This is a genomic window from Streptomyces sp. NPDC043176 (assembly GCF_056436715.1).
In genome coordinates this window covers 1-94,147 of sequence record NZ_JBWKCA010000027.1, presented here as the reverse complement: position 1 = coordinate 94,147, position 94,147 = coordinate 1, and the positions used below count along the sequence as shown (strand labels likewise).

Genomic DNA, 94,147 nt, shown 5'->3' with positions numbered 1-94,147 from the left:
GAGTTGCCTACGCGTCACGACCACAGTCCTACCGGGTTCCACCCCACGAAGAGCACAGAACCCGGCAACTGATCACGACATCACACAGGCCCTAGCGGCCGCCGGACCCCCGGCCCGTCGCCGTGCCCTTCACCGCGTCGAGCGCGTACACGCAGCGGTCCTTGCTGCACGCGTACACGACGCCGTTCCGCACCACCGGGGAGCCGGTGATCTCGCCGCCCGTGGCGAGCTTCCAGCGCAGCTGCCCGCCGGTCGCGTCCAGGGTGTAGAGCACGTGGTCGGCCGAGCCGAAGTGCACCCGGCCGCCCGCGACCACCGGCGCGCCGACGAGCTCGCCGCCCGCCGCGAACCGCCACCGCGGGGTGCCGGTGACCGCGTCCAGCGTGTACAGCGCGCTGCCGCTGCCGACGTGCACGTTGCCGTCGGCGACCAGCACCGGCTCGGCCGACTGGCGCGGCTCGGTCGCGATCCGCCAGCGGTCCTGGCCGGTGGTGGCGTCCAGCGCGTACACCGTGCCGAGGTGGTCGGACAGGTACACCCCGCCGCCCGTGACCGCCGGCCCCGGCGCGAACGCCGGCGGCGAGAGGAAGACGGCCGGAGCCTCGAAGTGCCAGCGCACGTGACCGGCCGCGATGTCGATCGACAGCACCCGCGTGCCGGCGGAGACGTACACGCAGCCGTCCTCGGCCGGCGCCACCCGGACCGGCACGTTGGCACAGGAGGCGGCGTCGCCGATCGGGTACGACCAGCGCTCCACCCCCGTCCGGGCGTCGAGGGCCTGGAGCCGGGCGTCCCGCCACACGTACACGGTGTCGCCGTGCACCGCGGGCCCCGCCTCCGGGGTCTCGAAGTCCGTCTGCGCGCCGCTGATCTCCCACAGCTTGGCGCCGTTGGAGGCCTCCCAGCCCTGCACCCCGCCACCGCGCGTCCCGGTCACCACCGTGCCCCGGTCGACCCGCAGCGAGTACACCCAGGCGTCCGTGTGCAGCCGCCAGCGCTCGGTGCCGTCGGTGGCGTCCAGCGCGTACAGCGTGGGCCCGTCCGAGGCGTGGATGCGGCCCGAGGACACGGCCATCGACCAGGCCACGTCCCGCGTCTTGAACTGGCGCCGGCCGCTTCCCGTGTCCAGGGCGTGCACCTCGAACGAGGTCACGTACAGCAGGTCGCCGTCGACGACCGGGGTCCCCCACACGTCGTTCGACATGCGGAAGCGCCACGGACGCCAGTGCCCCGGCTCCGGCGGCGGCTGCGGGGCCGTCTGGTCGGTGCCGCCCTGCGCGGGGACGTTCAGCGGACGCGAGCCGGGCGCCGGACCGGGCTCCGCGCCGTGCGGACCGCCACCGGGCGGCCGGATCCAGCCGGTCGCCGGACCCGCGTCCGCGCTCAGGCCGACGGCCAGCGCGGCACGGGTGTCGGCGACCCGGGGACCCGGGCCGATCGGCACGGTCGCTCCCCCGAGGCGCACCGGACCGCCCGCGCTCTCGGCGGGACCCGCGTGACGGCCGCCGGGGCCCCCGACGGGCTCCGGGTGACGACCGCCGCGGGCGGGAGCCGGCCGGCTCCCGCCCGCGGGCGCGCGGTCCGGGAAGCGCGGGTCGGAGAAGCTTTCCGGCGGGTCCGCGGGAACCGGCGGCACCGGCGTACGGCCGCCGCCCCGGCGCCGCTCGATCATCGCCGTGGCACTGTGCGGGAGCCACGCCGACGCCGTACCGCTGTCGTCGCTGCCGGGCCCGAAGAGGTGCGGGGCCAGCTGCGCCTGGAGGTCCGCCGGGGAGGGCCGGCGGGTGACGTCCGTCTGCATGCACGACTCGATGAGCGGCCGCAGCTCGTCGGGCAGGCCCGCCAGGTCGGGACCTTCCCTGAGCAGCATGAACACGGTCTCGACCGGGTTCGCGCCGTGGAAGGGCGCGTGACCGGTGGCCGCGAAGACCAGCATCGAGCCCAGCGAGAAGACGTCGCTCGCGCCGGTGACGCTGCGCGAGTCGCGGGCCTGCTCGGGCGACATGTAGGCGGGGGTGCCGACGGCGACGTTGGTCATCGTCAGCCGCGTGTTGGACACCCCCGACGCGATGCCGAAGTCGATCACCCGCGGGCCGTCCTCGACGACCAGGACGTTCGACGGCTTCAGGTCACGGTGGACGAGCCCCGCGCCGTGGATGGACTGCAGGGCCTCCGCGACACCGGCCGCCAGCCAGCGGACCGCCTGGGCCGGGAGCGGCCCGCACTCGTTCACTATTTCCTCGAGGGAGGGCGCCGGCACATAGGCCGTGGCCAGCCACGGCACGGCCGCGCGCGGGTCGGCGTCGACGACGGCCGCCGTGTAGAAGCCGGAGACCGCCCGCGCCGCCTCCACCTCCCGGGTGAAGCGGACCCGGAACAGCTGGTCCTCCGCGAGCTCCGTGCGCACGGTCTTGATCGCCACGCGCCGGCCCGAGGCCGACCGCGCCAGATAGACCAGGCCCATCCCGCCCGCGCCGAGCCGGCCCAGCACCTCGAAGGGCCCGATACGTCTCGGGTCGTGCTGCGTCAGCTGTTCCACTTGCCTGCCACCTCCCCGTACGGGCCATGAGGGTACGGCCCCGTGGCCCTGATTCTTCCTGTCCGAGGGCCTGGTTGCGAACCCGGGGGCGGATCGGGGTGTCACGTGTTCTCTTTCGACGAATACGGGCGAGTGTTCGAGATATCGCTTGTTGCGGTGTAGGCGTGCGATAGCTGTGTGTTTGTACGGGTGGTGATGGCACGGTGGGCGGCGTGAAGCCCACCGCGCGGATTCGACCGCCATTCGTGCCCCCGAGGCCCTCAGGCGTGACGATCCGCACTCGCCTCAAGGGCCTCACCCATGGGGACGAGAAGGTCCTTGCGCTGGTGAGCGCGCACCTGGGCTCCCTCGCATCGCGCGACCTCAGGACCCGTTGCGCCGAGGGACTGGGGCATTCCGCAGCGTCCTGGGCGACGCGCAAGCGCGTACTCACACCCCTGTCGTCATCCCGCTGGGCGGGAAGCCTGACGAAGGCGACGCACGACCAGTGGGCACTGGCTCGACGCTCTCGGCTCGCCCACATCAGAGGTCTCGAGGCCGGGATCGCGATGATCCGGCACAGACTGTCCCTGCCGGTCGGGACGAAGGGGACGAGAAAGACCCCGGGTGGGTACCGGTCCAGGCGCGAATGGTTCCTGAAGTCACGACGTCTCGGCGTGCTGGAGGACCGGCTGGCGTCCGCACGGACCGAATGGGAAGCAGGCGTCGTACGTGTGGTGCGTGGCGGGAAGCGTCTGCTCCACAGCCGCCATCACCTCGCAGCGGCACAGACCGCCGAGGTGGAGTGGCGCAAGCGATGGGAGGCGGAGCGCTGGTTCTGCCAGGCCGATGGCGAGTCGGGCAAACCGTTCGGCAACGAGACCATCCGTGTCACTCCCGATGGCGAGATCAGCCTCAAGCTCCCGACCCCGCTCGCACCCCTGGCGAACGCGCCTCGCGGCCGGTACGTGTGCGTGGGACGGGCGCGGTTCGCGCACCGGAGCCGGGAGTGGACCGACCGCGTCGGAGCCAACAGGGCAGTCGCCTATCGCATCCACCACGACGTGGAACGCGGACGCTGGTATCTGACCGCGTCCTGGCAGATCCCCCCGACTCCCGCCCTCCCCCTGGCCACCGCACTCGGCGGCGGCGTCATCGGCGTGGACACGAACGCCGACCACCTCGCCGCCTGGCGCCTCGACACCCATGGCAACCCGACCGGAAACCCCCGCCGCTTCCCCTACGACCTGACCGGGTCGACCGCGCACCGCGACGCCCACGTCCGCCACGCCCTCACCCGCCTCCTTCACTGGGCGCAGGCCCAAGGCGTCCGCGCGATCGCGGTCGAGGACCTCGACTTCGCCGCGGAGAAGACGAGGGAGAAGTACGGGCGCAAGCGCCGGTTCCGGCAGCTCGTCTGCGGCATGCCCACCAGCAGGCTCAGATCTCGGCTGACCTCCATGGCCGATGCTTGCGGCATCGCGGTCATCGCCGTCGACCCCGCCTACACCAGCAGATGGGGTGCCCAGCACTGGCAGCGGCCCCTGAGCAGCAAGAGCCGCAAGACCACCCGCCACGACGCAGCCGCCGTGGCGATCGGAAGGCGCGCCCAAGGGCACCCGATCCGGCGACGGACGGCACCGCCCCCGCATCACCGGAGCGATGGTGCGGGGCATCGGACCGTCCAGGCCGGGCCGGGCACCCTCGGGCGTGAGGAACCCCGCCGCCGCGTTCCCGGACCACGGACACGATCCGTGCCGCCCGGACGCGGAGCGAACGCGGGCGACCAGCGTTCCCAAGACCGTTCGGGGAACGCGGCTGAGTACGAGTTCTGGCGACAGGACCCGCTCCCGCTCAGTCCCTAGGAACGGTGTCACACCTCATATCGGCGGCGGGTGGTCAGTCGGTGGGGCGGGGTTTCTCGGGGGGTTTGGGTTCGGCGAGGACGGCGAAGCGGGCGCCCTGGTTGTCGTGGAGGACGGCGATGCGGCCGTGGGGGGTGTCGAAGGGAGGGGTGGCGACGCGGCCGCCGAGGCGTTCGGTGGTGGCGCAGGCGTCGTCGCAGTCGTGGACGGCGAAGTAGACGAGGACGTGGCCGGGCATCTCGGCGGGGAAGTCGTCGGTGATGACGGCGCGGCCGCCGAAGGCGGTGTCGTCGCCGGCGCGGGAGCCGGGGGGCGACCAGACGCGGTAGTCGAAGGAGGGGTCGCGGCCCTCCTCGGCGGCGTCGGCCTGGCGGCCGAGGTAGCCGAAGACGGTGGCGTAGAAGGTGTCGACGGCCTCGGGACGGCGGGTGTACACCTCCATCCAGCAGAAGGCGCCCGGTTCGTTGGTGACGGCGAAGCCGTCGTCGTCGCCGGACTGGCGGAGGCCGAAGACGGCGCCGCCGGGGTCGGCGGCGAGGGCCAGGACGCCGAAGGGTCCGACGGGGTAGGGCTCCATCACCATCTGGCCGCCGGCGGCCTTGATCCGGGCGGCGAGGGTGCCGGCGTTCTCGGTGGCGAGGTAGAGGGTCCAGGTGGTGGGCATGCGGCCGTCCCGCTTGGGGACGAGTCCGGCGGCCCGGCGCCCGTCGAGGAGGGCCTCGTCGCGGTCGGCGTCGAAGGTCCAGCCGAAGAGCTCGCCGTAGAAGCGCTTGCCGGCTTCCAGGTCGGGGAGCTGTGCGTCCACCCAGCAGGGGGTGCCCTCAATGCGTACGGCCATGGTTCCACGCTAGGACGGCGGGGCCCGCCCCGCACGGCCCGCGCGGCCCGGCAGGGGGCGAGGGGGCGCTTCACCGGCCCCGCACGGGCTCGCGGCCCTTGGGGTGACTGGGTTGTCCACGAAAGTTGTCCACAGCCTGTTCATAAGCCTATTCGGGTGCGCCGCTCCCCCGGCCGGTCGAGAACGTCGGCAACCTGGCTTGAACCCGCCCCCGCGCCCCGGCCCGCACACCCGCGCCGACCTCGCAGAACGCCCGCGGAACGGGCCCGCACCCCATTTGCACTCGGCCGAATCGCGCGCCGATCGCCCCTCGGTAAGCTGACGGCATGACAGGACAAGTACGCACCGTCGACGGCCGCGTGGCCGGACGACGCGGCCAGGCGACGCGGCAGAAGCTGCTCGACTGCCTCGGTGAGATGCTCAGCTCCTCGCCCTACCGGGACGTCAAGGTCATCGATGTGGCCCGGAAGGCGGGTACTTCACCCGCGACGTTCTATCAGTACTTCCCGGACGTCGAGGGGGCGGTCCTCGAGATCGCGGAGGAAATGGCCAAGGAGGGCGCCGGGTTGACCGAGCTGGTCTCCGGGCGCTCCTGGGTCGGCAAGGCCGGCTGGCAGACCTCCGAGGAACTCGTCGAGGGCTTCCTGGACTTCTGGCGCAAGCACGACGCGATCCTGCGGGTCGTGGACCTCGGCGCGGCCGAGGGCGACAAGCGCTTCTACAAGATCCGCATGAAGATCCTGAACTCGGTCACCAACTCCCTCACGGACGCGGTGAAGGACCTCCAGGCCAAGAACAAGGTCGACAAGGACGTCAACCCCGCCGCCATGGCCGGCTCCCTGGTGGCGATGCTGGCCTCGGTCGCCGGCCACCAGAAGGGCTTCCAGACCTGGGGTGTGAAGCAGGCCGAACTCAAGCCGAACCTGGCCCTGTTGGTGCATCTGGGCATCACCGGCAAGAAGCCGACCCGCTAGCCCCGTCCGTTCCTTCACCCGTCCTGTCGTCGATGCCGGCGGCGGCCCGCCCTCCGCGAGGAGGAGCGGGACCGCCGTCGGCGTCGCCGTGTCCGGGGCCGGTCGGGCGGCCTCCGGGACCGCGCGCCGCCCGTCTCCGCGGCCGGTCTCCGCGGCCGGTCCGTGTCCCGGGCCGTGTCCCGGGCCGGGCGTGGGGCTCTTCGGGGCGTCACCGCCTCGTCAGGCGGAAGAGCCGGATCTCGCGCTCCACGCGGGCCTGGTAGGTGGCGTACGGCGGCCAGAACTCCAGCGCGGACCGCCAGGCGGCGGCACGCTCGTCGCCCGCGAGCAGCCGTGCGCGCACGGGGACGTCCTCGCCCCGCCAGTTGACCTCCGCCTCCGGGTGGGCGAGGAGGTTCGCGGTCCAGGCCGGGTGACCGGGGCGGCCGAAGTTGGAGCCGACGAGCAGCCAGCCGCCGTCCGGCTCGGGCATGCAGGCGAGCGGGGTGACCCTGGGCTGCCCGGTCCTCGCGCCGCGGGCGGTGAGGACGACGCCGGGCAGCATGCGGGCGCTGAGCAGCACCTTGCCGCGGGTCAGCCGGTGCACGGTCCGGTCCATCGCCGGGATGACGTGCGGGGCGATCCTGGCGAAGGTCCGGGTCGAGGACACCTTCTGCATGAGTCTCACGCCGACGGGCATCTACGCCGCCACCTCTCCGAAGAGTCCGGTCCGTTCCGCGGCCCGGGCGCGCAGGCGCCGGGCCGGGCCGAAGAGCAGTTCGTCGGAGGCGGCCCGGTGGAAGTACGCCTCCTGGTCCCGGGTGGGGCCGGTGCCGCCGGGCGGCTGGACGCCCTCGCCGGCGGTGGCGCGCAGCGCCTCCAGGGCGTGGGCGAGGGCGAGGGGGCCGCTCTCCGGTCCGGGGCCTGGTTCGCGGGCCGCGCAGTGGGTCAGGGAGCGGGCGGCCTCGACCTGGACGTAGAGGTCGGCGAGCCGGGGGTCGACCGCCGGTGAGGGGCCGGCGGGCCGGCCGGACGGTTCGCGGGGCCCGGTGCGGGCGGCCGTGCGGTCCAGGGCCTCCCGGGCCGCGCCGACGGCCTCGGCGGCGAGCATCACGGCGGCGGCCCGGCCGGCGGCGGCGAGGGCGCCGAGGACGTCGACGGGTTCCTCGCCGAGGAGTTCGGCGCCCGTGTCGCGGAACTGGACGGTGGCCCGGGCGCGGGTGGGGTCGAGGGCGTGCTGCCGGGTGCGGACGAGTCCGGGTGCCCCGGCGGCGTCGGCCCGTACGAGGAAGAGGAGGGTGCGGCTGCGGGCGAAGCCTCCGGTGTGGGCGGCGACGATCAGCAGTCCGGCGCTGTGACCGTCGACGACCTGGGCGGCCTCGCCGTACAGCCGCCAGCCGCCGTCCGCCGTGCGCGTCGCCTGGATGCCGCCGGCCCGGCCGTCGCCCGACCAGGGGTGCGCCGTGTTGTCGCCGGTCAGGCCGAGGGCGAGCGCGAGGGTGCCGGGGACGGCGAGGGTGCAGGTCAGGCTGCCGTCGGCGAGGCGCGGCAGGAACTCGGCGCGCTGGCCCGGGGTGCCGAGGGCGGCGAGCAGCGGGGCGCCGAGGACGGCGGTGGCGAGGAGGGGCGAGGGTGCGAGGACGCGGCCGGTCTCCTCGCAGGCGAGGGCGAGGGCGGCGGGGCCCCGGCCGGTGCCTCCGTACTCCTCGGGGAGGGTGAGTCCGGCCAGGCCGAGGGCGCCGGACATGCGGGCCCAGAGGGCGGTGTCGTACCCCTCGGGGGTCGCGGTCGCGGCGCGGTTCTCGTCCGGTCCGGCCCGTTCGGCGAGCAGCTCCCGCAGGGCGCGCCGGACGGCCGGCCCCTGGCCGGCGACCTTGGTGGCCTCGGCGGCGGACGGTTCCGTCGGCGTGGGGGCGACCTCGGTGGCCTCGGCGACCTCGGCGACTTCGGAGACCTCGGCGACTTCGGCGACGGACGGTTCCGTCGGCGTGAGGGCGGCCGGGGCGGGGTGCGGTCCCGTCGGCATGGCGGATGCCGTGGGCGTGAGGGCGGCCGGGGCGGGGCGTGGTTCCGGCGGTCTGGCGGCTGCCGTGGGGGGGTGCGAGGCGGTGAGCGGGTCCGTTGGCCCGGCGGTGAGCGCGGCGTGGTCGGCGGCGTCCATGGAGCTCCCTCCGTATCTGACGGTGCGTCATGCTAGGGCGGCGCGGGGCGGGTTGCCCAGAGAAGCGCCGGTCCCGATTCGACTGATCTGATGTACCGTCAGATTCATGCCCATCACGCGCAGCGCCCGCCGTGTCGCCGTCGTCGGGGTCTCGCTCTCCGACTGCGGCCGTGTCGACGAGGCCACCCCCTACGCCCTGCACGCCCAGGCCGCCCGCCGCGCCCTCGCGGACAGCGGCCTCGACCGCTCGCTGATCGACGGCCTGGCCTCGGCGGGGCTCGGCACCCTGGCCCCGGTGGAGGTCGCCGAGTACCTGGGGCTGCGCCCCCGCTGGGTGGACTCGACGGCGGTCGGCGGCGCCACCTGGGAGGTCATGGCCGCGCACGCCGCCGACGCGATCGCCGCGGGCCGCGCGAACGCGGTCCTGCTCGTGTACGGCTCCACCGCCCGCGCCGACATCCGGGCCCGGCGCCGGACCGCGAACCTGTCCTTCGGGTCGCGCGGCCCGCTGCAGTTCGAGGTCCCGTACGGGCACACCCTGATCGCCAAGTACGCGATGGCCGCCCGGCGCCACATGCACCAGTACGGGACCACCCTGGAGCAGCTCGCCGAGGTGGCGGTCCAGGCGCGGGCGAACGCGGCGCTCAATCCGGAGGCGATGTTCCGGGACCCGATCACCGTGGACGAGGTGCTCGACGGACCGATGATCGCGGACCCGTTCACCAAGCTGCACTGCTGCATCCGCAGCGACGGCGGCTGCGCGGTGCTGCTCGTCGCGGAGGAGTACGTCCAGGACTGCCGTACGGCCCCGGTGTGGGTGCTCGGCGCGGGCGAGCACGTCTCGCACACCACGATGTCGGAGTGGGAGGACTTCACGGTCTCCCCGGCGGCGGTCAGCGGCCGGCTGGCGTTCGAGCGGGCGGGCGTCCGGCCCTCCGACGTCGACGTCGCCGAGATCTACGACGCCTTCACCTACATGACGCTGGTGACCCTGGAGGACCTGGGGTTCTGCGCGAAGGGCGAGGGCGGGGCGTTCTTCGCGGAGAAGGACCGGCTGCCGGTGAACACGGACGGCGGCGGGCTCTCGGCCTGCCATCCGGGGATGCGCGGCCTGTTCCTGCTGGTGGAGGCGGTACGGCAACTGCGCGGCGAGGCGCCGGGGTTGCAGGTCCGCCGGCCGGACGGCTCGCTGCCGGAGCTGGCGGTGGCGTCGGGGACGGGGGGCTGGTTCTGCTCCTCGGGGACGGTGGTCCTCGGTCGGGACCGGTAGCCGCCCCGAAGATCTATACAAGCGTCATAGACAAGCGTGTAGGACATCCGTATAGTCGTGTCCGCGGGCAGGGAAACAGCCCGCAGACACCCGACAAGGAGTCCTGACATGAACCGCGACGCCGCCCCCGCCCGGACCGTCCTGATCTCCGGCGCCTCGATCGCCGGCCCCGCCCTCGCCCTCTGGCTCCACCGCTACGGCTTCGTCCCGACCGTCGTCGAGCGCGCTCCCGCACTCCGCACCGGCGGCTACAAGGTGGACATCCGCGGCACCGCGATCGAGGTCTGCCGCCGGATGGGCGTCCTCGACGAGATCCGGGCCGAGTCCACGGACATGCGCGGCGGTTCGTACGTCGACGACGCCGGCCGCACCATCGGCGAACTGCCGGCGGACATCTTCGGCGGGCGCGTCGAGGAGGACGACGAGATCATGCGCGGCGAACTCGCCCGCATCCTCTACGACCGGACCCGCGACGACGTCGAGTACCTCTTCGACGACTCGATCGCCGCCCTCGCGGAGGACGCGGACGGCGTCACCGTCACCTTCGAGAGCGGCACCGTCCGCCGCTTCGACCTGGTCGTCGGCGCCGACGGACTCCACTCGAACACGCGGAAGCTCGCCTTCGGCCCCGAGGAGCGGTTCAAGCGCCACCTCGGCGCGTACATCTCCATCTTCACCGCCCCCAACCACCTGGGCCTCGACCGCTGGGAGACGTACCACGCGCTCCCGCAGAAGCTGCTCTGCGTCTACAGCTCCTCCGGCGAGTCGGACGCGAAGAACCTCTTCGTCTTCTCGGCGCCCGAGGACGTCCCGTACGACCTGCGGAGCGTCACCGACCAGAAGCGGATGCTCGCCGACACCTTCGCGGGCGACGGCTGGGAGGTCCCCCGCCTCCTGGAGCACGCGGCGGCCGCCGACGACTTCTACCTCGACTCCATGTCCCTGGTGGAGATGGACCGCTGGTCCAGGGGGCGCGTCGTCCTCCTCGGCGACGCCGCCCACTGCGCCTCGCCCGCCTCCGGCCAGGGCACCGGCCTCGCCCTCACCGGCGCGTACGTCCTCGCCGGCGAGCTGGCCAGGGCGCACGGCGACCACACGGTGGCCTTCGCCCGCTACGAGGAGCGGATGCGGCCCGGCGTGGAGCAGAACCAGCGGATGGCCGAAGGCTTCGTCAAGGAGATGACCGTCGACTCCAGGTGGAAGATCGCGCTGCGCATGCTCATGGTGCGGACGCTGCCGAAGACCCCGTGGAAGAACCTGATCGCGAAGAAGATCCGCGACGGCATCCAGGCGGCGGCGAACGCGGTCCGGATCGAGGACTACGCGGCGCCGGCCGGCGGCCCGTCCGCCCCGCGCCCTAACGTGGCCGCATGACCGACTTCCACCACGCCCTGCGCTCCCTCCGGGTCTGGGACACCGCGCTCCCCTCGTTCGACCCGGTGGGCGCCCCGCCCGAGCCCCTCGCCCTCTTCCACCACTGGTTCACCGAGGCGGTCGCGGCCGGCCAGACCGAGCCGCACACCCTCTCCCTGGCCACGGTGGACGAGGACGGCAGGCCCGACGTCCGTACGGTGATGCTGCACGACGCCGACGAGCGCGGCTGGCACTTCGCCTCCCACGCCACCAGCGCCAAGGGCCGCCAGCTCGCCGCCACCCCCGAGGCGGCGCTCGGCTTCTACTGGCCGGTCCAGGGCCGCCAGGTCCGCGTCCGGGGCTACGTCACCACCGGCACCGCCGAGGAGGCGTACGCGGACCTCCACGCCCGCACCACCGGTGCCCTCGCCTCCGCCCTGGTCGGCCGCCAGAGCGAGGTGCTCGACTCCCCCGAGACCCTCGCCGAGGCGAGCGCGGCGGCCTGGCGCCGGGCCGAGGCCGAGCCGGACGCCCCTTCCCCGACCTGGACCCTGTACGTCGTCGAGCCGGCCGAGGTCGAGTTCTTCCAGGGCGACGGGCGACGCCGTCACCTCCGCCTCCGCTACCGCCGCGAGTCCGGCGGCTGGACCCGCGAACTCCTCTGGCCGTAGCGGGATTTCGGCGGCTACTCGGCCCCGGGTCCGTACATCTCCTCGATCTCGCGGGCGAAGTCCCGCAGCACCGCACGCCGTTTGAGCTTCAGGGACGGCGTCAGGTGGCCGGAGCTCTCGGAGAACTCGGCGGTCAGGACCCGGAAGGCGCGGATGGACTCGGCGCGCGAGACCAGCCGGTTGGCGTCGTCGACCGCCCGCTGGATCGCGGCGAGCAGCTCCGCGTCCCGCGCCAGCTCCCAGAGCGCCAGGTGGTCCTTGTGCCGCATCCGCCGCCAGTGCGTGAGGCCCTCGTGGTCGAGGGTGACGAGGGCGGAGACGTACGGCCGGTCGTCGCCGAGGACGAGGCAGTGGGCGACCAGCGGGTGGGCGCGCAACCAGTCCTCCAGCGGGGCCGGGGCCACGTTCTTCCCGGCGGAGGTGATGATGATGTCCTTCTTGCGGCCGGTGATCCGCAGGTAGCCGTCGGCGTCGAGCGATCCCAGGTCGCCGGTGGGGAACCAGCCGTCGTCGGTGTGGGGCAGGGCCGCTCCGCGCTGGGCGTCCCAGTAGCCGGCGAAGACGTGGCCGCCCTTGAGCCACACCTCGCCGTCGTCGGCGATGCGGACGGCGGTGCCGGGCAGCGGCCAGCCGACGGTCCCGGTGCGGGGTCGCTGCGGCGGGGTGACGGTGGAGGCGGCGGTGGTCTCCGTCAGGCCGTAGCCCTCGAAGACCTCGACGCCGGCGCCGGCGAAGAACTCGGCGAGGCGGGCGCCGAGCGGGGAGCCGCCGCAGATCACGTACTTCACCCGGCCGCCGAGCGCGTTCCGGATCCGCCGGTAGACCAGCGGGTCGTACAGGGCGCGGGCGGCGCGCAGGGCGAGGGAGGGTGTGGCCTGCTGCCCGTACCGGCGGGCGATCCGCGCGGCCCGGTCGAAGGCGGCGGCCTTTCCGCCGCGTTCGGCGGTGGCGCGGGCGGTGTTGAAGACCTTCTCCAGGACGTACGGGATGGCGAGGAGGAACGTCGGCCGGAAGCCGGCGAGGTCGGTGAGGAGTTCCTCGCCCTCGACCGAGGGGGCGTGCCCGACCCGGACCCGGGCGCGGACGCAGCCGACGGAGACCATGCGCCCGAAGACGTGGGAGAGCGGCAGGAAGAGCAGGGTGGCGGCGGGCTCCTTGCTCTCCGAGACGAAGACGGGGTGGAGCAGCCGGACGGCGTTGTCGACCTCGGCGAAGAAGTTGGCGTGGGTGAGGGCGCAGCCCTTGGGCCGGCCGGTGGTGCCGGAGGTGTAGATGAGGGTGGCGAGGGTCTCCGGGGTGAGCAGTCCCCGGCGGGCGGTGACGGCCTCGTCGGCGACCCGGGTCCCGGCTCTGCGGAGCTGGTCGACGGCGCCGGCGTCGAGGACCCAGAGGTGTGCGAGGCCGGGGAGCTGTCGGCGTTCGGCGGAGACGAGCCGGGCCTGCCCGGGGTCCTCGACGACGCAGGCGGCGGCGCCGGAGTCCTGGAGGATCCAGCGGGTCTGGAAGGCGGAGGAGGTCGGGTAGACGGGGACGGTGACGAGTCCGGCGGCCCAGGCGGCGAAGTCGATCAGGGTCCACTCGTAGGTGGTCCTGGCCATGAGCGCGAGCCGGTCGCCGGGCCGCAGCCCGTGGGCGATGAGCCCCTTGGCGACGGCGTGGACCTCGGCGGCGAAGCGGGCGGCGGTGACGTCGTGCCACCGGCCTTCGGCGTCCTTGCGGGAGAAGAGCGGGGCGTCGGGTTCCTGGCGGGCGTTGTCGTAGGGCAGGTCGGCGAGGGAGCCGCGCCGCACCAGGGGCACGAGCGGCGGCACGGAGACCTCCCGGACCCGCCCGTCCACCAGGGTCTTGCTCGGCTCGACCGGTTCGGTGCCGGATGCGGCGGTGACGACGGACACGTGCGGCTCCTCGGTTATCGCGATGAACTGAGGTCGTGCGTCGGTACGTTGCGCCCTGGCGATCCTTTGACTAGCCGGTAACCTTACTGCGCGGTAGGCCCTGGCGGCGAGAGCGTCGTGGGCTTTTCACGACGTGCCGGGCCGCTCCGGCCGGCACCCGTCGGCGCCGCCCCGCGCGACCGCCCTCCCGTACGCGCCGCCCCGCGCGACCGCCCTCCCGTACGCGCCGCCCCGCGCGACCGCCCTCCCCGCACGCGCGCCACCGCCGCCCGTACGAACGCCGCGTGCCCCCCGCCCGGTTCTCGGGTGGGGGGCACGCGGCGGTGTGCGAACGGGGCCGTCAGGCGGCGAGCACAGGCTCGGGCTCCGCCTCGTCGACCGGGGAGGCCGAGGCGTTCTCGTACGCGGTGTGGTCGAGGATCTTCTCGCGGGCGGAGACGATGACCGGGACCAGGGCCTGGCCCGCCACGTTGGTCGCGGTGCGCATCATGTCGAGGATCGGGTCGATCGCCATGAGCAGGCCGACGCCCTCCAGCGGGAGGCCGAGGGTGGAGAGGGTCAGGGTGAGCATGACCGTCGCGCCGGTGAGGCCGGCGGTGGCCGCCGAGCCGATGACGGAGACGAAGGCGATCAGCAGGTAGTCGCCGATGCCGAGCTGCACGTCGAAGATCTGCGCGATGAAGATCGCGGCGAGCGCCGGGTAGATCGCGGCGCAGCCGTCCATCTTGGTGGTGGCGCCGAACGGGACGGCGAAGGAGGCGTACTCCTTCGGGACGCCGAGGCGCTCGGTGACCTTCTGGGTGACCGGCATGGTGCCGACCGAGGAGCGGGAGACGAAGGCCAGCTGGATGGCCGGCCAGGCGCCCTTGTAGAAGTGCAGCGGGTTGACCTTGGCGACCGTGGCGAGCAGCAGCGGGTAGACGCCGAAGAGGACCAGGGCGCAGCCGACGTAGACGTCGGCGGTGAAGGTCGCGTACTTGCCGATCAGGTCCCAGCCGTAGTCGGCGATGGCGAAGCCGATGAGGCCGACGGTGCCGAGCGGGGCGAGGCGGATGACCCACCACAGGGCCTTCTGCAGCAGCTCGAGGATCGACTCGGAGAGGGTGAGGATCGGCTTGGCGCGGTCGCCGAGCTTGAGGGCGGCGATGCCGGCGACGGCGGCCATGAAGACGATCTGGAGGACGTTCAGCTCGGTGAACGGGGTGATGACGTCCGTCGGGACGATGCCGGTGAGGAAGTCGATCCAGGAGCCCTCGCGCTTCGGCAGCTTGCCGTCCTGCGGGGTGAGGCCGGTGCCGGAGCCCGGGTTGGTGACCAGGCCGATCGCGAGGCCGATGGCGACCGCGATCAGCGAGGTGATCATGAACCAGAGCAGGGTGCGGGTGGCGAGCCTGGCGGCGTTGTTCACCTTCCGCAGGTTGGTGATCGAGACCAGGATCGCGAAGAAGACGAGCGGGGCGACCGCCAGCTTGAGCAGCTGGACGAAGATGTCGCCGACCTGGCCGAGGGTCTCCTTCAGCCAGGAGACGTCCTGGCTGCGGGCGACCCAGCCGAGCAGGGCGCCGAGGACCAGACCGGCGATGATCTGGGCCCAGAAGGGGACCTTCGGTATGCGGGACGAGGGCTTGGCCTCAGGCGCGTTCGCGGGCGCGGACACAGACACACTCCACAGGTGCGTATAGGGACATACGAGGACGGGGGTGCGGCACACACGCGCCGGAGCGCGGGCCGCTGCATGATGCCGGATCAGAGCACGCGGCAACAGACCGCGGACATACAGCGGCAGAGATCGACGTGCAGGCGCGCCACGAGCGGGATGCTCGCGGCATGAGAGGGGCGCACTGCTGTCGTCATGTCGAACACGTTAACACTTGAACTTTGAGAACCTCAAAGCTGTTCTTTGGGGTACGGGGACCCCTTTTCGCCTCCGAAACGCAGAACACCCCAGGCGGGAGCCTTGGAAGGCCCTACCCGGGGTGGATGTCTGTGAGGAAGCTTACGCAGCTTTTACGCGGCCGTGGTGCGCTACAGCGCGTCCTCCTGGGACCGGTTCGCGGCCAGCCGGCCCTTCGCGCGGTCGACCTTCGCCACGACCTCGGCGCTCGCCTCGTCGCGCACCTTGCGCAGGAGGACGAAGCTGAGCGGGGCGGAGATGACGATGGCGAGGACGAGGACCCAGAGCAGGTTCGAGTCGCCGAGACCGCGCGGCAGCACGCCGGCGTAGACGAGACCCCACAGGGCGAGGAAGCATCCGGCGAAGATGCCGAGACGCATCAGCGTGTAGCGGAGCATGTCAGCCCACTCTTCCGTTCCGACGTTCCGAAAAGTTCCCAAGATCCCTTACGGGACCGGCGCCCCTCCAGTGAAGCACGGGGAGGGGCGCTCGCCGGGAGCGGGGGCCGCACGGAGGCCGCGACCTCTTGAGCGCCGGACGAAGTAATAGATAACATACGCTCATGACCCTTACCTTCGAGGTGGACCCGGCCGTCGATCCCGCCCTGCGCGAGGGCGTCCTCGCGCTCTGGGCCGACGTCACCGACGCGGGCGGCGCGGTCGGCTTCGTCGCCCCCGTCACGCCCGACGAGATCCGCCCGGCACTGCTCAGGCACCTCGTCGCGATGACCGAGGGCCGCACCCGGCTCCTCGTCGGCCGCGACGAGGACGGCGAGATCGCCGCCACGGCCTTCTTCACCTTCAACACCCACCCGCTGATGGGTCACTGGGTGTGGCTCTACACGGTGATGGTCCACCCCCGCCACCAGGGCAAGGGGTACGGCCTCGACCTCATGGCGGCGGCCGAGCGGGCCGCCCGTACCGCCGACGGCTTCGAGGGGATCGAGGCGATCCGCCTCACCTGCCGGGGCGGCCTCGGCCTGGAGGGCTTCTACGCCCGCGCGGGCTACAAGGAGGTCGGCCGCGTCCCCGGAGCGATCCGGGTCGCCCCGGGCGACGACCGCGACGACGTCGTCATGCTGCTGCCCCTGACGTGACCGGGCCGGTGGTCCCGTTCGACGCGGAGGAACGGAGAAGGGCCGGCGGGGTCCTCCCGCCGGCCCTTCTCCTCGTACGCGTCAGAAACGCATCGCCTGCGGGGTCTCGCGGCGGTCGGCGTCCGGACCGGGGTACTCGCGGATGATCTCGTAGCGGGTGTTGCGCTCGACGGGGCGGAAGCCGGCGTCGCGGATCAGTTCCAGCAGGTCCTCGCGGCCCAGCTTGTTCGGGGTGCCGTAGTTGTCGGCGTCGTGCGTGATCTTGTACTCGACGACCGAGCCGTCCATGTCGTCGGCGCCGTGCTGGAGCGCGAGCTGCGCGGTCTGGACGCCGTGCATGACCCAGAAGACCTTGACGTGCGGCACGTTGTCGAAGAGCAGCCGGGAGACCGCGAAGGTCTTCAGGGCCTCGGCCCCGGTCGCCATCGTGGTGCGCGCCTGGAGCTTGTTGCGGACCTTGCCGTCCTGCATGTCGACGAAGTCGTGCTGGTAGCGCAGCGGGATGAAGACCTGGAAGCCGCCGGTCTCGTCCTGGAGCTCACGCAGCCGCAGCACGTGGTCCACGCGGTGGCGCGGCTCCTCGATGTGCCCGTACAGCATGGTCGAGGGGGTCTTGAGCCCCTTCTCGTGGGCGAGCCGGTGGATCCGGGACCAGTCCTCCCAGTGGGTGCGGTGGTCCACGATGTGCTGCCGGACCTCCCAGTCGAAGATCTCGGCGCCGCCGCCGGTCAGGGACTCCAGACCGGCCTCGATCAGCTCGTCGAGGATGTCGGAGGCGGACATCCCGGAGATCGTCTCGAAGTGGTGGATCTCGGTGGCCGTGAACGCCTTGAGGGAGACGTTCGGCAGGGCCTTCTTGAGCTCGGAGAGGGAGCGCGGGTAGTAGCGCCACGGCAGGTTCGGGTGCAGCCCGTTGACGATGTGGAGCTCGGTGAGGTTCTCGTTCTCCATCGCCTTCGCGAGGCGCACGGCCTCCTCGATGCGCATGGTGTACGCGTCCTTCTCGCCCGGCTTGCGCTGGAAGGAGCAGTACGCGCAGGAGGCGGTGCAGACGTTGGTCATGTTCAGATGCCGGTTGACATTGAAGTGGACCACGTCGCCGTTCTTGCGGGTCCGGACCTCGTGGGCCAGACCGCCGAGCCAGGCGAGGTCGTCGGACTCGTACAGGGCGATGCCGTCCTCACGGCTCAGCCGCTCACCGTCCCGGACCTTCTGCTCCAGCTCACGCTTGAGCCCCGCGTCCATGCGGCCGCCTCCCTTTATCTCCGAAACCAAGGCTTCCCCACCGTACTCTCAGCCCTCTTCGGGCAGCTCTCCGACCCGGTTCTCCCACTTGGTGGAGAGCACGATCGTCGTACGCGTGCGGGAGACGCCCTTGGTGCCGGAGAGCCGGCGGATGGTCTTCTCCAGGCCGTCGACGTCGTTGGCGCGGACCTTGAGCATGAACGAGTCGTCGCCGGCGATGAACCAGCAGTCCTCGATCTCGGCGAGGTCCTTCAGCCGGCGGGCCACGTCCTCGTGGTCGGCGGCGTCGGAGAGGGAGATGCCGATCAGGGCGGTGACGCCGAGGCCGAGCGAGGCGGCGTCGACGGTGGCGCGGTAGCCGGTGATGACCCCCGCCGCCTCGAGTCGGTTGATGCGGTCCGTGACCGAAGGGCCGGAGAGCCCGACGAGCCGGCCGAGCTCGGCGTACGAGGCACGGCCGTTCTCACGCAGGGCCTGGATGAGCTGCCTGTCCACGGCGTCCATAGGGAGGAACCTTCCATTGTCCAGCGATACCGCGAGTTTAGGTGTAGAATCTAAGGTACACAGGGACGACACCCTGTGAATCTTTCAGCAGATCAAAGACGATCTTTCAGGAGTGGTGTTCACCGTGTACACGATCGAGATGGCCTACGCACGCATGCGCGAGCTGCAGGACCTGGCCAACCGCTCGCGTGCCCACCAGCCGACCGCCGCCTCGAAGCGCGCCGCGAAGAAGCGCGCCAAGAAGCGCTAATCAGAACGGGAACCTCCACCGAGGTCTCCCTCCCAACGGCGGTACAGCTCGTGCGGCACCCCTGCCGCGTCGAGCACCCGCCCGGCGACGAAGTCCACCAGATCCTGGATGTGCGTCGCCCCCGCGTAGAACGCCGGAGAGGCGGGCAGCACCACGGCGCCCGCCTCGTCCAGCGCCACCATGTGCTTGAGCGTCTGTCCGTTCAGCGGGGTCTCCCGCACGGCGACCACCAGCGGACGCCGTTCCTTCAGCGTCACGCTCGCGACCCGCTGCAGCAGGTCCTTGGAGAGCCCGAGCGCCACTCCCGCCACCGCGGCGGTCGAGGCCGGCACCACCAGCATCCCCTTCGCCGGGTACGAACCCGAGGACGGCCCCGCGGCCAGATCCCCGGCCGCCCAGTACCGCACGTCGTCCAGGCGGTCCGCGACGTCGAAGGTGTCCGGCTTCCCGTCGGCGCCCCGCGCCAGCCAGGCCGCCAGGTCCTCGCGCCAGTGGGCGTCGCGGAAGGAGATCCCCGTCTCGTCGAGCAGCGTGAGCCGCGAGGCCCGCGACACGACGAGGTCGACGCCCTCCCCCGCGGCGAGCAGCCCCCTCAGCACGGCGGCGGCGTACGGCGTACCCGACGCGCCGGAGACCCCCACCACCCAGGGCCGACGACTCTTCTTCTCCTGCGACTCCACGCCCCTGAGCCTATCCGGCCGGGAAAACCCAGGCCGTGGCAAGGCGGCCGACGGAGATCACCGGGCTCCTCCACACCCGGGACGGCGAAGATCACCCGACACCCCCACGCCCGGGACGACGAAGATCACCGGGCGCCTCCACACCCAGGGCGGCGCCGACCGGAGTCCCCGCCCGTCCACGCCCTCAGGCGCGGACCAGGGCCGCCTTCCCGCGTGCCGCGTCCCGGACGCCCGCCGTCCTGGTGCGCACGTCACGGCCGAGGCGGCGGGTGACCGTGCCGAGGAAGCGGACCGCCTCCGCCACGGCCGGCAGCGGGTCCTCCCCGCTGAGCCACGCGCGCTCGGTCTCCACCACCGGCAGCAGGCCCGGCGGCAGCCGGCGCTCCTCCCGCAGCCACGCGGCCACCGACGGCAGGTCGAGATGGCCGGCGACGAAGACCCGCTCATCGACCTGCGGACCCGCCGGCACGTCACGGCCCGTCAGGTCGAGGTGCAGGGCCCGTACGACGTCCACGCCGTCGGTGTTCTCGAAGAGGCGGAACTGGGCGCCGGTCCGCGGGTTGAAGTCCACCAGCTTGTACCGCCCGTCGCGGCCGTCGTAGCGCCAGTCGAGGTCCGCGACCCCGCAGTAGCCGATCCGGCGGCACAGGTCGGCCGCCAGCTCCGCGAGGACGGGGTTGCCCAGGGCCACCGCCCTGGTCGTCACCCCGGCGTGCGGGGGCCAGGAGCGCAGCTTCAGGCCGGTGAACACGGCCAGGGGCGCGCCGCCCGCGCCGCAGCAGAGATGGGCGATCCAGTCCTCGGCGCCCTCCCGCGGGATGTACTCCTGCACGAGGACCGGGGGCAGCTCGCCGGGCGGGAACCGGTCGAGGAGGCCGCGTTCGTCACGGATCGCGGTGGTGCTGCCGACCGCCGGGGTGCGCAGCCGGGTCCACGCGTCGCGGTTCTTGAGGACGACGGGGAAGCCCAGCTCCCGTCCCGCGTCGACGAGTTCGTCGCGGTCGGCGGGCGCCCTGCTGCGGGGCGAACCGACGCCCAGGTCCTCGCAGAGGGCGTGCAGGCTCGCCTTTCCGGCCAGCAGCCGGGGCAGTCCGGCGGGGACGGGGGGCAGCAGGAAGTGCTCGGCGAGGGCGTCGGCGTGCTCGGCGATCAGGATCGCCGCCTCGTCGTCGGTCGGCACCGGGACGCACGGCGTGCCGATGGAGCGGCCGATGGCGAGGAAGGCGGCGAGGAGCGCGTCCGGGCCCTCCAGGCCGGTCGTCGGCCGGACGAACGCGCGGGACAGGTGCCGGGACAGCGCGACCGGGGTCAGCCGGTCCTCGACGACGGCGTGCACGGTGACGCCCGCCCGGCCGAGGGTACGCACCACGCCGAGCCCGCCGTGGTGCTGCGGGTACCTGCCGACCTTGGCGAGCAGAGCGGGCACCGCCGGGTCGAGGGACGGTTCGTCCGGCACGCGCCTCACGGTTCTCCCTTCGCCCGCGCCCCGGTGGGAGGTACGGGCCGACGCCCCCGGGCGTCTTCCCCATTGTCCCATAAGGCAGGAAAACAGGGGGTGTTCTAAAGTTGGTAACGATATGTCCGCCTTGGGGAACGCTCTCCCGCTCAGCACGCCACGGCCCCTGGGAGCACTGGCCGACCGGACCGCGGCGCACGGCATGGTGCGCCACGCGGGATCCTGCGAAGTCACCGTGGTGCCGCGGCGCACCCTGTCCCACGCGAACCTGCTGGTCTTCACGGTGGACTGGGCCGGCACCGGCGTCGTGGTCAAGTACCCCAGGACCGACGGGGCTTCCGAGGCCCTCGCCCTGGAGTGGGACCACCTGCGCGACCTCGCGGCCGACGGGCGCCTCGCCCCGTGGCGGCCGCTCCTGCCCGAAGCCGTCGGCGGCCGGCCGGACGCCGGGCCGCCCCGCCGTCCCCTCGTGCAGACCCGGCTCCCCGGCGTCCCCGCCGGGCCGCTCCTCCCCGGACGCCCCCGTGACCTGCGACGTACCGTCACCGCCGCCCTCCGCCTGCTCGCCGCCCTGCGGGGCGCGACGGGCCGCCGGGAAGCCGCGACGGACCACACCGCCGACTGGGTGCACGAGCAGCTGGCCGTCCTGACCGCCGAGATCGGCCGGGGCCGTCCGGGCGCCGGAGCCGCGGCCCTCGACCCGCTGCGGCGGCGGCTCGACCAGGCCCTCGCCACCGCCGCCCTGACGCGCGGCTGGACCCACGGCGACTTCCACATCGGCAACGTCCTGCTCGACGAGGACCGCACCCGGATCACCGGCGTCTTCGACTGGGGCAACGCCCGCGCCGACGGCCCCGCCGAGATCGACGCGTGCACCTTCGTCCTCGCGACCCGCGAAGCCCTCGGCGGCCCCCCGATGGGACGGCAGGTCGCCGACGCCCTGCGCCGCGGCCGGCTCCCCGGGGCCGACCGCGCACTGCTGTCCGCCCACGGCGTCGACCCGGACAGCGGCGGCGACCCGGCGGCGCTGCCGCTGCTGACCTGGCTCTGGCACGTGTCGGGAAACCTCCGCAAGACCCGGCAGTTCGGCCGCAGCCGCCGCTGGCTGGGCGTCTCGGTCGCCCCCGTCCTGCGGGAGGCGGCCCGCGGCGCAGGAACGCCATGACGGGCGCGCGGGACGGCCCGTACGAGGACACCGCCGCGCCGCCCGCCCCGCGGGACGGACGGACGCGCGGGGCGGCGCCCCCGGCTTCCGCGTCCACCCGCGCCGCCACCGTGCGCCACTGGTCGATACGCGCGGCGCTCCCCCTCTCCCTCGGCCTCTGGCTGCTCTCGCTCCGCTCCGTCCCGCTCGACCGGATGGGCGACCTCGGGCTCCTCCAGGTCCTGCCCGCGCTGTTCTGGATCGCCGCCGCCCTGCTCACCCTCGGCTTCTGCCTCGCCCTGGGCGACCGTCGCACCCACGGCGCCTGGCTGGCCGGCTACGTCCTCGGGCTGATCGCCCTGCTGCACGCCACGCCCACGCTGCTGTACCCGACCCTGCGCTACTCCTGGGCGTGGAAACACCTCGCGGTCGTCGACGCGATGCTGCGCCACGGCGGCGAGGTGCCGAGCGCCGACAAGTTCGCCGTCTACAACGACTGGCCCGGCTTCTTCCAGCTCAACGCCCTGTTCCTGCGGGCCACCGGGCTGGACTCCGCCGTCGGCTACGCCGCCTGGACCCCCGCGGTCGCCAACGCCCTGCTGCTCGCCCCGCTCCTGCTGCTGTACCGGTCCGTGACCCGCGACCGGCGGCTCGTCTGGGGCGGGGTCTGGATCTTCTACAGCTGCTCCTGGGTCGGGCAGGACTACTTCGCGCCGCAGACCTTCGCCTTCCTGCTCTTCATGACCGTGACGGCCCTGCTGTTCCGGCAGCTGCCGACCTCCGCGCTGCCGCGCCCCGATCCGCGCCGGCGGGACGGCTGGCCGCCGGCGCTCCTCGCGGGCGTCGTGGTGCTCGTCGCGGCGATCGTCGTCTCCCACCCGCTCACCCCGCTGATGCTGATCAGCGCGCTCGTCGCGCTGTCGCTGCCGCGCCGCAACCGGCGGGTGGCCCTGCCGCTCCTCGCCGCCACCGTCGTCCTGACCGCCCTCTGGGACGCCACCGTGGCCCGGTCGTACATCTCCGTCCACATCCAGAACCTCGTGCAGTCCCTCGTCCAGCCCGACGAGAACGTGGCCTCGGGGCTCGCCGCGACGGGCAACGCCGCTCCGGGGCAGATCCTGCTGTCCACGGTCGACCGCGGGCTGTCCGCCGTGGTCGTCGTGCTCGCCGTGGCCGCGTTCGTCGTCCGCCGCTGGACCCGGCGCACCGGACTGCCCCTGCTCGCCGTGGCGCCCCTCCCGATGCTCGCCGTCAACGCCTACGGCGGCGAGATGCTCTTCCGGGCCTACCTGTTCGCGCTGCCCGCCGCCGCGTTCCTGGTGGCGGCCCTGCTGCTGCCGCCGACGGCCCGGCACCACCCCGTGCGCACCCTCGCGGTCTACCCCGTGTTCCTGGCCCTGCTCGGCGGCCTGGTCTTCGGCTACTACGGCAAGGAGGCCGTGAACCGGTTCACCCCCGGCGAGGTCGCCGCCGCCCGCTACGTGACCGACCACGCCCCACCGGGCTCGCTGATCGTCACGCTCACCTCCGACGTGCCCGGACTCGACCGGTACTACGACCGGCACCGCAGGATCCAGCTGGCCCACCAGAGCCCCAAGGACACCGAACGGCTGGTGCGGCACCCGCTGGCCGGCGTGAGCGCGTTCCTCTACGGATCCACCGAGGAGCATCCCGCGTACGTCGTGCTCAGCCGCGCCCAGGACATGAACGGCTACCTCACCGGAGCGCTGCCGGCCGACACCTCCCAGCGCCTGGGGTCCGCGATGGCGACCGCCCCGGGCTTCACGCTCGTCTACGCCGACGAGGACGCCACCGTCTACCGCTACGTGACCCCACGACCCGGTGGAGGCACCCCGTGACCCCGCACCGGACGCTCCCCCGCCTGGCGCTCGCCGCCTCGGGATGGGTCGCGCTGCTCGCCTCCACGCTGCCGGAGGCCGCCCCGCTGCGGGTGGCGGTCGTGACGGCGTTCCTGCTCGTCTGCCCCGGCCTCGCGGCCGTCCTCGCGACGCGGTCCGCCGCACCGGCGCACGGCATGCCCCGGTACGCGGTCCTGGAGGCCGCGCTGCTCAGCCTGATGCTCGGTCTCGCCCTGGCGACCCTGGTGGCCGTGGGGCTCTTCCTCGGCGGTGTCTTCACCGCCGCGCGGGGCCTGGTCGTGCTCGCCGCACTGACCTCCGTCCTCGCGCTGCTGCCCCGCCGCCACCGCGCGCGGGAACGGGACGGCGAGGTGCAATCTGGTGGAGGGGGAAGCGGGGGGAGAGGAGGTCCGTGATGGCCCCGGAGCTTGGAGGCACCGGCCGCGGCCGGCTGCCGGTCGTGGTGGTCGGAGCCGGTCCGTACGGGCTGGCCACCGCCGCCTGGCTGGGAGCCGCCGGCGTGACGACGCGCGTCTTCGGCGAACCGATGGACAGCTGGCGGGCCCACATGCCCGACGGCATGTTCCTCAAGTCCGTCCCGACGGCTTCGTCGATCTCCGCCCCCGACGGGCGCCACCGGTTCGCGGACTTCCGCGCCGCCCGGGGCGGACCACCGGTGGGCGACACCTACCCGATCCCCGTCGACGAGTTCATCGCGTACGGCCACTGGTTCCAGAAGGAGCGGGTGCCCGGCGTGGAGCGGACGGCGGTGCGCGAGGTGCGGGCCGCGGACGGCGGGTTCGGCGTCACCCTGGACTCCGGCGAGGAGATCACCGCGGGCTCCGTCGTGATGGCCAGCGGCCTCGTGCCGTACGCCTACCGGCCTCCGGGCCTCGCCCCGCTGTTCCCCGCGGGCCTCGCCTCCCATCCGTGCGACCACGCGGACCTCTCCGCGTTCGCCGGCCGGCGGGTCGCGGTCGTCGGCGCCGGACAGTCGGCGCTGGAGAGCGCCGCCCTGCTGCACGAGGCGGGCGCCCGGCCCACGGTGATCGCCCGCACCTCCTCCCTGCTGTTCGGCACACCCCCCGCGACGGACCTGCCGGAGGAACGCTCCCGGGCGGTCCGGCTGCTCAAGCCGGCCTCCATGCTGGGCCCCGGCTGGTCCCACGTCGCCGTCAGCCGCGGCGCGGGCGCCTACCGCCGGCTGCCGCTCCCGGTGCGCAACCACTTCCTGCGGACCGTGCTCGGCCCCTCCGGCGCCTGGTGGCTGCGGGACCGGGTGGACGGGCGCTTCCCGGTGCTGTGCGGACGCCGGGTGGCGGCGGCCCGGCGGCGGGACGACGACGGGACGGTACGCCTGGAACTGGCGGACACGGCGGGCCGGGCGGCGGAGTCCGTCGACGTCGACCACGTCCTCACCGCCACCGGCTACCGCGTGGACGTGGACCGGCTCGACCTCCTGGAGCCGACTCTGCGGCAGGCGGTGCGCACCCTCCCCGGCGGCCCTCCGGTCCTGTCGGCGGGGTTCGAGTCGTCCGTGCCCGGCCTGTACTTCACGAGCCTCGCCGCGGCCCCCACCTTCGGGCCCGTCCTGCGTTTCGTCTGCGGTACGGACTTCGCCGCCCGCCGGGTCGCGGGCGCGGTCGCGGCCGGGCCGCGGTGACCCCGGGCCCGGCGTGACCCGGGACACGGGCTCCGGCGGGCCGCACCGCCGCCACCGGCGGACGGCCGCGCTGGCACTGGCCTCCGCCCTGCTGGCCCTCACCGCCTGCGGCGGCCCGGCCGGGTCCACCGCGCCCTCGACGACGGTCCCGCCCGCCGTCACCGCCTCGGGTCCGCCGTCCCCGGGCCCCTGGCGGCTCGTCCTGGACGACGGCTTCGACGGCACAGAACTCGACTCCGGGCTGTGGGCGACCTGCTACGACTGGAACAAGGACGGCTGCACGATCAGCAGCAACGACGAGTCCCAGTGGTACCTGCCCGGCCAGGTCTCCGTGCGGGACGGCGAGCTCACCCTCACCGCCGAGCGCCGCCGGACCCGCGCCAGCGACGGCAAGACCTACCCGTGGCGGTCCGGAATGATCTCCACCGGGCGTGACCAGTGGTACGGCGAGCCCCGCCGGACCTTCACCTACGGCTACTTCGAGGCCTCGATCCGCATCCCGGCCGAGGCGGGCATGTTCCCGGCGTTCTGGATGATGCCGGAGTCCCGGTTCACCCCGCCGGAGGTCGACATCATGGAGTTCCTCGACTCCACGACCCGCGTCAACATGTACGTCCACTGGCGCGAGCCCGACGGCGAACGGGCCCGGGAGCGCGGCGAGTACGGGCCTTCCGACTTCTCGGAGCGCTTCCACGTGTTCGGACTGCTGTGGGAGCGCGACGCCCTGGTCTGGTACGTCGACGGCGTCGAGCGGTTCCGCGTCACGGAACCCGGGCGGATCCCCGACGTCCCCATGGAGGTGCTGGTCAACCTGGCCGTGGGCGTGCCCAAGGAACCGCCCGCCGACGTCGACCGGGCCCGGATGCGGGTGGACTGGGTGCGGGTCTGGCAGCGGTGAGGCGGCGACGCGCGGGGCCGGACGGCGGTGCGGCGGCGACATGCGGGCCGGACGGCGGTGCGGCGGCGACGTGCGGGACCGGGCGGCGACGGGACGGCGGCATCCGGGACCGGCAGCGGTGCGGCGGCGGCGCGAAGGGCCTCAGGACAGCGCCTCGTACGGCACGTGCAGCCGCGCCCTCGTCCGCCGGTAGGCCCGCCACCCCCTGGTCCTGACCCCCTCGGGGAACGGCGCCACCGGCGCCCCCGCGCCCCTCGTCCACCGACGGAACCGGTCCCGGTCCGTGTCGGCGCGCAGCATCAGCCGCGCGATGCGCCACGGATCGTCGGCGGCCGAACTGAACGCGTCCCGCACCGCCGCCGCCGACGTCCACCCCGCCTCGCGCACCCGGGAGCGCACCGCACGGGACGAGTAGCCGTGGGGATACGCGAACGCCGTCACCTCGTGCCCGAGCACGTCCGCCAACTCCCTCCCGCACTCCGCCACTTCCTCCCGCACCCGGCCGTCCGGCAGGACGTCGAGCTGCGGATGCGTCCGGGTGTGGCCGCCGATCTCCACCCCTGCCGCGTCGAGTTCACCCAGCTGGCCCCGGCTCAGCATCCGCGAGCCCGGCGGGAACGGCCCGTCCCCCGGGCCGCCGCCCAGCCCGCCCGTGGTGACGTACAGGGTCGCGGGCAGGCCCCACCGCACGAGCAGCGGCAGCACCGTCGCCCGGAAGTCGGCGAAACCGTCGTCGAACGTCAGCACCGCCGCCCGCTCCGGCAGCGGCGCGCCACCGCGCTGCGCCGCCACCAGACGGCGCAACGGCACGACCCTCAGCCCACTGTCGACGATCATGTCCAGCTGCTCGGCGAACGTCCGCGGACTCACCGTGAACGGCGCGATCCACGACGGCGGATCGGCCGCCACGGAGTGGTACAGGAACACCGGCACGGCCCCGGCCACGGGCCCCTCCCGGCCGCCCGGCACGGCGGCCACCCGTCCCTCCCGGCCACCCGCCCCGGCGGTCCGCCCCGTCCGGCCCCCCGCACCGCCGGCCACGGGTCCGTCCCGTCCGCCCGGCGCCGCCGTGCTCACGGCCGCCCCCCGCCCGCCACGGCCGCCGGGCGTGCGACCACCGTCCCCGCACCGGCGGTCCGGCGCTCGCCGGGGCCGGGCGCGGGGCGGCGGGCCCGCCCGACGGCGTACCCGGCGACGGTCGCGCCGACGCCTCCGGCGAGCGCGCCGGCCGTGCGCAGACCGGCGGGGCGGCCGGGGCGCAGGGCCCGGGCGAACGCGCGGGGGACGGTCGAGCGGAGGTAGGCGCGCTCGCTCGCGAGGGCGGCACGGGTGCCGCCGAGGCGGGCGACCCGGGCCTTGGACAGGCCCTCCGCGTAGCAGCGGGAGACGAAGTACGCCCAGGTGGCGCGGGCCGCGGGCACCCGGTGACGGACCGCCGCGGCGGGCTCGTGGAGCAGGACGGCGCCCGGGCGGCGGGCCGCGATGCGCAGGCAGAGCTCCGTCTCCTCGCAGCCCAGCGGCCGGGTCCCGACCCGGCCCAGGTCGGCGCGGAAGCCTCCGGCGGCGACGACCTCGGCGCGCCGGAAGGACATGTTGGCGCCGATGAAGTTCCGTACGGGCGCGAGGCTTCGGGGCAGCCCGCGGTACGAGCAGCCGACCACCCAGTCGAACTCGGGCGGGAACCAGACGGGCCGCCGGGTGACCCACCAGGCCCTGACCAGGCCGCCGACTCCCGCGACGGCGGGGTCGGCGTACCGGGCGAGGAGGTCTCCGGACCAGTCGGGTTCGGCGGCCGCGTCGTCGTCGAGGAAGGCCACGACCTCACAACGGGCTTCCCGGACACCGGTGTTGCGGGCGTCCGACAGGCCCTGGCGGCCGGCGTTCGCGAGCACCCGCACCCCGGGGAACGCGGCGGACGCCCGCTCGTACAGCTCGGGGCAGTGGTCGACGACGAGGACGATCTCGTCCACGGGGTGCCGTTGGGCGCGCAGGGATCCGATCGCCGCCCGGAGGTCGTCCCAGCGGTCGAGGGTGTAGGCGCAGACGACGACGGTCACGCTCGGCACGGTGTTCACGAGGACCTCCCGGGTTCGGCCGTGAGCCAGCGCGCGCGCCAGATCAGCAGGGGTGCGGCGAGCAGGCACATGGTCACCAGCCAGGCGACGCCGGCGCCGGTGATCCCCATGACCGGCAGCAGCAGCCGGGTGAGCCCGAGCACCAGCACGCACATCGCGACCTGGAGCCCGACCGCCCAGCGCAGCCTCCGGCGGGCCCGCGACGAGTCGATGGCGATGCTGACGACGATGTTCGGCAGGGCGGACAGGGCCAGGAGCCGCAGCAGCGTGGTGCCGTGCTCGGCGTACTCGGCCCCGAACAGGGACAGGATCTGCGGGGCGAGCGCCACGACGACGGCGACGGCCGACCCGAGGAGCAGCACCGAGTGCCGCAGCACCTTCACGGCGTGCTCGACCAGCCGCCCGGGGCTCCGCACGGCCTCCACCACCAGCGAGCTGCCCAGGTTGCGGGCCACCAGGTACAGCACGTACCCGACGATCCAGGCCAGGGAGAAGTACGCGCTCTGCTCGGGGCCCAGCCGGTCCAGGACGATCAGCGGGACCAGCGTGTAGGACGCCATCCGGAACAGCGAGCCGAAGTAGTCGGCGGACGCGTACTTCAGCGCGCCCGTCGGCCGCTCCGCCGCCGTCGACCCCCGCACGTGCTGCGGAACGGCCCGGCGCAGCAGGACGAAGTTGGTGAGGAGGAGGGACACGGCGAGCGCCCCGGCCCAGGAGAGCAGGATGCCGGAGTGCAGCGCCAGCGCCGCCCCCAGTCCGAGCAGCCCGATCTTCACCACGGCGAAGACCAGGTTCTCCGCCACCACCCAGCCCGGCCGCCGCACCGCCGTCAGCGCCCCGTCCTGCATCACGAACACGGCGTATCCGGCGGTGGTCGCGACGAAACACCCGGCGGTGACCGGCGTCAGCAGGACGTCCAGTTCGGGCGCGACCACCGGCACGAGGAGCAGGAACCCGAGGGCCGCCACCGTGCTGACCGCGGCGCTCACGGCGTAGCAGGTCAGGATCAGCCGGCGGGTGTGGTGCCCCGCCGACGGCACGAACCGCACCAGGAAGTCGGACAGGTTGAGCTGTCCGACACCCGCGAGCAGCAGCGTCATGGACAGCGCGGAGTAGCTGACGCCCACCACCTCGTCGTCGTACCAGTGCGTGGCGAACACCCAGAACACGGCGCCCAGACCGGCGCTGACGAGGGAACTCAACGCGAGCAGGTGCCCGTTGCGCAGCAGCGGGTCCTTGGACAGCAGCCGCCGCCCGCCGGACTTCAGGACCGCGCCGAACGAGGGCCGCCCGCCGTCCGGTTCCCTCTCCTCGGCCGCCGGTTCCGTCCGCTCGGGCCGGGCCGGCTGCGGGGGCCGGGCGGACCGGGTGGCCCGCCCCCGGAAGCCGCTCACGACGGGCCCCTGGTGCGTCGGCTGCCGGGTCATCGTCCCTCGCCCCGCCTCCGGCGGACGGTGCGTGCCGCGGTGGCTCCGTGTCCGGGGTCTCCACGGCCGTGTCCGGGAACTCCGCGGCCGGGTCCTCGGACACGTCCGTGTACGAGGACTCCGCGGCCGTGGTGCGCGGCCCGCCGCAGCCGTCGCTCGGCCCGTCGGCTGCGCAGGTAGCCGAACGGCCCGTACAGCAGCCCGCGCAGCTCCAGGCGGGCGATCCGGGACGAGGCGACGCCGGGCCCGGAGCCCGGCCCGGCGTCACGTCCTGCGTCGGGCCGGACGCCGGCGCGGGCGTCGGGCCGGGCCTGGGGTCCGGCGTCGAGCCCGTCACCGAGCGCGGCCCGTTCACGGCTCCTGGCCAGCGCGTACCGCACCCCGCCCGGCAGCCGCCGCAGCAGCGCGGGCAGCATGCGCGGCTCGTGGGCGAGGGCCCCGGCCAGGTAGGCGCCGAATCCGGCGCCGTAGCCGAAGGCCTGCGCCTCGAGCGCCTCGGGGGTCCGCCGGTGCCGGTGCCAGACGATCGCACCCGGCTCGTAGGCGAGGGAGCGGCCCCGGGCCAGCACCCGGAAGAACGACAGCAGGTCGTCACCGCCGCGCGCGGGGGTCCCCACCCCGGTGGCGGGGTCGAACCCACCGAGTTCGCGCAGCAGTTGCGTCCGGAAGGCCATGTTCGCGCCCGACCCGAACCGCCCCGCCGTGAACGGGAACAGCGGGTCGGCCGGCGGAGTGTCCAGCGACCAGGTCCGCGGCGCGTACCCCTTCGCGAACGCCCCGTGCCGCTCCAGCGCGACCTGCGCCTCGGTGTCCAGCTCCGCGGGCACGATCAGACCGGTGACACAGCCGGTCGCCGGGTCGGCCGCGAAGGGCGCGACGAGCGCGGTCAGCCACCCCGGGTCGACGAGCGTGTCGTCGTCGGTGAAGGCGGCGACGCTCCCCCGGGCCGCGGCCAGCCCCCGGTTGTGCGCGCGGGCGAGCCCGGGCACGGGCTCCCACAGGTAGCGCACGGCGGGCCGGGAGCCCCGTCCGGGCCACCGGACATCCCGTACGGCCCCGTCGTCGCCCCGTACGGCCCCGTCGTGGCCCCGCCCGGGCCCCTCGGAGTCGCGTGCGGCCCCGTCGTCGTCCGGCGTCCGTGCGTACTCGCGCCGGATCAGCTCCTCCGTGGACGTGTCGGCGGAGGCGTTGTCCACCACGATGACCTCGAAGCGCGGGTACCGCACCGCCAGCAGCGAATCCAGGCAGTCCCGCAGCATCGCGGCGCGGTTCCTCGTCGCGACGATGACGCTGACGGCCGGGGCCGGCCCCTCGGCGGAGGCGGGGCCGGCACCTGGCCCCGCCCCCGCCCTGGGGGACGCCTTGGGCACGGCGTCCGCCCTGGGGGACGCCGTGGGCACCGCGTCCGCCCTGGGGGACGCCTTGGGCACCGCGTCCGCCCTCGGGGACGCCGTGAGCACCGCGTCCGCGAGCGCCTGCCACAGTTCCCCGGGTTCGCGGCCGGACGCCTCGGCCATCCCGAGCGGACGGCCGTGGAGCCGTACGAGGCCGAGGGCGCGGCCGGACGGCCCGGCGCGGGCGCGGCCTCCGGGGCGGCGGAAGGCTCCCGGTTCGGCGAGGTCGATGTCCACTACGGGCATCGGCGCGGCCGGCCGGGTCCGGACCGGGGTCACGGCGTGCTCCCCTCCTGCGGGGCGGGCGACGCCGTCGCGCCGGGGCGCTCGGACAGGAGCGTACGGAGCACCCGGCGTCCGTCGGAGATCGCGTGCAGGTTGGACCGTCCGTTGCGCCGGGGGAGTTCGAGGCTCGGGACCTCGGCGATGCGGAGGCCGGAGCGCAGGGCGTGCACGATCATCTCGGTCTCGATCTCGAAGCCGGTGGCGTGCAGGTCCAGCTGGTCGAGGAAGCTGCGGCGGAAGGCGCAGAAGCCGTAGCAGAGGTCGGTGAGCGTGGCGTCGTACAGCCGGTTCACGAGGGCCAGCAGGGCGTGGTTGCCGAGCCGGCGGAAGCGGGTGATGTCGAGCGAGCCGCCGCCTTCGACGAAGCGGGAGCCCTTGACGAAGTCGTACCCGTTCTCGAGGAAGTGCACGAAGTGCGGGATCTCCGCGGGGGACATGCTGCCGTCGGCGTCGATCATGACGATGTAGTCGCCGCGCGCCGCGAGGAAGCCGGTGCGCAGGGCGTTCCCCTTGCCCTTCCCGCTCTGCGGGATGCTGCGGACCGTGGGCAGGATCTGGGTCGCCACGCGGACCGTGGCGTCGTGGGAGTCCCCGTCGATCAGGAGGACCTCCCCGACGCAGTCGGGGATCTGTTCGAACACCCAGGGGATGTTGCGGGCCTCGTTGAGGGCCGGGACCACCAGGCTCACCGCGAGTCGGGGGGGCGCCTTGTCCTCGGCGCGCCGCATCGGGTGCGGCGGCGGGTCGGTGGAGCGCCTGACGGGGTGGTCGGCGGGTCGCGGGCCGGTGCCCTGCGACAGGGTCGGGTGAGTGGTCATGATGGCTCCGGATCGCATGGGTGCACCGTCGTGCCGTGCCGCGGAGGCCGTCCGTCGGAACGTGGCACGTGGCGGGTTCTCCCTGCCGATGGCACCGTACGTTTACGACGTATATGTACACTTTATCCCTGGATGTTCAGCGGTCAAGCGGAGCCCTCACCGGCCGAAGGCGGGACCGGGACGGCACGGCGAAGGCGGGCACATGCCGATCGAGAAGGACCCCCCGCAGGGGCGCCGGGCACCGGCCCGCCGCGCGGGCGACCACGGCCGCTACGGCCGCCTGAGCCGGGAGAAGGTGCTCGCCACGGCCCTGGAGCTGGTCGACCGCGAGGGCCTGTCCGCCCTGAGCATGCGCCGCACCGGCGCCGAACTCGGCGTGGAGGCCATGGCGCTGTACCGGTACGCGGCGGGCAAGGACGCCCTGCTCGACGGCCTGGTCGAAGCCCTCTACACCGAACTGGAGGAACGGCTGGCCGCCTCCCCCGAGTCACCCGGCTGGCGGGACGAACTCCACCGGATCGCCGCCGAGACCTACACGGTCGCCCTGGCCCATCCCCACGTGGCCCCGCTGCTCGCCACCCGCATGCTGGCGGTCCCGATGGCCCGCCGCCCGCTCGCCGTCCTGCGGGACCACGAGCGCATCCTGACCGTCCTCGGCCGGGCGGGCCTCGACGCGGACGCCACCGTCACGGCCTTCCGGGCGGTCACCGGCTGGGTCCTCGGCTGCATCCTCGGCGACCTGCGGGCCATGGTCGACAACCCCGACGAGCCCGACCCTGCCTTCCGCCTCGGCCTGCACCGCATGCCGGCCCGCGAACTCCCCCGCCTCCGCGACGCCGCCCCGGCCCTCGCCCACCCCGCCGGCCACACCGGCCTCGCCGCCGGCCTCGACGCCCTCCTGGACGGCCTCGCCCCCTGAGGGGCGGGGGTCAGAGGGAGAGCCCCCGCACGAGCAGGTCGAGCAGCGCGCACACGAACAGGCTGATCCCGATGAAACCGTTCGTCGTGAAGAACGCCCTGTTCAGACGCGACAGGTCGTGCGGCTTCACGATCGAGTGCTCGTAGCAGAAGGCGGCCACCACGATCACCAGGCCGACCCAGAAGAACAGCCCCGCGTCCGTCGCGAGGGCGTACCAGACGAGCAGCCCCGTCGTCACGACCGCCGAACCCCGGGCGCCCCACAGCGCGGCCGGCACGCCGAACCGCGCCGGCACCGACATCACGCCGTGCGCCCGGTCCGCCTGCACGTCCTGGCAGGCGAAGATCAGGTCGAACCCGCCGATCCACACGCCCACCGCGAGGCCCAGGATCACCGCGTCCCACGACCACTCGCCGCTCACCGCGAGCCAGGCCCCGATCGGCCCTATCGCCTGCGCGAGCCCGAGGATGGCGTGCGGGAAGTTCGTGAACCGCTTGCCGTACGGGTAGACGACCATCGGGATCACCGCGAGCGGCGCGAGCGCCAGGCACAGCGGGTTGAGCAGCGCCGCCGCCCCCAGGAACACCACCACGGCGATCCCGGCCCCGACCCACGCCGACCTCACCGACACCGCGCCGGTCACCAGCTCCCGGTTCGCCGTCCGGGGATTGCGCGCGTCGATCTCCCGGTCGATGATCCGGTTGCACGCCATCGCGAACGTCCGCAGCCCCACCATGCACACCGTCACCAGGAACAGCGTCCACCAGTGGATGTTCCGGTCCAGCTGGAACATCGCCGTCAGCGAGGCGATGTACGCGAACGGCAGCGCGAACACCGAGTGCTCGATCATCACGAGCCGGAGGAAGGCCTTGGTGCGCCCCGGCTGGGCGCCCGACACGGCAGCGGTGGTCACAGCCCGTACTCCTTCCAGCGGCGGTCCACCAGGGCCGCCGTCGCCGGGTCGGACTCGACCATGTCGGGCCAGCCGCCGTCCCGGGTGTAGCCCTCCTCGGGGAGCTTCTTCGTGGCGTCGATACCGGCCTTGCCGCCCCAGAACTGCTGATAGGAGGCGTGGTCGAGGTGGTCGACGGGGCCTTCGACGACCGTCAGGTCACGGGAGTAGTCCGTGTTCCCCAGGGCGCGCCAGGACACCTCGTGGAGGTCGTGGACGTCGCAGTCCTTGTCGACGACGATGATCAGCTTGGTCAGCGACATCATGTGCGCGCCCCAGATGGCGTGCATGACCTTCTGGGCGTGCTTCGGGTACTTCTTGTCGATCGAGACGATCGCGCAGTTGTGGAAGCCGCCCGACTCCGGCAGGTGGTAGTCGACGATGTCCGGGACGATGATCTTGAGGAGCGGGAGGAAGAACCGCTCCGTGGCCCGTCCCAGCGGCCCGTCCTCGGTCGGCGGCCGGCCGACGACGATCGACTGGAGCAGCGGGCGCTTGCGCATCGTGATGCAGTCGATCTTCAGCGCGGGGAACGGCTCCTGCGGCGTGTAGAAGCCGGTGTGGTCGCCGAAGGGGCCCTCCGGCAGCGTCTCGCCCGGCTCCAGCCAGCCCTCGACGACGACCTCGGCGTGGGCCGGGACCTGGAGCGGGACCGTCTTGCAGTCGACCATCTCGATCCGCTTGCCCTGCACGAACCCGGCGAAGAGGTACTCGTCGATGTCCCCCGGCAGCGGCGCCGTCGAGGCGTACGTGACGGCCGGCGGGCAGCCGAAGGCGATCGCGACCGGCAGCCGCTCGCCCCGCGCCGCCGCGACCGCGTAGTGGTTCCGGCTGTCCTTGTGGATCTGCCAGTGCATGCCGATGGTGCGCTTGTCGTGCCGCTGGAGCCGGTAGAGCCCCAGGTTCCGCACGCCGGTCTCGGGGTGCTTGGTGTGGGTGAGCCCCAGGTTGAAGAAGGACCCGCCGTCCTTGGGCCACGTGAACAGCGCCGGGAGCATGTCCAGGTCGACGTCGTCCCCGGTGAGCACGACCTCGTGCACGGGCGCCCCGTCGGACTTCACCTTCTTCGGCGGCACGTGGACCATCGAGCCGAGCTTCCCGAAGGCCTCGCGGACGCCGACGAAACCGTGCGGGAGCTCGGGCTTGAGCAGCCCGCCGATCTTCTCGCTGATCTCGCCGTACGACTTCAGGCCCAGTGCCTTGAGGAGCCGCCGGTCCGTCCCGAAGACGTTCATCGCGAGCGGCATGGCGGAGCCCTTGACGTTCTCGAAGAGGAGCGCCGGGCCTCCCGCCTTGTTCACCCGGTCCACGATCTCCCCGACCTCCAGGTACGGGTCGACTTCGGCCTTGATGCGCTTGAGGTCGCCTTCGCGCTCCAGGGCCCTGAGCAGCGAGCGGAGATCGTCGTAAGCCATAGGGGCCAGTATCCGCCACGGGCTACGCTGGGCCTGTCACCGGGGCGGTCGAAACGAGCCCCATCACTGCTTCCAGGGGGCTGTCCCACATGCTCAGGGCACTGATGTACGTCCTGCCGCTGGCACTGACGATCTACGCCTTCATCGACTGCCTCAACACCCCCGAGGACGAGGCCAAGCACCTGCCCAAGGTCGTCTGGGTCATCATCATCCTGCTCTTCTGGATCGTCGGCCCCATCGTCTGGTTCGCCGCCGGCAAGATGCGCCGCGCCCCCGCCGGCGGCCGTACGCCCTCCGAGTGGCACCGCAACCACCGCCACGAGTGGGTCGCCCCCGACGACAACCCCGAGTTCCTCAAGTCCCTCCGCGAGGAGAACAAGAAGGACGAGTCCGTCCTCAAGGACTGGGAGGCGGACCTCCGCCGCCGCGAGGAGGAGCTGAAGAAGCGCGAGCGCGGCGAGGACGAGGACGGCTGATGGCGCCCCGGCAGCACGGACCGGCCGAAGGGGCGGCACGCTGATGGAGCTCCGGCTCCTGGCCACCTTCGAGAAGGTCGCCGACGTCCTCTCCTTCACCCGCGCCGCAGCCGAGCTCGGCTACGCGCAGTCCAGCGTCACCGGCCAGATCCGCTCGCTGGAGTCCTCGCTCGGCGTGGAGCTCTTCGAGCGACTCGGCAGCCGGATCCGCCTCACCGAGGCCGGCGAGCGGCTCCTCCCGTACGCCCGCCGCATGGCGGACCTCGCGGAGGAGGCCCGTTCCGCCGTCGCGGCCGGCGAGGAGCCGTCGGGCCCGATCGCCGTCGGCACCATGGAGTCCCTCACCTCGTACCGGCTGCCGCCGCTCCTGGAGTACTTCCACCACCGCTACCCCAAGGTCCGGCTGACCCTCCGCCCCACCCTCGGCGACGAGACCCGCCAGGCCCTCCGCCAGGGCACCTACGACGTCGGCTTCCTCATGGAGCCGGACACCGAGCACGAGGGCCTGGAGTCCGAGGTCCTCGCCCCGGAGCCCCTCGTCCTCGTCGCGGGACCCGGCCACCCCCTGGCCGGCCGTACGGCCCTGACCAGCGCGGACCTCGCCGAAGCGCAGCTCGTCGGCACCGAACCCGGCTGCCCCTACCGCGACCTCTTCGAGCGGGAGCTGAGCGACTGGGCCCCGCCCTTCATGGAGTTCGGCACCATCGAGGCGACCAAACGCGGAGTCGCCGCCGGCCTCGGCATCGCCCTCCTCCCCCGCGTCACCGTCTCCGGGGAACTGACCTCCGGAGCCCTGGTCCCGCTCGCCTGGGAGGCCCCCTTCACCCTCTTCACCCAGCTCGCGTGGCGACGGGGGAAGCGGCTTCCGGCGCACGTCCGCCTGTTCGTGGAGCAGGCGCGCCGCCTCGTGTCCGAGCAGACCCCGCCAGCGTGACCTTCAGGCTCGCCAGCACGATCAGCGGCACCCCGAGCGCCTGCACGAGCCCGATGTGGTGCCCGTACACCGCCCAGTCCACGCCCATCGCGACCGCCGGATAGGTGAAGGCGAGCACCGCGATCTTCGCGGTCGGCAGCTTGGCGTACGCCGCGTACATCAGCACGTACATCACTCCGGTGTGGATCAGGCCCAGCCCCACCAGCCACGCCCACCCGACCCCGAGCCCCGCCGCCGCCCCGAAGTCCGTGAACGGCAGCAGCAGCGGGATCCCCACGAGCACCTGCACCAGCGCGATCAGGTGCGGCCGTACGCCGCTGATCCTCTTCGTCACGAAGGTCGACAACGCGTAGAGCACCGCCGCGGCCAGCGCGAACCCCAGCCCCTTCAGCGACGCGGTGTCCCCCGGACGCACCCCGGACACCAGCACCAGCCCCGCGAAGGCGACGGCCAGCCACCCCACCTTCCCGCCCGAGATCCGCTCCCTCGCGAACACCGCGCCCAGCAGCACCAGGAAGAACGGCTGCGTGTGGTAGACGACCGTCGCGAGCGAGATCGAGCTGGCCTCGTACGCCTCGAACAGGAACACCCAGTTGAAGACGATGAACGCCCCACCGAGCGCCGCCATCCCCAGCTTCCGCGCCGTGAACCCGTGCCCGGTGAAGAACCCCCGCACCAGGCTGTACGCGCCCAGCGCCAGCGCCCCGAAGAGGCACCGGAAGAACACCACCTCGAAGGGCGACGCCCCCGACTCGACGACGAACACGCCGAGCGTGCCCGACAGCACCATGGCGAGGGTCAGTTCGACGGTTCCCCTGGTCTCGTTTCTCATGCCACCGACGCTACGAGCGGGCCCCGCACCCGGTCCACGAGCCACTGGGGCGTCCTTCCGATGACCCCGATCGGCCCGGCCGATGGGAGCCACCGGGTCCTCGATCGGCCCGGCCGATGGGAGCCGTCACGCCCCCGGCCGGCACGGCCGACGGGCCCCGGAATACCCCCGGCGGAGCCGGAGTTGGCACCGGATACCCGACGACCCCGGAGCATCAGACATGACGCTGGACACCCCGCACGGCCAGGACCGCTCGTTCCTCTTCGTCCTCGGCAGCTCCCGCGCCGGCGGGAACTCCGAACTCCTCGCCCGCGCCGCAGCCGCCCACCTCCCCCCGGAGGTCCCCCAGCGCTGGGTGGACCTGAGCCGCCTCGCCCTGCCCGACTTCCAGGACGGCCGCCACGAGGCCACCGGCCGGCAGCCCGACGAGACCGAGGAACTCCTCCGTCAGGCCACCCTCGACGCCACCGACGTCGTCATCGTCTCCCCCCTCTACTGGTACAGCCTCTCCGCCCAGTCCAAGCGCTACCTCGACTACTGGTCCGGCTGGCTCAACGTCCCCGGCTCCGACTTCAAGGCCCGCATGGCCGGCCGCACCCTCTGGGGCGTCACCGCCATGGCCCACGCCGAACACGTCGTCGCCGACGGCCTCGTCACCTCCCTCGCCAACTCCGCCGCCTACCTCCGCATGCACTTCGGCGGCGTCCTCACCGGCACCGCCTCCCGCCCCGGCGACATCCACACCGACGACCAGGCCCTCATCCACGCCAAGACCTTCTTCCAGCGCGACACCCCCCTCGCCCGCTTCCCCTACGAGGAGGAGGCCGACGCGGCGGCGTGACCCGGCTGATGACACCGGCACCCGCAGACCAGGTGCCGGACGCCCGGTACGCCGCTGTCGCGAGGCGCGTGGTCGCGGCAGCGGTCGTGACGGCCGACGATGCAGCGAGGGGACCGGAACTCCGGATCGGCGGTGGGGGCGAGGGCGCGGGCCAGCAGCGAGACGGTGACCGCGTCCGCGATCTCCGGCGTCACCCACCAGCCGTCGCCCGCCCTGTCACGGTGCGGCCCGTCGTGGCCCACGGCGAGCACGCAGACCGAGCCACCCCACACCGGACGCACCACCTCACCGACCGCGTACACCGAGCGGCGCGCACCACAGCGGCTCATCGGGCGCTCCCGGCGGTGGCGCGAACGGCGTGGATATCACGCTGGTCGACGTCCAGGCCGACCGTGGCGAGCCAGAGCGTCCGGCGGCGCCGCCGCTGCTCCGCCGCCAGATAGGGACGCACCAGCGGCGACCGGGATCCGTCCAGCGGTTTCGCCTGTTCCCGGGCGTACGGGGAACGCCGGGCGGGAGCCCGATGCCTGGGTGCGAGGGCTGAGGGCGCTGGGCGGGGGTGGACCGCCGGACGGGGGCGATGCCTGCCGGTGGGCGGCAGCGTGAGCATCAGCAGCCAGAGAAGGAGCGGGATCCAGGCCCGTCCCAGTGCGCACGCGATAGGGTTCCGCACGTCATCAACTCCCTTGATAGTTGGTGGCCACGCCCCGGGGCCGGTAGGACGGTCGCCGGGGTTCTGCATTCGCCATTCACCATAGAGCGCGCTACACAGTGCTACAGAGTTACATAGCTAGATCCATCCAAACGTGTCTTTGTATGACTATCTAGTGTTGACTTATGAGCCTTGACTCGAAGTCGGGACGCCCGCTGTACAAGCAGCTGGCTGACGTGATTGCAGCGAAGATTGCGTCCGGGGAGTACGCCCCTGACCGAATGGTTCCCACGCCGGCTCGCCTCGCCGAGGAGTACGGCATCGCCGTACTGACCGCCCGCCGGGCCATGCAAGAGCTCGCCGGACACGGTCTGATCTACACCGTTCCCGGCAAGGGTTCCTACGTCATGCCCACCCCGCGTGATCCCAGCCCCCCGCGGGGGAAGGCTCCCCGCATGGATCAGGAACTGGCACGGCGGTGGCTCGTCACCGCGCTCGACGAGGCGCGGGAGGGGCTCGCGGAGGGCGGGATTCCGATCGGGGCCGCGCTGTACGGCCCCGAGGGCGGGCTGCTGGGGCGGGGGCGCAACCGGCGGGTGCAGGACGGGGACCCCTCCATGCACGCCGAGACCGCGGCGTTCCGGGCGGCGGGGCGGCAGCGCTCGTACCGGGGGACGACGATGGTGACGACGCTGTCGCCGTGCTGGTACTGCTCGGGGCTGGTGCGGCAGTTCGGGATCTCGCGGGTGGTGGTCGGGGAGGCGGAGACGTTCCACGGCGGGCACGGGTGGCTGGCGGAGCACGGGGTGGAGGTCGTGGTGCTGGACGATCCCGAATGCGTGCGGATGATGCGGGAGTTCGTCGACGGGAACCCCGCCCTCTGGAACGAGGACATCGGCGATGAGTGAGGCGGGTCTGCCCACGATCGACCTCGCCCGCGACCCGGACGGGCAGCTGCCCGCCGTGGACCGCGCACTGCGCGAGGCGGGGTTCCTGCTGGTCACCGGGCACGGGGTGGACGCGGGTCTGCGTGCCGACATCCGGGCGGTCGCGCGTCGCTTCTTCCACCTGCCGCCCGCGGTGAAGGAGCCGTACGCGGTGCGAGTCGGCGGGCGTGGGTGGCTCGGGCCGGGCGCGGAGGCGAACGGGTACGCGGAGGGGACGGCGACTCCGCCGGACCTGAAGGAGTCGCTGTCGTTCGCGGCGGAGGAGCCGACGGGGGACGCGGCGGTGGACGCCGAGTGGTTCCTGCCGAACACCTGGCCGGACGAGGTGCCGGAGTTGCGACCGCTGGTGGAGACGTACCTGGGGGAGATGAAGGAGCTGTCGGACCGGGTGCTCGACCTGCTGGGCGTGGCGCTCGGCGAGGAGCGGGACTTCTTCACCCGGCACACGGGCCATCCGACGTTCGGCTTCAACATCAACTGGTACCCGGGGCGGGAGCGGACGGGCGAGCCCGAGCCGGGGCAGTTCCGGATCGGGCCGCACACGGACTTCGGGACGGTGACGGTGCTGGACCGGGAGGCCGGCAAGGGCGGGCTCCAGGTGTACACCGACGCCGGAGGGTGGCAGGACGCGCCGTACGACCCCGCCGCGTTCACGGTCAACATCGGTGACCTGATGGCCGGCTGGACCGGGGGGCGGTGGCGGTCGGGGCGCCATCGGGTGCTGCCGCCGCCGGCCGACGCGCCCGCCGAGGAGCTGATGTCGCTGGTGTACTTCTACGAGTGCACCCCGGGGACGACGATCCACGGGATCGAGTCGCACGGGTATCTGCGGGCCCAGCTCGACGCCATCGCCAGTAACTGACGCAGCCTCAGGAGCTGACGCATCCTCGCGGGCGGCTCACCGCCACGGGTACCCGACCGCGCCGCCCTTCCCACCGTAAACCCGTGACCGAATGGTTGAGCGACCTCAACAACCGGTGAATACTCTCCACTTGAAGATGTGACGGGGCACGTCTTCTGGGGATGCAGGGGGAGTGACGGGGCGTGGAGAGGGAGCTGTACGGCCGCGAGGCGGTCCTGCACGAGGGCGGGCTCGCGGCACGGCTCGTCGGGCTCACCCGGCAGGGGGCCGCGCGCGTCGCGTACGAGCACGGGGACGACCCGCCGGTGACGGTCTTCACCGGCGGGCGCGGGATGGGAAAGACGGCCCTGCTCAAGGAGGTCCGCAACCGGTACAAGGGGTTCACGCCGCTGGCGCTGCTCGACTGCGCGCACGTCGAACCGCCGGCCGACCACGGGCCCGGCTGGACCCCGGTGACGGGCGCGCTCGCCGAGCTCGCGGTGCAGCTGGCGCCGCGGGGCACGGTCGTGCGGGCCGTGCAGTTCCCCCGGCTCTCGCTCGGCCTCGTCGCCGTCGCCTCGCTCGCGTGGTCCCAGGAGGACGACGAGCGGGCGCGGCGCGATCTCCAGCGCCTGGGGCCGCTGCTCGCGACGGTCGACGCGACGCGGGGCGCCGCGACGAACTGGGTGGGCAAGGTCCTCGCCAAGCTCGCCGCCACCTTCGCCGAGGCCACGGCCCCGCTGGCCGGGCTGCTCGCCGAGGCGACCGTGGAGACCGTCCTGGAAGAGGTCTTCAGCCGCTTCCAGCGCACCTCCGAGAGCTGGTACGGCGGTTACCGCAACGCGGGCGGGCGCGGCAAGGCGGGGCTCCAGCAGCTGGCGATCGACTTCGAGCAGGGCGGCGAGCGGCGGCGGGAGGCCGAGGCGTTCCTCGTCGGCGCGCTCACCGAGGACCTGTACCGCGCGTACACCGGCATCCGGCAGCGCGGCACCCGCATCGGCCGGCCGCTGCTGCTCCTCGACAACGCCCACGAGCCGGTCGGCAGACAGCTCGTCGAACCGATCCTGCGGGCCCGCGCCGACGGCCGCCGCGACCGGACCGTCGTGCTCGCCACCTCACGGGACCGCGACTACCAGGGGATGCGGCACGCCACCCGCACCCGCCTGCCGGAGACGGCGCACCGGGCGCCCTGTCCGCGCGGGACGAACATCGGGTCCGGCATCCTCGCCGTCGAGCTGACCCCGCTGTCCGCCGCCCAGACCCGGTCCGTCTTCGACCTGCACGACCCGGCCGGCCGGACGCCCGCCGAACTGTCCCGCGCGGTCCACCGGCTGACCGGCGGCCGCCCGTTGGGCGTGGCGCTCCTCGGCCGTGCCGCCGGCGAAGCGCCCGCGGACCGGCGGGCGACGCTCACGCCCGGCGCGTTGCTCGACCTGACGGTGGAAGTGCGCGAGGACAGCCCGCCGGTGCCGGTCGCCCCCGCCCTCCTCGGCGAACTCCTGCCCGTGCCCCGGCCGGGGCCGTACGCGGTGCTGGCCGCCACCCACGACGAGGAGTCGGCGCGGATGCTCGCCCACGCCCGGCTCCAGGGCGAGTCCCTCGACGGGGACGTGGCCCTGCGCGTCCGCGACCGGCTGCGCGCCGAGGACTGGCCCGAAGGGCCCGGGCACTTCGTCGCCGACCCCCTGCTGCGCGCCCTGCTCCTGCACCGGCTGCGCTTCGAGGACGACGACCACCCGCGCTACGCGGCCTGGCGCGCCGTCCACGAGACCCTGCACCGGCACTACGGGCCCGAGCCCGGCCCGTACCGGCTCCACCACGACCTGGCGCTCGGCCGCACGGAGCTCGCCGTCGTCCATCTGCGGCTGTCCTTCGCCGGTCCCGACATCCTCGGCTGGCTGGGGCAGCTGCGGTTCCTGGCCTCCGCCCCGTACCCGCGCGAACGGCACGCGACCGGGCCCGACCCGCGCCGGGCGGTCGCCCTCGGGCAGGGCCCGGCGGTCGCGCTGCCGGACGGGCTCGACGCCGACAGCACCGAACTCCACCTGTCCGTACGGCGGCTGCTGCACGCCGTATGGCTGCTCACCGATCCGCTGGCGCTGCCCGACGACGAGGTGGCCGACCGGCTGGCGCACGAGCTGCGCCGGCTGTCCGGCCGCCACCTCACGGGCAGCGGTCCGCTGTGGGACGCGGCCACCCACTGGCCGCGCGACATCCGCTCCTGGCGCGAGCTCTCGCTTCCGCCGGGCAGCGAGGACGGAGTCTGACGCGATGCTCGAATGGCTGCGCCGCCACCTCTACTGGACACCCCGCCAGAAGCTCTTCACCTGGATCGTCGTCTCCGCCGTCGTCCTCGGCCTGGGCGGTTTCGCGGTCTCGCGGTGGAACGACCCGGAGGACCGCTCCTGCGCGACCGGCGTCGAGCGCCCCGCCGGCAGCGACGAGTGCGTCGGCGTCAACGGCGACGGGCACGACTTCCGCGTCCCCTACCTCACCGAGATCGCCGGTGCCATCGGCCGGGAGAACGCCACGCTCCAGGACGGCGAGTACGCCACCGTCGCCGTCCTGCTGCCGCTGACCTCCGCCGACGGCGGCATGCGGACCAAGGTGCTGCACGAGATCCAGGGCGCGTACGCCTACCAGTACCGCGCCAACCACGCGTCCAACAGCGAGACCCCGAAGATCCGGCTCGTCCTCGCCAACACCGGCAAGGGCAACGCCCACTGGCGCTCCACCGTCGACCGGCTCGCCGCCATGACCGACGCCCCCCACCGGCTGCGGGCCGTCTCCGGCGTCGCCACCTCCTCCACCGAGATGCGGGAGGCCGTGGCCGCCCTCACCGGCGGCGGGATCGCCGTCGTCGGCACCACCATCACCGCCGACGACATCGCCAACGGCCCCGGCGCCGCGAACCGCTACCCCGGCCTGGCACGCGTCTCCCCCACCAACAGCGACGAGGCCAAAGCCCTCGCCCACTTCGGCCGGGTCGACGCCGCCAAGGCCCTCCTCGTCCAGGACACCCGCAGCGGCGACCACTACACCGACACCCTGAAGGCGGCCTTCGCCGCCTCCCTCAAGGGCGCGCCCTACGAGCCGCAGCTCTTCACCTCGCCCGCCGACCCCACCGAGGAGGGCACCACCGCCAACACCTTCCGCCAGATCACCCACCTGATCTGCGACACCCGCGCCGAGACCGTCTTCTTCGCCGGCCGCCACACCCAGCTGCGCCAGTTCATCAACGCCCTCGGCTCCCGCGGCTGCACCGACCGCGCCTTCACGATCCTCACCGGCGACGAGGGCTCCTACCTGGGCGCCGACAAGCTGCTCGACCGCAACGCGCTCAAGGCCAGGCTCACCGTGCGGTACGCGTCGCTCGCCCACCCGGACGCCTGGCGGCCCGCGCCCGGCCGGCCGGTCCCCGCGACGGGCGGTTCCACCGTCGCGTACACGACCTTCGTCACCGACATCGCCCGCGCCTCGGAGAAGCCCGTCGCGCTCGCCGACGGCCAGGCGATCGTCGCCTACGACGCGATGGCCACCGCCGTCCACGCCATCCGCCAGGCCACCCCCCAGGGCTCCCGGTACCCCGAGCTCGCCGACGTCGTCACCCAGTGGCCCCAGGTCAAGGGCTCCCTCCGCGTCCAGGGCGCGGGCGGCTGGATCTGCCTCGACAACTACGGCAACCCGTACAACAAGGCCGTCCCCATCGTCGAACTCGCCCTCGACGGCACCCAGCGCTTCGTCCAGATCGCCTGGCCCGAAGGCCGCCCCCCGGCCACCGACTGCCTCCCCCCGAAGAAGCAGTGACCCCGTGGGGGGCGTGCGTCCGCCGACGGCGGGACGGGTCGGCACAAGGACGGCTCCCCGAGCCGGGCCCGGGCGACCGCGCCTACGGCACCCGCTGGGGCCTACGGCACCCACTTGGGCCAGGGCTCGTCATCCCGCTCGTACAACGCCCGCAGGTGCCGCCACCGCTCGTCCGACCAGTCCCGCCAGTCCGTCGGGCGGCCGTCCAGTGCCGCCGCGAGCCGCTCCAGGTGGTCGTGCCACCCGGCGGCACAGTCGAGCCGGTAGTCCTTCGACCCCTGGAACTCGTTGGTGAAACGCAGCACGGCCGACCCGTCACGACCGGCCCCGGACCCCGGCTCCAGATGGAACCGCATCCGTCCGTGCGTCGTCGGATCGACCGTGTACTCGGCCACGTAGTCGGGGTCCCACGCGGTCACCCGACCCGAGACCTCGGTGTCGCTGTTGAGCCAGCGGAGCGTGACCCGCCCCCCGAGCCGGGGTTCCAGCGGGTCCGCCTCGCAGAGCCAGCCCGGCAGGCCCTCGGGCGAGGCGACGGCCGCCCAGACGACCGGCACGGGGTGCGGGAGCTCCACCACGAACCGCAGCAGGTGGGTGTCGCCGTCGTGGGTCTTGCTCCTGCCCCGGGGTATCTCGCTCATACCTCAAGCGTGGCCCCGGGGCCGACCGGCCGCTAGCGCAGGGCTCAGACGCCCGCGTAGGAGTGCTTGCTGGTGACGAAGATGTTGACGCCGTAGTAGTTGAAGAGGAAGCAGGCGAAGGCGATGAGCGCGATGTACGCGGCCTTCCGCCCCTTCCACCCGGCCGTCGCGCGCGCGTGCAGGTACGCGGCGTAACCGACCCAGGTGATGAAGGACCAGACCTCCTTGGCGTCCCAGCCCCAGTAGCGGCCCCACGCGTCGCCGGCCCAGATCGCGCCCGCGATGATCGTGAAGGTCCAGAGCGGGAAGACCGCCGCGTTGACCCGGTACGAGAACTTGTCGAGCGAGGCCGCCGAGGGCAGCCGCTCCATGACCGACCGGGCGAAGGCGCCCGGGTTGCCGCCGGTCGCGAGCTTGTTCTCGTACGAGTCGCGGAAGAGGTACAGCAGGGTGCCGACCGCGCCGATGTAGAAGACCGCGCCGCAGAAGATGGCGGTGGAGACGTGGATCCACAGCCAGTACGAGTCGAGCGCCGGCACCAGCTGGTCGCTGGGCGTCTTCAGCCACGTGGTGGCCATGCCCAGGTCGAGCAGGACCGTGGTCACCAGCGGCAGACCGATCCAGCGGACGTTCTTCTTGGCGAGGAGGAAGCCGAGGTACGCGCCGACCGCCACCGTGGAGAAGGTGGTGGAGAACTCGTACATGTTGCCCCAGGGGGCACGCTGCACGGAGAGCGCGCGGGCGACCACGCCCGAGGCCTCGACCAGGAAGGCGAGGACGGTCAGCGACACGGCGATCCGGCCGTACAGGTCGCCCTTGACCGTGCCGCCCGCCGCGCCGGGGCCGTCCGGCACGTCCCGGGTGCCGGCCGCGGACCGGGTGACGACCTGCGGCTTGTCGAGTACGGCGGTGCCTCCGGCCTTGACCTGGACGGTCACGGCCGGGGCCGCGGCACCGGCGGCCTGCTGCGTGAGGGCGGCGGCGGTACGGCCGACCTTGCTGCGGCTGCCGAACACCCACTCGGCGATGTGGGCGAAGAAGGCCAGGGTGTAGACGGCCATCGAGGAGTAGATGAGCAGGTCGCTCAGTTGCGCCAGGCTCTCGTCGGTCGTGGCGGCGAGGATCACTTGTCGGCCTCTCCAGAAGGGGCGGGGTCTTCTGCGGGTTCTTCCGCGGTTTCCGTTTCCGGTACGGCTTCCGCCGTGGGCGGTGCCTGGGCGGTCAGCGCGACCGCGAGGTCGCCCAGCTCCTCCGGCAGCTTGGCGGACTCGCTCCGGCCGAGGCCGGCCATCTCGACGACGGTGACGCCGTCCTCGCCGCGCACGGCCCGGACCCAGACCCGGCGCCGCTGGATGAAGAGCGAGCCGGTCAGTCCGGCGATCGCGGCGATCGCGCCCGCGAGGGCGAGGCCGTTACCCGGCTGCTGCGAGATCTGGAAGCTCGCCCACTCCTTGATCTCCTTCTCGAAGGTGATCGAGCCGGCGCCGTCGGGAAGGGTCATGGTCTCGCCGGGCAGCATGCGCTGCGCGACCCCGGTCCCCTTGTCGATCTTGAACTGCTTCATCTTGGTCGTGTTGAGCTGGTACACGTTCTGCGGCAGACCGGAGTTCACGCGCAGGTCGCCGTGGTAGCCGGTGAGCGCCATGACGGGGAAGTCGAGCGCCGGGAACTGCGAGAACATCGTGCCGCTGCCGGCGCCCGCGAAGGTCGGCACGAACAGGGCGGTGAAGCCGAGCTGCTCCTTCTTGCCGTTCTTGTCGCGGTAGCCGTCCATGACCTTGACGGCGCCGGTCGACGTGATGTTGTTGTCGATGGGCAGCATCGGCACGGCGCCGTGGAAGACGGTCTTGCCGCGGCCGTCCTTGACGGTGACGACGGGCGCGTAGCCGTGGGCGATCAGGTAGACCTTCGAGTCGCCGACCTTCAGCGGCTCGTTGACCCGGATGACGGCCTTCTTGCCCGCCCCGCCGTCGGAGTAGGTGACGTCCGCCTCGAAGGTGCGCGGGGTGCCGCGCTGCGGGCCGCTTTTCTCGTACGTGCCGGTGAAGGAGTTCAGGGTGAAACCGAACGGCTCCAGCTCGTCGGTGCCGAACTGGGAGCCGGACTTGAAGTCGTCGTACTGGGTGAGCGTGTTGGAGAAGCCGTCGCCCTCGACGATCAGCTTGCCGCCCTCGGACTTGAAGAGCTGGCCCCAGGCGAAGGCGACGAGCATCACGATCAGCGCCACGTGGAAGGCCAGGTTCCCGGCCTCGCGCAGGTAGCCCTTCTCGGCGGCGACGGCGTCGCCGGCCGTGTGGACGCGGAAGCGGCGCCCCTTGAGGACGGCGAGCGCGGCCTCGTGCACCTGCTCGGGCTCGGCCCCGGTGCGCCAGGTCGTGTACGCGGGCAGCCGGGTGAGGCGCCGCGGGGCGCCCGGCGGGCGGCTGCGGAGCTGGCCGACGAACTGCCAGGTGCGCGGCACGATGCAGCCGATGAGGGAGACGAACAGCAGGATGTAGATCGCGGAGAACCACACCGAGCTGTAGACGTCGAAGAACTGGAGCTTCTCGTACAGCGGGGTGAGGGTGGGGTGGGCCGCCTTGAAGGTCTGCACCTTGAGCTCGTCCGCGCTGGTCTGCGGGACGAGGGAGCCGGGGACGGCGCCCAGGGAGAGCATGAAGAGGAGGATCAGCGCGACCCGCATGGAGGTCAGCTGCCGCCAGAACCAGCGGACCCAGCCGACGATCCCGAGGGCGGGGCCGCCGACGGCGGTCTCCTCCTGGGGAGCGGTCGACAGCTGGGCCCCGGCCGCCTCGTCGGCGGCGCGCCCGGTCTCCGTCGTATCGGTCTTGCTCATGGAACTCAGATCCCCACCGTGAAACCGCTGGACCAGCCCTGCATCGTGGCGACCATGCTGTCCCACGCGCCCGTGAGGAGCAGGACACCGGTCACGATCATCATGCCGCCGCCGATCCGCATGACCCACGCGTAGTGCTTCTTGACCCAGCCGAACGCGCCGAGCGCCTTGCGGAACGCGATGGCGGCGACCACGAACGGTACGCCGAGGCCGACGCAGTACGCGAAGGCGAGGACCGCGCCGCGGCCCGCGCTGGCCTGTTCGAGGGCGAGGGCGTTCACGGAGGCGAGGGTCGGGCCGATGCACGGGGTCCAGCCGATGCCGAAGAGCGCGCCGAGCAGCGGCGCGCCGATCAGGCCGGCGACGGGCTTCCGGTGGAAGCGGAACTCGCGCTGGGTGAACCAGGGCATCAGGCCCATGAAGAACACGCCCATGAGGATCATGAGCACGCCGAGGACCGTGGTGAGCGTGTCGCGGTACTCCTGGAGGGTCGCGCCGAAGTACCCGAAGAGCGCGCCGCCGGAGACGAAGACGACGGTGAAGCCGAGGACGAAGAGGACGGCGCCGGCGGTCATCCGGCCGCGGCGGCTCTCCGCGAGGTCGGTGCCGGTGACGCCGGTGACGTACGAGAGGTAGCCCGGGACGAGCGGGAGCACGCACGGCGAGAAGAAGGAGACCAGGCCGCCGAGGACCGCGATGGGGAGGGCGAGCAGCAGGGCTCCGCTGGTGACCGTCTCGTTCACCGGCTCACTTCTCCTTGAGGAGGGGCTCGATCATCGACCGGAGCTTCTTCTCGTCGAGTGCCATGAGCGAGCGGGCGGCGATCCTGCCCTCCTTGTCGAGGACGACGGTGGAGGGGATGGCCTGCGGGTTGAGGGTGCCCTTGGGGAAGCCGAAGAGGATGAGCCTGCCCTGCGGGTCGTAGAGGCTGGGGTAGGGGACCCCGTAGTCCTCCTCGAAGGCGAGGGCGGGCTGCTTGTTGGGGTCGCGGGTGTTGAGGCCGACGAACTCGACGCCCTGGCCCTTGAGGTCCGCGGCGACCTTGGCGAAGTGGGGGGCCTCGGCGCGGCAGGGGCCGCACCAGGAGCCCCAGACGTTGAGGACGACGACCTTGCCCCTGAGGCCGGCGACGTCGAGCTGCTTGCCGTCGAGGGTCTCGCCGGCGAGCTTGCCGGTGGCCGCGCGCTCGCCCTTGGCGACGGTGGAGATGCCCCCCGTGTTGGTCACGAAGTTGGTGTTGCCACCGCCGCCGGACTTGCCGTTGCTGTCGCCGCCGCATGCCGACAGCGTGAGGGCGGCGGTCAGCACTCCGACGGCGATCAGGGTGCGTCGAGGGGCACGGCTAAGGCTCATGTGAAAAGTTTCGCATGGGCGTTTGGGGGATCTTGGGCACCCCCCTACGTGCCCGTAAAGACCCTTGTCAAGGTCGCTTAAGGCGTCGGGGACGTCTCGGGCGTCTGGGGCGTCCGATCGGCCCTGAGGAAGGCGTTCCAGCCGCCGGCGGGCTTCTGTCCGACTTCCAGGCCGCGCAGCTTGTCGAGGATCAGCGGGTCCTGGACGTCGAGCCAGTCGACGAACTGCCGGAAGGAGACGAGCCGGACGTCCTTCTTTCCGGCCATTCCCTTGAGCGCGTCCTCGACGGCGTCCATGTAGATGCCGCCGTTCCACTGCTCGAAGTGGTTGCCGATGAAGAAGGGCGCGCGGTTCGACTCGTACGCGCGCGTGAAGCCGCCCAGGAGGGCGTCGGTGGCCTGCCGGCGCCAGCCCGGATAGCGGGAGGGCATGCCCTTCGTCGTGTTCTTCGACTGGTTGGCGAGCATGTTGTAGTCCATGGAGAGGACTTCGAAGGAGTGCCCGGGGAAGGGCACGGCCTGCAGGGGCAGGTCCCAGATGCCCTGGCGCTTGCCGGGCCACATCTGGCGGCCGCCGGGCGAGCTGGCGTCGTAGCGCCAGCCGAGCCGCTTGGCGGTGGGCAGCAGGTTGTCCTGGCCGAGGAGGCAGGGCGTACGGCCGCCGACGAGCTCCTTCGTGTAGTCGAAGGGCAGCGGGTCGAGGTCGGTCCAGCCGCTGTTCGTCTTCCATTCGGTGACGAATTTCACGGCCTGGTCGATCTCGCTCTGCCACTGGGCCGGGGTCCAGTTTCCGACGGAGCCGGAGCCGCCGCAGAAGTGCCCGTTGAAGTGGGTGCCGATCTCGTGGCCTTCGAGCCAGGCCTGCCGGACGTACTTCAGGGTGTCCTTGATGTGGGCGTCGGTGAGGTAGCCGATGTCGGAGGCGCCGACGCGGTTGTTCGGCGGGCGGTAGAGGTCCTTCTTCGATTCGGGCAGGAGGTAGATCCCGGAGAGGAAGAACGTCATCGCCGCGTCGTGGTTCTTGGCGAGTTCCAGGAAGCGGGGGAAGAGGCCGTTGCCGACCTCGCCCGCACCGTCCCAGGAGAAGATCACGAACTGGGGCGGGGTCTGTCCGGGTTCGAGCGGGACGGGGGCGTCGGGCTGGTGGGGCTGCTTGCCGGTGTCGGCGGTGGAACCGTCGCCGATGAGCCGGGCGTCGTCCTTGGTCGGGGTGGGCGTGCCCGGGTCGACCGTGGCGTCGCCCCCCTTACCAGGTCCCGAACGTCCCGCTTTGTCCGTGTTGTTGGTGCTGCATCCGGCGATGCCGATCGCCGCCGCGGCGCCAACGCCCGCGCCGAGCAGCCCCCTTCGACTGATCCCGCTGTTCCCGCGCATGACAACCCCATTCGCGCTGACGTATGACCTGTACGTCATCCAAACCGACAATGAGTGAGATGCAGGGATGAACACGGAGGTTCCGGTAAATAGCACAAAATTTTAAGGGCGATCGAATGACATGAACATCGTCATCCGATCGCCCTGACTGTGGACCTTCGCTACCGCGCTGTCCAGAGGTGGACCGACTCGACACGGTGAAGGTTCCGGGGATCTACGCCACGGACGCCTTCGACGCCCCCCGGACGCCGTGAAGGTCCCGGGGCCTACGCCCCGAACGCCTTCGACGCCCCCCGGACGCCGTGAAGGTCCCGGGGCCTACGCCCCGAACGCCTTCGACTTCCCCTTGACCGGCTTCGCACCCGCCAGCAGGTGCGCCGGGACCAGGTCCCGGGCCGGCTCGCTGTAACCGACCGAGACGATCCTGTCGCCCTGGTACGTGAACGAGGTCAGCGAGGCCAGCGTGCACTGCCGCCGCCGCGGGTCGTGCCACAGCCGCCGCTTCTCCACGAAGCTGCGGACGATCCAGATCGGCAGCTGGTGGCTGACGCACACCGCCTCGTGCCCCCGGGCCGCGTCCTTCGCCGCGTCGAGCGCGCCCATCATCCGGACGACCTGCTCGACGTACGGCTCGCCCCAGGACGGCTGGAACGGGTTGGTGAGGTGCTTCCAGTTCCCCGGCTTGCGCAGGGCACCGTCGCCGACGCCGAAGGTCTTGCCCTCGAAGACGTTCGCCGCCTCGATCAGCCGCTCGTCGCTGGCCAGGTCCAGGCCGTGCGCCTTGGCCACCGGCGTCGCCGTCTCCTGCGCCCGCTCCAGCGGGGAGGCGACGACGTACGTGACGTCCCGGTCGGCCAGGTGCTCGGCGACCCGGTCCGCCATCTGACGGCCCAGCTCGGACAGGTGGTAGCCGGCCCGGCGCCCGTAGAGGACACCGTCCGGGTTGTGCACCTCGCCGTGCCGCATCAGGTGGACGACGGTGATGTCCCGGTCGCCCTTCGGGGCGCTCGTCGCGTCGCTCATGCCGTCGCCTCCGCGGCGGCGCGGGCGGCGGCCGGCAGCGCGGCGGCGATCCGCTCGACCGCCCGCTCGTCGTGCGCGGTCGACACGAACCACGACTCGAACGCGGACGGCGGCAGGTACACGCCGTCGGCCAGCATCGAGTGGAAGAACGCGTTGAAGCGGAACGCCTCCTGCTTCTTCGCGTCGTCGTAGTTCCGCACCTCGTCGGCGGTGAAGAACACCGAGAACATGTTGGACGCGGTCTGCAGCCGGTGCGCCACGCCCTCCTTCGCCAGCGCGCCCGTGACCAGGCCCTGGATCTCCGCCGACACCGCGTCCACCTTCGCGTACGCGGCCTCGTCGAGCAGCCGCAGCTGCGCGAGCCCGGCGGCGGTCGCGACCGGGTTGCCCGAGAGGGTGCCCGCCTGGTAGACCGGCCCGGCCGGGGCCAGGTGCCCCATGACGTCGGCGCGGCCGCCGAACGCCGCGGCCGGGAAGCCGCCGCCCATGACCTTGCCGAAGGTCATCAGGTCGGGCTTCACCCCGTCGACGCCGTACCAGCCGGCCCGGCTGGTACGGAAACCGGTCATCACCTCGTCGGAGATGTACAGCGCGCCGTTCTCCCGGCACAGGTCCGCCAGGCCCTGGTTGAAGCCCGCCACCGGCGGCACGACGCCCATGTTGCCGGGCGAGGCCTCCGTGATGACGCAGGCGATCTCGCCCGGGTGCGCGGCGAACGCCGCACGCACCGCGTCCAGGTCGTTGTAGGGCAGCACGATGGTGTCGCCGGCCTGCGCGCCGGTCACGCCGGGCGTGTCCGGAAGACCGAAGGTGGCGAGACCGGAACCGGCCGCGGCCAGCAGCGCGTCCACGTGGCCGTGGTAGCAGCCCGCGAACTTCACGACCTTGGCGCGCCCGGTGAACCCGCGGGCCAGCCGGATCGCGGACATCGTCGCCTCCGTGCCGGAGGAGACCAGCCGCACCTGCTCGACCGGCTCGATCCGCGCGACGATCTCCTCGCCGAGCGCGACCTCGCCCTCGCCGGGCGTGCCGAACGAGGTGCCGCGGGCCACGGCCGCCTGCACCGCGGCGGTGACTTCCGGGTGGGCGTGGCCGAGAATCATCGGGCCCCACGAGCAGACGAGGTCGACGTACTCACGACCGTCCGCGTCGGTGAGGTACGGACCGGAACCGGACACCATGAACCGGGGCGTTCCGCCCACGGCCCGGAAGGCCCGCACCGGTGAGTTCACGCCGCCGGGCGTCACGAGGGAAGCGCGGTCGAAAAGCGTCTGTGAGACTGGGGCTTCGTATGAATACGGCACTGTGATCCTGACCTGCGAGAACGACTTCGGGCACGACATCGGGAACGGAGGGACGGCGGTGAGCATCCTGTCTGTTACGCCGGGGCGTTCCCCCTCCGCGTCTGCGAAACTGGGGCGTCATAGGGATGGCTCACGGAATCCATGGTGTCAGAGGCCACGGCGTTCTCGCGGACAGGTGTTTCACCGTACGAACGCGGGGGAGGTCACTGACACGATGATCGGGTTGCGCGGCGCGGTCGTGTTGCCGAGAAAAAGCAGTCGGGTGGAGATATGCATCGCGGTGGCGGACCGGGCGAGGGGACGGACGATCTGGGTCCGGAGTCTGCCCGGCGAGGGAGACACCGGCGCAGGCGGACCGACGACCAGACCGCACCGGAGGTCCGGCCGAACCCGGACCCCGCGGCGGATTCACCCCCCACGACCGGAGGCCGGAGCTTGGGGGTGACGTACAAGTACTTCGGCGCGCCCGACGGCGCCACCGCGGCCCGCGTCCCCATCTCGATGCGGCCGGAGGAACTCGGCGGGGACGAGCTCGGCATGGGCGGAATGTTCACCAAGATCAAGCCGGAGACCATAGCGGCCATGGTCCTCACCGGCATCCAGGGCATGCCCCTGAACAAGGTGCCCCCGCTGGAACTGATCGTCCTCCACCCCGACTACGCCGTCGTCAAGCTGCCCATGACCGTCGTCGACCCGCTGCGCGGGATAGGCGAGGAGTCGGTCGGCGCCGCCGCCTTCATCTGGTCCACCGTCCCCGACCGCGGCGGCCCCCGCGACGCCTTCGACGTCTACCAGCTCCTCCACGAATGGCAGGACTTCTCCGTCCGCCTCCACGAGGCCGGCCACCAGCCGTACTGCCTCGTCTGGCCCTGATCCCCCTCCCGGCCCGGGGCCGACACCCGTGGGACCCGGCCGCCCCCGCGCGCTCCGGTCCTGGCCCGGCCGCCCCCGCGCTCCGGCCTCGGGCCCGGTCGTCTTCGCGCGGCTCCGGCCTAAGGCTCGGTCGTCTTCGCGCGGCTCCTGCTCAGGAGCCGGTCGTCTTCGCGCGCTCCGCGCGCTCGGCGGCGAGCTCGCGGGCGGAGGCGAGCCGGTAGGGCACGTCGATGCCGTGGGCCTCCCAGGCGGCGCGGAGCACCTCCGCCTCGGCCGGGTCCTCGGCGACGGTGACGGCCGTGAGGGAGTCGGGGCGGAGGGTCTTCGCGTAGGCGGAGACCTCCTCCACGGGCAGGTCGGCGGACTCCGCGCGGATCGTCGCCCCCGTCCCCGTCCGCACCGCCGCCACGGCGGACATCAGGTGGATGACGCCGATGAAGGCGTACGTGGGGATCGCGAACCAGCGCCCCGACTCGCGCACCCCGCGCAGGTTCAGCCAGGCCGGCACCGCCGCGAAGGCCACGGACAGGGCCACGGCGTGCCCGTCGAGCGACGGGGCGGCCGAGGTGAGGGCGGCGGACGCCGGAGACCACGGACACGGCGACGGTCATCACGTAGTCGATGAGCAGCGCGGAGGCGGCGGTGAGCGCCGCGCGCTGCCCGAGGTTCTCGGCGGAGACGACATAGGCCCCGCCGCCGCCCGGGTAGGCGTAGCAGGTCTGCCGGTAGGAGGCGACGACGAGCAGCAGGACGATGATGCCGACCGCCGCGTACCAGGCCGGATGGAGCACGGCGAGGCCGCCGAGGGCCAGGATCAGCAGGATCTCCTCGGTGGCGTAGGCGACCGAGGAGAGCGGGTCGCTGCAGAAGATCGGCAGGGCGACCCGCTTCGGCAGCAGCGTCTCCCCGAGCCGTCCGCTGTCCAACGGACGGCCCACGAGCAGGCGTTTCGCCGCACTTCCGGCTCCCATAAGTGATGAAGTTAGGACGAATGGGATGTAATGCGCGGAAGCCGCGCCCTATGGGGAGTCCGTACGCCCCGTGGGAGCCCCGGACGAGGAAGGACCACGCGTGAGCGGAGCACGAGGAGCGCGAATGACCGGCGAGCCCATGCAGATCGGCGAGGTCGCCGCACGGACCGAGCTGTCCCTGCGGACCATCCGCCAGTACGAGGACAGCGGCCTGGTCGTGCCGTCCGCGGCCTCACCGGGCGGCTTCCCCCTCTACACGGACGCGGACGTGTCCCGGTTGATGGTCGTCCGGCGCATGAAGCCCCTCGGCTTCACCCTCGACGAGACCCGCGAACTCCTCACGGCCGTCGACCGGCTCGCCGCCGACCGCCCCGGCACGGACACCGAGCTCGACCCCGACGAGCGGGCCGCGCTCACCGCCCGCGTCCGCCGCTACGAACAGGCCGCCGCGGAGCGGGTCGCCGAACTGCGGGCCCAGCTCGCCCGCGCCGAGGAGTTCGCCGACTCCCTCCGCACCCGCCTCGCCACCGTCCCGGCCTGACGGGCGCCCCGGTCATTCGGTGTGGGCGTGCGCCAGGTCGCGGAAGAAGCGCGCGTACGCGGCCGGGCTCGGCGGCGTCTCGGGGTTCCACGGAGCCGGCCGGGCGCCCACCGGCACCTCGTACGGCGTCGTCGCGTGCTCCCGGCTGTCGAAGAGCACGAGATCCGGGCCGAGCTCGACGACCCGGCCCCAGTCGGCGGTCAGCCAGTTCGCCCCTGGCCCGGGACCCGGGTCGAGCAGCCTGACCCCCAGCTGCGCCAGCCGCGCCAGCTCCGGCCACGCCTGCGGCCGGGCCAGATGCACCTGGTCGGGCCCCGCCCCCGAGAGCGCCAGGACCGTGAGCCCGTTCCGGCCCGCCGCCTCGCGGAGGATGATCTCGGCGGCTCCCAGCTCGGCCCCGAAGCCGATCGGCGGCGCGGCGCCCAGGGACGCCGCCAGCGCGCCGAAGCGGTCCAGGATCCCCGCGAGCGACAGCTCGTTGCCGACGGAGAGCGCCACGAGGGGCACGCCGAGCCGCGCGGCGACCGCCTCGTCCAGGGCGTACGGGCTCTTCCCGTCATAGGTGACGTCCACGATCACGTCCGGCCGCAGCTCCCGCAGCAGCCCCTCGTCCAGGGCCCGGCCCGGACCGGCGTACGGGACACCGGCACCGGCCAGCCCGCCTGCCTTGGCCGGATCGATCACCCCGCCGTCGTGCCCGGAGCCGTAGACGGCGATTGGTGTCACCCCCAGGTCGTGGAGGGCCGCTCCGGCCCGTACGTACGCGACCACCCGCCGCGGCACGCCGGCCGCGCCCAGTTCCGCACCTCTGTCGTCCGTGAATCCCCATGCCTGTGTCCCGGACATGCGGCAGCTCCCTCCCCGGCCGGAATCTCCCTCTTCCTGTCACCTTGAAGCGGTTCCCCGGCCCGCACAAGAGGGCCTGCGCGCGAGCGCCGCGCGCCGGGTACCCCGGCGCCGCCCGGGACTTCGGTCCCGGACCCCCTGCCGAAAGTCCCCCAGGGTGGTGTTAACTGAACAGGTCGGGAGGAACCAGCAGGAATCACCACCGCCGACGTGCACACGCGCCACCTGCCGGGGCGCGCAGGGTACGGACGGCCCTCGCGTCCTGGAGTGAGCCATGTCCTTGCCCGGCCAGTTGTCCGACCCCCGCGTCCTCACCCTCTTCGGCCTGCTCGCCGTCTCCACGGTGGTCTGGCTGACCCTCGGCCTGCGCGCCCGCCGCCGCGACCGGGCGGCCGCCCCGCTGGAGCGCGTCTGGCACCCCCAGGAGTCCGTGGCCCTGACCCCCGCCGAAGAGCACGCCTTCGGCCAGGTGGTCTCCCGCCTCTCCCCCGGCTCCCCGGACCACCTGCGCTGACCGCACCCCTCCCCGGACGGCGGGCGCTGACCACACCTCTCCCCCGGGCGACAGGCGCTGACCACACCTCTCCCCCGGGCGACGGGCACTGACCACACCTCTCCCCCGGCCCACCGGGTCCGCGCCTTCTAGCATCGGGACATGTCCGCCTCCGCTCCCCGGCGGGACACCCGGGGCATCGTCGACCCCGCCGCGCTGCTCTCCCGCGTCCGCTTCCGCCGCCACACCCCGGCGCCGGAGCTGCGCCCCTACCTGGAGCACTACTGGCTGATCGACTGGGAGCTGCCGGAGCCGTACGCGAGCCACGTCGTCCCGCACCCGTCGGTGAACGTCGTCTTCCAGCGGTACGGCCCCTTGGGCGGCCCGCCGGCGGCCGCCGAGCCCTCGGCGGAGGTCTCCGGCATCGGACTCGGCCTCTTCACCCGGAGACTGACCGGCACCGGCCGCGTCTGCGGCGTCCAGTTCCGCCCGGGCGGCTTCCGCCCCTTCGCGCCCGCGTGGCCGGTCTCGACCTGGACGGGCCGCCGGGTCCCGCTCACGGAGGTGTTCACGGAGGCGCCCGGGGCCGCGGGCGGATGCGGGGTCGCGGATGCCGGCGGGGGCACCGGTGCCGACGGGGACACGGCCAAGAGTGCCGACGGCGAGGGCGGAGGTGCCGCCGGGGGCGGCGGGGGCGGCGGTCCGCTCTCCGGGGCCGGCCTCTCCGACTCGCTCGCCGCCGTCCTCTCCCCGGACGCCGACCACGCGCGCGTGGCGGCGCTCGACGCCTTCCTGCTGGCCCGCGGGCCGGCGCCCGACCAGGCCGCCGAGACGGCGATGGCGCTGGTGGACCTGATCCGCTCGGACCGCACGGTCCGCAAGGTGTCCCGGCTGGCCGCGGCCTCGGGCCTGTCGGCCCGCTCGCTCCAGCGGCTCTTCTCCTCCCACGTCGGCGTCGGCCCGAAGTGGGTGATCCTGCGCTACCGCATCCACGAGGCCCTGGAACGGGCCGAGTCGGCGGATGCCGCCGCCTCCCCGGACTGGGCCTCGCTCGCGGCCGACCTCGGCTACAGCGACCAGGCCCATCTCGTACGGGACTTCACCGCGACGATCGGCCTCCCGCCCACGGCGTACGCCCGCGGCCTGTCAGTGCCCTGACCTACCGTACGGACATGGACACGGACGCGCACACGACCACGGACGCCGCCGCACGCGTACGCCTGGAGCCCTGGTCCGAGGAGGACGCGGACCTGCTGCGCGCCCTGAACGCACCGGAGTTGACGGACCATCTCGGCGGGCCCGAGACCGAGGAGCAGATCGTCCGGCGCCACCGCCGGTACGTGGACCTGAGCGCCGACGACACGGGCGCGGGGCGGATGTTCCGGATCGTGCTGCTGCCCGAGGAGGTCGTGGTGGGCAGCATCGGCTACTGGGCGCGGGTTTGGGACGACACACCGGTGTACGAGACGGGGTGGGCGGTGCTGCCCGGCTTCCAGGGGCGCGGCGCGGCCACGTCCGCCACGCGCGCGGTCGTGGAGCGGGCCCGGGCCGCGGGGCGCCACCGCCGTCTGCACGCGTTCCCGTCGGCGGACAACGCCGCGTCGAACGCGGTGTGCCGCAAGGCGGGGTTCGAGCTGCTCGGGGAGCGGGGCTTCGAGTACCCGCCGGGGCGTCCGATGCGCTGCCACGACTGGCGTCTCGACCTGGGGGAACGACGCTAGGAGGCCGCCCTAGGAGGCGTCTTCCGGTCCGGCCAGCGGCCGGGTGAAGTGGAAGGCGACGATGTCGAAGCGTTCGCGCAGGTAGAAGCGGTGGGCTCCGGTGCGGTGGGTGCCGGAGTCCAGGTTGAGCTCGTGGCAGCCGGCCGCGCGGGCGTGGGTCTCCAGGTGGGCGATGAGCGCGTGGCCGACACCGGTCGAGCGCTCGGTGGCGGCGGTCACCAGGTCGTCGACGTAGAGCTTGCGCAGGGAGCTGGTGTTGTTGACGATCCGCCAGCCGGCCGCGCCGACGCAGCGGCCGTCGTCCGTGTAGGCGGCGCTGAAGCGCAGGCCCTGCGGGTGCCCGGCGTCGTACACCTCGCGGAAGAGCTCCGGGGTGAGGTGGGGGCGGAGCTCGGAGAGGACCGGCAGGAGGTCGCTCTCCAGCCGGGGGTCGCCCGGCTCGAGGTCGGTGATCTTCAGGTCGGTGATCTTCATGCCGGGACGGTACCCCAGGTTTTTTCGGGGTTGACGGGCGAGGCTCCCTCACGGATATTTATCTGCGTAACGCAGATTATTCGCTACGCAGAGAGGGCGGGTGCCGTGCCGGCCGAACGTGCCGCGTGGCGGACGAGAACGTCGTCCGCGGTGGCGACACGGCCTCGTCGAAGGACGACATCGACGGCACCGCGCCGCACGCCCACCCGAAAGGACACCTCCCATGACCGTTCTCGTCACCGGCAGCCGCGGCCGCGTCGCCAGGACCTTGCTCGGCCTCCTCGACGCCGCGGGCATCAAGGCCAGGGCCGCCTCCAGGAACCCCGCCGAGCTCTCCCCACCCGGCGGCGTCGAGACCGTGCGCTGCGACCTCGCCGATCCCGCCGGCTTCGACGCCGCCCTGGCCGGGGTCGACTCCGTCTTCCTCTACGCCGAGGCCGGCCACGCCGCGGCCTTCGCCGACCGAGCCCGCGCCGCAGGCGTCGAGCACATCGCCCTCCTCTCCTCCAGCTCCGTCCTCGCCCCGGACGCCGCCGACAACCCCATTGCCGCCTCCCACCTCGCGGTCGAGCACGCCCTCTCCGCCGCCGCGGCCGCCGGCGCGTTCGAGGCCACCCACCTCCGGCCCGGAGCCTTCGCCACCAACGCCCTGCAGTGGGCCGGCGCCCTCCGGAGCGGGCAGGGGCCGGCACTCCCCCACCCCCACACGCACGGCGACCCGATCCACGAGCGCGATGTCGCCGAAGCCGCCTTCGCGGTGCTCACCGATCCCCGGCTGCGCGGCTCCTCGTACCTGCTGACCGGGCCCGAGTCACTGACCTTCACCGAGCAGCTGGCGATCATCGCCGAGGTGACGGGCCTGCCCGCGCCCCACACCGCCGTCACCCCCGGGGAATGGAAGGAGTCGGTCGCCGGCTTCATACCGGGCGCCTTCGCGGACGCCCTCCTCTCCTACTGGGCCGCGCACGACGGCCGTCCCGTGCCCCTGACCCGTACCGTCGAGGAGCTCACCGGCCACCCGGCCCGCCCCTTCGCCACCTGGGTCGCCGACCACGCGGAGTTCTTCCGCCCCTGACCCGCACCCGACCGCCGGCCCCCCGGCCCCCGGCTTCGGCCCGCACCCGGCTTCGGCCCGAACCCGCACCCGCACCCGCCAGGGCGAAATCCGTGGCCGACGGCCTCGCCCCGATGACATCCTGTCCCCGTGAACGGACCGGAGATCCAGATCAGTTTCGCCCCCGGCCTGCGGCTCTTCGTCGCCCCGGAGCGGCGCTCGGGCCGCACCCCGGTGAGCACCGACGGCAGCTCCTCGCTCGGCCACGTCGTGGAGTCGCTGGGGGTGCCGCTCACCGAGGCCGGACGACTCCTGGTCGACGGGCGCCCCGTCGACGTCTCACACGTCCCGGCCGCCGGCGAGACGGTCGAGGTGGAGGACGTCACGCGCCCGCAGCCGGTGCCCGGCGCCCCGCTCAGGTTCCTGCTCGACGTGCACCTCGGCACGCTCGCCCGCCGGTTGCGCCTGCTCGGCGTGGACGCGGCGTACGAGAGCGAGGACATCGGCGACGCGGCCCTCGCTGCACTCTCCGCGCGCGAGCGGCGCGTCATGCTCTCGCGGGACCGCGGCCTGCTGCGCCGCCGCGAGCTGTGGGCGGGCGCCTACGTCTACAGCGACCGGCCCGACGACCAGCTCCGTGACGTCCTGGAGCGGTTCGCGCCGCCGCTCGCGCCCTGGACCCGCTGCACCGCGTGCAACGGGGAGTTGACCGACACCGACAAGGACGCCGTCCGCGAGCGCCTCGAACAGGGCACCGAGAAGACGTACGACGTCTTCGCCCAGTGCGGGGCCTGCGGCCGGGTCTACTGGCGCGGCGCCCACCACGCCCGCCTGGAGGCGATCGTCTCCGACGCCGTACGGGAGTTCGGCGGCGCGACGACCGCCTGACCGGCGCCTGGAGAAGCGGGCCGGGCCCCGGCCCGCTCCCTCCCCACCGGACCGGCGCGCCCGGCCCGACGGCGCCGGTCAGCCGAGGTCGCCGCCGCGCAGCCGTTCGATCTGTGCGGCACTCACCTCGACGGTCCGTCGCATGTGCGCGATGAGCAGGGCGACCTCCGCGTCGCTGTAGACGTCGAACATCGTGCCCCAGGCCCCGTTCAGCTTCCGCCACAGGTCGCCGAGCTCCGCCATCCGCGCGGGCACGAGCGCCACGAGGACCCGCCGCCGGTCCTCGGTGTCCCGCTCCCGCGTCACGTACCCGGACCGTTCGAGCCGGTCGACGAGCCTGGTCGCCGAACCCGTGGTGAGCCCGGTCAGCTCGGCGACCCGGCCGGTGGTCACCGGGCCGTCCTCCAGACTGAGCAGGTTCAGACACTGCACGTCGGTCGGGTGGAGCCCCAGATGGTCGGCGACGGCCTGGTTGAACAGGGCGTACGCGGCCATGTAGCGGCGGGCCTCCCCGTACAGCTCGGTCATCAGGGCGTCACGCCGGACGGAACTCTTCTGCGTCATGCAGAGATTGTACGACCCAGGAACCGCCGCGTCAGGGTGCTTCCGCCGTCAGATAGCGCTGCACGGTCGGGCCCAGCCAGGCGACGATCTCGTCGGTGGACATCTCGACGGCCGGCGGCAGCCGCAGCACATAGCGCGCGAGCGCCATCCCGAGGATCTGGGACGCCACCAGCGCGGCCCGGCGCGGGGCCTGGTCCGGATCGGGGCAGACGCCCCGGGTGACGGGCCCGAGCTGCCGGGCGAAGACCGCCTGCATGCGCGCGGCCCCGGCCTCGTTGGTGACCCCCACGCGCAGCATCCCGGTCAGGACCTCGTCCCGCTCCCAGCGCTCCAGGAAGTGGGTGACGAGGACGGACCCGATGTGCCGCGCCGGCAGGGATCCCAGCTCGGGGAGGTCGAGCTCGATCTCCGAGGCGGCCGCGAACAGCCCCTCCTTGTTGCCGTAGTAGCGCATGACCATCGACGGATCGATCCCGGCGTCACGGGCGATGGCCCGGATGGTGGCGCGCTCGTACCCGTCGGAGGCGAAGCGCTCGCGCGCGGCCTCGAGGATGGCGGCCCGGGTGGCGTCGGAACGGCGGACGGTCGTCATACCAACGACTGTAGGCCAACAGGTGTTGACATGCCATCAGGGCCACCTCTACCGTAGTCAACGAGCGTTGGCAAACAACCGTTGGCCAACGAGCGTGGACACTCCTGGAGGCAGCCATGAGCACCACCACGGACACGGACGTACTCGTCATCGGCGCCGGCCCCACCGGTCTGCTCCTCGCCGGCGACCTGGCCGTCGCCGGCATCGGCGTCACCCTCGCCGAGCGCCGCCCGCACGGCCTCGGCAACCTCACCCGGGCCTTCGGCGTCCACGCCCGCACCCTGGAGCAGCTCGACGCCCGCGGCCTCGCCGATGACCTCCTCGCCACCGGCACGACCCTCACCCACGCCCGCCTCTTCGGCCACCTCGACCTCGACCTGACCCGCCTCGCCACCCGCTTCAACCACCTGCTCGTCACCCCGCAGTACGAGGTCGAGCGCCTCCTGGAGCGCCGCGCGACGGCCGCAGGCGTCACCTTCCGGTACGAGACCGAGCTCCGCGGACTGCACCAGGACGCCGACACGGTCACCGCCGACCTCACCGGCCCCGACGGCCCGCTCACCCTCCGCGCCCGCCACCTCGTCGGCACCGACGGCGTCCGCAGCGCCGTCCGCTCCGCCCTCGGCCTGCCCTTCCCCGGCCGCTCCGTGATCCGCTCCATCGTCCTCGCCGACGTCCGCCTCACGGAGGAGCCCGCCGAGTCCTTCACCGTCAGCGGCTCGGGAGACACCTTCGCCTTCCTCGCCCCCTTCGGCGACGGCTGGTACCGGGTCATGGGCTGGGACCGCACCCGCCAGGTCCCCGACAGCGAGCCCGTCGATCTCGACGAGGTCCGCGACATCGCCCGGCGCGCCCTCGGAACCGACCTCGGCATGCACGACGCCCGCTGGATCTCCCGCTTCCACAGCGACGAGCGCCAGGCCCCGACCTACCGCGTCGGCCGGGTCTTCCTCGCCGGGGACGCCGCCCACGTCCACTCCCCCGCCGGCGGCCAGGGCATGAACACCGGCCTCCAGGACGCCGCCAACCTCTCCTGGAAGCTCGTCGCCGTCCTCCGGGGCGAGGCACCCGACGCCGAGGCCCTCCTCGACGGCTACCAGTCCGAGCGCCACCCCGTCGGCGCCGCCGTACTCCGCAGCAGCGGCGCCATCGTGCGCCTCGCGATGGCCCACACCCCGCTCACCCGCGCCGCCCGCACCCTCGCCGCCCGCCTCCTGAGCGCGATCCGGCCCGCCACCTCCCGGGCCATGGGCATGATCAGCGGAATCGGCATCGCGTACCCGCCCGCACCCGGCACCGGCCGCCCCTCCGGCCGCCGCGCGCCCGACGTCCCCCTGCGCGAAGGGCGCCTCTACGAACTCCTCCGCCACGGCGACTTCGTCCTGATCACCCCGGAAGGAGCACCCGCCACCCTGCCCCCGACCGCCCCCGTCACCCTCGAACACCTCACCCGGGCCACCTGGACGGACCCGGCGAAGCGCTCCACCGTCCTCGTCCGCCCCGACGGCTACGTCTACTCGGCCGACCACTGAACGCCCGCACGCACCGGTCACCCCCGGCGGCGCTCACCGGCCGCCCCGCCGGCCACCGGGCGGCCACCGACCCTCACCGGCCCAGGACCTCAGAACACATACGGGTCACCGGTCGCGAGCACCAGGACCCGGTGCCGGTCATTGCGCGGGTTCCGGTCAACCGCCCCGTCCCGCCAGGCCGTGGTGACGTCCACCGTCAGCTCGTCCGGCATGCCGGCCGTCCGCAGATCCAGCGCCAGCTCCCCGACACCCCCCACGGCCCGCAGCTCACCGGTCCGGCAGGACACCACCCGGTCACTGCTCCACAGACAGGCCGGCGGGAGCTCCTGGCCACCCGCCATCGGCTCGGAGAAGGCGAGCCGGACGGTCGCCTGGAAGAGGTCGGACGGCCCGTGGTTCTCACTGACCAACCACACCCCGAGACGCCCGTCCCACAGGGAGACATGACCGTGATGGGACAGATCGGCCTCGGGCCCGGCCTTCGGCCCCGCGGCGCCGGCACTCCCGCCCACGCCCACCACCACCGCGGCCGCGAGAGCGACCCCGAGCACACTCTTCCGCAATCCACGCATAGGCCCAAAATACCGACCTAACATCACATCTTCTGACAACCCATCAGTCCGCGTGTCCCGGGCACCCGCCCCCACCCCACCCGCCCCACGGAGCCGACGCCCCCCCGAGCACACCTATCCTGACCGGGCGATCGACGTAATCGACCACCTGCGCGAGGAGCACGTCATGACCGGCCCCGGTACCCCCATCGCCGTCATCACCGGAGCAAGCAGCGGAATCGGCGCCGCCACGGCCAGGCAGCTGGCCGCCGCCGGCTACCGCGTGGTCCTCACCGCCCGCCGCAAGGACCGCATCGAGGCCCTCGCCGCCGAGATCAACGAAGCCGGCCACCAGGCCGCCGCCTACGCCCTCGACGTCACCGACCGCGCCGCCGTCGACGAGTTCGCCACCGCCTTCCGCACCCTCGCCGTCCTCGTCAACAACGCCGGCGGCGCCCTCGGCGCCGACCCCGTCGCCACCGGCGACCCCGCCGACTGGCGTCAGATGTACGAGGTCAACGTCATCGGCACCCTGAACGTCACCCAGGCCCTGCTCCCCGCCCTCACCGCCGGCGGCGACGGCACGGTCGTCGTCCTCTCCTCCACCGCCGGCCACTCCACCTACGAAGGCGGCGCCGGCTACGTCGCCGCCAAGAACGGCGCCCGCGTCCTCGCCGAGACCCTCCGCCTCGAGATCGTCGGCACCCCCGTCCGCGTCATCGAGATCGCCCCCGGCATGGTCAAGACCGAGGAGTTCGCCACCACCCGCTTCCGCGGCGACACCGACAAGGCCGCCAAGGTCTACGCCGGCGTCGCCGAGCCCCTCACCGCCGACGACGTGGCCGACACCATCACCTGGGCCTGCACCCGCCCCCCGCACGTCAACATCGACCTCCTCGTCGTCCGCCCCCGCGCCCAGGCCTCCAACACCAAGGTCCACCGCGAACTCTGACCCGGGCACGGGAAAGGGACGGGGCGCCGCCTCGGCGGCACCCCGTCCCTTCCTCCCGCGGTCAGCCCTTCACACAGATGACCTGCTTCAGCTTCGCGACGACCTCCACCAGGTCGCGCTGCTGGTCGATGACCTTCTCGATCGGCTTGTAGGCGCCCGGGATCTCGTCGACGACACCGGAGTCCTTACGGCACTCCACGCCCCGCGTCTGCTCCTCCAGGTCCCGCGTCGAGAAGCGCCGCTTCGCCTCGCTGCGGCTCATCTTCCGGCCCGCGCCGTGCGAGGCCGAGTTGAAGGACGCCGCGTTCCCCAGGCCCTTCACGATGTACGAGCCCGTGCCCATCGAGCCCGGGATGATCCCGAACTCCCCGGAGCCGGCCCGGATCGCGCCCTTGCGGGTGACCAGCATGTCCATGCCCTCGTACCGCTCCTCCGCCACGTAGTTGTGATGGCAGGAGATCACCGGGTCGAAGGTCACCCGCGCCTTGCGGAACTCCCGGCGGACGACCTCCTGGAACAGCGCCATCATGATCGCGCGGTTGTACTTCGCGTACTCCTGCGCCCAGAACAGGTCGTGCCGGTAGGCCGCCATCTGCGGGGTGTCCGCGACGAAGACCGCCAGGTCGCGGTCGACGAGGCCCTGGTTGTGCGGAAGCTTGCGCGCCTCGCCGATGTGGTGCTCGGCAAGCTCCTTGCCGATGTTCCGGGACCCGGAGTGCAGCATCAGCCACACCGAGCCCTCCGTGTCGACGCAGAACTCCACGAAGTGGTTGCCCGCGCCCAGCGTCCCCATCTGCAGCGCGGCCCGCTCCCGGCGGAACTTCACCGCGTCCGCCACGCCGTCGAACCGCGACCAGAAGTCGTCCCACCCCGCCGTCGGGAACTGGAAGAGCCGGCCCGGATCCACCTCCGAGCGGTGCATCCCCCGGCCCACCGGGATGGCCTGCTCGATCTTCGAGCGGAGCCGGGAGAGGTCGCCGGGCAGGTCGTTCTCGGTGAGGGAGGTCTTGACCGCGGACATGCCGCAGCCGATGTCGACGCCCACGGCAGCGGGACAGACCGCGTCCTGCATGGCGATCACGGAACCCACCGTGGCGCCCTTGCCGTAGTGGACGTCCGGCATGACGGCGAGGCCCTTGATCCAGGGGAGGGTGGCCACGTTGCGCAGCTGCTGCATGGCGCCGCCCTCGACCGTGGCGGGGTCGGCCCACATGCGGATCGGCACGTTCGCGCCCGGTACCTCTACGTACGACATACTTCCTCGATTCCCCCGAAAAGTCAGATAACGCAAAAACCGGCGCCAAAGCCCGTACAGGTGACAGCGGACCGGCATCAACAGCTGCGTGTGCGATAGACATTGTGTCCATCAGCCGGGTTCGCGCGGCAAACAGTTTTCGGGAAAGACTTCGGGAGAAGGGAGCCTGGGACCGTGCAGCGAAAGAGGTACGCCCCCGGCCGCACCGGGCCCACGGCTCGGACCGCCGTCGTCCTCACCAGCGTCCTCGGCCTCGGCCTGGGGCTCGGCCTCACCGGCTGCTCCGCCGGTACCCCCACGGACGACGTCACCGTCGACGCCAAGGCGGGCCCGGCCGCTCCCGTCGTGCCGCCCGGCCGCTACCGCACCCTCTTCGAGCCCTGCGGCTCCGTCCCGCAGGCCACTCTCAAGGACCTGCTCCCGGGCGCCGCCTCACTGCCCGACGCCGAGCGGGACAAGGCGTACCGCGGTACGGCCGCCGTCACGTACGACACCGACCGGCGTGTCGGCTGCACCTGGCGGGCCGACACGCCCGACACCTCGCACCGGCTCACGCTCGACGTCGAGCGGGTCGTCTCGTACGACGCCACCATCAGCGACGCGGACCGCGCCCAGTCGGTGTTCACCGCCAAGCAGCTGGAGGCGGGCATCCCCCTGGCGGCCACCACTCCCCCGTCACCCTCGGCGACGACCCCGCCCGCCACGACGCCGCCGGCCGCGCCGACGACGGGCACGATGGCGGTCACGGCCGGGGTCCCGCTCTCGCCTCCGGGCAGGCTTCCGACGACCAAGGCGCCGACGCCGGGCACCACCCCGTCCGGGTCGGCCGACCCCACGCCCACCGCCACGTCCACCGGCCTCGAACCGCGTCTCCTCGGCGACCTCGGCGAGACCGCGTACCTCGACGACGCCCTGAGCAGGGTCGGCGCGAACGGGCATCAGCGGACCGTCAGCGTGGTGTTCCGCACATCCAACGTGATCGTGACGGTGTCCTACCGGGAGCAGACGACGGGTTCCGCCGAGGCCCCCGACAGCAGGGAACTGCAGGAAAAGGCCCGGAATCTGGCCCGGCTGCTCGCCGAGCGGCTGGAGGAGTAGCCGATCCGCTCCGCTCCGTGAGCGGACGGGGACCACGTAACGTGTCGGCGTACCCGTGACCGCCCCCGTGGCCACGGCCATGGCCGATCACCACCGGACCGCCGGCCGGACCGTACGACAAGCGACTGAAGGAACCATGCAGCGATCAGCTCCGCGCCTCTCCCGCATACTCGCCTGCGCCGCCGTCCCGGTGATGCTCGTCGCCGCCGGCTGCTCCTCCGACTCCGGCGACTCCGGGAAGGCTCAGGGCGGGGCGAAGGCGTCCGCGTCCGCGACTCCGACGCCGAAGCAGTCGACGAAGACGGTGGAGCCCGCGAGGTTCGCGAAGCTGCCCGACGTCTGCAAGTCGATCTCCGCCAGGACGACGGGCGCGCTGGTCCCCAAGGCGAAGACGAAGAACGGCACGCCGGCCGTCTCCAGCGACCTGGCCAGCCGGGGCGGCTGCTCGTGGAACGGCCTGGAGGACAAGGGCGTCCACGGCTCGCACTACCGCTGGCTCGACGTGTCCTTCTACCGGTACGACTCGGACCCCTCGCTCGGCAGCGGCCAGGACCGCGCCCAGGAGAACCTGGCGAAGGAGCTCGCCAAGGTCCAGGAGACCCCGGGCGCCAAGAAGCTCCGCACCACGACGGCCGCGGGCATCGGCGACGAGGCGCAGGCCGTCGGGTACCAGCTGCGCAAGACGGACGAGGACTTCGTGTACGCCTCGGTCGTGGCGCGCACGGGCAACGTCCTCGTCCTTCTTTCGTACAACGGCGCCGGATACGCGGGGGCCATCGGGCCGACGGACAAGCAGATCATGGAAGGCGCCGTGAGGGCGGCGAAGGAGGCCGTGGCGGCGGTCGCGGCGGCGAACAAGTAGGTAGAGACCCGCACGGATCGGCATATTCAAGCGGAGCCCGTCCCTCCCCCGAGGGCCGGGTTTCGCGCACATGTGCCACTCTGTGCGCGCCGGATGTCGTTTGACGGGAGGGATCGCGGGTGGCCGCGATGCAGCTGACACGCACACACCGAATACTCATCGGCCTCGTCATCGCCGGTGCGCTGATCATCGCGGGGATCGGCTTCGCGGGCTCGTACGCCGCCGTGCGTGAACTTGCCCTGCAAAAGGGCTTCGGCAACTTCTCGTACTTCTTCCCCATCGGCATCGACGCGGGCATCTGTGTGCTGTTGGCGCTGGACCTGCTGCTGACGTGGCTGCGGATCCCGTTCCCGTTGCTGCGTCAGACGGCGTGGGTGCTCACGGCCGCGACGATCGCGTTCAACGGCGCGGCGGCGTGGCCCGACCCGCTGGGCGTCGGCATGCACGCGGTGATCCCGGTGCTGTTCGTCGTGGCGGTCGAGGCCGCGCGGCACGCGGTGGGCCGGATCGCGGACATCACGGCCGACAAGCACATGGAGGGCGTGCGGATCACCCGCTGGCTGCTGTCGCCGGTGCCGACGTTCCGGCTGTGGCGCCGTATGAAGCTGTGGGAGCTTCGCTCGTACGAGCAGGTGATCAAGCTGGAGCAGGAGCGGCTGATCTACCAGGCTCGTCTGCAGGCGCGTTACGGCCGCAGCTGGCGGCGCAAGGCGCCGGTCGAGGCCCTGATGCCGCTGCGTCTGGCGCGGTACGGCGTTCCGCTGGCCGAGACCGCTCCGGCGGGTCTGGCGGCGGCGGGCATCGAGCCGGCGGTGCTGCCGGCCCAGTCCCCGCAGCCGCTGCTTCCTCAGCAGCCCCAGCAGCCCCAGTTGCTTCAGCAGCCGGAGGGGTCCCGGCCGATGCCGCCGGTTCCGCACGGCGCGGTGCCGCAGCAGCTCCCTCACCCGGGGCTTCCGCCGGCGGACGCGCAGCAGGTGCCGGTGAACCACGACAGCCCGTGGTTCGACACCCAGCAGGTCACCCCGGAGACGTACGAGGGCACGTACAACCCGCAGATCGTCGAGGGCCTGGAGCCCATGCCCGTGCCGGTGCCGATGGGGCCGGAGGACGTGCCGCCGCCGGGACCCGAGGAGTTCGTCGAGTACCCGGAGTACGTCGAGGAGCAGCCGCGGGAGCCGCGGGACGAGGAGTTCGAGGACGTCGTCTACAAGGTCCTGGAGACGTACGTGATCGAGTACGGGCAGGCCCCGAGCGAGGCGGAGCTGGCACAGCTGGTGGCCGAGCAGTACGGCCTCCAGGAGTTCCCGGCGTCCGACATCGATCTGCTGCGGCAGGCCGTCCCGCGGGCGGAGCAGCGGGTGCAGCAGGCGCGGGCCGACGTCGACATCCCGTAGGGCCCGGGGGTACGCCTGGCACCCCGCGGGACCGCGGAGTGGGCCGGCGCCTCGCGGGACCGTGACGCGCACATGAAGAGGGCCGCTCCCGGAGTCCGGGGGCGGCCCTCTTCACGTGCTCACGTGCTCGTTCGCTTACGCGCCGAGGAGCTTGCGCACCCGGTCCGCTCCGACCGCGAGGAGCAGCGTGGGCAGGCGGGGTCCGGTCTCCCGGCTCACGAGGAGCTTGTAGAGCAGGGCGAAGAAGGCACGCTGGGCGAGCTTCAGCTCGGGCGTGGGCTTGGCCTCGGGGTCGAGTCCGGCCATGACCTTGGGGACGCCGTAGACGAGCGTGGTGAGCCCGTCGAGCGACCAGTGGGTGTCGAGGCCCTCCAGGAGGAGCCGGAGCGACTCGCGGCCTTCGTCGTCGAGGGAGCCGAGGAGCTCGGCGTCGGGCTCGTCGCGGACGATGGTGCGCTGGTCGGCCGGGACCTGGTTGGTGATCCAGTTCTCGGCGCGGTCGAGGCGCGGCCGGACCTCGTCGAGGGTGGTGACCGGGTTCTCGGGGTCGAGTTCGGTCAGGATGCGGAGGGTCTGCTCGTCATGGCCGGCGGTGATGTCCATGACCGAGGCGAGGGTCCGGTAGGGCAGCGGGCGGGGCGTGCGGGGGAGCTCGCCCGCGGCGGTGCGGGCGGCGCGGGAGTGCGCGGCGGCGTCGGCGGGCAGCACGCTGCCGTCGGCGACCTTGGCCTCCAGCTTGTCCCACTCGTCGTAGAGCCGCTGGATCTCCTGGTCGAAGGCGATCTTGAAGGACTGGTTGGGCTTGCGGCGGGCGTAGAGCCAGCGCAGGAGCTGCGGCTCCATGATCTTCAGGGCGTCGGACGCGGTGGGAACGCCGCCCTTCGAGGAGGACATCTTGGCCATGCCGCTGATGCCCACGAAGGCGTACATGGGGCCGATGGGCTGGACGCCGTCGAAGACGTCGCGGACGATCTGGCCGCCGACGACGAAGGACGAGCCGGGCGAGGAGTGGTCGACGCCTGAGGGCTCGAAGATGACGCCCTCGTAGGCCCAGCGCATGGGCCAGTCGACCTTCCAGACCAGCTTGCCGCGGTTGAACTCGCTGAGCTTGACGGTCTCGGCGAAGCCGCAGTCGGTGCAGGTGTAGGCGAGCTCGGTGGTCTCGTCGTCGTACGAGGTGACGGCCGTGAGGTCCTTCTCGCACCGGCCGCAGTACGGCTTGTACGGGAAGTAGCCGGAGGTGCCGCCGGAGCCGTCGTCCTCGCTCGCCGCGCCGGAGCCCTCCTCGGCCTCGAGTTCGGCCTCGTCCAGGGGCTTCTGCGACTGCTTCTTGGGCGCCTTCTTCGTCCGGTACTGGTCGAGGATGGCGTCGATGTCGCCGCGGTGCTTCATGGCGTGCAGGATCTGCTCGCGGTAGGCGCCCGCGGTGTACTGCTCGGTCTGGCTGATGGGGTCGTACTCGACGCCCAGCTCGGCCAGGGCCTCGACCATGGCGGCCTTGAAGTGCTCGGCCCAGTTGGGGTGGGGCGAGCCGGCGGGGGCCGGGACGGAGGTCAGCGGCTTGCCGATGTGCTCGGCCCAGGACGCGTCGATGCCCTCGATGCCGTTGGGCACCTTGCGGTAGCGGTCGTAGTCGTCCCAGGAGATGAGGTGCCGGACCTGGTGTCCGCGGCGGCGGATCTCGTCGGCGACCAGGTGCGGGGTCATGACCTCGCGGAGGTTGCCCAGGTGGATCGGGCCGGACGGGGAGAGGCCGGAGGCGACGACGACCGGTTTGCCAGGCGCACGTCGCTCCGACTCGGCGATGACCTCGTCCGCGAAACGGGAGACCCAGTCGGTCTCGGTGCTGCTCTGAGCCACGGTCGGTACGTCCTTCTTCCTGAGGGGTTCTGCCTGACAGCCCTACGTGAAGCCATTCTCCCAGACGGACGAGCGGTCTCCGAGGTTGTCCACAGGACGGGCTCTCCGAGTCGTCCACAGGCGGGGTTCCGGGGCGTCCACGGGACGGGTTCCCGGGTGTCGACCGTACGGGTTCCCGGGCTTCGGCCGTACGGGTTCCCGGTCGTCCACAGGAGGAGCTCGGGGTCGTCCACAGGACGGGCTCCGGGTCGTCCACAGGCGGGGAAATCGCGTTGCGCTCCCGTGGGACACTTGACGGGCGAATCAGACCTGACGGACTCAACAGGAACGGAAGCTCATGGCCTCGGTCCCTTCCCTCGCTTCGACCGTGCAGCAGCGCCTCGCGGACGGCCTCTCGGCGGCTCTGCCGGACGCCGCGTCCGCCGACCCGCTGCTGCGACGAAGCGACCGGGCCGACTTCCAGGCCAACGGCATCCTGGCGCTGGCCAAGCAGCTGAAGGGCAACCCGCGGGAGCTGGCGACGAAGGTCGTCGAGGCGATCCCGGCGAACGACGTGCTGAAGGAGATCGAGGTCTCCGGGCCCGGCTTCCTGAACATCACGGTCACCGACCGGGCGATCGTCGAGACCCTGGCGGCCCGCGCGGCCGACGCGCGTCTCGGTGTCCCGTTCAGCGAGTCGGCCGGCACCACGGTGATCGACTACGCCCAGCCGAACGTGGCGAAGGAGATGCACGTCGGCCACCTGCGGTCGGCCGTGATCGGCGCCGCGATGGTCGAGATCCTGGAGTTCACGGGCGAGACGGTGGTCCGCCGCCACCACATCGGCGACTGGGGCACCCAGTTCGGCATGCTCATCCAGTACCTGATCGAGCACCCGCACGAGCTGGACCACAAGGACGAGGGCGGCGCGGAGGTCTCCGGCGAGGAGGCCATGTCGAACCTGAACAGGCTCTACAAGGCCTCGCGTGCCCTGTTCGACTCCGACGAGGAGTTCAAGACGCGGGCCCGCGCGCGCGTGGTGGACCTCCAGGCCGGAGACGAGAGGACCCTCGCGCTCTGGCAGCGGTTCGTCGACGAGTCGAAGATCTACTTCTACTCGGTCTTCGACAAGCTCGACATGGACATCCGGGACGGCGACGTCGTCGGCGAGTCGGGCTACAACGAGATGCTGACGGAGACCTGCCGCATCCTGGAGGAGTCGGGCGTCGCCGTCCGTTCCGAGGGTGCGCTGTGCGTCTTCTTCGACGACGTGAAGGGCCCGGACGGCAACCCGACGCCGCTGATCGTCCAGAAGTCCGACGGCGGCTTCGGTTACGCGGCGACGGACCTGTCCGCGATCCGCGACAGGGTGCAGAACCTGAAGGCGACCTCCCTGCTGTACGTGGTGGACGCCCGGCAGTCGCTGCACTTCAAGATGGTCTTCGAGACGGCCCGCCGGGCCGGCTGGCTGAACGACGAGGTCAAGGCCGTCCAGCTGGCCTTCGGCACGGTCCTCGGCAAGGACGGCAAGCCGTTCAAGACCCGTGAGGGCGAGACGGTCCGGCTGGTGGACCTGCTCGACGAGGCCGTCGACCGGGCGACGGCGGTCGTCCGCGAGAAGGCCGAGAAGGTGGGCCTGTCCGAGACGGAGATCGTCGAGAACGGCCAGTACGTCGGCATCGGCGCGGTCAAGTACGCCGACCTGTCGACGTCGGCCGCGCGGGACTACAAGTTCGACCTGGACCAGATGGTGTCGCTGAACGGCGACACGTCGGTGTACCTCCAGTACGCGTACGCGCGGATCAAGTCGATCTTCGGCAAGGCCGGGGACCGCACTCCCGCCGCCCACCCGGAGCTGGAGCTGGCGCCTGCGGAGCGCGCGCTCGGTCTGCACCTGGACCGGTTCGCCGAGACGGTGTCGGAGGCCGCGGCCGAGTACGCGCCGCACAAGCTGTGCGCGTACCTGTACCAGCTCGCCTCGCTGTACACGACGTTCTACGACCAGTGCCCGGTCATCAAGCCGGAGCCGGCCCAGGAGGTCGCGGAGAACCGCCTCTTCCTCTGCGACCTGACGGCCCGCACGCTCCACCAGGGCATGGCCCTGCTGGGCATCCGGACGCCCGAGCGCCTCTGATCCCCTGAGGCAAAGCCCCCGGCACGGTCTCCCGTGCCGGGGGCTTCGTCGTCAACGGATGCTGTGCGAGGTCCGGCCCGAGGCCTCGTCGATCTCCTTGTGCGCCTTCTGGAGCAGCTGCGAGGCCAGGTCCATCAGCGCGCGTGCCCCGGCGATCTCCTCGCCCACCCGGAGCTGCCCGGCGTCCGTGTGGTGCCGCTTGGCGTGTCCGTGCGAGCGGAACTCGGTCCCGTCGGTGAGCCTGACCATCGCGGCGGCCCGCGTCCGGTCGCCGTCCTCCTCGAACTCCATCTCCACATGCCATCCGACAAGCGTGTGCATCATGAGGACCACCTCCACCGAGGTACCTGTCGGCTACCCCTCCAGAGTGCGCCGTCCCCCGCACCCCCACCACTCGCCCCCACCACTGGGCCCCCACCCGGAGCCCGCGCCGGGCCCGCGTCCGGGCCGGCCCCGAAGGCCGGCGCCCGTTGTCGGTGCCGCCCCGTACCTTCTCGTCATGGCGATGATCCAGAACCAGCTGCCCAGGCTCGTGTCCGATCCGACCGGCCGTTCCCTCGGCCTCGACCTGCCGCCCGGCACGCTCGCGGGCCCGGCGGACGCCCCGTACCTCTGGTCGGGACGCGGGCCGGCCGGCCCCGACGCGTGGGCGGCGCTGCGCCCGGCCGCCCGAACGGCGGGCCTCCTGCCGGTGCTCCTGGGCGGTTCCGCCGACCTGGACGACTGGCATCTGATGCCGGAGCGGATGAGCGACCCGGCCGACCACGACGCCTACGAGGTCCTCGCGGAGCTCTGGGGCGCCTACGCGGACGCCGAGATACCGGAGGACGAGCGGGACCCCGCGATGACCGCCGCCGTCGAGGCGGTGTTCGGCCCCCAGCCCGGTTACGCGGAGATCGTCGCCCCCTTCGCCGCCGGCTGGCCGGGCCCGTCCCCGGAGCTCGCGCTGTGCGCCGACCCGGACGAGGCGGCCGCCGCCGTCGCCGAGGCCCTCACGGAACCCGGCTCCTGGCTGGAGGACGCGCGCCCGGCTCTCGTCCACGCCCGGCGCAGTGCCGACATACCGGCGGTCATCGGCTGGACCGGTCCCCTCAACCACGAGAACGACGTGGCCCGCCTCTGCGCGGTGCTGCGCTCCTGGGAGGACCGTTTCGGCGCCCGCGTCGTCGCCCTCACCCCGGGCCGGCTCCTGCTCTCGGTCGCGGCCCCGCCCCGCACGGCGGAGGAGGCCGAAGCGGTGGCCGCGGAGCACTTCGCCTTCGCCCCGGACAACATCACCCAGGGCGACCACGACGACCTCCGCGCCTACGCCCGGGAAGCCCTCCTCGACAGCCCGGCCTGGAGCTTCTGGTGGGACTGAGGAGAGCAGGGGCCGGGATGCGCCTCATCAGTCGAACCGAGCAGGGCGGCGGCCCGACCTGACCGCCGGGGCGGGGCGGCCCGGCCTGACCGACGGCGCAGGGCGGACGGCCTGACCGACGACGCTGGGGCTAGCGGCGCGCGGCGGTGAGCTTCTGGGCGACCTCGGTGGCCCAGTAGGTCAGGATCATCTGCGCGCCGGCCCGCCGGATGCCGGTCAGGGTCTCCAGGATCGCCTTGTCCCGGTCGATCCAGCCCCTCTCGGCCGCGGCCTCCACCATCGAGTACTCCCCGCTGATCTGGTACGCGGCGACCGGCACGTCCACCGACCCGGCGACCTTGGCGAGGATGTCCAGGTAGGGGCCGGCCGGCTTGACCATCACCATGTCGGCCCCCTCCTCCAGGTCCAGCGCGAGCTCGCGCAGGGACTCGCGGACGTTCGCCGGGTCCTGCTGGTAGGTCTTGCGGTCGCCCTTGAGGGAGGAGCCGACGGCCTCGCGGAAGGGGCCGTAGAAGGCGGAGGAGTACTTCGCGGTGTACGCGAGGATCGACACGTCCTCCTTGCCGATGGTGTCCAGGGCGTCCCGGACCACGCCGACCTGGCCGTCCATCATCCCGGAGGGGCCCACGACATGGACGCCGGCGTCGGCCTGGACCTGCGCCATCTCGGCGTAGCGCTCCAGCGTGGCGTCGTTGTCGACCCGGCCGTCGGCGTCCAGGACACCGCAGTGGCCGTGATCGGTGTACTCGTCGAGGCACAGGTCCGACATGATGACCAGCTCGTCCCCGACCTCGGCCTTCACGTCCCGGATGGCGACCTGCAGGATCCCGTCCGGGTCCGTCCCCACCGTGCCGGCGGCGTCCTTCTTCGCGTCCTCGGGCACCCCGAAGAGCATGATCCCGGAGACCCCGGCCTCCAGCGCCTCCACCGCGGCCTTCCGCAGCGTGTCCCGCGTGTGCTGTACGACCCCCGGCATCGCCTGGATCGGCACCGGCTCCGCGATCCCCTCCCGCACGAACGCGGGCAGGATCAGATCGGCGGGATCCAGCCGCGTCTCGGCCACCATCCGTCGCATGGCGGGCGTCGTCCGCAGCCGCCGCGGCCGCGCTCCGGGAAACGATCCGTACGAGTTCATGCCCCCGAGGCTACGCCCGCCCACCCCCTCCCCTTACCAACACCTTGTGGGCATACCTCCCCCCACCCGCCCCTCCCCCACACCCCCGCTCCGAGCCCGCCCCACACCCCCGGTACGGACCTACGCCCACCGCCCCGCGCGACCCCGCCCCCGCCACACGCCCCCGGTACGAGCCCACCCCACGCCCCCCCAGTGCGGGCCTACGCCCACGCCCCCACACGAGCCCGCGCCCGCCGCACCCCGTGCGGACCCGCACCCCCGTGCGGACCCGCGCCCCCGGTGCGGGCCCACGCCCACGCCCCCGCGCGAGCCCGCACCCGCTACCTCCCCCGCCGTGCGGACCCATGCCCCCGCCATGCGGCCCGCGTCCCCGTGTGGACCCACACCCCTCGCCGTACGGCCCCGCGCCCCCCGCCGCGTGGGCCTTCGCCCGCCGCCGTGTGGGCCTACACCCGCCTGGGCTGCCGCCCACCGCGCCCTCCCTGTGGTGGGCCTTCGCCCGCTGCCGTGTGGGCCTTCGCCCACCCTCCGTGTGGGCAATCGTCCCGCTGGGCGGGACGGGTGGGCACACGGGACGGCGCCCTCGGCGGCGCCTCCGCCCCTCGCGCCTGGACCCGCACCGGTACGGCGTCGCACCACGTGGTGCGGGTACAGGCCCGGAAGCCTGGGCCCGGCACGGGGCGCCGTCCGTTGTGCCCACCCGTTCCGCCCCAGCGGAACGATTGCCCACAACGGGTGGGCGGAGCGAGGGCGCAGCCCACAGCGCCATGCCCACGACGGGCGAGGGGCGCAGCCACAAACAGGGACAAGGGCGAAGCCCACAACGAGGGGTGGGGCGCAGCCACAAGCGGGGGCGAGGGCGAAGCCCACAACGAGGGGTGGGGCGCAGCCACAAACGGCGGCGGGAGCGCAGCCCGCGACAAGGGCGGACGGGGGCGCAGCCACAAACGGGGGCGAGGGCGCAGCCCGCGACAAGGGCGGACGGGGGCACAGCCACAAACGGGGGCGGGGGCGCAGCCCGCGACAAGGGCGGACGGCTGACGGACAAGGGCGCGCGTACGCGAAAGGTGCGGGCCCCCGAAGGGACCCGCACCCCGCACAACCCAACCCCTACGTGGTCCGACGCCTCCGCGCCCCCGGCCGCCTCTCACTCGGCCGCGTCACCGGATCCCCCGCCTCCCGCGCCGCCTCGCGCCGACGCAGACCGAAGTCCGCGAGCGCCTCGGCGAGCTTGTGGACGGAGGGCTCGGGCGACAGCACGTCGACCCGGAGACCGTGTTCCTCGGCCGTCTTCGCGGTCGCCGGCCCGATGCAGGCGATGACGGTGACGTTGTGCGGCTTGCCGGCGATGCCGACGAGGTTCCGCACGGTCGAGGAGGAGGTGAAGAGCACCGCGTCGAATCCGCCGCCCTTGATCGCCTCCCGCGTGTCCGCCGGCGGCGGCGACGCCCGTACGGTCCGGTAGGCGGTGACGTCGTCGACCTCCCACCCGAGCTCGATGAGCCCCGCGACCAGCGTCTCGGTCGCGATGTCGGCCCGCGGCAGGAAGACGCGGTCGATCGGGTCGAAGACCGGGTCGTAGGGCGGCCAGTCCTCGAGGAGTCCGGCGGCGGACTGCTCGCCCGACGGCACGAGGTCCGGCTTGACGCCGAAGTCGACCAGCGCGGCGGCGGTCTGCTCGCCGACGGCCGCGACCTTGATGCCGGCGAAGGCGCGGGCGTCGAGCCCGTACTCCTCGAACTTCTCGCGTACGGCCTTGACCGCGTTCACCGAGGTGAAGGCGATCCACTCGTACCGTCCGGTGACGAGCCCCTTGACCGCCCGCTCCATCTGCTGCGGGGTTCGCGGCGGCTCGACGGCGATGGTCGGCACCTCGTGCGGCACGGCGCCGTACGAGCGCAGCTGGTCGGAGAGCGAGGCGGCCTGCTCCTTGGTGCGCGGCACGAGCACCCGCCATCCGAAGAGCGGCTTCGACTCGAACCACGACAGCTGGTCCCGCTGCGCCGCGGCGCTGCGCTCGCCGACCACGGCTATGACCGGTCGGTGACCTTCGGGCGAGGGGAGGACCTTGCCCTGCTTGAAGACCTGGGCGATGGTGCCGAGCGTCGCGTTCCAGGTGCGCTGCCGGGTGGTGGTGCCGGCGATGGTGACGGTGAGCGGGGTGTCCGGCTTACGGCCTGCGGACACCAGCTCACCGGCAGCCGCCGCCACCGAGTCGAGCGAGGTGGAGACGACGACGGTGCCGTCGGAGGCGCCGACCTCGGCCCAGCAGCGCTCGTCGGCGGTGCGGGCGTCGACGAAGCGGACGTCCGTGCCCTGTGCGTCGCGCAGCGGCACACCCGCGTAGGCGGGCACGCCGACGGCGGTGGCGACGCCGGGGACGACCTCGAAGGGGATGCCCTCGGCGGCGCAGGCGAGCATTTCCGCTCCCGCGTTGCCGTCGAGGCCGGGGTCGCCGGTCACCGCACGGACGACCCGCCTGCCGCCCCTCGCGGCCTCCATGACAAGATTGGCCGCATCCCTCAACACGGGGACACCGGCGGCTGTTGACGCCTCGTCGACTACCGTCAGCTCAGGCGTGCTCACCCCCGCGCGCGCGTGACCGCGAACGACCTCGAGGACCTCCGGCTCGGCGATCAGGACGTCCGCTCCCGCCAGGGCTTCGACGGCCCTGAGGGTCAGTAGTCCGGGGTCGCCCGGGCCTGCGCCGAGGAACGTCACGTGTCCGTGGCCGGCGAAGGCCGGGGACAGGGGGCTGGTGGTCGGGCTGGTGGGGTTCAAAGTGCTCGCTCCCCCATAAGACCGGCCGCGCCCTTGGCGAGCATCTCGTCCGCGAGTTCGCGTCCGAGCGCCATGGCCTCGTCGTGCGAGGTGGGTACGGGTCCGGTGGTGGACAGCTGCACCAGCGTCGAGCCGTCGGTGGTGCCGACGACGCCGCGCAGGCGCATTTCGGTGACAACCTGCCCGTGACCGGGGTCGTCGGCCTGGAGGTCGGCCAGCGCACCCACGGGTGCGGAGCAGCCTGCCTCGAGGGCGGCGAGCAGGGATCGCTCGGCGGTCACGGCGGCCCGGGTGTGCGGGTCGTCGAGCGCGGCGAGCGCGGCGACGAGGTCGGCGTCGGACGCCGGACACTCGATCGCCAGTGCCCCCTGGCCGGGGGCGGGCAGGACGGAGTCGACCGACAGGTGGTCGAGCGACAGGGAGCCGGTGAGCTCCGCCGTCCCGCCGATGCGGTTGAGACCGGCCGCGGCGAGAACCACCGCGTCCAGTTCACCGCTGTGTACATAGCCGACCCGGGTGTCGATGTTGCCCCGGATCGGGACGCAGGTGAGCTCCAGGCCGTGGTTGCGCGCGTAGGCGTGGAGCTGTGCCATCCGTCGCGGCGAACCGGTGCCGACCCGGGCACCCTTGGGAAGGGTGTCGAGCGTGACGCCCTCGCGTGCGATCAGCACGTCGCGGGGGTCCTCGCGCCGCGGGATGGCGGCGAGGACGAGCTCGGGGTGCGGTGTGGTCGGCAGGTCCTTCAGGGAGTGGACGGCGAAGTCCACCTCGCCCGCGAGGAGCGCGTCGCGCAGGGCGGCGACGAAGACGCCGGTGCCGCCGATCTGCGCGAGGTGCTCCCGGGAGGTGTCCCCGTACGTCGTGATCTCCACGAGCTCCACGGGCCGGCCGGTCAGCTGCCGGACGGCATCGGCCACGTGCCCGGACTGGGCCATGGCGAGCTTGCTGCGCCTGGTCCCGAGCCTCAGTGCCCTCTCGGTCATACTCGCCCTCGGTTCTTGACGTCGGCGTCATTCAGGTCGGCCCGGCTGACAGAAGCCACCGTCTCCGGGTCGAGGTCGAAGAGTGTCCGCAGCGCGTCCGCGTACCCGGCGCCGCCGGGCTCGCTGGCCAGCTGCTTGACCCGCACGGTCGGCGCGTGCAGGAGCTTGTCGACCACCCGGCGCACGGTCTGGGTGATCTCGGCGCGCTGCTTGTCGTCGAGGCCGGGGAGCCGGCCTTCGAGACGGGCGACCTCGTTGGCCACCACGTCGGCGGCCATGGTGCGCAGGGCGACGACGGTGGGGGTGATGTGGGCGGCGCGCTGGGCGGCGCCGAAGGCGGCCACCTCGTCGGAGACGATGCCCCGCACCTGGTCGACGTCGGCGGCCATGGGCGCGTCGGCGGAGGCCTCGGCGAGCGACTCGATGTCGACGAGGCGGACACCGGGGATGCGGTGCGCGGCGGCGTCGATGTCGCGGGGCATGGCGAGGTCGAGCAGGGCGAGCGGGGCGCGGCGGTCCCGTACGGCGGCCTCGATGTTCTCGGCGGTGAGGACGAGTCCGGTGGCGCCGGTGCAGGAGACGACGATGTCGGCACGTGTCAGTTCGTCGCCGACGGCAACCATCTCGACCGCGCGTGCGGCCACCCCCGTACCGCCGGGCTCGCCGAGGATCTGGGCGAGGCGCTCGGCGCGGGCCAGGGTGCGGTTGGCGACGACGATCTCGGAGACGCCGGAGCGCGCGAGGGTGGCGGCGGCCAGCGAGGACATGGAGCCGGCGCCGATGACGAGGGCCTTCTTGCCCTTGGCCCAGACCTCGACGTCCGTACCGCCCGTGCCCGTCGTGCCGTCGGTGCCCGCCGTTCCGTCGGTGCCGCCGGCGAGCTGTTCCAGGCCGAAGGTGACGAGCGACTGCCCGGCCCGGTCGATCCCGGTCTCGCTGTGGGCACGCTTGCCGACTCTCAGGGCCTGCTGGAACAGGTCGTTGAGCAGGCGTCCCGCGGTGTGCAGGTCCTGGCCGAGGGCGAGGGCGTCCTTGATCTGGCCGAGGATCTGGCCCTCGCCGACGACCATGGAGTCGAGCCCGCAGGCCACCGAGAAGAGGTGGTGGACGGCCCGGTCCTCGTAGTGCACATAGAGATAAGGAGTGAGCTCGTCCAGGCCGACGCCGCTGTGCTGGGCGAGCAGCGTGGACAGCTCGGCGACACCGGCGTGGAACTTGTCCACGTCGGCGTAGAGCTCGATGCGGTTGCAGGTGGCCAGGACGGTGCCCTCCGCGGCCGGTTCGGCGGCCAGGGTGTCCTGGAGGAGCTTGGCCTGGGTGTCCGCCGACAGCGAGGCCCGCTCCAGGATGGAGACGGGGGCGCTGCGGTGGCTCAGGCCGACGACGAGGAGGCTCATGCCGGCATCACCGCGGGGACGTCCCCGTCGGGTCCCTTGCGGCCGCTGCCCGTGCCGCGCGGGGCGGGCGGCACGGCGGCGGCGGGGGTCTCGGCGCCGGTCTCGGGGCCGTTCTCGCCGCCCGCTTCCTCGCCGGCCTTGCGCTGCTCGTGGAAGGCGAGGATCTGCAGCTCGATGGAGAGGTCGACCTTGCGCACGTCCACGCCGTCGGGCACGGAGAGCACGGTCGGGGCGAAGTTCAGGATGGAGGTGACTCCGGCGGCGACGAGCCGGTCGCAGACCTGCTGGGCGACGCCGGCCGGGGTCGCGATGACGCCGATGGAGACGCCGTCCTCCTCGATGATCTTCTCGAGGTCGTCGCTGTGCTGGACGGGGATCCCGGCGACCGGCTTGCCGGTCATGGCGGGGTCGGCGTCGATCAGCGCGGCGACGCGGAAGCCACGGGAGGCGAACCCGCCGTAGCCGGCGAGGGCGGCACCGAGGTTGCCGATACCGACGATGACGACCGGCCAGTCCTGGGTGAGGCCCAGCTCACGGGAGATCTGGTAGACGAGGTACTCGACGTCGTAGCCGACCCCGCGGGTGCCGTAGGAGCCGAGGTAGCTGAAGTCCTTGCGGAGCTTCGCGGAGTTGACCCCCGCCGCTGCGGCGAGCTCTTCGGAGGAGACCGTGGGTACGGAGCGCTCCGAGAGCGCGGTGAGTGCGCGCAGATACAGCGGAAGCCGGGCGACGGTGGCCTCGGGAATTCCTCGGCTACGGGTCGCCGGTCGGTGAGTTCGGCCAGTTGCCACGGTGCTCCTGCGGGATGAGCGGGGCTGCAGGCGGCCATATGTCCCAAGACCGCCCCGTCGAATGCAGGCTATGTCTTTGTGAACGCGTGCACAAAGATGGTGTCCGTTTTGTCCGGCCAAAGTGACCGGGGTCACGCGGCTGGTTCGTATCGTCGCGGAACCGCGGAGGGTGTCAGCGCGTTGAGAACCCGAAGGGGGCAAAACCGCACACACCTCTCACGACGTCGCCCCCGAAACCCAACAAAACGTCCACGATGGTAACCGCCTTTCGGTCACGCCCCCAGTTCGCGCCGGAGCCGCTCCGCGTCCACGCGCCAGAACGTGTGCTGCTCGCCGTCGACCAGGACCACCGGAATCTGCTCCCAGTACGCCCGGTGGAGCTCCTCGTCCCGGGAGATGTCCTTCTCCTCCCAGCGTGCACCCGTCTCCGCGCACACGGCCTCGACGACCGCGCGGGCGTCGTCGCAGAGGTGGCAGCCCGGCTTCCCGATCAGCGTCACGGTGCGCGACGCGGGGTCGGCCTTCTTCTTCGTCCGTCCGAACATGCCGTCCATTCTGTCCCCTCGGCCGCGCGGAGCGCCGCCACGACCGAGCGGTACCCGATTAACAGGGGAGCCCCACACTGTTCACGCCCTGGCACCGTCACAAGTCGGGAAGTACCGAACAGACTGGCTATGCTCACGACATGGCCGCTCTGGGATGGCTCACCCCCCGTAGGCGCTCCGCCACCGCGCGCAGCGTCCTCGCAGGCGAGGCCGCTGCCGAGGCAGCGCGCAAGTCCTCGCTCCAGCTGGAACGGGAGCGGGAGGAGGCGGCCGCCGCGACCGGCGCCGCCGAGGCCGAAGCCCCGGCCGAACCGGAGTTCCCGGTCGTCGGTGACGTACGGGCCGCCGCCTTCTTCGATCTCGACAACACCGTGATGCAGGGCGCCGCGATCTTCCACTTCGGCCGCGGCCTCTACAAGCGGAAGTTCTTCCAGCGTCGCGAACTCGCGCGCTTCGCCTGGCAGCAGGCCTGGTTCCGGCTCGCCGGCGTCGAGGACCCCGAACACATGCAGGACGCCCGCGACAGCGCGCTGTCCATCGTCCAGGGCCACCGCGTCTCCGAGCTGATGTCGATCGGCGAGGAGATCTACGACGAGTACATGGCCGACCGCATCTGGCCCGGCACCCGCGGCCTCGCCCAGGCCCACCTCGACGCGGGCCAGAAGGTCTGGCTGGTCACGGCCGCCCCGGTCGAGACGGCCACGATCATCGCCCGGCGGCTCGGCCTGACCGGCGCGCTCGGCACGGTCGCCGAGTCCGTCGACGGCGTCTACACCGGAAAGCTGGTCGGCGAGCCCCTGCACGGGCCGGCCAAGGCCGAGGCGGTACGGGCCCTCGCCGCCGCCGAGGGTCTCGACCTGAGCCGCTGCGCCGCCTACAGCGACTCTCACAACGACATCCCGATGCTCTCGCTGGTCGGCCACCCGTACGCGATCAACCCCGACACCAAGCTCCGCCGGCACGCGAAGGACCGGGAGTGGCGACTGCGCGACTACCGGACCGGCCGCAAGGCCGCCAAGGTCGGCATCCCCGCGGCCGCGGGCCTGGGCGCCCTCGCCGGCGGCACGGCCGCCGCGGTCGCCCTCCACCGCCGCCGCCACTGACGCGGACACCGCGCGAAAGCCCCCACCACTGACGCGGGCGCCCCGCCAGAGCCCCACCCCTCACAAGCGGGCCCCGCGAAAGCCCCCGCGAGCGGCACACCGACTCCCGCGAGCGGCACGCCTTCCCGGGGTGCCGTCCCTCTGCCGATACGTTTCGGCTGCGATCATCTGCGACAACCCCGGACCAGCGGCCCTCACCCGTCCGTGGTCGAACACCGCCGCACAGGTCGACCCCCAGGCATTCCGGACTCCTTACCCAGCAGCGGCCACAATCAGTCACCCGTCCTGCACTCGAGCACAACGCAACGCCCGCGCAGTCACACTCGGAAGCAAAGCGATCAACAACTAGTCACGAACTAGACCCTTCCACGACTGCAAGCAGTAACGGAAACGACGGAATCGGTGATTTGAGCAACTGGGTGTAGTGCTGCCTGTACGAAGCGTTATTCTCCTCAGACGCACAAAGGACCCCTCACGTCGCCACGACGGGTGAACGGTCCCGCACTGCACGTGATGGAAGCTCTGCCTCTGGGAGTCCCGTGTACCCACACGTCGGGGTTGACACCTCGGGCCTGGCTACGCTGCGCGCAACGGTCCTCGACCACTTGCGCGGCTTCGTCCCCACCGCGTACGCCGGCCCTGTCCCCGCCTTCGCCTTCGCCGCACCGGCACCCGCCGGCCCTTGCTACGCCCTGGCCGACGGCGGGGCCGCCGTGGGCAGACGGGGTGCGCGCTCCACGGCCTCGACCACCCACCGCCGACCCACCGCCGACAGCGACAGCGCCCGCATGATGGACCTGGTCGAGCGGGCCCAGGCCGGCGAGGCCGAGGCCTTCGGCCGGCTGTACGACCAGTACAGCGACACGGTCTACCGCTACATCTACTACCGCGTCGGCGGGAAGGCGACGGCGGAGGACCTCACCAGCGAGACGTTCCTGCGCGCCCTGCGCCGGATCTCCACCTTCACCTGGCAGGGCCGCGACTTCGGCGCCTGGCTCGTCACCATCGCCAGGAACCTGGTCGCCGACCACTTCAAGTCGAGCCGCTTCCGCCTCGAGGTCACCACCGGCGAGATGCTCGACGCCAACGAGGTCGAGCGCAGCCCCGAGGACTCCGTCCTCGAGTCGCTGTCCAACGCCGCCCTCCTCGACGCGGTCCGCCGCCTCAACCCCCAGCAGCAGGAGTGCGTGACCCTGCGTTTCCTCCAGGGCCTCTCGGTCGCCGAGACCGCCCGGGTCATGGGGAAGAACGAAGGCGCCATCAAGACCCTTCAGTACCGGGCCGTCCGCACGCTGGCCCGCCTCCTCCCGGACGACGCCCGCTGACCGCTCCGCGCCCCCCACACGCGCCGCCCGGCCCCGGTCGCCGGGGCCGGCCCCGTCGTTCCCCCCAAGCCCCGCCAACTCCCGCCCAACTCACAGTCGGTGACACCTCGGTGACGCACTGGTCCGATCATCTTTCGCGCGTAACCCAAGTGCCGCGCCGCTCGTTGTGCGGGATGCAGGCTCCCTGTGGACACGCCATGTCCGCGGCCACTCACTCTTTCGTGTGGATGCGCTCAAGGTGTGCAACCTTCCGGACACCCCGGGGAGTCGACCGTCATGACGAGAGGAGGTGCCGCCAGTGATCGCGAACGTATCGGCGCACCGGCGGGCGAACGCCTTCGCCCAGACCCTGGAGGACCGGGCGTCCGAGGGCGCGGCGGCCGAGCAGCCCGAAGCCCCGGCCGAACCGGCCGGGCAGGGGCGGCTTTTGGCCTTGGCGAACGGTCTCGGCGAACTGCCGAAGCCACAGCTGGATCCCGAGGTCAAGGTGGTGCAGCGAGCCCAGCTCGTCGCCGCCATGGAAGCGATGCTCATGGAGGGGAGCGCGGCCGCGGGCCCTACGGTCCCGGAGCAGCGGACGTCCAGCGGCAAGGGGACCCACCGGGCCTCCCCACTCCGCAAGCTCCGCCCCCGCTCCCGGTGGACCAAGGGCCTCGCCGCCGGCGGTCTCACCGTCGGTGTGGCGGCGGGGGCCTTCGGCGGAGTGGCCGCTGCCAGTTCCGACGCCCTGCCGGGTGACTCGCTCTACGGGCTCAAGCGGGGCATGGAGGACATCAAGCTGGGCATGGCGGACGACGACGCGGACCGCGGCGGCATCTACCTCGACCAGGCCTCCACCCGCCTCAGCGAGGCCCGCAGACTCATGGAACGCGGCCGCACGGGCGACCTGGACCACGAGTCGCTCACCGAGATCCGCCGGGTCCTGAGCGGTATGAAGCACGACGCCAGCGAAGGCCACCGCCTGCTCCGCCAGGCGTACCAGCGGGACGGCGAGATCGCCCCGATGGCCCGGCTCAACTCCTTCGCCCAGGCCCACCGGAACACCTGGAACGGCCTCCGCGACCGGCTCCCCGTCCAACTGGCGGACGTCGGCAGCGAGGTGACGCACGTCTTCGACGCCATAGACGAAGACGTCGAACCGCTCCAGTCGGTGCTGCCCCGCACCCCCGAGAAGGGCGCGATCGGCTCCGAGGGCCCGAGCAGCAGGCCCGGCACCCCGAGCGGCGGTCAGGGCGCGGACACCCATCGTCCGCCGTCCGCCGACGCCCCGCCGTCGGGCAGCCACTCGGCACCGCCCCGCCCGTCCGGCCCGAGCACGGGCACCAGCCCGAGTACGGACACCGGCACCGGCTCACCGGAGGACGACGGTCTCCTCGGCGGCGGCGCCGGCGGACTCCTCCAGCCCTCCCCGACCGGCACCCCGACCGCCCCCACCGGCGAGTCGGCGCCCGACGTCCCCGACGTCACCCTTCCCCCACTCCTGCCGGGCCTCCTTCCAGGCCTAGGCATCGACAGCGAGGACGCTCGCTAGCAAGAAGGAGGGGCGCCCCCACGGACGGGGGGCGCCCCTCCTTCTCGCGCCGGCTCCTTCTCGCGCCGGCTCCGTCCTGCTCTGGCTCCTCCGGTGCGCCGGTTCCCTCTGCGCGCCAGAAGGAACCGCACGTCAGGCAACCAAGCGCCAGAAAGAAACGCGCGTCGGACAACCAGGCGTCCGAAAAACCGAGCGTCAGAAGAACACCGACCGCCGCTGCACCAGCAGCTTGTACAGCGTGTGCTGGATCTGCTCCCGGACCTGATCCGTCAGGTTGAACATCAGCATCGGGTCCTCCGCCGCCTCCGGCGCGTACGAGTCCGTCGGGATCGGCTCGCCGAACTGGATGGTCCACTTCGTCGGCAACGGCAGCGCCCCGAGCGGCCCCAGCCACGGGAAGGTCGGGGTCAGCGGGAAGTACGGGAGGCCGAGCACCCGCGCCAGCGTCTTCGCGTTCCCGACCATCGGGTATATCTCCTCGGCGCCCACGATCGAGCAGGGCACGATCGGCACCCCGGCCCGCAGCGCCGTCGACACGAAGCCGCCCCGCCCGAACCGCTGGAGCTTGTACCGCTCCCCGAACGGCTTCCCGATCCCCTTGAAGCCCTCCGGCATCACCCCGACGATCTCACCGGCCCTCAGCAGCCGCTCCGCGTCCTCCGCGCACGCCAGCGTGTGCCCCGCCTTGCGCGCCAGCTCGTTGACGACCGGCAGAACGAACACCAGGTCCGCGGCGAGCAGCCGCAGGTGCCGCCCGGCCGGATGGTGGTCGTGCACGGCGACCTGCATCATCAGGCCGTCCAGCGGCAGGGTCCCCGAGTGGTTGGCGACGATCAGCGCCCCGCCGTCGGCCGGGATGTTCTCGACGCCCTTCACCTCCACCCGGAAGTACTTCTCGTACAGCGGGCGCAGCAGCGACATCAGGACCTGGTCGGTGAGCTCCTCGTCGTAGCCGAACTCGTCGACCTCGTACTCGCCGGTGATCCGTCGCCGCAGGAACGCCAGCCCGCCCGCCAGCCGCCGCTCCCAGCCGCCGCTCCCGGCACCGGCACCGGCCTCCGCGTCCGGCCCCCCGTCGCCGCTGTACGGGCCCGGCGCGGCCGCCGCCTCCTCCGGTGCCCGGACGCCCTGCTGCGGCCCCGGGAGGGCCCGTACGGCCGCGGCCTCGCCCTCGGGCCGGTCGGGCCGCCGGCGGGCCCGCGAGCGGTCGTCGTCGAACGGAATGACCTTGGCGTCCGCCATCGCTTGTCCGGTCTCCTCAGGCGCCGTCGTGAACAGGGGGAACAGCAGATGCGGGGGAAGCGGAGGCCGACGTCCCGAGCAGGCGCCCGGCGATCCGGTCCACCGCCCCCGCCAGCGCCTCGGGCGGCAGCAGCCCCGGCCCGCGGCCCCGCGCGAAGTCGGCGAAGGTCTCCGCCGTCGTGCGGCGCGGCGAGAAGCCGAGGACCTCGCGCGTCTGGACCGTCGAGACGACCCGGCCGTGGGTGAGCAGCCGGATCTGCTCGGGGGCGAAGTCGGTGATCCCGACCGCGCGCAGCGCCGTCCCCACCCAGGTGACCGCGGGCAGCAGCACCGGAACGGTCGGCCGCCCGAGCCGCCGCGCGCACTGGGACAGCAGCAGCACCCCGTCGCCGGCCACGTTGAACGTGCCGCTGTTCAGGGTCGCCCTGCGGGGCTCGTGCGCCACCAGGCGCAGCACGTCGATCACGTCGTCCTCGTGGACGAACTGCAGCCGGGGGTCGTAGCCCAGGACGGTCGGCAGCACCGGCAGCGCCAGGTACTCGGCCAGCGGGGAGTCGATCCGGGGCCCGAGGATGTTCGCGAAGCGCAGCACGCACACGGCCACGTCGGGCCGGCGCCGGGCGAAGCCCCGGACGTACCCCTCGACCTCGACGGCGTCCTTGGCGAAGCCCCCGCTCGGCAGCGACTTCGCGGCGGTCGTCTCGGTGAAGACGGCCGGGTCGCGGGGCGCGGAGCCGTAGACGCTCGTACTGGACTTGATCACGAGCCGTCTGATCCGCGGCGACTTCTGGCAGGCCCCGAGCAGCTGCATGGTGCCGATGACGTTGGTCTCCTTGACCGACGTCCGGCCGCCGCCGCCCAGCGCGATACCGGTGACGTCCAGGTGGACCACCGTGTCGACGTCGTGCTCGGCAAGGACCTTCGCGATCTCCGGGCGACGGATGTCGGCCCGTACGAACTCCGCGGCGCCGAGCCCGTGCGCGGGCCGGACCGCGTCCACCGCGATCACCCGCTCCACCTCGGGGTCCCGCTGGATCCGCCGCACGAAGCGGCCGCCGAGATGCCGGGCGGCACCGGTGACGAGCACGACCTTGCCCAAGATCAGCGCCTTCCGTCCGTCTTCCGTTGGTCGCCACCGTAGCGCCTCGAGATTTCCGCGCCATAAAAAACGTGGCCCTCCACCGCGAACGGTGAAGGGCCACGCTCCGCACGAAATGCTGCGGTGCAGCTGTCGCTTACTTCTTGTTGCGACGCTGAACGCGCGTGCGCTTCAGCAGCTTGCGGTGCTTCTTCTTCGCCATCCGCTTGCGCCGCTTCTTGATAACAGAGCCCACGACTACCCTCGCTCACTTCTCGGAACATCCCCGCCTCCCGGCGGGGATCGGTGCGGGGCGTCTGGGCCCACACGACCTACGTCGGCCTAGCCTACCGTCCCGAGCACCGCGCTTGTAATCCGAGGGCCGTACGGAGCTCTCCCGGCGTCCCGCCGCGCGCTCGCTACGCGGTCCCCACCCCCACGAAGGACTCCCTCAGGTACTCGTGAACCGCCTGTTCCGGCACCCGGAAGGACCTGCCCACCCGGATCGCCGGCAGATGACCGCTGTGCACCAAGCGGTACACGGTCATCTTCGAGACGCGCATCACCGCGGCGACTTCCGCCACGGTCAGAAACTTGACCTCGTTGAGAGGTCGATCGCCAGCAGCCATGACCCACCTGTACCTTCCGCCGCGACGCCCACCGGCTTCCCCTCCGGTGACTCTTCGTCGCCGAGCGCTCACTCTCCAGACTAGGGGCGGGTGGTACGAGTGGGGAAGAGGAGCTGCCACCGGCCGTTTACCGTGACAGACGCGCTCGATTGAGTACATAGCGCGTGAGGGGCCGGTAGTAGTCGGAGCGCACGCCGTCATCGAGCGGAACGGCCACCGACACCTGCCCCTCCGCCTCACCGACGAACAGCGCCGGATCATCCGTATCGGCCAGACCGATGGCCTCGATACCCAGCTGACCAGCACCGCAGACCCAACCGTGGTCCCCCACCACCAGCTCCGGCAGCGGACCGCCGCACTCGGCGGCGGTCTCCAGGGCGGCCCTGACCGGCAGCGGCGAGTGGGAGTGCGCCCCCGGCTCACGCCCTCCCCCCGACGGTCCGGGTTCTCGCACCAGCGCGACCCCCCGTACGTAGTCGAGAAGGTACGTGCGTACGCCGAACCGGGTCGTTATGTCGACACATCGCCCCTGCGCCGGTGTGAGGACAAGACATCCCGCCGCCGACAACGCGTCTGCGAGAGCGGCGTAGAAACCGAGCAGTCGATGCGGATGCCCCGTCCCGAGCAGCACCGGAACCCGCCGCGCGGCCGCCGCCCCCAACCGCGCCGCGAAGGCGTCCAGCCCCCGCAACGTGCGCTCCGGATCGATGACGTCAGGCCCCGACCGATGCGCCGGATCCCCCGACACCCCGCACTTGTCGGCCATCAGCCGCAACAGCTCGGCCTCACCCCACCCCCACGCCGGATCGAGCCCCAGCAGCACCCGCGGATCCCGCGCCGCGAACAGCCGATAGCTCCGCAGGCTCTCCTCCCGCGACGTCGCCACCGTCCCCGCCAACCCCGCCGCCAACAGATGCGCCCGCAGCGCCCCGGTACTCAACACCCTCCCGATGCTGCCGGAACACCACCGCCCGGGTATCCAAACCTCCCGGACACCCCACAGTCGGCGTAACACCCACGCGCGCGTTCCAGCACCCCGCCCCCGGCGCCCCCGCGCGGGCTCAGGCGAGTAGCCCCCGCAGCGGGAACGCCGCCTTCCGGGTCGCCAGGACCGCCTGGTCGAGCCGGTCCGCCGGGTCGTACCCCTCGGCCCAGTCGCGGAAGCCCACCGGCCACCGCCCGTCCGTCATCCGCGCCGGCCCCAGCTGCCGGGTCCGCGCGTACACCTCGTCCCGCCACGACGACGGCACCACCGACTCCGGATCCACCGGAGCGTGCGCCGCGATCCCGACCAGATGCGTCCACGACCGCGGTACGACGTCCACCACCGCGTACCCGCCACCGCCCAGCGCCACCCAGCGCCCGTCGGCGTGCTCGTGCGCCAGCTCGTGACACGCCTCCTGCACCGCCCGCTGCGCGTCCAGCGACACCGCCAGGTGCGCCAGCGGATCCTCGAAGTGCGTGTCCGCCCCGTGCTGCGTCACCAGCACCTGCGGCCGGAAGTCCGCGATCAGCTCCGGCACCACCGCGTGGAAGGCCCGCAGCCACCCCGCGTCCCCCGTCCCCGCCGGCAGCGCCACGTTCACGGCCCCGCCCTCACCGGCCCCCGCCGCGCCCGTCTCCTCCGGCCACCCCGTCTGCGGGAACAACGTCCGCGGATGCTCGTGCAGCGACACCGTCAGAACCCGCGGGTCCTCCCAGAACGCCGCCTGCACCCCGTCACCGTGGTGCACGTCCACATCCACGTACGCGACCCGCTCCGCCCCCAGCTCCAGCAGCCGCGCGATCGCCAGCGACGCGTCGTTGTAGATGCAGAACCCCGACGCCGAACCCGGCATCGCGTGGTGCAGACCGCCCGCGAAGTTCACCGCGTGCGCGGCCTCCCCGCGCCACACCGCCTCCGCCGCCCCCACCGACTGCCCGGCGATCAACGCCGACACCTCGTGCATCCCCGCGAACGCCGGATCGTCCACCGTGCCGATCCCGTACGCCTGGTCGGCGAGCCGCGGATTCGCCGACGCCGCCCGCACCGCCGACACGTAGTCCTCACGGTGCACCAGCCGCAGTGTGGAGTCCCCGGCCGGCTTCGCCGACACCACGTCCACCGCCCGGTCGAGCCCGAAGGCCCGCACCAGCGACATCGTCAGCGCGAGCCGTACCGGATCCATCGGATGCTCGGACCCGAAGTCGTACTGCGTGACAGCTTCATCCCACATCAACAGTGCGCGGCCGCTCATGCCCGCCACCGTATCGGGCCTCCCGCGCACCGAACGACGTGGCGTACACCACCGTCACCAGGACCAGCGCCATCGGCACCACCATCGCCCCCCGGTAACTCCACGCGTCCCCCAGGGCCCCCACCAACGGCGACCCGATCAGGAACCCCACGTAGTTGAAGACGTTGAGCCGCGCCACCGCCGCGTCACTGTTGCCCGGGAACAACCGGCCGGCCGCCGCGAACGTCTGCGGCACGATCACGCTCAGCCCGAACCCCAGCGCCGTGAACCCGGCGATCCCCGCCCACGCCCCCGGCGCCACCGCCACCAGCGCGAACCCCAGCGCCGCGAGCACCGCGCCGCCCCGCACGACCGTCGCCGCCCCCAGCCTCCGCACCCCGAGGTCCCCCACGGTCCGCCCGAGCAGCGTCGTCACCATGTACGCGTTGTACGGGACGGTCGCCAGCTCCTCCGAACCGCCCAGCACGTCCTGCAGGTACTTGGCGCTCCAGTTCGAGACCGTCGAGTCGCCGATGTACGCGAACGTCATCACCAGGCACAGCGGCAGCAGCAGCTTGAACGCGACCCCGCTCCCCTCGGCCTCCCCCGCCACCTCCACCGGCCCGTCCCCGCCGGCCGCGTACCACCGGCTCCCGACGAACGCGACCGGCAACAGCACCGCCACCACCGGCAGGTACGACGCGAACAGCGACAGATGCCAGTGCGCCCCCACCCAGGCCAGGGACGCCCCCGCGATCCCCCCGAGGCTGTAGGAGGCGTGGAAGCCGAGCATGATGCTCCGCCCGTACGCCCGCTGGAGACTCACCCCCAACATGTTCATGGAGGCGTCCAGGGCCCCCACCGCCAGTCCGAACAGCGCCAGCGCGACCGCCGCCGCCCACAGCTCCGAACCGGCCCCCACCGCCAGGAGCGCGAGCAGGACGAACGGCTGGGCCCACCGCAGCACCACCGCCGGCCCCACCCGCGCGACGACCTTCTCGGTCGCCACGCTCGCCACCCCCGCCAGGATCGGCACGGCGGCCAGGAAGACGGGCAGCAGCCCGTCCGAGATCCCGTACCGGTCCTGGATGGCCGGTATTCGTGTCACGAGCAGGGCGAAGGTGACCCCCTGCACGAAGAAACCGACCCCCAGGGATCCCCGCCCACGCCGCAACCGCGCATCCGTCATGGCGGCACAGCGTACGGCCGGAAACTACCGCTGGGTAGATGGATCACATCCCCAAAATCGCGGGGAGCTCGTCCATCCTCCGGAAATGGCCCCGGGCCCCGGAGAGCTTCTCCTCCGGCGTCATCGCGGTGAACCCGTACACGTCCATCCCCGCCGCCAGGGCCGCCTGGACCCCGAGCCCGCTGTCCTCCACGACCACGCACCGCTCGGGCGCCACGCCCATCCGCTCGGCCGCGTGCAGGAACAGGTCGGGCGCCGGCTTCCCCCGGCCGACGTCCTCGGCACTGAACACGACCTCGTCCCTGAACCACACGTCGAGCCCGGTCTTCCGGTGCCCCACCCTGATCCGCTCGTGACTCCCCGAGGAGGCCACGCAGTACGGCACCCCGGCCGCGGCCAGTCCCTTCAGTACGTCCCCGGCGCCGGCCACCGCCTCCAGCTCCCTCTCGAACGCCGCGAAGACCCGCGCGTGGAACGTCTCGTCGAAGTCCGCGGGCAGCCGCTGCCCACTCCGCTCCTCGACCACCTCGTGGATGCGGTGCATCGCCGACCCCATGTAGTCCCGCACCGACTCCTCGAACGTCGTCGGGTACCCCAGCTCCGTCAGATAGCCGGCCAGCAGCGTGTTGGAGATCGGCTCGCTGTCCACCAGCACACCGTCGTTGTCGAAAATGACCAGGTCGTATCGCATGACCACAGCCTAGAACGCAAAAATGCCTCAACCCCCGGACAAGGTCCGGGGGTTGAGGCTAAAAATTGTTCGGCGGTGTCCTACTCTCCCACAGGGTCCCCCCTGCAGTACCATCGGCGCTGAAAGGCTTAGCTTCCGGGTTCGGAATGTAACCGGGCG

89 protein-coding genes, 1 rRNA gene and 1 pseudogene are annotated in these 94,147 nt (G+C 72.7%); 38 read left to right on the top strand and 53 right to left on the bottom strand.

What is annotated here, in order from left to right; translation table 11 throughout:
• Positions 1-91 precede the first annotated feature (91 nt).
• A complete protein-coding gene (gene afsK, locus AC067A_RS32460) occupies positions 92-2,539 on the bottom strand; it encodes a protein serine/threonine kinase AfsK (RefSeq protein ID WP_479246499.1) in 2,448 nt (815 codons plus the stop codon).
• Positions 2,540-3,252: 713 nt separating this feature from the next.
• Here afsK and AC067A_RS32455 point away from each other — a divergent pair.
• Complete coding sequence (locus AC067A_RS32455) at positions 3,253-4,383, top strand: nuclease/transposase family protein (RefSeq protein WP_479246497.1); 1,131 nt, start codon at positions 3,253-3,255, stop codon at positions 4,381-4,383.
• Positions 4,384-4,417: 34 nt separating this feature from the next.
• Here the strand turns inward: AC067A_RS32455 and AC067A_RS32450 are convergent, their stop codons facing one another.
• The gene (locus tag AC067A_RS32450; protein WP_479246495.1) at positions 4,418-5,221 is read right to left on the bottom strand and encodes a VOC family protein; all 804 of its coding nucleotides are present in this window, start codon (positions 5,219-5,221) and stop codon (positions 4,418-4,420) included.
• A gap of 326 nt (positions 5,222-5,547) precedes the next feature.
• Between AC067A_RS32450 and AC067A_RS32445 the strand changes: the two genes are divergently transcribed.
• Positions 5,548-6,195, top strand: a complete 648-nt coding sequence (locus AC067A_RS32445) for a TetR family transcriptional regulator (RefSeq protein WP_470874056.1) — start codon at positions 5,548-5,550, stop codon at positions 6,193-6,195.
• A gap of 208 nt (positions 6,196-6,403) precedes the next feature.
• Here the strand turns inward: AC067A_RS32445 and AC067A_RS32440 are convergent, their stop codons facing one another.
• Both AC067A_RS32440 and AC067A_RS32435 read right to left on the bottom strand, forming a co-directional pair.
• A complete protein-coding gene (locus AC067A_RS32440; RefSeq protein WP_479246493.1) occupies positions 6,404-6,874 on the bottom strand; it encodes a nitroreductase family deazaflavin-dependent oxidoreductase in 471 nt (156 codons plus the stop codon).
• Positions 6,875-8,335, bottom strand: coding sequence for an acyl-CoA dehydrogenase family protein (locus AC067A_RS32435; RefSeq protein WP_479246491.1), 1,461 nt, complete (start codon positions 8,333-8,335; stop codon positions 6,875-6,877).
• Positions 8,336-8,441: 106 nt separating this feature from the next.
• Here AC067A_RS32435 and AC067A_RS32430 point away from each other — a divergent pair, with 106 nt between their 5' ends.
• From AC067A_RS32430 to AC067A_RS32420, 3 genes are all read left to right on the top strand, one after another.
• Complete coding sequence (locus AC067A_RS32430; protein WP_479246489.1) at positions 8,442-9,605, top strand: thiolase C-terminal domain-containing protein; 1,164 nt, start codon at positions 8,442-8,444, stop codon at positions 9,603-9,605.
• A gap of 108 nt (positions 9,606-9,713) precedes the next feature.
• Positions 9,714-10,979, top strand: coding sequence for an FAD-dependent monooxygenase (locus tag AC067A_RS32425; RefSeq protein WP_479246487.1), 1,266 nt, complete (start codon positions 9,714-9,716; stop codon positions 10,977-10,979).
• Entirely contained in the window at positions 10,976-11,629 is a 654-nt protein-coding gene (locus AC067A_RS32420) for a pyridoxine/pyridoxamine 5'-phosphate oxidase (RefSeq protein ID WP_479246485.1), read from the top strand. The genes AC067A_RS32425 and AC067A_RS32420 overlap by 4 nt, the downstream gene beginning before the upstream one ends.
• A 14-nt stretch (positions 11,630-11,643) precedes the next feature.
• On the opposite strand, the gene AC067A_RS32415 is transcribed toward AC067A_RS32420, so the two are convergent.
• The 3 genes from AC067A_RS32415 to AC067A_RS32405 all read right to left on the bottom strand — a co-directional run bounded on the left by AC067A_RS32415 (position 11,644) and on the right by AC067A_RS32405 (position 15,816).
• The gene (locus AC067A_RS32415; RefSeq protein ID WP_479246483.1) at positions 11,644-13,524 is read right to left on the bottom strand and encodes an AMP-dependent synthetase/ligase; all 1,881 of its coding nucleotides are present in this window, start codon (positions 13,522-13,524) and stop codon (positions 11,644-11,646) included.
• A gap of 340 nt (positions 13,525-13,864) precedes the next feature.
• Complete coding sequence (locus AC067A_RS32410) at positions 13,865-15,181, bottom strand: dicarboxylate/amino acid:cation symporter (protein ID WP_479246482.1); 1,317 nt, start codon at positions 15,179-15,181, stop codon at positions 13,865-13,867.
• Positions 15,182-15,549: 368 nt separating this feature from the next.
• Complete coding sequence (locus AC067A_RS32405; protein ID WP_479246480.1) at positions 15,550-15,816, bottom strand: DUF4229 domain-containing protein; 267 nt, start codon at positions 15,814-15,816, stop codon at positions 15,550-15,552.
• Positions 15,817-15,980: 164 nt separating this feature from the next.
• Here AC067A_RS32405 and AC067A_RS32400 point away from each other — a divergent pair, with 164 nt between their 5' ends.
• Positions 15,981-16,514, top strand: a complete 534-nt coding sequence (locus tag AC067A_RS32400; RefSeq protein WP_479246478.1) for an N-acetyltransferase family protein — start codon at positions 15,981-15,983, stop codon at positions 16,512-16,514.
• An 81-nt stretch (positions 16,515-16,595) separates the two neighbouring features.
• Here AC067A_RS32400 and mqnE read toward each other — a convergent pair whose 3' ends face one another.
• Positions 16,596-17,759: an aminofutalosine synthase MqnE gene (gene mqnE, locus AC067A_RS32395; protein ID WP_376484722.1), complete on the bottom strand. Its 1,164-nt coding sequence runs from the start codon at positions 17,757-17,759 to the stop codon at positions 16,596-16,598.
• A gap of 48 nt (positions 17,760-17,807) precedes the next feature.
• The gene (locus AC067A_RS32390; RefSeq protein ID WP_017241016.1) at positions 17,808-18,263 is read right to left on the bottom strand and encodes an Lrp/AsnC family transcriptional regulator; all 456 of its coding nucleotides are present in this window, start codon (positions 18,261-18,263) and stop codon (positions 17,808-17,810) included.
• A 112-nt stretch (positions 18,264-18,375) separates the two neighbouring features.
• Here AC067A_RS32390 and AC067A_RS32385 point away from each other — a divergent pair, with 112 nt between their 5' ends.
• Positions 18,376-18,513, top strand: a complete 138-nt coding sequence (locus AC067A_RS32385; RefSeq protein WP_189806327.1) for a hypothetical protein — start codon at positions 18,376-18,378, stop codon at positions 18,511-18,513.
• Here AC067A_RS32385 and AC067A_RS32380 read toward each other — a convergent pair.
• On the bottom strand, positions 18,510-19,193 hold the full coding sequence (locus tag AC067A_RS32380; RefSeq protein WP_479246476.1) for a UbiX family flavin prenyltransferase: 684 nt from the start codon (positions 19,191-19,193) through the stop codon (positions 18,510-18,512). The two genes, AC067A_RS32385 and AC067A_RS32380, sit on opposite strands and share 4 nt — an antisense overlap.
• A gap of 184 nt (positions 19,194-19,377) precedes the next feature.
• Positions 19,378-20,649, bottom strand: coding sequence for a carboxylate--amine ligase (locus AC067A_RS32375; protein WP_479246474.1), 1,272 nt, complete (start codon positions 20,647-20,649; stop codon positions 19,378-19,380).
• A gap of 121 nt (positions 20,650-20,770) precedes the next feature.
• Between AC067A_RS32375 and AC067A_RS32370 the strand changes: the two genes are divergently transcribed.
• From AC067A_RS32370 to AC067A_RS32350, 5 genes are read left to right on the top strand one after another with little or no spacing between them, the layout of a single operon-like run.
• Entirely contained in the window at positions 20,771-21,814 is a 1,044-nt protein-coding gene (locus AC067A_RS32370) for a phosphotransferase family protein (RefSeq protein ID WP_479246473.1), read from the top strand.
• Positions 21,811-23,652 carry a glycosyltransferase gene (locus tag AC067A_RS32365; protein ID WP_479246472.1) on the top strand — a complete coding sequence of 614 codons (1,842 nt, stop codon included), beginning with the start codon at positions 21,811-21,813 and terminating at the stop codon, positions 23,650-23,652. Before AC067A_RS32370 ends, AC067A_RS32365 begins: the two co-directional genes overlap by 4 nt.
• Complete coding sequence (locus AC067A_RS32360; RefSeq protein ID WP_479246471.1) at positions 23,649-24,068, top strand: hypothetical protein; 420 nt, start codon at positions 23,649-23,651, stop codon at positions 24,066-24,068. The genes AC067A_RS32365 and AC067A_RS32360 overlap by 4 nt, the downstream gene beginning before the upstream one ends.
• The gene (locus tag AC067A_RS32355) at positions 24,068-25,315 is read left to right on the top strand and encodes an FAD-dependent oxidoreductase (protein ID WP_479246469.1); all 1,248 of its coding nucleotides are present in this window, start codon (positions 24,068-24,070) and stop codon (positions 25,313-25,315) included. Before AC067A_RS32360 ends, AC067A_RS32355 begins: the two co-directional genes overlap by 1 nt.
• A 13-nt stretch (positions 25,316-25,328) precedes the next feature.
• Positions 25,329-26,213: a glycoside hydrolase family 16 protein gene (locus AC067A_RS32350; protein ID WP_479246468.1), complete on the top strand. Its 885-nt coding sequence runs from the start codon at positions 25,329-25,331 to the stop codon at positions 26,211-26,213.
• 141 nt (positions 26,214-26,354) lie between these two features.
• On the opposite strand, the gene AC067A_RS32345 is transcribed toward AC067A_RS32350, so the two are convergent.
• The 5 genes from AC067A_RS32345 to AC067A_RS32325 form a co-directional block, all read right to left on the bottom strand.
• Positions 26,355-27,191: a polysaccharide deacetylase family protein gene (locus tag AC067A_RS32345; RefSeq protein WP_479246466.1), complete on the bottom strand. Its 837-nt coding sequence runs from the start codon at positions 27,189-27,191 to the stop codon at positions 26,355-26,357.
• Between the two features lie 95 nt (positions 27,192-27,286).
• Positions 27,287-28,288 carry a glycosyltransferase family 2 protein gene (locus AC067A_RS32340; RefSeq protein WP_479246464.1) on the bottom strand — a complete coding sequence of 334 codons (1,002 nt, stop codon included), beginning with the start codon at positions 28,286-28,288 and terminating at the stop codon, positions 27,287-27,289.
• Complete coding sequence (locus AC067A_RS32335; RefSeq protein WP_479246462.1) at positions 28,285-29,682, bottom strand: lipopolysaccharide biosynthesis protein; 1,398 nt, start codon at positions 29,680-29,682, stop codon at positions 28,285-28,287. The genes AC067A_RS32340 and AC067A_RS32335 overlap by 4 nt, the downstream gene beginning before the upstream one ends.
• Positions 29,683-29,711: 29 nt before the next feature.
• Entirely contained in the window at positions 29,712-31,388 is a 1,677-nt protein-coding gene (locus AC067A_RS32330; RefSeq protein ID WP_479246461.1) for a glycosyltransferase family 2 protein, read from the bottom strand.
• Complete coding sequence (locus AC067A_RS32325; RefSeq protein ID WP_479246460.1) at positions 31,385-32,212, bottom strand: glycosyltransferase family 2 protein; 828 nt, start codon at positions 32,210-32,212, stop codon at positions 31,385-31,387. Before AC067A_RS32325 ends, AC067A_RS32330 begins: the two co-directional genes overlap by 4 nt.
• Before the next feature lie 202 nt (positions 32,213-32,414).
• Between AC067A_RS32325 and AC067A_RS32320 the strand changes: the two genes are divergently transcribed.
• Positions 32,415-33,131, top strand: coding sequence for a TetR/AcrR family transcriptional regulator (locus AC067A_RS32320; RefSeq protein WP_479246458.1), 717 nt, complete (start codon positions 32,415-32,417; stop codon positions 33,129-33,131).
• Between the two features lie 10 nt (positions 33,132-33,141).
• Here AC067A_RS32320 and mqnP read toward each other — a convergent pair whose 3' ends face one another.
• Together mqnP and AC067A_RS32310 are read right to left on the bottom strand one after the other, a co-directional pair.
• Positions 33,142-34,044 (bottom strand): menaquinone biosynthesis prenyltransferase MqnP, encoded by a 903-nt coding sequence (gene mqnP / locus AC067A_RS32315; protein WP_479246456.1) that lies wholly within the window; start codon positions 34,042-34,044, stop codon positions 33,142-33,144.
• Complete coding sequence (locus AC067A_RS32310; protein ID WP_479246454.1) at positions 34,041-35,498, bottom strand: menaquinone biosynthesis decarboxylase; 1,458 nt, start codon at positions 35,496-35,498, stop codon at positions 34,041-34,043. The genes mqnP and AC067A_RS32310 overlap by 4 nt, the downstream gene beginning before the upstream one ends.
• 89 nt (positions 35,499-35,587) lie before the next feature.
• Here AC067A_RS32310 and AC067A_RS32305 point away from each other — a divergent pair, with 89 nt between their 5' ends.
• Together AC067A_RS32305 and AC067A_RS32300 are read left to right on the top strand one after the other, a co-directional pair.
• A complete protein-coding gene (locus tag AC067A_RS32305) occupies positions 35,588-35,974 on the top strand; it encodes a PLD nuclease N-terminal domain-containing protein (protein ID WP_479246452.1) in 387 nt (128 codons plus the stop codon).
• 43 nt (positions 35,975-36,017) lie between these two features.
• A complete protein-coding gene (locus AC067A_RS32300; RefSeq protein ID WP_479246450.1) occupies positions 36,018-36,908 on the top strand; it encodes a LysR family transcriptional regulator in 891 nt (296 codons plus the stop codon).
• Here AC067A_RS32300 and AC067A_RS32295 read toward each other — a convergent pair.
• Positions 36,805-37,740 carry a DMT family transporter gene (locus tag AC067A_RS32295; RefSeq protein ID WP_479246448.1) on the bottom strand — a complete coding sequence of 312 codons (936 nt, stop codon included), beginning with the start codon at positions 37,738-37,740 and terminating at the stop codon, positions 36,805-36,807. The genes AC067A_RS32300 and AC067A_RS32295 overlap by 104 nt on opposite strands.
• 220 nt (positions 37,741-37,960) lie before the next feature.
• Here AC067A_RS32295 and AC067A_RS32290 point away from each other — a divergent pair, with 220 nt between their 5' ends.
• Entirely contained in the window at positions 37,961-38,581 is a 621-nt protein-coding gene (locus AC067A_RS32290; protein ID WP_479246447.1) for an NAD(P)H-dependent oxidoreductase, read from the top strand.
• On the opposite strand, the gene AC067A_RS32285 is transcribed toward AC067A_RS32290, so the two are convergent.
• Complete coding sequence (locus AC067A_RS32285; protein WP_479246445.1) at positions 38,551-38,910, bottom strand: hypothetical protein; 360 nt, start codon at positions 38,908-38,910, stop codon at positions 38,551-38,553. The two genes, AC067A_RS32290 and AC067A_RS32285, sit on opposite strands and share 31 nt — an antisense overlap.
• Positions 38,907-39,032, bottom strand: a complete 126-nt coding sequence (locus AC067A_RS32280; protein WP_479246444.1) for a hypothetical protein — start codon at positions 39,030-39,032, stop codon at positions 38,907-38,909. Before AC067A_RS32280 ends, AC067A_RS32285 begins: the two co-directional genes overlap by 4 nt.
• A 386-nt stretch (positions 39,033-39,418) precedes the next feature.
• Between AC067A_RS32280 and AC067A_RS32275 the strand changes: the two are divergent.
• The 5 genes and pseudogenes from AC067A_RS32275 to AC067A_RS32255 form a co-directional block, all read left to right on the top strand.
• Positions 39,419-39,628, top strand: a pseudogene (locus AC067A_RS32275) (GntR family transcriptional regulator); the annotation flags it as partial.
• A 60-nt stretch (positions 39,629-39,688) separates the two neighbouring features.
• Positions 39,689-40,141, top strand: coding sequence for a nucleoside deaminase (locus AC067A_RS32270; protein ID WP_479246506.1), 453 nt, complete (start codon positions 39,689-39,691; stop codon positions 40,139-40,141).
• Positions 40,134-41,042: an isopenicillin N synthase family dioxygenase gene (locus AC067A_RS32265; protein WP_479246443.1), complete on the top strand. Its 909-nt coding sequence runs from the start codon at positions 40,134-40,136 to the stop codon at positions 41,040-41,042. Before AC067A_RS32270 ends, AC067A_RS32265 begins: the two co-directional genes overlap by 8 nt.
• Before the next feature lie 182 nt (positions 41,043-41,224).
• Positions 41,225-43,288: a hypothetical protein gene (locus tag AC067A_RS32260; protein ID WP_479246442.1), complete on the top strand. Its 2,064-nt coding sequence runs from the start codon at positions 41,225-41,227 to the stop codon at positions 43,286-43,288.
• Positions 43,289-43,292: 4 nt separating this feature from the next.
• Positions 43,293-44,828: a hypothetical protein gene (locus tag AC067A_RS32255; RefSeq protein WP_479246441.1), complete on the top strand. Its 1,536-nt coding sequence runs from the start codon at positions 43,293-43,295 to the stop codon at positions 44,826-44,828.
• Between the two features lie 101 nt (positions 44,829-44,929).
• Here AC067A_RS32255 and AC067A_RS32250 read toward each other — a convergent pair whose 3' ends face one another.
• The 8 genes from AC067A_RS32250 to hemL form a co-directional block, all read right to left on the bottom strand.
• On the bottom strand, positions 44,930-45,469 hold the full coding sequence (locus tag AC067A_RS32250) for an SRPBCC domain-containing protein (protein WP_479246439.1): 540 nt from the start codon (positions 45,467-45,469) through the stop codon (positions 44,930-44,932).
• A gap of 44 nt (positions 45,470-45,513) precedes the next feature.
• Positions 45,514-46,596 (bottom strand): c-type cytochrome biogenesis protein CcsB, encoded by a 1,083-nt coding sequence (gene ccsB / locus AC067A_RS32245; protein ID WP_479246438.1) that lies wholly within the window; start codon positions 46,594-46,596, stop codon positions 45,514-45,516.
• On the bottom strand, positions 46,593-48,305 hold the full coding sequence (gene resB / locus AC067A_RS32240) for a cytochrome c biogenesis protein ResB (protein ID WP_479246436.1): 1,713 nt from the start codon (positions 48,303-48,305) through the stop codon (positions 46,593-46,595). Before resB ends, ccsB begins: the two co-directional genes overlap by 4 nt.
• A gap of 5 nt (positions 48,306-48,310) precedes the next feature.
• Complete coding sequence (locus AC067A_RS32235) at positions 48,311-49,048, bottom strand: cytochrome c biogenesis CcdA family protein (RefSeq protein ID WP_479246435.1); 738 nt, start codon at positions 49,046-49,048, stop codon at positions 48,311-48,313.
• A 4-nt stretch (positions 49,049-49,052) separates the two neighbouring features.
• Positions 49,053-49,658, bottom strand: a complete 606-nt coding sequence (locus tag AC067A_RS32230; RefSeq protein ID WP_479246434.1) for a TlpA family protein disulfide reductase — start codon at positions 49,656-49,658, stop codon at positions 49,053-49,055.
• Between the two features lie 77 nt (positions 49,659-49,735).
• A complete protein-coding gene (locus AC067A_RS32225; RefSeq protein WP_479246433.1) occupies positions 49,736-51,031 on the bottom strand; it encodes a polysaccharide deacetylase family protein in 1,296 nt (431 codons plus the stop codon).
• 318 nt (positions 51,032-51,349) lie between these two features.
• Entirely contained in the window at positions 51,350-52,054 is a 705-nt protein-coding gene (locus tag AC067A_RS32220) for a histidine phosphatase family protein (RefSeq protein ID WP_479246432.1), read from the bottom strand.
• A complete protein-coding gene (gene hemL, locus AC067A_RS32215; RefSeq protein ID WP_479246504.1) occupies positions 52,051-53,397 on the bottom strand; it encodes a glutamate-1-semialdehyde 2,1-aminomutase in 1,347 nt (448 codons plus the stop codon). The genes AC067A_RS32220 and hemL overlap by 4 nt, the downstream gene beginning before the upstream one ends.
• Before the next feature lie 231 nt (positions 53,398-53,628).
• On the opposite strand from hemL, the gene AC067A_RS32210 reads away from it, so the two are divergent.
• Positions 53,629-54,231, top strand: a complete 603-nt coding sequence (locus AC067A_RS32210; RefSeq protein ID WP_479246430.1) for a hypothetical protein — start codon at positions 53,629-53,631, stop codon at positions 54,229-54,231.
• Between the two features lie 151 nt (positions 54,232-54,382).
• On the opposite strand, the gene AC067A_RS32205 is transcribed toward AC067A_RS32210, so the two are convergent.
• Positions 54,383-54,766, bottom strand: a complete 384-nt coding sequence (locus AC067A_RS32205) for a hypothetical protein (protein ID WP_479246428.1) — start codon at positions 54,764-54,766, stop codon at positions 54,383-54,385.
• 560 nt (positions 54,767-55,326) lie between these two features.
• On the opposite strand from AC067A_RS32205, the gene AC067A_RS32200 reads away from it, so the two are divergent.
• A complete protein-coding gene (locus AC067A_RS32200) occupies positions 55,327-55,743 on the top strand; it encodes a MerR family transcriptional regulator (protein ID WP_479246426.1) in 417 nt (138 codons plus the stop codon).
• A 12-nt stretch (positions 55,744-55,755) separates the two neighbouring features.
• Here AC067A_RS32200 and AC067A_RS32195 read toward each other — a convergent pair whose 3' ends face one another.
• On the bottom strand, positions 55,756-56,589 hold the full coding sequence (locus AC067A_RS32195; protein ID WP_479246424.1) for an ABC transporter substrate-binding protein: 834 nt from the start codon (positions 56,587-56,589) through the stop codon (positions 55,756-55,758).
• 274 nt (positions 56,590-56,863) lie between these two features.
• On the opposite strand from AC067A_RS32195, the gene AC067A_RS32190 reads away from it, so the two are divergent.
• From AC067A_RS32190 to AC067A_RS32180, 3 genes are all read left to right on the top strand, one after another.
• Positions 56,864-57,103, top strand: a complete 240-nt coding sequence (locus AC067A_RS32190) for a hypothetical protein (protein WP_479246422.1) — start codon at positions 56,864-56,866, stop codon at positions 57,101-57,103.
• 141 nt (positions 57,104-57,244) lie between these two features.
• Entirely contained in the window at positions 57,245-58,240 is a 996-nt protein-coding gene (locus AC067A_RS32185; protein ID WP_479246420.1) for a DUF6597 domain-containing transcriptional factor, read from the top strand.
• A 14-nt stretch (positions 58,241-58,254) separates the two neighbouring features.
• A complete protein-coding gene (locus AC067A_RS32180; protein WP_479246418.1) occupies positions 58,255-58,803 on the top strand; it encodes a GNAT family N-acetyltransferase in 549 nt (182 codons plus the stop codon).
• Between the two features lie 9 nt (positions 58,804-58,812).
• Here AC067A_RS32180 and AC067A_RS32175 read toward each other — a convergent pair whose 3' ends face one another.
• Positions 58,813-59,262, bottom strand: coding sequence for a GNAT family N-acetyltransferase (locus AC067A_RS32175; RefSeq protein ID WP_479246502.1), 450 nt, complete (start codon positions 59,260-59,262; stop codon positions 58,813-58,815).
• Positions 59,263-59,500: 238 nt separating this feature from the next.
• Between AC067A_RS32175 and AC067A_RS32170 the strand changes: the two genes are divergently transcribed.
• Together AC067A_RS32170 and AC067A_RS32165 are read left to right on the top strand one after the other, a co-directional pair.
• Positions 59,501-60,352, top strand: coding sequence for an NmrA family NAD(P)-binding protein (locus AC067A_RS32170; RefSeq protein ID WP_479246417.1), 852 nt, complete (start codon positions 59,501-59,503; stop codon positions 60,350-60,352).
• 129 nt (positions 60,353-60,481) lie between these two features.
• Complete coding sequence (locus AC067A_RS32165) at positions 60,482-61,219, top strand: Mut7-C RNAse domain-containing protein (RefSeq protein ID WP_479246415.1); 738 nt, start codon at positions 60,482-60,484, stop codon at positions 61,217-61,219.
• Positions 61,220-61,297: 78 nt separating this feature from the next.
• Here AC067A_RS32165 and AC067A_RS32160 read toward each other — a convergent pair whose 3' ends face one another.
• Positions 61,298-61,783: a MarR family winged helix-turn-helix transcriptional regulator gene (locus AC067A_RS32160; protein WP_479246414.1), complete on the bottom strand. Its 486-nt coding sequence runs from the start codon at positions 61,781-61,783 to the stop codon at positions 61,298-61,300.
• A gap of 31 nt (positions 61,784-61,814) precedes the next feature.
• Positions 61,815-62,375, bottom strand: coding sequence for a TetR/AcrR family transcriptional regulator (locus AC067A_RS32155; protein ID WP_479246412.1), 561 nt, complete (start codon positions 62,373-62,375; stop codon positions 61,815-61,817).
• Between the two features lie 116 nt (positions 62,376-62,491).
• Here AC067A_RS32155 and AC067A_RS32150 point away from each other — a divergent pair, with 116 nt between their 5' ends.
• Positions 62,492-63,907, top strand: coding sequence for an FAD-dependent monooxygenase (locus tag AC067A_RS32150; protein ID WP_479246411.1), 1,416 nt, complete (start codon positions 62,492-62,494; stop codon positions 63,905-63,907).
• Positions 63,908-63,996: 89 nt separating this feature from the next.
• Here AC067A_RS32150 and AC067A_RS32145 read toward each other — a convergent pair whose 3' ends face one another.
• Positions 63,997-64,479, bottom strand: a complete 483-nt coding sequence (locus AC067A_RS32145) for a hypothetical protein (RefSeq protein ID WP_479246409.1) — start codon at positions 64,477-64,479, stop codon at positions 63,997-63,999.
• Positions 64,480-64,645: 166 nt separating this feature from the next.
• On the opposite strand from AC067A_RS32145, the gene AC067A_RS32140 reads away from it, so the two are divergent.
• Complete coding sequence (locus tag AC067A_RS32140) at positions 64,646-65,410, top strand: SDR family NAD(P)-dependent oxidoreductase (protein ID WP_479246407.1); 765 nt, start codon at positions 64,646-64,648, stop codon at positions 65,408-65,410.
• Positions 65,411-65,471: 61 nt separating this feature from the next.
• Here AC067A_RS32140 and AC067A_RS32135 read toward each other — a convergent pair whose 3' ends face one another.
• Entirely contained in the window at positions 65,472-66,665 is a 1,194-nt protein-coding gene (locus AC067A_RS32135) for an RtcB family protein (RefSeq protein ID WP_479246406.1), read from the bottom strand.
• 174 nt (positions 66,666-66,839) lie between these two features.
• Between AC067A_RS32135 and AC067A_RS32130 the strand changes: the two genes are divergently transcribed.
• The 3 genes from AC067A_RS32130 to AC067A_RS32120 all read left to right on the top strand — a co-directional run bounded on the left by AC067A_RS32130 (position 66,840) and on the right by AC067A_RS32120 (position 70,019).
• Entirely contained in the window at positions 66,840-67,763 is a 924-nt protein-coding gene (locus AC067A_RS32130) for a DUF3558 domain-containing protein (protein ID WP_479246405.1), read from the top strand.
• A 136-nt stretch (positions 67,764-67,899) separates the two neighbouring features.
• On the top strand, positions 67,900-68,625 hold the full coding sequence (locus AC067A_RS32125) for a DUF3558 domain-containing protein (protein ID WP_479246404.1): 726 nt from the start codon (positions 67,900-67,902) through the stop codon (positions 68,623-68,625).
• A 119-nt stretch (positions 68,626-68,744) separates the two neighbouring features.
• Complete coding sequence (locus AC067A_RS32120) at positions 68,745-70,019, top strand: DUF2637 domain-containing protein (RefSeq protein WP_479246402.1); 1,275 nt, start codon at positions 68,745-68,747, stop codon at positions 70,017-70,019.
• A 135-nt stretch (positions 70,020-70,154) separates the two neighbouring features.
• Here AC067A_RS32120 and lysS read toward each other — a convergent pair whose 3' ends face one another.
• Entirely contained in the window at positions 70,155-71,879 is a 1,725-nt protein-coding gene (gene lysS / locus AC067A_RS32115; RefSeq protein WP_479246400.1) for a lysine--tRNA ligase, read from the bottom strand.
• Positions 71,880-72,216: 337 nt separating this feature from the next.
• On the opposite strand from lysS, the gene argS reads away from it, so the two are divergent.
• Positions 72,217-73,992, top strand: coding sequence for an arginine--tRNA ligase (gene argS / locus AC067A_RS32110; protein WP_479246399.1), 1,776 nt, complete (start codon positions 72,217-72,219; stop codon positions 73,990-73,992).
• Between the two features lie 51 nt (positions 73,993-74,043).
• Here the strand turns inward: argS and AC067A_RS32105 are convergent, their stop codons facing one another.
• Entirely contained in the window at positions 74,044-74,313 is a 270-nt protein-coding gene (locus tag AC067A_RS32105) for a DUF1876 domain-containing protein (protein WP_479246501.1), read from the bottom strand.
• A 178-nt stretch (positions 74,314-74,491) separates the two neighbouring features.
• Between AC067A_RS32105 and AC067A_RS32100 the strand changes: the two genes are divergently transcribed.
• On the top strand, positions 74,492-75,352 hold the full coding sequence (locus AC067A_RS32100; protein ID WP_479246397.1) for a DUF4253 domain-containing protein: 861 nt from the start codon (positions 74,492-74,494) through the stop codon (positions 75,350-75,352).
• 130 nt (positions 75,353-75,482) lie between these two features.
• On the opposite strand, the gene hemB is transcribed toward AC067A_RS32100, so the two are convergent.
• The 6 genes from hemB to AC067A_RS32070 form a co-directional block, all read right to left on the bottom strand.
• The gene (hemB, locus tag AC067A_RS32095) at positions 75,483-76,487 is read right to left on the bottom strand and encodes a porphobilinogen synthase (protein WP_479246395.1); all 1,005 of its coding nucleotides are present in this window, start codon (positions 76,485-76,487) and stop codon (positions 75,483-75,485) included.
• A 1,110-nt stretch (positions 76,488-77,597) separates the two neighbouring features.
• On the bottom strand, positions 77,598-79,268 hold the full coding sequence (locus AC067A_RS32090; RefSeq protein WP_033206309.1) for a bifunctional uroporphyrinogen-III C-methyltransferase/uroporphyrinogen-III synthase: 1,671 nt from the start codon (positions 79,266-79,268) through the stop codon (positions 77,598-77,600).
• Positions 79,265-80,251 (bottom strand): hydroxymethylbilane synthase, encoded by a 987-nt coding sequence (gene hemC, locus AC067A_RS32085; protein WP_479246393.1) that lies wholly within the window; start codon positions 80,249-80,251, stop codon positions 79,265-79,267. Before hemC ends, AC067A_RS32090 begins: the two co-directional genes overlap by 4 nt.
• Positions 80,248-81,648 (bottom strand): glutamyl-tRNA reductase, encoded by a 1,401-nt coding sequence (locus AC067A_RS32080; RefSeq protein ID WP_479246391.1) that lies wholly within the window; start codon positions 81,646-81,648, stop codon positions 80,248-80,250. The genes hemC and AC067A_RS32080 overlap by 4 nt, the downstream gene beginning before the upstream one ends.
• On the bottom strand, positions 81,645-82,439 hold the full coding sequence (locus tag AC067A_RS32075; protein ID WP_479246390.1) for a redox-sensing transcriptional repressor Rex: 795 nt from the start codon (positions 82,437-82,439) through the stop codon (positions 81,645-81,647). The genes AC067A_RS32080 and AC067A_RS32075 overlap by 4 nt, the downstream gene beginning before the upstream one ends.
• 272 nt (positions 82,440-82,711) lie before the next feature.
• Positions 82,712-82,993 (bottom strand): glutaredoxin family protein, encoded by a 282-nt coding sequence (locus tag AC067A_RS32070; protein ID WP_479246389.1) that lies wholly within the window; start codon positions 82,991-82,993, stop codon positions 82,712-82,714.
• A 131-nt stretch (positions 82,994-83,124) separates the two neighbouring features.
• Here AC067A_RS32070 and AC067A_RS32065 point away from each other — a divergent pair, with 131 nt between their 5' ends.
• The 3 genes from AC067A_RS32065 (at position 83,125) to AC067A_RS32055 (ending at position 86,943) form a co-directional block, all read left to right on the top strand.
• A complete protein-coding gene (locus AC067A_RS32065; protein WP_479246388.1) occupies positions 83,125-84,087 on the top strand; it encodes an HAD family hydrolase in 963 nt (320 codons plus the stop codon).
• A 539-nt stretch (positions 84,088-84,626) separates the two neighbouring features.
• The gene (locus AC067A_RS32060; RefSeq protein WP_033206321.1) at positions 84,627-85,412 is read left to right on the top strand and encodes an ECF subfamily RNA polymerase sigma factor, BldN family; all 786 of its coding nucleotides are present in this window, start codon (positions 84,627-84,629) and stop codon (positions 85,410-85,412) included.
• 298 nt (positions 85,413-85,710) lie between these two features.
• On the top strand, positions 85,711-86,943 hold the full coding sequence (locus tag AC067A_RS32055) for a DUF5667 domain-containing protein (RefSeq protein WP_479246386.1): 1,233 nt from the start codon (positions 85,711-85,713) through the stop codon (positions 86,941-86,943).
• Positions 86,944-87,138: 195 nt separating this feature from the next.
• Here the strand turns inward: AC067A_RS32055 and AC067A_RS32050 are convergent, their stop codons facing one another.
• The 9 genes from AC067A_RS32050 to rrf form a co-directional block, all read right to left on the bottom strand.
• The gene (locus tag AC067A_RS32050; RefSeq protein ID WP_479246385.1) at positions 87,139-88,185 is read right to left on the bottom strand and encodes a lysophospholipid acyltransferase family protein; all 1,047 of its coding nucleotides are present in this window, start codon (positions 88,183-88,185) and stop codon (positions 87,139-87,141) included.
• Positions 88,186-88,201: 16 nt separating this feature from the next.
• Positions 88,202-89,284, bottom strand: a complete 1,083-nt coding sequence (locus AC067A_RS32045) for an NAD-dependent epimerase/dehydratase family protein (RefSeq protein WP_479246384.1) — start codon at positions 89,282-89,284, stop codon at positions 88,202-88,204.
• 136 nt (positions 89,285-89,420) lie between these two features.
• Positions 89,421-89,519, bottom strand: a complete 99-nt coding sequence (locus AC067A_RS32040) for a 30S ribosomal protein bS22 (protein ID WP_003948845.1) — start codon at positions 89,517-89,519, stop codon at positions 89,421-89,423.
• Positions 89,520-89,682: 163 nt separating this feature from the next.
• On the bottom strand, positions 89,683-89,892 hold the full coding sequence (locus tag AC067A_RS32035; RefSeq protein ID WP_017240950.1) for a helix-turn-helix domain-containing protein: 210 nt from the start codon (positions 89,890-89,892) through the stop codon (positions 89,683-89,685).
• A gap of 127 nt (positions 89,893-90,019) precedes the next feature.
• Complete coding sequence (locus AC067A_RS32030) at positions 90,020-90,835, bottom strand: phosphatase (RefSeq protein ID WP_479246383.1); 816 nt, start codon at positions 90,833-90,835, stop codon at positions 90,020-90,022.
• 118 nt (positions 90,836-90,953) lie between these two features.
• Complete coding sequence (locus AC067A_RS32025) at positions 90,954-92,129, bottom strand: acetoin utilization protein AcuC (RefSeq protein ID WP_479246381.1); 1,176 nt, start codon at positions 92,127-92,129, stop codon at positions 90,954-90,956.
• Positions 92,098-93,297: an MFS transporter gene (locus AC067A_RS32020; RefSeq protein ID WP_479246380.1), complete on the bottom strand. Its 1,200-nt coding sequence runs from the start codon at positions 93,295-93,297 to the stop codon at positions 92,098-92,100. The genes AC067A_RS32025 and AC067A_RS32020 overlap by 32 nt, the downstream gene beginning before the upstream one ends.
• Positions 93,298-93,340: 43 nt before the next feature.
• The gene (locus AC067A_RS32015) at positions 93,341-93,988 is read right to left on the bottom strand and encodes an HAD family hydrolase (protein WP_479246378.1); all 648 of its coding nucleotides are present in this window, start codon (positions 93,986-93,988) and stop codon (positions 93,341-93,343) included.
• 67 nt (positions 93,989-94,055) lie between these two features.
• Positions 94,056-94,147 (bottom strand): 5S ribosomal RNA (gene rrf / locus AC067A_RS32010); the annotation flags it as partial.

Coding starts and splice junctions, on each gene's coding strand:
- AC067A_RS32450 (WP_479246495.1), bottom strand. CDS start 5,221: ATGGCCGTACGCATTGAGGGCACCCCCTGCTGGGTGGACGCACAGCTC.
- AC067A_RS32445 (WP_470874056.1), top strand. CDS start 5,548: ATGACAGGACAAGTACGCACCGTCGACGGCCGCGTGGCCGGACGACGC.
- AC067A_RS32440 (WP_479246493.1), bottom strand. CDS start 6,874: ATGCCCGTCGGCGTGAGACTCATGCAGAAGGTGTCCTCGACCCGGACC.
- AC067A_RS32435 (WP_479246491.1), bottom strand. CDS start 8,335: ATGGACGCCGCCGACCACGCCGCGCTCACCGCCGGGCCAACGGACCCG.
- AC067A_RS32430 (WP_479246489.1), top strand. CDS start 8,442: ATGCCCATCACGCGCAGCGCCCGCCGTGTCGCCGTCGTCGGGGTCTCG.
- AC067A_RS32425 (WP_479246487.1), top strand. CDS start 9,714: ATGAACCGCGACGCCGCCCCCGCCCGGACCGTCCTGATCTCCGGCGCC.
- AC067A_RS32420 (WP_479246485.1), top strand. CDS start 10,976: ATGACCGACTTCCACCACGCCCTGCGCTCCCTCCGGGTCTGGGACACC.
- AC067A_RS32405 (WP_479246480.1), bottom strand. CDS start 15,816: ATGCTCCGCTACACGCTGATGCGTCTCGGCATCTTCGCCGGATGCTTC.
- AC067A_RS32400 (WP_479246478.1), top strand. CDS start 15,981: ATGACCCTTACCTTCGAGGTGGACCCGGCCGTCGATCCCGCCCTGCGC.
- mqnE (WP_376484722.1), bottom strand. CDS start 17,759: ATGGACGCGGGGCTCAAGCGTGAGCTGGAGCAGAAGGTCCGGGACGGT.
- AC067A_RS32390 (WP_017241016.1), bottom strand. CDS start 18,263: ATGGACGCCGTGGACAGGCAGCTCATCCAGGCCCTGCGTGAGAACGGC.
- AC067A_RS32370 (WP_479246473.1), top strand. CDS start 20,771: ATGTCCGCCTTGGGGAACGCTCTCCCGCTCAGCACGCCACGGCCCCTG.
- AC067A_RS32365 (WP_479246472.1), top strand. CDS start 21,811: ATGACGGGCGCGCGGGACGGCCCGTACGAGGACACCGCCGCGCCGCCC.
- AC067A_RS32355 (WP_479246469.1), top strand. CDS start 24,068: ATGGCCCCGGAGCTTGGAGGCACCGGCCGCGGCCGGCTGCCGGTCGTG.
- AC067A_RS32325 (WP_479246460.1), bottom strand. CDS start 32,212: ATGACCACTCACCCGACCCTGTCGCAGGGCACCGGCCCGCGACCCGCC.
- AC067A_RS32320 (WP_479246458.1), top strand. CDS start 32,415: ATGCCGATCGAGAAGGACCCCCCGCAGGGGCGCCGGGCACCGGCCCGC.
- AC067A_RS32310 (WP_479246454.1), bottom strand. CDS start 35,498: ATGGCTTACGACGATCTCCGCTCGCTGCTCAGGGCCCTGGAGCGCGAA.
- AC067A_RS32305 (WP_479246452.1), top strand. CDS start 35,588: ATGCTCAGGGCACTGATGTACGTCCTGCCGCTGGCACTGACGATCTAC.
- AC067A_RS32300 (WP_479246450.1), top strand. CDS start 36,018: ATGGAGCTCCGGCTCCTGGCCACCTTCGAGAAGGTCGCCGACGTCCTC.
- AC067A_RS32295 (WP_479246448.1), bottom strand. CDS start 37,740: ATGAGAAACGAGACCAGGGGAACCGTCGAACTGACCCTCGCCATGGTG.
- AC067A_RS32290 (WP_479246447.1), top strand. CDS start 37,961: ATGACGCTGGACACCCCGCACGGCCAGGACCGCTCGTTCCTCTTCGTC.
- AC067A_RS32285 (WP_479246445.1), bottom strand. CDS start 38,910: ATGAGCCGCTGTGGTGCGCGCCGCTCGGTGTACGCGGTCGGTGAGGTG.
- AC067A_RS32270 (WP_479246506.1), top strand. CDS start 39,689: ATGGATCAGGAACTGGCACGGCGGTGGCTCGTCACCGCGCTCGACGAG.
- AC067A_RS32265 (WP_479246443.1), top strand. CDS start 40,134: ATGAGTGAGGCGGGTCTGCCCACGATCGACCTCGCCCGCGACCCGGAC.
- AC067A_RS32255 (WP_479246441.1), top strand. CDS start 43,293: ATGCTCGAATGGCTGCGCCGCCACCTCTACTGGACACCCCGCCAGAAG.
- AC067A_RS32250 (WP_479246439.1), bottom strand. CDS start 45,469: ATGAGCGAGATACCCCGGGGCAGGAGCAAGACCCACGACGGCGACACC.
- resB (WP_479246436.1), bottom strand. CDS start 48,305: ATGAGCAAGACCGATACGACGGAGACCGGGCGCGCCGCCGACGAGGCG.
- AC067A_RS32230 (WP_479246434.1), bottom strand. CDS start 49,658: ATGAGCCTTAGCCGTGCCCCTCGACGCACCCTGATCGCCGTCGGAGTG.
- AC067A_RS32225 (WP_479246433.1), bottom strand. CDS start 51,031: ATGCGCGGGAACAGCGGGATCAGTCGAAGGGGGCTGCTCGGCGCGGGC.
- AC067A_RS32220 (WP_479246432.1), bottom strand. CDS start 52,054: ATGAGCGACGCGACGAGCGCCCCGAAGGGCGACCGGGACATCACCGTC.
- hemL (WP_479246504.1), bottom strand. CDS start 53,397: ATGTCGTGCCCGAAGTCGTTCTCGCAGGTCAGGATCACAGTGCCGTAT.
- AC067A_RS32210 (WP_479246430.1), top strand. CDS start 53,629: ATGCATCGCGGTGGCGGACCGGGCGAGGGGACGGACGATCTGGGTCCG.
- AC067A_RS32200 (WP_479246426.1), top strand. CDS start 55,327: ATGACCGGCGAGCCCATGCAGATCGGCGAGGTCGCCGCACGGACCGAG.
- AC067A_RS32195 (WP_479246424.1), bottom strand. CDS start 56,589: ATGTCCGGGACACAGGCATGGGGATTCACGGACGACAGAGGTGCGGAA.
- AC067A_RS32190 (WP_479246422.1), top strand. CDS start 56,864: ATGTCCTTGCCCGGCCAGTTGTCCGACCCCCGCGTCCTCACCCTCTTC.
- AC067A_RS32185 (WP_479246420.1), top strand. CDS start 57,245: ATGTCCGCCTCCGCTCCCCGGCGGGACACCCGGGGCATCGTCGACCCC.
- AC067A_RS32180 (WP_479246418.1), top strand. CDS start 58,255: ATGGACACGGACGCGCACACGACCACGGACGCCGCCGCACGCGTACGC.
- AC067A_RS32170 (WP_479246417.1), top strand. CDS start 59,501: ATGACCGTTCTCGTCACCGGCAGCCGCGGCCGCGTCGCCAGGACCTTG.
- AC067A_RS32160 (WP_479246414.1), bottom strand. CDS start 61,783: ATGACGCAGAAGAGTTCCGTCCGGCGTGACGCCCTGATGACCGAGCTG.
- AC067A_RS32155 (WP_479246412.1), bottom strand. CDS start 62,375: ATGACGACCGTCCGCCGTTCCGACGCCACCCGGGCCGCCATCCTCGAG.
- AC067A_RS32150 (WP_479246411.1), top strand. CDS start 62,492: ATGAGCACCACCACGGACACGGACGTACTCGTCATCGGCGCCGGCCCC.
- AC067A_RS32145 (WP_479246409.1), bottom strand. CDS start 64,479: ATGCGTGGATTGCGGAAGAGTGTGCTCGGGGTCGCTCTCGCGGCCGCG.
- AC067A_RS32140 (WP_479246407.1), top strand. CDS start 64,646: ATGACCGGCCCCGGTACCCCCATCGCCGTCATCACCGGAGCAAGCAGC.
- AC067A_RS32135 (WP_479246406.1), bottom strand. CDS start 66,665: ATGTCGTACGTAGAGGTACCGGGCGCGAACGTGCCGATCCGCATGTGG.
- AC067A_RS32125 (WP_479246404.1), top strand. CDS start 67,900: ATGCAGCGATCAGCTCCGCGCCTCTCCCGCATACTCGCCTGCGCCGCC.
- argS (WP_479246399.1), top strand. CDS start 72,217: ATGGCCTCGGTCCCTTCCCTCGCTTCGACCGTGCAGCAGCGCCTCGCG.
- AC067A_RS32105 (WP_479246501.1), bottom strand. CDS start 74,313: ATGCACACGCTTGTCGGATGGCATGTGGAGATGGAGTTCGAGGAGGAC.
- AC067A_RS32100 (WP_479246397.1), top strand. CDS start 74,492: ATGGCGATGATCCAGAACCAGCTGCCCAGGCTCGTGTCCGATCCGACC.
- hemB (WP_479246395.1), bottom strand. CDS start 76,487: ATGAACTCGTACGGATCGTTTCCCGGAGCGCGGCCGCGGCGGCTGCGG.
- hemC (WP_479246393.1), bottom strand. CDS start 80,251: ATGACCGAGAGGGCACTGAGGCTCGGGACCAGGCGCAGCAAGCTCGCC.
- AC067A_RS32080 (WP_479246391.1), bottom strand. CDS start 81,648: ATGAGCCTCCTCGTCGTCGGCCTGAGCCACCGCAGCGCCCCCGTCTCC.
- AC067A_RS32070 (WP_479246389.1), bottom strand. CDS start 82,993: ATGGACGGCATGTTCGGACGGACGAAGAAGAAGGCCGACCCCGCGTCG.
- AC067A_RS32065 (WP_479246388.1), top strand. CDS start 83,125: ATGGCCGCTCTGGGATGGCTCACCCCCCGTAGGCGCTCCGCCACCGCG.
- AC067A_RS32050 (WP_479246385.1), bottom strand. CDS start 88,185: ATGGCGGACGCCAAGGTCATTCCGTTCGACGACGACCGCTCGCGGGCC.
- AC067A_RS32035 (WP_017240950.1), bottom strand. CDS start 89,892: ATGGCTGCTGGCGATCGACCTCTCAACGAGGTCAAGTTTCTGACCGTG.
- AC067A_RS32025 (WP_479246381.1), bottom strand. CDS start 92,129: ATGAGCGGCCGCGCACTGTTGATGTGGGATGAAGCTGTCACGCAGTAC.
- AC067A_RS32020 (WP_479246380.1), bottom strand. CDS start 93,297: ATGACGGATGCGCGGTTGCGGCGTGGGCGGGGATCCCTGGGGGTCGGT.
- AC067A_RS32015 (WP_479246378.1), bottom strand. CDS start 93,988: ATGCGATACGACCTGGTCATTTTCGACAACGACGGTGTGCTGGTGGAC.